This window comes from Bradyrhizobium oligotrophicum S58 (genome assembly GCF_000344805.1).
In the GTDB taxonomy this organism is placed as follows: Bacteria; Pseudomonadota; Alphaproteobacteria; order Rhizobiales; family Xanthobacteraceae; genus Bradyrhizobium; species Bradyrhizobium oligotrophicum.
On record NC_020453.1, the window covers coordinates 4,403,758 to 4,519,100 of the forward strand.

Annotated in this window: 92 protein-coding genes, 3 tRNA genes and 1 pseudogene (1 of these 96 running past the window's edge); 42 read left to right on the forward strand and 54 right to left on the reverse strand. The window is 65.1% G+C overall.

Features of this window, described 5'->3' with window-relative positions; genetic code table 11:
* From S58_RS18945 to S58_RS18965, 5 genes are all read left to right on the forward strand, one after another.
* On the forward strand, positions 1 to 568 hold the 3' portion of the coding sequence (locus S58_RS18945; protein WP_015666972.1) for a DNA polymerase III subunit delta'. It extends 473 nt beyond the left edge of the window; 568 of the gene's 1,041 nt are visible here — the last part of the coding sequence; the start codon falls outside the window, past its left edge; its stop codon occupies positions 566 to 568.
* Between the two features lie 82 nt (positions 569 to 650).
* Complete coding sequence (gene metG, locus S58_RS18950; protein WP_015666973.1) at positions 651 to 2,801, forward strand: methionine--tRNA ligase; 2,151 nt, start codon at positions 651 to 653, stop codon at positions 2,799 to 2,801.
* Positions 2,801 to 3,592, forward strand: coding sequence for a TatD family hydrolase (locus tag S58_RS18955; RefSeq protein WP_015666974.1), 792 nt, complete (start codon positions 2,801 to 2,803; stop codon positions 3,590 to 3,592). Before metG ends, S58_RS18955 begins: the two co-directional genes overlap by 1 nt.
* On the forward strand, positions 3,589 to 4,389 hold the full coding sequence (locus S58_RS18960) for an MBL fold metallo-hydrolase (RefSeq protein ID WP_015666975.1): 801 nt from the start codon (positions 3,589 to 3,591) through the stop codon (positions 4,387 to 4,389). Before S58_RS18955 ends, S58_RS18960 begins: the two co-directional genes overlap by 4 nt.
* A 172-nt stretch (positions 4,390 to 4,561) precedes the next feature.
* Positions 4,562 to 5,191: an antibiotic biosynthesis monooxygenase family protein gene (locus S58_RS18965; protein ID WP_015666976.1), complete on the forward strand. Its 630-nt coding sequence runs from the start codon at positions 4,562 to 4,564 to the stop codon at positions 5,189 to 5,191.
* 102 nt (positions 5,192 to 5,293) lie between these two features.
* Here S58_RS18965 and S58_RS18970 read toward each other — a convergent pair whose 3' ends face one another.
* The 3 genes from S58_RS18970 to S58_RS18980 all read right to left on the reverse strand — a co-directional run bounded on the left by S58_RS18970 (position 5,294) and on the right by S58_RS18980 (position 9,961).
* The gene (locus S58_RS18970; RefSeq protein WP_015666977.1) at positions 5,294 to 6,937 is read right to left on the reverse strand and encodes an acyl-CoA synthetase; all 1,644 of its coding nucleotides are present in this window, start codon (positions 6,935 to 6,937) and stop codon (positions 5,294 to 5,296) included.
* 28 nt (positions 6,938 to 6,965) lie between these two features.
* Entirely contained in the window at positions 6,966 to 8,852 is a 1,887-nt protein-coding gene (locus S58_RS18975) for a TRAP transporter large permease (RefSeq protein ID WP_015666978.1), read from the reverse strand.
* A gap of 89 nt (positions 8,853 to 8,941) precedes the next feature.
* Positions 8,942 to 9,961, reverse strand: a complete 1,020-nt coding sequence (locus tag S58_RS18980; protein ID WP_015666979.1) for a TRAP transporter substrate-binding protein — start codon at positions 9,959 to 9,961, stop codon at positions 8,942 to 8,944.
* A gap of 475 nt (positions 9,962 to 10,436) precedes the next feature.
* Between S58_RS18980 and S58_RS18985 the strand changes: the two genes are divergently transcribed.
* Positions 10,437 to 11,270 carry a hypothetical protein gene (locus S58_RS18985; RefSeq protein ID WP_042340808.1) on the forward strand — a complete coding sequence of 278 codons (834 nt, stop codon included), beginning with the start codon at positions 10,437 to 10,439 and terminating at the stop codon, positions 11,268 to 11,270.
* 256 nt (positions 11,271 to 11,526) lie between these two features.
* Positions 11,527 to 12,132, forward strand: coding sequence for a TetR/AcrR family transcriptional regulator (locus S58_RS18990; RefSeq protein ID WP_015666981.1), 606 nt, complete (start codon positions 11,527 to 11,529; stop codon positions 12,130 to 12,132).
* 41 nt (positions 12,133 to 12,173) lie between these two features.
* On the opposite strand, the gene S58_RS18995 is transcribed toward S58_RS18990, so the two are convergent.
* The 8 genes and pseudogenes from S58_RS18995 to S58_RS39340 all read right to left on the reverse strand — a co-directional run.
* A complete protein-coding gene (locus tag S58_RS18995) occupies positions 12,174 to 13,226 on the reverse strand; it encodes a hypothetical protein (protein ID WP_015666982.1) in 1,053 nt (350 codons plus the stop codon).
* Between the two features lie 83 nt (positions 13,227 to 13,309).
* On the reverse strand, positions 13,310 to 14,779 hold the full coding sequence (locus S58_RS19000) for an ATP-binding cassette domain-containing protein (RefSeq protein ID WP_042339882.1): 1,470 nt from the start codon (positions 14,777 to 14,779) through the stop codon (positions 13,310 to 13,312).
* A complete protein-coding gene (locus tag S58_RS19005) occupies positions 14,776 to 15,705 on the reverse strand; it encodes a branched-chain amino acid ABC transporter permease (RefSeq protein ID WP_015666984.1) in 930 nt (309 codons plus the stop codon). Before S58_RS19005 ends, S58_RS19000 begins: the two co-directional genes overlap by 4 nt.
* 2 nt (positions 15,706 to 15,707) lie before the next feature.
* Positions 15,708 to 16,583: a branched-chain amino acid ABC transporter permease gene (locus S58_RS19010; RefSeq protein ID WP_015666985.1), complete on the reverse strand. Its 876-nt coding sequence runs from the start codon at positions 16,581 to 16,583 to the stop codon at positions 15,708 to 15,710.
* A gap of 74 nt (positions 16,584 to 16,657) precedes the next feature.
* On the reverse strand, positions 16,658 to 17,890 hold the full coding sequence (locus S58_RS19015; protein WP_042339885.1) for an ABC transporter substrate-binding protein: 1,233 nt from the start codon (positions 17,888 to 17,890) through the stop codon (positions 16,658 to 16,660).
* 297 nt (positions 17,891 to 18,187) lie between these two features.
* Positions 18,188 to 18,913 (reverse strand): site-2 protease family protein, encoded by a 726-nt coding sequence (locus tag S58_RS19020; protein ID WP_015666987.1) that lies wholly within the window; start codon positions 18,911 to 18,913, stop codon positions 18,188 to 18,190.
* Complete coding sequence (locus S58_RS39335; protein ID WP_322788247.1) at positions 18,910 to 19,197, reverse strand: DUF2167 domain-containing protein; 288 nt, start codon at positions 19,195 to 19,197, stop codon at positions 18,910 to 18,912. The genes S58_RS19020 and S58_RS39335 overlap by 4 nt, the downstream gene beginning before the upstream one ends.
* A 74-nt stretch (positions 19,198 to 19,271) precedes the next feature.
* A pseudogene (locus tag S58_RS39340) lies at positions 19,272 to 19,721 on the reverse strand (DUF2167 domain-containing protein); the annotation flags it as partial.
* A gap of 362 nt (positions 19,722 to 20,083) precedes the next feature.
* Here S58_RS39340 and S58_RS19030 point away from each other — a divergent pair.
* Entirely contained in the window at positions 20,084 to 20,902 is an 819-nt protein-coding gene (locus S58_RS19030; RefSeq protein ID WP_015666990.1) for a hypothetical protein, read from the forward strand.
* A 53-nt stretch (positions 20,903 to 20,955) separates the two neighbouring features.
* Here the strand turns inward: S58_RS19030 and S58_RS38170 are convergent, their stop codons facing one another.
* Positions 20,956 to 21,921 (reverse strand): prolipoprotein diacylglyceryl transferase, encoded by a 966-nt coding sequence (locus tag S58_RS38170; RefSeq protein ID WP_015666991.1) that lies wholly within the window; start codon positions 21,919 to 21,921, stop codon positions 20,956 to 20,958.
* Between the two features lie 313 nt (positions 21,922 to 22,234).
* The gene (locus S58_RS19040; protein WP_015666992.1) at positions 22,235 to 23,692 is read right to left on the reverse strand and encodes a GH1 family beta-glucosidase; all 1,458 of its coding nucleotides are present in this window, start codon (positions 23,690 to 23,692) and stop codon (positions 22,235 to 22,237) included.
* 193 nt (positions 23,693 to 23,885) lie between these two features.
* Here S58_RS19040 and nthA point away from each other — a divergent pair, with 193 nt between their 5' ends.
* From nthA to S58_RS19060, 4 genes are all read left to right on the forward strand, one after another.
* Entirely contained in the window at positions 23,886 to 24,515 is a 630-nt protein-coding gene (nthA, locus tag S58_RS19045) for a nitrile hydratase subunit alpha (protein ID WP_015666993.1), read from the forward strand.
* A complete protein-coding gene (gene nthB / locus S58_RS19050) occupies positions 24,515 to 25,174 on the forward strand; it encodes a nitrile hydratase subunit beta (RefSeq protein WP_015666994.1) in 660 nt (219 codons plus the stop codon). Before nthA ends, nthB begins: the two co-directional genes overlap by 1 nt.
* Positions 25,171 to 25,560 (forward strand): nitrile hydratase accessory protein, encoded by a 390-nt coding sequence (locus S58_RS19055; protein WP_015666995.1) that lies wholly within the window; start codon positions 25,171 to 25,173, stop codon positions 25,558 to 25,560. Before nthB ends, S58_RS19055 begins: the two co-directional genes overlap by 4 nt.
* 185 nt (positions 25,561 to 25,745) lie before the next feature.
* Entirely contained in the window at positions 25,746 to 26,540 is a 795-nt protein-coding gene (locus S58_RS19060; RefSeq protein ID WP_015666996.1) for a hypothetical protein, read from the forward strand.
* A gap of 61 nt (positions 26,541 to 26,601) precedes the next feature.
* Here the strand turns inward: S58_RS19060 and queC are convergent, their stop codons facing one another.
* On the reverse strand, positions 26,602 to 27,318 hold the full coding sequence (gene queC / locus S58_RS19065) for a 7-cyano-7-deazaguanine synthase QueC (protein WP_015666997.1): 717 nt from the start codon (positions 27,316 to 27,318) through the stop codon (positions 26,602 to 26,604).
* A gap of 127 nt (positions 27,319 to 27,445) precedes the next feature.
* On the opposite strand from queC, the gene mazG reads away from it, so the two are divergent.
* Positions 27,446 to 28,264, forward strand: coding sequence for a nucleoside triphosphate pyrophosphohydrolase (gene mazG, locus S58_RS19070; RefSeq protein WP_015666998.1), 819 nt, complete (start codon positions 27,446 to 27,448; stop codon positions 28,262 to 28,264).
* A 20-nt stretch (positions 28,265 to 28,284) separates the two neighbouring features.
* Here the strand turns inward: mazG and S58_RS19075 are convergent, their stop codons facing one another.
* The gene (locus S58_RS19075; RefSeq protein WP_015666999.1) at positions 28,285 to 29,187 is read right to left on the reverse strand and encodes a LysR family transcriptional regulator; all 903 of its coding nucleotides are present in this window, start codon (positions 29,185 to 29,187) and stop codon (positions 28,285 to 28,287) included.
* A gap of 125 nt (positions 29,188 to 29,312) precedes the next feature.
* On the opposite strand from S58_RS19075, the gene S58_RS19080 reads away from it, so the two are divergent.
* From S58_RS19080 to S58_RS19095, 4 genes are all read left to right on the forward strand, one after another.
* Positions 29,313 to 30,686 (forward strand): MFS transporter, encoded by a 1,374-nt coding sequence (locus tag S58_RS19080; protein ID WP_015667000.1) that lies wholly within the window; start codon positions 29,313 to 29,315, stop codon positions 30,684 to 30,686.
* Between the two features lie 22 nt (positions 30,687 to 30,708).
* On the forward strand, positions 30,709 to 32,394 hold the full coding sequence (locus S58_RS19085; protein WP_015667001.1) for an FAD-dependent oxidoreductase: 1,686 nt from the start codon (positions 30,709 to 30,711) through the stop codon (positions 32,392 to 32,394).
* 16 nt (positions 32,395 to 32,410) lie between these two features.
* Entirely contained in the window at positions 32,411 to 34,144 is a 1,734-nt protein-coding gene (locus S58_RS19090; protein WP_015667002.1) for a thiamine pyrophosphate-requiring protein, read from the forward strand.
* Positions 34,145 to 34,633: 489 nt separating this feature from the next.
* A complete protein-coding gene (locus S58_RS19095; RefSeq protein ID WP_042339888.1) occupies positions 34,634 to 36,760 on the forward strand; it encodes a hypothetical protein in 2,127 nt (708 codons plus the stop codon).
* Between the two features lie 271 nt (positions 36,761 to 37,031).
* Here S58_RS19095 and hflX read toward each other — a convergent pair whose 3' ends face one another.
* The 6 genes from hflX to S58_RS19125 form a co-directional block, all read right to left on the reverse strand.
* Positions 37,032 to 38,411: a GTPase HflX gene (hflX, locus tag S58_RS19100; protein ID WP_042339892.1), complete on the reverse strand. Its 1,380-nt coding sequence runs from the start codon at positions 38,409 to 38,411 to the stop codon at positions 37,032 to 37,034.
* A gap of 25 nt (positions 38,412 to 38,436) precedes the next feature.
* A complete protein-coding gene (gene hfq / locus S58_RS19105; protein WP_006613906.1) occupies positions 38,437 to 38,685 on the reverse strand; it encodes an RNA chaperone Hfq in 249 nt (82 codons plus the stop codon).
* Between the two features lie 273 nt (positions 38,686 to 38,958).
* Positions 38,959 to 40,329, reverse strand: a complete 1,371-nt coding sequence (ntrX, locus tag S58_RS19110; RefSeq protein ID WP_015667005.1) for a nitrogen assimilation response regulator NtrX — start codon at positions 40,327 to 40,329, stop codon at positions 38,959 to 38,961.
* 17 nt (positions 40,330 to 40,346) lie between these two features.
* Positions 40,347 to 42,686: a sensor histidine kinase NtrY-like gene (locus tag S58_RS19115; protein WP_015667006.1), complete on the reverse strand. Its 2,340-nt coding sequence runs from the start codon at positions 42,684 to 42,686 to the stop codon at positions 40,347 to 40,349.
* Positions 42,687 to 42,943: 257 nt separating this feature from the next.
* Complete coding sequence (locus S58_RS19120) at positions 42,944 to 43,663, reverse strand: IclR family transcriptional regulator (protein WP_042340811.1); 720 nt, start codon at positions 43,661 to 43,663, stop codon at positions 42,944 to 42,946.
* Positions 43,664 to 43,753: 90 nt separating this feature from the next.
* Positions 43,754 to 44,434 (reverse strand): RraA family protein, encoded by a 681-nt coding sequence (locus tag S58_RS19125; protein ID WP_015667008.1) that lies wholly within the window; start codon positions 44,432 to 44,434, stop codon positions 43,754 to 43,756.
* A 234-nt stretch (positions 44,435 to 44,668) separates the two neighbouring features.
* Here S58_RS19125 and S58_RS19130 point away from each other — a divergent pair, with 234 nt between their 5' ends.
* The 4 genes from S58_RS19130 to S58_RS19145 are packed head-to-tail and all read left to right on the forward strand — an operon-like array spanning position 44,669 to position 48,879.
* Positions 44,669 to 45,649 carry a hydroxyacid dehydrogenase gene (locus S58_RS19130; RefSeq protein ID WP_042340812.1) on the forward strand — a complete coding sequence of 327 codons (981 nt, stop codon included), beginning with the start codon at positions 44,669 to 44,671 and terminating at the stop codon, positions 45,647 to 45,649.
* A 32-nt stretch (positions 45,650 to 45,681) separates the two neighbouring features.
* Complete coding sequence (locus S58_RS19135) at positions 45,682 to 47,019, forward strand: MFS transporter (RefSeq protein WP_015667010.1); 1,338 nt, start codon at positions 45,682 to 45,684, stop codon at positions 47,017 to 47,019.
* A gap of 1 nt (position 47,020) precedes the next feature.
* Positions 47,021 to 47,962 (forward strand): amidohydrolase family protein, encoded by a 942-nt coding sequence (locus S58_RS19140; protein WP_015667011.1) that lies wholly within the window; start codon positions 47,021 to 47,023, stop codon positions 47,960 to 47,962.
* Positions 47,959 to 48,879, forward strand: coding sequence for an SMP-30/gluconolactonase/LRE family protein (locus S58_RS19145; protein WP_015667012.1), 921 nt, complete (start codon positions 47,959 to 47,961; stop codon positions 48,877 to 48,879). Before S58_RS19140 ends, S58_RS19145 begins: the two co-directional genes overlap by 4 nt.
* Positions 48,880 to 48,893: 14 nt before the next feature.
* Here S58_RS19145 and S58_RS19150 read toward each other — a convergent pair whose 3' ends face one another.
* The 5 genes from S58_RS19150 to dusB form a co-directional block, all read right to left on the reverse strand.
* Complete coding sequence (locus S58_RS19150; RefSeq protein WP_015667013.1) at positions 48,894 to 49,823, reverse strand: amidohydrolase family protein; 930 nt, start codon at positions 49,821 to 49,823, stop codon at positions 48,894 to 48,896.
* A complete protein-coding gene (locus S58_RS19155; RefSeq protein ID WP_015667014.1) occupies positions 49,820 to 51,139 on the reverse strand; it encodes an MFS transporter in 1,320 nt (439 codons plus the stop codon). Before S58_RS19155 ends, S58_RS19150 begins: the two co-directional genes overlap by 4 nt.
* A 376-nt stretch (positions 51,140 to 51,515) precedes the next feature.
* Positions 51,516 to 52,958, reverse strand: coding sequence for a nitrogen regulation protein NR(I) (gene ntrC, locus S58_RS19160; RefSeq protein ID WP_015667015.1), 1,443 nt, complete (start codon positions 52,956 to 52,958; stop codon positions 51,516 to 51,518).
* Positions 52,959 to 52,967: 9 nt separating this feature from the next.
* Positions 52,968 to 54,155: a two-component system sensor histidine kinase NtrB gene (locus tag S58_RS19165; RefSeq protein WP_015667016.1), complete on the reverse strand. Its 1,188-nt coding sequence runs from the start codon at positions 54,153 to 54,155 to the stop codon at positions 52,968 to 52,970.
* Positions 54,152 to 55,153, reverse strand: coding sequence for a tRNA dihydrouridine synthase DusB (gene dusB / locus S58_RS19170; protein ID WP_083938633.1), 1,002 nt, complete (start codon positions 55,151 to 55,153; stop codon positions 54,152 to 54,154). Before dusB ends, S58_RS19165 begins: the two co-directional genes overlap by 4 nt.
* A gap of 403 nt (positions 55,154 to 55,556) precedes the next feature.
* Here dusB and S58_RS19175 point away from each other — a divergent pair, with 403 nt between their 5' ends.
* Together S58_RS19175 and S58_RS19180 are read left to right on the forward strand one after the other, a co-directional pair.
* Positions 55,557 to 56,738, forward strand: a complete 1,182-nt coding sequence (locus S58_RS19175) for a bifunctional 2-C-methyl-D-erythritol 4-phosphate cytidylyltransferase/2-C-methyl-D-erythritol 2,4-cyclodiphosphate synthase (RefSeq protein ID WP_015667018.1) — start codon at positions 55,557 to 55,559, stop codon at positions 56,736 to 56,738.
* 364 nt (positions 56,739 to 57,102) lie between these two features.
* The gene (locus S58_RS19180) at positions 57,103 to 57,717 is read left to right on the forward strand and encodes a CinA family protein (RefSeq protein WP_015667019.1); all 615 of its coding nucleotides are present in this window, start codon (positions 57,103 to 57,105) and stop codon (positions 57,715 to 57,717) included.
* 462 nt (positions 57,718 to 58,179) lie between these two features.
* On the opposite strand, the gene S58_RS36715 is transcribed toward S58_RS19180, so the two are convergent.
* The gene (locus S58_RS36715) at positions 58,180 to 58,527 is read right to left on the reverse strand and encodes a DUF1127 domain-containing protein (RefSeq protein WP_015667020.1); all 348 of its coding nucleotides are present in this window, start codon (positions 58,525 to 58,527) and stop codon (positions 58,180 to 58,182) included.
* A gap of 378 nt (positions 58,528 to 58,905) precedes the next feature.
* On the opposite strand from S58_RS36715, the gene S58_RS37630 reads away from it, so the two are divergent.
* Both S58_RS37630 and S58_RS19185 read left to right on the forward strand, forming a co-directional pair.
* Positions 58,906 to 59,169: a hypothetical protein gene (locus tag S58_RS37630; protein ID WP_015667021.1), complete on the forward strand. Its 264-nt coding sequence runs from the start codon at positions 58,906 to 58,908 to the stop codon at positions 59,167 to 59,169.
* Between the two features lie 765 nt (positions 59,170 to 59,934).
* The gene (locus S58_RS19185) at positions 59,935 to 61,197 is read left to right on the forward strand and encodes a methyl-accepting chemotaxis protein (RefSeq protein ID WP_015667022.1); all 1,263 of its coding nucleotides are present in this window, start codon (positions 59,935 to 59,937) and stop codon (positions 61,195 to 61,197) included.
* A 366-nt stretch (positions 61,198 to 61,563) separates the two neighbouring features.
* Here the strand turns inward: S58_RS19185 and S58_RS19190 are convergent, their stop codons facing one another.
* Together S58_RS19190 and lipA are read right to left on the reverse strand one after the other, a co-directional pair.
* A complete protein-coding gene (locus S58_RS19190) occupies positions 61,564 to 62,037 on the reverse strand; it encodes a type II toxin-antitoxin system RatA family toxin (RefSeq protein ID WP_015667023.1) in 474 nt (157 codons plus the stop codon).
* Positions 62,038 to 62,047: 10 nt separating this feature from the next.
* On the reverse strand, positions 62,048 to 63,007 hold the full coding sequence (gene lipA / locus S58_RS19195; RefSeq protein WP_015667024.1) for a lipoyl synthase: 960 nt from the start codon (positions 63,005 to 63,007) through the stop codon (positions 62,048 to 62,050).
* A gap of 135 nt (positions 63,008 to 63,142) precedes the next feature.
* Between lipA and S58_RS19200 the strand changes: the two genes are divergently transcribed.
* Positions 63,143 to 63,781: a DNA-3-methyladenine glycosylase gene (locus tag S58_RS19200; protein WP_015667025.1), complete on the forward strand. Its 639-nt coding sequence runs from the start codon at positions 63,143 to 63,145 to the stop codon at positions 63,779 to 63,781.
* A 75-nt stretch (positions 63,782 to 63,856) separates the two neighbouring features.
* Here S58_RS19200 and S58_RS19205 read toward each other — a convergent pair whose 3' ends face one another.
* From S58_RS19205 to S58_RS19225, 5 genes are all read right to left on the reverse strand, one after another.
* On the reverse strand, positions 63,857 to 66,721 hold the full coding sequence (locus S58_RS19205) for a valine--tRNA ligase (protein ID WP_015667026.1): 2,865 nt from the start codon (positions 66,719 to 66,721) through the stop codon (positions 63,857 to 63,859).
* A gap of 313 nt (positions 66,722 to 67,034) precedes the next feature.
* On the reverse strand, positions 67,035 to 67,793 hold the full coding sequence (locus S58_RS19210; RefSeq protein WP_042339899.1) for a PopZ family protein: 759 nt from the start codon (positions 67,791 to 67,793) through the stop codon (positions 67,035 to 67,037).
* Positions 67,794 to 68,172: 379 nt separating this feature from the next.
* Positions 68,173 to 69,558 carry a TolC family outer membrane protein gene (locus S58_RS19215; RefSeq protein WP_015667028.1) on the reverse strand — a complete coding sequence of 462 codons (1,386 nt, stop codon included), beginning with the start codon at positions 69,556 to 69,558 and terminating at the stop codon, positions 68,173 to 68,175.
* A gap of 285 nt (positions 69,559 to 69,843) precedes the next feature.
* Positions 69,844 to 70,509, reverse strand: coding sequence for a protein-L-isoaspartate O-methyltransferase family protein (locus S58_RS19220; protein ID WP_042340815.1), 666 nt, complete (start codon positions 70,507 to 70,509; stop codon positions 69,844 to 69,846).
* Positions 70,510 to 70,655: 146 nt separating this feature from the next.
* A complete protein-coding gene (locus S58_RS19225) occupies positions 70,656 to 70,841 on the reverse strand; it encodes a hypothetical protein (protein ID WP_015667030.1) in 186 nt (61 codons plus the stop codon).
* A 255-nt stretch (positions 70,842 to 71,096) separates the two neighbouring features.
* Between S58_RS19225 and S58_RS19230 the strand changes: the two genes are divergently transcribed.
* From S58_RS19230 to S58_RS19260, 6 genes are all read left to right on the forward strand, one after another.
* A tRNA-Asn gene (locus S58_RS19230) sits at positions 71,097 to 71,171 on the forward strand.
* A 210-nt stretch (positions 71,172 to 71,381) separates the two neighbouring features.
* Positions 71,382 to 71,885 (forward strand): NUDIX domain-containing protein, encoded by a 504-nt coding sequence (locus S58_RS19235; protein WP_015667031.1) that lies wholly within the window; start codon positions 71,382 to 71,384, stop codon positions 71,883 to 71,885.
* Positions 71,886 to 71,903: 18 nt separating this feature from the next.
* Entirely contained in the window at positions 71,904 to 72,749 is an 846-nt protein-coding gene (locus S58_RS19240; protein ID WP_015667032.1) for an EamA family transporter, read from the forward strand.
* Between the two features lie 223 nt (positions 72,750 to 72,972).
* Positions 72,973 to 73,431, forward strand: a complete 459-nt coding sequence (locus tag S58_RS19245) for a response regulator (RefSeq protein WP_015667033.1) — start codon at positions 72,973 to 72,975, stop codon at positions 73,429 to 73,431.
* Positions 73,409 to 73,825 (forward strand): response regulator, encoded by a 417-nt coding sequence (locus tag S58_RS19250; protein WP_015667034.1) that lies wholly within the window; start codon positions 73,409 to 73,411, stop codon positions 73,823 to 73,825. Before S58_RS19245 ends, S58_RS19250 begins: the two co-directional genes overlap by 23 nt.
* Before the next feature lie 495 nt (positions 73,826 to 74,320).
* On the forward strand, positions 74,321 to 74,500 hold the full coding sequence (locus S58_RS19260) for a hypothetical protein (RefSeq protein ID WP_042339906.1): 180 nt from the start codon (positions 74,321 to 74,323) through the stop codon (positions 74,498 to 74,500).
* Positions 74,501 to 74,560: 60 nt separating this feature from the next.
* Here S58_RS19260 and S58_RS19265 read toward each other — a convergent pair whose 3' ends face one another.
* Complete coding sequence (locus S58_RS19265; RefSeq protein WP_015667035.1) at positions 74,561 to 76,318, reverse strand: methanol/ethanol family PQQ-dependent dehydrogenase; 1,758 nt, start codon at positions 76,316 to 76,318, stop codon at positions 74,561 to 74,563.
* A 92-nt stretch (positions 76,319 to 76,410) separates the two neighbouring features.
* Positions 76,411 to 76,986 (reverse strand): QcrA and Rieske domain-containing protein, encoded by a 576-nt coding sequence (locus S58_RS19270; RefSeq protein WP_015667036.1) that lies wholly within the window; start codon positions 76,984 to 76,986, stop codon positions 76,411 to 76,413.
* Positions 76,987 to 77,585: 599 nt separating this feature from the next.
* Here S58_RS19270 and S58_RS19275 point away from each other — a divergent pair.
* Positions 77,586 to 77,659 (forward strand) — tRNA-Cys (locus tag S58_RS19275).
* A 48-nt stretch (positions 77,660 to 77,707) separates the two neighbouring features.
* On the opposite strand, the gene S58_RS38640 is transcribed toward S58_RS19275, so the two are convergent.
* Genes S58_RS38640 through S58_RS19300 form a run of 6 tightly spaced genes read right to left on the reverse strand, consistent with a single transcriptional unit; the run spans position 77,708 to position 87,906 of the window.
* Entirely contained in the window at positions 77,708 to 77,881 is a 174-nt protein-coding gene (locus S58_RS38640; RefSeq protein ID WP_015667037.1) for a hypothetical protein, read from the reverse strand.
* A gap of 50 nt (positions 77,882 to 77,931) precedes the next feature.
* Positions 77,932 to 78,672: a tRNA-uridine aminocarboxypropyltransferase gene (locus S58_RS19280; protein ID WP_015667038.1), complete on the reverse strand. Its 741-nt coding sequence runs from the start codon at positions 78,670 to 78,672 to the stop codon at positions 77,932 to 77,934.
* Between the two features lie 39 nt (positions 78,673 to 78,711).
* A complete protein-coding gene (locus tag S58_RS19285; protein ID WP_015667039.1) occupies positions 78,712 to 81,816 on the reverse strand; it encodes an efflux RND transporter permease subunit in 3,105 nt (1,034 codons plus the stop codon).
* Positions 81,816 to 84,944, reverse strand: coding sequence for an efflux RND transporter permease subunit (locus tag S58_RS19290; RefSeq protein WP_015667040.1), 3,129 nt, complete (start codon positions 84,942 to 84,944; stop codon positions 81,816 to 81,818). Before S58_RS19290 ends, S58_RS19285 begins: the two co-directional genes overlap by 1 nt.
* Positions 84,945 to 84,974: 30 nt before the next feature.
* Positions 84,975 to 86,393 (reverse strand): efflux RND transporter periplasmic adaptor subunit, encoded by a 1,419-nt coding sequence (locus S58_RS19295; protein ID WP_015667041.1) that lies wholly within the window; start codon positions 86,391 to 86,393, stop codon positions 84,975 to 84,977.
* Entirely contained in the window at positions 86,383 to 87,906 is a 1,524-nt protein-coding gene (locus S58_RS19300; protein WP_015667042.1) for an efflux transporter outer membrane subunit, read from the reverse strand. Before S58_RS19300 ends, S58_RS19295 begins: the two co-directional genes overlap by 11 nt.
* 297 nt (positions 87,907 to 88,203) lie before the next feature.
* On the opposite strand from S58_RS19300, the gene S58_RS19305 reads away from it, so the two are divergent.
* The 4 genes from S58_RS19305 (at position 88,204) to S58_RS19320 (ending at position 92,828) form a co-directional block, all read left to right on the forward strand.
* The gene (locus S58_RS19305) at positions 88,204 to 89,517 is read left to right on the forward strand and encodes an NAD(P)/FAD-dependent oxidoreductase (RefSeq protein ID WP_015667043.1); all 1,314 of its coding nucleotides are present in this window, start codon (positions 88,204 to 88,206) and stop codon (positions 89,515 to 89,517) included.
* 7 nt (positions 89,518 to 89,524) lie between these two features.
* Positions 89,525 to 90,370 carry a DUF1365 domain-containing protein gene (locus tag S58_RS19310; protein WP_015667044.1) on the forward strand — a complete coding sequence of 282 codons (846 nt, stop codon included), beginning with the start codon at positions 89,525 to 89,527 and terminating at the stop codon, positions 90,368 to 90,370.
* Between the two features lie 111 nt (positions 90,371 to 90,481).
* Complete coding sequence (locus S58_RS19315; RefSeq protein ID WP_015667045.1) at positions 90,482 to 91,714, forward strand: SAM-dependent methyltransferase; 1,233 nt, start codon at positions 90,482 to 90,484, stop codon at positions 91,712 to 91,714.
* Between the two features lie 79 nt (positions 91,715 to 91,793).
* Positions 91,794 to 92,828, forward strand: coding sequence for a cysteine synthase A (locus tag S58_RS19320; RefSeq protein WP_015667046.1), 1,035 nt, complete (start codon positions 91,794 to 91,796; stop codon positions 92,826 to 92,828).
* 56 nt (positions 92,829 to 92,884) lie between these two features.
* Here the strand turns inward: S58_RS19320 and S58_RS19325 are convergent, their stop codons facing one another.
* Genes S58_RS19325 through S58_RS19340 form a run of 4 tightly spaced genes read right to left on the reverse strand, consistent with a single transcriptional unit; the run spans position 92,885 to position 97,452 of the window.
* Positions 92,885 to 93,628, reverse strand: coding sequence for an amino acid ABC transporter ATP-binding protein (locus S58_RS19325; RefSeq protein WP_015667047.1), 744 nt, complete (start codon positions 93,626 to 93,628; stop codon positions 92,885 to 92,887).
* 22 nt (positions 93,629 to 93,650) lie between these two features.
* Positions 93,651 to 95,171, reverse strand: coding sequence for an amino acid ABC transporter permease (locus tag S58_RS19330; protein WP_015667048.1), 1,521 nt, complete (start codon positions 95,169 to 95,171; stop codon positions 93,651 to 93,653).
* Between the two features lie 30 nt (positions 95,172 to 95,201).
* A complete protein-coding gene (locus S58_RS19335) occupies positions 95,202 to 96,407 on the reverse strand; it encodes an amino acid ABC transporter permease (RefSeq protein WP_015667049.1) in 1,206 nt (401 codons plus the stop codon).
* Between the two features lie 28 nt (positions 96,408 to 96,435).
* Positions 96,436 to 97,452, reverse strand: coding sequence for an amino acid ABC transporter substrate-binding protein (locus S58_RS19340; protein WP_015667050.1), 1,017 nt, complete (start codon positions 97,450 to 97,452; stop codon positions 96,436 to 96,438).
* A gap of 316 nt (positions 97,453 to 97,768) precedes the next feature.
* Between S58_RS19340 and metC the strand changes: the two genes are divergently transcribed.
* Positions 97,769 to 98,962 carry a cystathionine beta-lyase gene (metC, locus tag S58_RS19345; protein ID WP_015667051.1) on the forward strand — a complete coding sequence of 398 codons (1,194 nt, stop codon included), beginning with the start codon at positions 97,769 to 97,771 and terminating at the stop codon, positions 98,960 to 98,962.
* A gap of 122 nt (positions 98,963 to 99,084) precedes the next feature.
* Positions 99,085 to 100,776 carry a Na/Pi cotransporter family protein gene (locus S58_RS19350; protein ID WP_015667052.1) on the forward strand — a complete coding sequence of 564 codons (1,692 nt, stop codon included), beginning with the start codon at positions 99,085 to 99,087 and terminating at the stop codon, positions 100,774 to 100,776.
* A 15-nt stretch (positions 100,777 to 100,791) separates the two neighbouring features.
* Here S58_RS19350 and S58_RS19355 read toward each other — a convergent pair whose 3' ends face one another.
* The 6 genes from S58_RS19355 to S58_RS19380 all read right to left on the reverse strand — a co-directional run bounded on the left by S58_RS19355 (position 100,792) and on the right by S58_RS19380 (position 112,041).
* Entirely contained in the window at positions 100,792 to 101,130 is a 339-nt protein-coding gene (locus S58_RS19355) for a lipid-A-disaccharide synthase N-terminal domain-containing protein (protein ID WP_015667053.1), read from the reverse strand.
* On the reverse strand, positions 101,130 to 101,867 hold the full coding sequence (locus S58_RS19360; RefSeq protein WP_015667054.1) for a glycosyltransferase family 2 protein: 738 nt from the start codon (positions 101,865 to 101,867) through the stop codon (positions 101,130 to 101,132). Before S58_RS19360 ends, S58_RS19355 begins: the two co-directional genes overlap by 1 nt.
* A 95-nt stretch (positions 101,868 to 101,962) precedes the next feature.
* Complete coding sequence (locus tag S58_RS19365) at positions 101,963 to 102,754, reverse strand: phosphatase PAP2 family protein (RefSeq protein ID WP_015667055.1); 792 nt, start codon at positions 102,752 to 102,754, stop codon at positions 101,963 to 101,965.
* Positions 102,755 to 104,497: an ArnT family glycosyltransferase gene (locus S58_RS19370; RefSeq protein WP_015667056.1), complete on the reverse strand. Its 1,743-nt coding sequence runs from the start codon at positions 104,495 to 104,497 to the stop codon at positions 102,755 to 102,757.
* Positions 104,498 to 104,548: 51 nt separating this feature from the next.
* Positions 104,549 to 106,669: a penicillin-binding protein 1C gene (pbpC, locus tag S58_RS19375; RefSeq protein ID WP_015667057.1), complete on the reverse strand. Its 2,121-nt coding sequence runs from the start codon at positions 106,667 to 106,669 to the stop codon at positions 104,549 to 104,551.
* Positions 106,670 to 106,818: 149 nt separating this feature from the next.
* Positions 106,819 to 112,041, reverse strand: a complete 5,223-nt coding sequence (locus S58_RS19380; protein ID WP_015667058.1) for an alpha-2-macroglobulin family protein — start codon at positions 112,039 to 112,041, stop codon at positions 106,819 to 106,821.
* A 457-nt stretch (positions 112,042 to 112,498) separates the two neighbouring features.
* On the opposite strand from S58_RS19380, the gene S58_RS19385 reads away from it, so the two are divergent.
* The 3 genes from S58_RS19385 to S58_RS38645 all read left to right on the forward strand — a co-directional run bounded on the left by S58_RS19385 (position 112,499) and on the right by S58_RS38645 (position 114,237).
* A tRNA-Arg gene (locus S58_RS19385) sits at positions 112,499 to 112,575 on the forward strand.
* 126 nt (positions 112,576 to 112,701) lie between these two features.
* Positions 112,702 to 113,433, forward strand: coding sequence for an FkbM family methyltransferase (locus S58_RS19390; RefSeq protein WP_015667059.1), 732 nt, complete (start codon positions 112,702 to 112,704; stop codon positions 113,431 to 113,433).
* A 642-nt stretch (positions 113,434 to 114,075) separates the two neighbouring features.
* Positions 114,076 to 114,237 carry a hypothetical protein gene (locus S58_RS38645; protein ID WP_173424431.1) on the forward strand — a complete coding sequence of 54 codons (162 nt, stop codon included), beginning with the start codon at positions 114,076 to 114,078 and terminating at the stop codon, positions 114,235 to 114,237.
* An 82-nt stretch (positions 114,238 to 114,319) separates the two neighbouring features.
* On the opposite strand, the gene S58_RS19395 is transcribed toward S58_RS38645, so the two are convergent.
* Complete coding sequence (locus S58_RS19395; RefSeq protein ID WP_015667060.1) at positions 114,320 to 114,532, reverse strand: hypothetical protein; 213 nt, start codon at positions 114,530 to 114,532, stop codon at positions 114,320 to 114,322.
* 187 nt (positions 114,533 to 114,719) lie between these two features.
* Positions 114,720 to 115,193, reverse strand: a complete 474-nt coding sequence (locus S58_RS19400; protein WP_015667061.1) for a hypothetical protein — start codon at positions 115,191 to 115,193, stop codon at positions 114,720 to 114,722.
* Positions 115,194 to 115,343: the final 150 nt, after the last annotated feature.

Sequence of the window (115,343 nt, forward strand, 5' to 3'; positions counted from 1 at the left end):
GCTGCTCAAGATCCTCGAGGAACCGCCGCAGCAATCGCTGTTCCTGCTGGTCAGCCACGCGCCGGCGCGGGTGCTTGCCACCATCAAGTCGCGCTGCCGAAGGCTTTCGCTGCGGGCGCTGACGACCGAGGACGTCGTCAGGGCTGCGGCCGAGGCCACCGGCATGGATGCGGCCGATCCGGCCCTGCGCGAGGCGGCCGCGGCTTCCGAGGGCAGCGTCGCGCGGACCTTGATGCTGCTGGGCGGCGACGGCCTGCAACTCCAGACCCGGACCGCGGCACTGCTCGCGACCCTGCCGCGGATCGACCCGGGCGAACTGCATGCCCTGGGCGATTCGCTCGGCACCAGCGACCGCGTGGCGCTGGCGAGCTTCCTCGACAGCATCGAGCGCTGGGTCGCGGACCGGCTGCGCACTGACGATCCCAGCGCGGAACTGCCGCGCCTTGCACGGCTGGCGGAGGTATGGGAAAAGATCGTCCGCGCCGCGCGCGACACCGAATCCTATAATCTGGAGCGAAAACCGCTGGTTTTCTCGGTGTTCGGGATGCTCGCCGAAGCCACGCGGTAACCGCGCCGACCATCATCCCGGGATCATCGGAATCAGTACTCGTTCGGAATCTCCGTCCGACGTCGTCAAAGAGGAATTTGCCGTGGCCAAGGCCAGCAAGACAACCGTGAAGAAGGGCAAGCCGGCGGGCAAGAGCGCCGCGAAGAAGGCTGCCGGCAAGGCGCCCGCGAAGGCCAAGGCCAGCACGACCAAAGCCAAGGCGAAGGCAGCGAAGGACAAGGACGCCAAGACGAAGGTGACCAAGACGAAGGTGACCAAGACGAAGGCGACCAAGGCGAAGGCTGCCAAAGCCAAGACGGCGTCGGCGACAGCCAACGGCAAAGCACCAAAGGCCAAAGCGACCAAGGGCATCGCCAAAAAGGCTGTGAAGGCGCCTGCCAAGAAGGCCGCTGCAAAGCCTGCAGCGCCACCGGCCAAGAAGGTGGCGGCGAGGCCCGCCGCAACGAGCAAGCCCGCGGCTGCAAAGAAACCGGCAGCAACGAAACAGCCTGCCGTGCCGAAGAAGGCTGCGCCCGCCGCCGCTGAACCGTCGAAGCCGTCAAGCGCCGCAAAGCCGAAGGCGCCGCGCCGGCCGAAGGTCGAGACCGCGACTGTTGTCGAGATCGAGATGACCGAGATCGACATCGTGGAGGTCGAACTTCCCGAGAACGCGGAAGCTGCTGCTGCTCCCGTCGCAGCAGCGCCGGTCGACAACAACACCTTCTACGTCACCACAGCGATCGCCTATCCCAACGGCAACCCGCATATCGGTCACGCCTATGAGGCGATCGCGACCGATGCGATCGCGCGCTTTGCGCGGCTCGACGGCAAGGACGTGTTCTTCCTGACCGGCACAGACGAGCACGGCTTGAAGATGGTGCAGACGGCGCAGAACGAGGGCCTGACGCCGTCGGAGCTCGCGACCCGCAATGCCGGCCGCTTCCGCGAGATGGACGAGCGGCTGAACGTCTCGTTCGACCGCTTCATCCGCACCACCGAGCCCGCGCATCACAACTCGGTGCAGGCGATCTGGAATCGCATGCATCAAAACGGCGATATCTACGCCGACACCTATGCCGGCTGGTACTCGGTGCGCGACGAGGCCTATTACGCCGAGGACGAGACCGTCGTCGGCACTGACGATGTCCGCCGCGGTCCGCAGGGCACGCCGGTGGAGTGGGTCGAGGAGAAGAGCTACTTCTTCCGCCTGTCGGCCTATCAGGACAGGCTGCTCGCGCTCTATGAGAGCCAGCCGGATTTCATCGGGCCGGATGCACGCCGTAACGAGATCATCAGCTTCGTCAAAGGCGGACTGAAGGACCTCTCGATCTCGCGCACCACCTTCGACTGGGGCGTCCGCGTGCCCCACGACGAGGAGCACGTGATGTATGTCTGGGTCGACGCGCTCACCAACTACATCACGGGCGTCGGCTTTCCCGACGAGAGCGATGCGAACTGGAAGTACTGGCCGGCCGACGTGCACGTCATCGGCAAGGACATCATCCGCTTCCACGCGGTGTTCTGGCCGGCGTTCCTGATCTCGGCCGGCGTGCCCGTGCCGAAGCGGGTCTACGCCCATGGCTTCCTGTTCAACAGGGGCGAGAAGATGTCGAAATCGGTCGGCAACGTCGTCGATCCGTTTACGCTCGCCGACCAGTATGGTGTCGACCAGCTGCGCTATTTCTTCCTGCGCGAGGTGCCGTTCGGCCAGGACGGCAACTACAATCACGAGGCCATCGTCGCGCGCATCAATGCCGATCTCGCCAACGACCTCGGCAATCTCGCGCAGCGTTCGCTGTCGATGATCACGAAGCAGCTTGGCGGCCTGCTGCCGGAGCCGGGCGAGTTCTCGGCCAACGACAAGGCGATCCTGGCCGAGGCCGATGCGATGATCGGCGCGGCGCGGAAAGCCATGGCGACGCAGCAGATCCACCAATGGCTCAATGCCGTGTGGTCGGTCGTGGCCGAGGCCAACCGTTATTTCGCGGGCGAGGCGCCGTGGGCGTTGGCCAAGACCGATCCGGCGCGCCAGCACACGGTGCTCTACGTCACCGCCGAGGTGATCCGGCAGGTCGCGATCCTGACCCAGCCGGTGATGCCCGCGGCCTCGGCGAAGCTGCTCGATAGCCTGGGGATCCCCGAGGACGAGCGGACCTTTGCGTGGCTCGGCGGCGAGGTCCGGATCGTGGCAGGCACGCAACTGCCGGCGCCGCAGGCGGTGTTCCCGCGCTACATCGAGCCGACGGCGGCGTGATGCTGGTCGACAGCCATTGCCATCTGGATTTTCCGGATTTTGCCGAGGATCTGGACGGCATCGTCACGCGTGCCGCCGCGGCTGGAGTGGGCCGCCTAGTGACAATCTCGACGCGGGTGCGCAGGCTGCCCGAGTTGCTCGCGATCGCCGAGCGTTTCGACAACGTCTACTGCTCGGTCGGCACCCATCCGCACAATGCGGATGAGGAGGATGGCATCGCGGCCGAGGAGTTGATCGCGCTGACCAGCCATCCGAAAGTGGTCGCGCTCGGCGAAGCCGGGCTCGATAACTTCTACGACCATGGCTCCAAGGACGCCCAGGAGCGGGGTTTCCACGCTCACATCGCTGCGGCCCGCGCGACCGGCCTGCCGTTGGTGATCCACACCCGCGAGGCCGACGAGCAGTGCGGCCGCATCCTCGAGCAGGAGATGGCGCAGGGACGTTTCCAGGCCGTGCTGCATTGCTACACCGGCGGACGCGAGCTGGCGATGAAGGCGATCGACCTCGGACTGCACATCTCGTTCACGGGCATCGTGACGTTCAAGAAATCGGACGCACTTCGCGCGCTTGCCGCCGAGGTGCCGGCCGATCGCATCATGGTCGAGACCGACGCCCCGTATCTCGCGCCCGGCAAGTTCCGCGGCAAGCGCAACGAGCCGGCCTATGTGGTCGAGACCGCCAAGGTGCTGGCGGAAGCGCGCGGCGTCTCGTTCGAGGAGTTCTCGCGCCAGACCACCGAGACCTTCTTCAAGCTGTTTTCCAAGGTGCCCCGGCCCGAGGTGCTGGCATGACGCTGACGCTCACCATCCTCGGCTGCGGCTCTTCGGCGGGCGTGCCGCGCCCGGCGCTGGGGTGGGGCGCCTGCGATCCCAACAATCCCAGGAATCGTCGCCGGCGCTGCTCGCTGCTGGCCGAGCGCCGTGGGCCGCATGGCGTGACGCGCGTCGTGATCGACACTTCACCTGATCTGCGCGAACAGCTGATCGACACTGAGGTCGATCATATCGATGCGGTGTTCCTGACCCATGAGCATGCCGACCAGACCCACGGCATCGACGACCTGCGCTCGGTGGTCATGCACCAACGGCGGCGCATTCCGGTCTACCTGAACCAGTCGACCGCCAAGGACATCATGCATAGGTTCTCCTATTGCTTCGTGTCGCCTGCGGGCAGCGACTATCCGCCGATCCTGACCCAGCATGCGATCGAGGCCGGCGAGACCCAGGCGGTGGAAGGCAAGGGCGGCGAGATGAAGCTGACCGCGTTCCTGGTCCAGCACGGCAACATTCCCGCGCTGGGCTATCGCATCGGCAACGCCGCCTACACGCCGGACCTCAACGACATCCCGGAGGAGAGCTGGGGCGCGCTGGAGGATCTCGATCTCTGGATCGTCGACGGCCTGCGCCCCGCCTCGCATCCCAGGCATTTTTCGGTCAACGACGCACTGGCCTGGATCGAGCGCTTCAAGCCGAAGCGCGCGGTCATCACCAACATGACCGCCGATCTCGACTACGAGGTGCTGCGCCAGAGCCTGCCGGAGGGCGTGGTCCCGGCGTATGACGGGATGCGGCTGGAGCTGACTGCGTAGGGTGGGCAAGGCGCGGACATGCTCTGGCCCCTTGCGAAGTCGCCATGGTGCGTGCCCACCATCTTGCTGATGAATTTGCCGGCGGACGGTGGGCACGCGCCGCCTGACGGCGCGCTTTGCCCACCCTACGCAGCAACTGTCATTTACGCGAACTAACAAGGAGCAGCTTGCCATGCTGTCGCTGTTCTTCGAGGTCGAGGTCAAGCCGGGACGGCTCGACCAGTATCTGCAGCTCGCCGCCGCGCTGCGGCCCGAGCTCGACGCGCTCGGCGGCTGCCTGTTCCTCGACCGCTTCAGGAGCCTGTCGCGCGACAATCTGATCCTGTCCTACCAGATCTGGCAGGATGAGGGCGCCATGACCGCCTGGCGCGTCCACGCCCATCACCACGACATCCAGACGCTGGGCCGCGACAAGGTGTTCTCCGACTATCGTCTGCGCGTCGCCGAGCTGGTCCATGAGGTCAGGCCGGGGCAGGCGGCCTGGACGCCGGAGCGGCGCGGGACGTACAATGATCCGACGCGGCGTGCGCCGACTTATGTGCTGGTGGTCGAGACCGCGGCGCAACAGCTGAGCATCGCGGCGGATCTGCCGGTCGCGAGCTTCTCCAGCGTCTATCGCGAGGGCCGCTTCGCGCATCTGATCGAGCTGCCGGACGAGGCGACCGGCGTGGCGTTGAGCATGCGACTTCTCACCGAACCCGGCGCTGACAACATCCGCGTCGTCGAGATCACCCGCGACTACGGCATGTACGACCGCCGCGAGGCGCCGCAGTACTATCCGGAGAAGAGCAGACATTTGTAGCTTCGTCATTGCGAGCGAAGCGAAGCAATCCAGGGCGAGCGGGGACTCTGGATTGCTTCGCTTCGCTCGCAATGACGGCTTAATTGATATCCTGCCTCTCAGCTACGCCGAGATCGCCTTCGCCGAGTCGACCTGATTGCGCAGCAGGAATTTCTGGATCTTCCCCGTCGACGTCTTCGGAATCGGGCCGAACACGATCGTCTTCGGCGTCTTGAAGCCGGACATGTGGCTGCGGCAATAGGCGATGATTTCGGCTTCCGTCGCCTGCGCGCCGTCCTTGAGTTCGACGAAGGCGCAGGGCACTTCGCCCCATTTCGGATCGGGCTTGGCGACGACCGCTGCGAACAGCACGGCCGGGTGCTTGTAGAGGATGTCCTCGACCTCGACGGAAGAGATGTTCTCGCCGCCGGAGATGATGATGTCCTTGGAGCGGTCCTTGATGATGACGTAGCCGTGCTCGTCGAGAACGCCGAGATCACCTGTATGGAACCAGCCGCCAGCGAAGGCCTCGGCCGTCGCCTTCTCGTTCTTGAGATAGCCCTTCATGACGATGTTGCCGCGGAACATGACCTCGCCGATGGTCTCGCCATCGCGCGGAACCTCCTGCATCGTCTCCGGATCGAGCACGGTGACGGCTTCCTGCAAAGGATAAGGCACACCCTGGCGGCGCTTCAGCCGGGCGCGCTCGGGCGCCGGCAGGTCGTCCCAACCGGGCTGCTCGGCGCAGACGGAGGCGGGGCCGTAGACCTCGGTCAGGCCGTAGACATGGGTCAGCTTGATGCCGATGCTCTCGGCGCCTTCGAGCACCGCGACCGGCGGCGCGGCGCCAGCGATCAGCCCCACCACGGGCTTCTCGCGCTTGCCCTTGGGCGCGTCGGGCGCGTTGATCAGCACGTTGTAGACGATCGGCGCGCCGCACATGTGGGTGACACGGTGGGCCTTGATCAGCTCGAAGATCTTCGTCGGCTCGACCTTGCGCAGGCAGACGTTCACGCCGGCTGCGGCGGCCATCGTCCAGGGGAAGCACCAGCCGTTGCAGTGGAACATCGGCAGGGTCCAGAGATAGACCGGATGCTGACCGAGCCCGCCCGCGAGGATGTTGCTGACGGCGTTGAGATAGGCGCCGCGGTGATGCGTGACGACGCCCTTGGGATTGCCCGTGGTACCCGACGTGTAGCTCATCGCGATCGCATCCCACTCATCAGTGGGACGGCGCGGCTCGAACGCCGGATCGCCTGACGCGACGGCGGCTTCGTATTCGATTTCGCCGATGCGGCTGCCGCCGGCGTAGGAGGCGTCATCGACGTCGATCACGAACGGCTTCGGGCCACTCATCAGCTTGAGCGCCTCGCTGATCACGCCGGAGAATTCGGGATCGACCAGGATGATCCTGGCTTGGCCATGATCGAGCTGGAACGCGATCGACGGCGCATCGAGGCGGATGTTGAGCGTGTTGAGCACCGCGCCGGCCATCGGCACCGCGAAATGGGCCTCGTTCATGGCCGGGATGTTCGGCAGCATCGCAGCGACCGTGTCGCCGACGCCGATGCCGCGGCCAGCGAGATACGACGCGAAGCGCCGGCAGCGCTCATAGGTCTGGCGCCAGCTGAAGCTGCGGCCCTCATAAACCGTGCTGACGTGGTCAGGATAGACGGCGGCGCTGCGCGCCAGGAAGCTGAGCGGGGTCAGCGGCACATAGTTCGCGGGCGTCTTGTCCAGGCCGAGCTGATACTGGTTCGTGCTCATCACCACCCTCCCTCATCGTCTGAAGAGTTTACAGGAACCCGATCGAAATCCACGGAAAAATCGCAACTACGATGAGGCCGATGAGAAGCGCCAGCAGGTAGCCCCAGATCGGGCGGATGCCCTCGGCGGGGTCGACCCGGCCGATGGCGCAGGCCGCGTAATATCCGACCCCGAAGGGCGGCGCGAACAGGCCGATTCCCATCGCCAGGATGATCACCATGGCATAATGCACCTCGTGCACGCCGACGGCCCGCGCGATCGGAAACAGCAGCGGCCCGAACAGCACGATCGCCGGAATGCCCTCCAGCACGCTGCCGAGGATCGTAAAGGCCACGATCGAGACCGCGATGAACGTTGCCGGGCCACCCGGCAGTCCGGTCATAGCGGCTGCCAGCGCGCGCGAGAAGCCGGACTGCGTCAGGCCCCAGGCCATGCCGGTCGCGGTGCCGATGATCATCAGGATGGCGCCGGACAGCGCCGCGGTCTCGATCAGCATCGGCATCAGGCGGCGCCAATCGAAACGGCGATAGACCAATAGGCCCGCCAGCACGCCATAGACGATGCCGATGGTCGAGACTTCGGTCGCCGTCGCGATGCCCTCGACGACGGCGGCGCGGATCACGAAGGGCAGGGCCAGGGCAGGGACCGAGACGATGAAGGCCTTGCCGATCTCGGCGGCCGTGGCGCGCCGCACGCCGCTCATGTCCTCGTTACGATAGCGCCACCACACCAGCGCACACAGCGTGATCGCAAGCACCACGCCCGGCAGCAGGCCGCCGGTGAACAGCGCCGCGATGGACACGCCGGTGACCGAGCCGATCGTGATCAGCACCAAGCTCGGCGGGATGGTCTCGGTCTGGGCGCCGGTGGCGGAGAGCAGGGCGACGAGGTCGCCGGGCTTGGCGCCGCGCGCCTTCATTTCCGGAAACAGCACCGGCGCGACCGCGGCCATGTCGGCTGCCTTGGCGCCGGAGATGCCGGACACGAGGTACATCGCGCCGACCAGCACGTAGTGCAGTCCGCCGCGCACATGACCGAGCAGGCTCGCCAGGAACGTGACCATCGCGCGCGCCATGCCGGTCATCTCGATCAGCAGGCCGAGAAAGACGAACAGCGGCACCGACAGCAGGATCAGGTGGCTCATGCCCTCGTCCATGCGCCCGACCAGCACCATCAGCGGCGTGCGCGTCGTCAGCGCCAGATAGCCGAAGATGGCAAGGCCGAACGCGAACGCGATCGGGACGCCGGCGAAGACGCACAGGCCGACCACGCCGACGAAGAAGATCACGAGGTTGAGATTGCCGAGCGGCTTCAACAGCGGCTGCGCCAGCCAGAACAGCGCGACGATGGCTGCGATGGACGCCACGGCCAAGAGCATGGTTTTGAGATTGGCGGTGCGGGCGAGGCGGATGAGGGCGAACAACGCCATCAGACCAATGCCGACCGGCAGCGCGGCGGCGCGCCAGATGTTTTCGATCTGCAGCGCCGGCGTGGTGATGAAGCTTTCCTCGTAGGCGTATTCCCACGATGGCCAGGCGATCATGACCAGGAACGCCAGCGCCGCGGCCGTGGCGACCAGATCGAGATAGGCCCGCATGGCCGGGCTTGCGCGTGCCACCATCGCGGTCATCCGCATATGCTCGCCGCGGCGGAACGCCACCGCGGCGCCGAGCATGGCCAGCCACAGGAACAGGATCGAGGCCAGTTCGTCCGACCAGATCAACGGCCGGTGCAGTCCGTAGCGCGCGACGACACCTGCGAACAGGATGACGATCTCGGCGACGACCAGCAGCGCGGCCGGGATCTCGACCAGAAGGCCCATCCATGCATCGAGCGTATCGAGCCAGGACCGGCGGCGAGGGGTCTCGATGACCACCTCGCTGATGGCAATTTCCGTGAACTCGGCATGCGCCATGACGTCACCCGAACGCGTCTACGTCATTTCTGTTTTGAGCATGGGCTTTTCGGAAAACCGGTTTCCAGTTTTCCGGATCATGCGCAAGGTTACGACAGCTTGCCGACCGCCTTCTCCAGCAGCGCCCAGGCCTCGTCGCCGTACTTGCCCTTCCACTCGGCATAGAAGCCGGCGGTGCGCAGCTTGTCGCGGAATGGCGCCACGGTGGGCTGATTGAAGATCAGGCCCTTCGAGGCGAGCTCCGCTTGCAGGCCGGCATTGAGCTTGGCGACGTCCTCGCGCTCCTTCACGGCGGCCGCGTTGATGTGCTTGGCGACGATCGCCCGCATGTCGGCCGGCACGGCCTCCCAGGCGCGACGGTTCGCCAGGAACCAGAAGCCGTCCCACATGTGGTTGGTCAGCGAGCAGTATTTCTGCACCTCGTACAGCTTGGCTGTCGAGATGATCGCCAGCGGATTTTCCTGGCCCTCGACCACCTTGGTCTGCAGCGCCGAATAGACCTCGCTGAAATTGATCGAGGCGGGCGCCGCCTCGAACGCCTTGAACATCGAGGTCCACAACGGCGACACCGGCACGCGGATCTTGAATCCCTTGAGATCGTCGGGGCCATTGATCGGCTTGGTCGACGACGTCGTCTGGCGGAAGCCGTTGTCCCAGATCTTGTCCATGACCATCAGGCCGGCCTTGTTGATCTGGCCGCGCACATAGGTGCCGAGATCGCCATCCATGGCCTTCCAGACCGTGTCGTAGTCCGGGAACGCGAAGCCGATGCCGTTGATCGAGGCCGCCGGCACCAGGGTCGCCAGGATCAGCCCGGACAGCGTGAAGAACTCGACGCCGCCGGAGCGGATCTGGCTCAGCATGTCGGTGTCGGAACCGAGCTGGTTGTTCGGGAAGATCTGCAGGTCGAACTTGCCGTTGGTCTCCGCCTTGATCGCCGCCGCCATCTCCTTGGCGCGGACGTTGAGCGGATGGGTGTCGGGCAGGTTGTTGGCGTACTTGTAAGTGAATTCGGCGCTCTGCGCGCGCGCCACATGCGGCGCTGCGATTCCACCCCATACGGCTGACGCTGCGGAGGCCTTCAACAGCGCGCGTCGTGACAGGCTCATGCTCGTTTCTCCCTTGAGAAGCTTCTTCTTGTCGAATCTTGTACCGCATGACGAACCGAATCCGGCGACATCACGGGCTTCATCAGCGCTTATTGCAGCGATGGACGAAGGCAGCAACATCGGCGTTCGCCGCAGGCGGTCTGGAGCGGCGTTTTGGCCGTTAGGCGGACATCGGGCTGGGCGCGTCGACGAAGCGCGCCGGAGGCGAGTGGCTGCCACGGTTGGTGAGGTTTTTGGAGCAAGCTCTTGAACTTCCTCAGCATATGAATATTCCATAATATACCTTATGCGAATTGGCTATACGCTGCTCCTGCAATGGGAGAGCCATACGACGGCCGCCCTCGGACACGTCGGCGCTTGTGCGAAATCGCCCCTCGCTCGTCACGCCGCAGTCTTCCTTTGGTCAAAGCCCCCGGGTCAAAAGCGCTTCCTTCAGGATTGGGCACGGGGCGTATTGCGTATGGGACCCGAGGACATGCCAGTTCAGTCGACGCCGAAGGAAGTTGATCCGGGCGATGTCGCGCTGTCGCCCGACGACGATATCTGCGAGGACATCTATCAGCGGGTGCTGGCCGAGGTGCGCGCGCGCATCGATCAGCGGATCGCGGCCATCGAGGCCCAGGCCGCCGCTGATGCGGTCGAGGCCGCCGAGCCCGCTGCAGATGGCGAGCGCGTGGACGCGCCTCCCACGGCCCGGCGCCGGCCCGTGTTGCGGGCGGCGATCACGCTGATGGCCTCAGCCGGCCTCGTCGGCGCGGCCGTCACCTTGGCGCGGGACCATACGGAGACCATCACCTCCGTCACCGACCGGATCGAAGCAGCAGTTCAATCGATCCGTCGTGAGAACCCCCAGACGGCGACTCCGGCCGTCGCACCACAGACCGCGGCGATCGGATCGAGCGCGGCTGAGACGACAGAGCCGCCCCCTGCCTCACCATCACCATCCGCCTCACCATCACCCGAGACGTCATCAGCGTCAGCACCAGCATCGACGCGCTCCGGCGATCCATCGTCTGCGATGGCGGAGGCGACGCCCGAGCATGACATGCCGTCCGTTCCTGACCGGGACGTCGCGCCGCTGATCGAGAAGATCGCGCATGATCTGACCGAACTGCAGACCGGGTTTCAGGAGCTCAAGTCCAGCCAGGAGCAGGCCCACCGCGATCACACCAGGGCGATCGAACAGCTGCAGGCCAGCCAGGACCAACTCGCGCGGGCTTTCCGCGCGTCGAAGACCGAGGCGACGACCGTCGGCGCGGCTGCGCGCCTGGCGCCCCGGCCGCCTCCCGCGCGCCCGCCTCGCTTCTGAGAGATTCCGCGGCACGATCCTGCTGATGGAAGCTCGGGGGGCGCCGCCTGCGGGCCGCCGCGCCGGCTCAGGAACCGGACCGCCGCTGTCGTGCGTTCCCGTGCTGCGGACAGCCATCTCATGCACACGGCCTCGCCGTTCTTCTCTGCCCATTCGACGGCGACCTTGGGCAAGGCCTCCCCGTAGATCAAAACAGTCAGCATTGACTGTAACGTTCGCGGTTGATACAGTCAATGCTGACTGTCGGGGGAGCCCCGTGCCTAGAATTGCGAAGAGCGCGGTCGGAGCCGAGGCCACACGGTCGCGAATCCTGAACGCTGCCGTCGAATGCCTGATCGAAAGCGGCGTGGCTGGCACCACGACGCTCGCCGTACAGCACCGGGCCGACGTCAGCCGCGGCGCCCTGCTCCATCATTTCCCGACGCACGCCGCTCTGCTGGCCGCGAGCGTGACCGAATTGGTCCGTCGCAACGAGAGGGCGGTAGCGCAGAGCCGCGCCCGGGCTCGTCCGGCAGATACCCTCATTGCAGCGGTCGAGACGCTGGCCTTCGCTGCGCGTCAGCCGGCCTATCTCGCGGAGCTGGAGCTCTGGGCCGTCGCGCGCACCGACACGGCGTTGAAGCAGGCCTTGATCGCGGCCGAACGCGGCGCGCGCAGGGATCTCGAACACGTCTATTCCCAGCTCTTCGGCAAGTGGACCGATTCCGACCGCTATAGTGAGCTCGTGGAGCTGACACTCCACTTCATCAGAGGTCTGGCGATCTCCGAGACCATCCACGTCTCGGCGAGACGGCGCGAGCGTCTCGTGACGGTCTGGGCCGATGCCATGCGGGCGCTCCTGGGAGCGAAGGCCAAGTCGTGACGGAAGCCGCCGCTGGGCAGCCGATAGGGCGCGGCCTGTCCTCAGCAGAAGCGCCACGCCCAGCGGGCGTCGCCGCGATCGCGCCTCTCGGTGACCTCGATCCTCATGAAGCGGTCGTGCGCGAGCGCTGCGCCGACCCAGAGCTCGTTCCAGGCATCGAACACGGCCGGCGAAAGGTTCTCCCGCTCCGACATCAGACGCCACGATGTCTGGCTCACGAACGTGGAGCCGTCGTCCTGCCGCAGCTCGGCGTCATCGCCCTGTCCGCACGCCAGCCGCGTAAACGCTTTGGCGAATCCTGCGGCGCCGGGCTCGACGCCGCCGAGAAGTGCGGCGACGTCGTCAAAGGTGTGCATGCCGATCAGCCTCGCCGCGGCGCCGGCCAGATGGCCGCCCTGTTCCGGACCGAGGGCTGTGACCGTCTCCGGCACGATCGAGGTGATGTACTCCATCGCGTAGTTGCGGAGCACTTTGTGGAGGCGCTCTTCGGGCCAGGCATCTTCCGGAAGTCTGGGCGCGCGAGCGGGATCGAACGGCGGGCACCGCTCGCCCGGCGCAAATTGAAGCCGCTCCTCTGGAGCAAGTTCGTGGTCCCATTCCTTGTAGTAGCCTTCGAGCCCAGGCTGGCCGTCGACGGTCTGCCCGGTGCAGACGAAGCCGAGCCTGGGGTTGTCGAGCACGACACCATTGTTGGCATGCCATCCCCACAGCATCGCGCGCGAAACCTCGGAAGGAATGCCGCAGATGGCCGTGCCCGACCAGATCCATCGGGGCGGCGGATAGCGCACCCAGGCCTTGCGGTCGCTCTCGTAGACGTATTCGACCTTCACGCCGCCGACCTGGTTGGACAGATAGTGGTACTGCGCGCAGGCCACCGCGTCCGGCAGGCCGTCGAGACCGAGCTTCGTCAGACCCGGCAGGAAGCGGGCCAACTGCTGCCGGCGGAAGGTCCGGAAGACGATCTCCGCGGCGCGCTGCGCGCCGGCCCGCGAGGACAGCATCAGGATGAGGCCGGTCAGGTAGGCGTGATAGATCAGCTCGACGGCGCGATACGCTGCGACGTCGGCAGCGGTTTCCTGGCTCTTGGCGTTCAACGCTCCGCCTCCCGAAATTCGCCGACGTCGTGCCCCGAACTTTCGGCCAGGCGTCGTCGCGCGGCTGCAGCTCGCCGGCGTCCTCAGAGATAGTTCGCCGCAGCCTCCGCCTCGAACCGGTCTGGCGGGCCTTCCCAGACGATCTTGGCATGATCGAGCACGTAAACGCGGTCGGCGTGCGGGAGCGCGAAGGTGACGTTCTGCTCGCCAAGCAACACGGTAATCTTGGTGGTCTCGCGCAAGCGGTCCAGGGCCTTCGACAGTGTCTCCAGGATGACCGGCGCCAGGCCGAGCGTCGGCTCGTCGAGGATCAGGAGCTTCGGCTTCATCATCAGAGCGCGGGCGATGGCGAGCATCTGCTGCTCGCCGCCCGACAGGGTGCGCGCCAGCTGCGGCTGCCGCGTCTTGAGAATGGGGAATAGCTCGAACAGCCATTCGAGCCGCTCGTTGCGCTCGATGTCGGAGAGCGCATTGCCGCCGAGCTCGAGGTTCTCACGCACGCTCATGTCGCCGAACAGCTCGCGCGTCTCGGGACATTGCACGATGCCGGAGCGCGCGATCTGCGCGGCCGTACCGCCGCCGAGGTTGCGCCCTGCCCATTTCACCTCGCCGGAATACGGCACAAGGCCGGAGATCGCGTTGAACAGCGTCGTCTTGCCGGCGCCGTTGAGACCGACGACGGAGACGAACTCCCCCTCGTGGACGTGCAGCGAGACGTCCTGCAGCGCCTGCGCCTTGCCGTAGAGCACGCCGACATTGTCGACCTGCAGCGCCGGCGTGACATCCTTGAAGCTCGCCTCCGGCCGCGCGGTCGAGACCAGCGCGCCGCCGAGATAGACGCGCCGCACAGTCTCGTCCTGCATCACCTCGCTCGCCTTGCCCTCGGCGATCTTCTCGCCGAGATACATTGCGAGCACGCGGTCGACCAGCGCCGATACGCTCTTGACGTTGTGATCGACCAAGAGGACGGCGCGGCCGTCGTTGCGGAATTCGCGGATGAGGTTGGAGAAGTCGGCGACCTCCGAGGCGGTGAGGCCGGCGAAGGGCTCGTCGACCAGCACCAGCTTCGGGCTGCGCGCCACGGCCTTGGCGAGTTCGAGCCGGCGCAGGTCGGCGAACGCCAGCGTCGGCGGCCGACGTTCCATGACGTTTCCAAGACCGACGCGCTCGGCGATAGTTCGTGCGCGGGCATCGACATCCTTGTCGGCGAATAATCGCGTCAGCTTGTCCGGCAGCAGTGCGACTTTGATGTTCTCCAGCACGGTCTGGCGCGCCAGCGGCCGCGAATGCTGAAACACCAGACCGACGCCCATGCGCGCGATGCGATGCGACGGCTGGCCGGCCAGCTCGACGCCGTCGAGCTTGACGGAGCCCGCTGTCGGCCGCTCGACGCCCATGACGCTTTTCATCGCGGTCGACTTGCCCGAGCCATTCGGGCCGATCAGGCCGAGGATCTCGCCAGGGCGGATCGAGAAGCTCAAGTTCTTGACCGCGATGAGGCCGCCAAATCGCTTGGTGAGGCCGCTGACCTCCAGCATCGGAGCGCTGCTCATGCTTTGGCCCCTCCCCTGATCATGCCGAGGAAGCCGTCGGGGAAGAACAGGATGACGACGAGCGCGATCACCGAGACGATCAGGGTGGCGAGCTCGCCGAGCGGCCGCAGCAGCTCGCCCATACCGATCAGGAAGATTGCGCCGATCGCCGCTCCAATCACGGTGCGGCGGCCGCCGAGCACGGCGGCGATGATGATCTGCACGCCGACGCCGACATCGACGAAGGTCGAGACCGAGGCCGTGCCCATGTAGAACACCATAAGCGCGCCGGCGAGGCCGGAAAAGAACGCGCTGACGACGAAGGCGGCAAGCTTGTGCTTGGTGACGTTGAAGCCGAGCGCGCCCGCCTGGATCTTGTCCTGTCCGCTGGCCTGCAGGATCAGGCCGATGGCGCTGCGCGACAGGCCGAACAGGATCGCGCCTGACACCAGCATGAAACCGAGCGCGATCCAGTAGTTGGTCTTGGCATCGATCGAAATGACGTCCGGTACCGCGAGCCCGATCTCTCCGCCGGTCAGCCCCGCGGCGACGACGATGAAGTTCTGCAGCATCAGCACGGCAACCAGCGTCGTCAGGCCGAAATACGGCCCGCTGACGCGCAGCGCCGGCAGCGCCAGCACGACACCGCCGACCACCGCCGCCAGCGCGCCGGCAGCGATGCATAGCCAGATCGACAGGCCGGGCGAGAAATGCGCGTCGAGAATACCGGCCGTATAGGCGCCGACGCCGATCAGGAAGGTCGGTCCGAAATTGACCTCCCCGGCGAAGCCGAACAAAAGATCCCAGGACATTGCGAATACGGCTGTGTAGTAGGCGACCGTCAGCAGCCCGAGGACGTAGCCCGAGACGTAGGTCGGCAGCACCAGGGCCACGACGACGGTCAGGAGGCCGATCCAGAACAGTCGGGACGAGACGAAATTCGGCATGCTCACCTCCGTCCGAACAGCCCTTGCGGGCGCAGATACATGACGACGACGAGCAGCAGCAGCGCCGGGATCGTCCGGTAGGCCGGCGAGATCAGATAGGCCGTTCCCGTCTCGAGATAGCCGACGACATAGGCCGCGATCAGCGAGCCCGACACGCTGCCGAGACCACCGAGCACGACGATCGAGAACGCGCTCGCCGTCAGCGGGCCGACGCTGTAGGAGCTGACCCCTAAGAACATGCCGAGCAGGATGCCGGCCACGCCCGCCAGCAAGCCATAGATCGCCCAGACGGTGAGATAGATCGACGACAGCTCGATGCCGAGCAGGGTGACGCCGCGCGGGTTCATCGAGGCGGCCATCACCGCCTTGCCCCGCCGTGTGCGGTTGACCAGGAACCACAGCAGCCCGATCGCGACCCAGCAGATCGCGGCGGTGAAATACTCGTTCTTCGGCGTCCGTACGCCGAACACGGTGGTCACGCCCTCGACGATGGGCAGCACGGTCTTGGCGTTGTTGGTGAACAGATACGCGATCGCCTCCTGGATGATGATGCCCCAGAGCAGCGTCGCGGTCAGGATGAAGATCTCCTTCTCGGACTCGGCGATGACCTTCGACCTCTGGATCGGCCTGACAGCGATGAAGTAGGTGGCGAAGGCCAGGATGAAGCCAGCCAAGATGCCGATCAGCGCTCCCGTATAGGGCCCGACGCCGAGCTCGCTGGCGGCGGCCCAGGCGGCGACCGCGGCGCCGACCATGATGGCGCCGTGAGAGAGGTTGAGAACGCCGGAGACACCGAAGATGAGTGTGAAGCCGGTCGCGCCGAGGGCATACAGCGCGCTGATGGCAAAGCCATCGATCAAGATCTGCCAGAAAAGCATTTGGAATTGGACCCGAACGTCGGACTGAGGCACCAGAAAAATGGGCCGCTCTTACGAGCGGCCCGGTGGATGCGTCAGTTGCTGGCCGCCTTGAGCTTGATGAAGGACGGCCAGGATGTGGTACCGGCCGCGAGCTCCTTCGGCCAGACATTGACCTGCTTGCCGCTCTGCCACTGCAGCATCAGCCCGGTGATGTAGCCTTTTCCAGTCCGCAGCGCGTGCGGGTTCGGGTCACTCTTCGGCTTGAAAGCGATGCGGCCGATCGTGCCGACATAGTCGGTCGCTTCCATCGCATCGACCATCTTGTCGGGATCGGTGCCCCCTGCCCGATGGATCGCATCGGCAATCATGTAGACGTCGTCATAGGACGTGTAGCCCGCATAGGACGGGAAGTTACCGAACTTCTTCTGATAGGCCTCGACGAAGGGCAGCGTCTTCGGCGTCACCGCGACGCCCGGGCCCGACACGGCATTATAGAACACGCCTTCGACGGCGCCATTGGTGTCTTTCCAGAACGTCGAGTTGGTCGCCTGCGAGGAAATGCCGAACATCGGGATCGGCACCTGCTGGCTCTTCCACTGCACGGTCGGCTGGGTGCCGACATGCGAGATGCCGGTGATCATGACGTCCGGCTTCAGGGCTTCGATCTTGTTGAAGATCGGCGTGAAGTCGGTGGTGTCCGGCGACATGCGGATATGGTCGACCACCTTGAGCCCGATCTCCGGCAGGCACTTCTCGTAGCCGGCATCGAGCGGCGTCGTCCACGCCGCGTCCTCGCTCATGATGACCGCGGTCTTCATCTTGTAGGGCTCGACCAGCAGGTCCTTGGCGGCGTCGCAGACGAGGCCGGCGAGCGAGGTCGATGTCAGATAGCCGTGGAAGGTGTATTTGAGCTGGTCGTAGTTCTTGGCGATGTTCTGGGTGATGACGTCGGAAGCGGCACCAGGCGTGATCATCAGCGTCTTGAGACGCCCTGCCCACGGCTCCAGCGCCAGCACGACCTCGGAGATGTAGCTCGCGATGACCGCATTGACCTTGTCCTCGCTGACGGCGCGCTGGAAGGCGCGAACCGACTCTGCCGAGGAGGAATGGTTGTCGTAGACGACGATCTCGATCTTGCGCCCATCGACACCACCCTTGGCGTTGATCTCCTCGGCAGCCAGCTGCGCGGCAGGTGCAATCGACGAGCCGGCGACGGCCTGCGCTTCCGCGATGACGCCGATCCTGATCGGGTCTGCAGCCCAGGCGGCCGAGGAAACGAGCACAGCTGCGCAGCTCGCAAGCAAGATGGACTTGAGCGAAATCATGAAACCTCCCGAATCCTTATGCCTCTGACGGGCAGGCTCGACTTTGGTCTCCCACATGCCAGTGAGCAAGGGTCCATCCTGAGGCGTGCTCTGCGCTCAGCGCAATGTGATAGCGCGCGCCGCTCATAGCTCCCTGAATGTCTTGCAAAGCAGCATTGTTGCTGGGTGCCACGCATCAATATCTGCTGCGATGCAGCAGCGGAAATTCCTCCGGTTGCGGAAGACCCATCCCTTAGGACGCGGCGCGCCCTTGAACTACGTGACGCTTCTCGACCGAAGCGGCGCCGTCAGCTGCACTCACCCAGGCTGACGCAAGTGACCGAGCATCTCGTGAACGTCATACGTCATAACCGCGAGCAGCGCTGCCAGCGCAAGATAGGTACCGCCATATTCGAGCTTGGTCTGCAGCGTCGTGCCGTAATACGCGACATTCTCGGGCGCGCCGGGATCGTAGCGCCAGGCCTTCATCAGTTGCGGCGCCGCCAGGATCGCGATGATGATGAGCATCGGGCTCGGGCGGTACAGCATCAGGGCCAGCAGCATGGGGACGCCGAGCAACCAGATGCGCGGACTGAGGACGCTCGTCACCCGGCCACCATCGAGCGGCGAGATCGGCAGCAGGTTGAACAGATTGAGGAACAGGCCAGAATAGGCGATCGCGAGCAGCAGGCTGCTGTCGTTCGACCGCGCCCACAGATAGACCGCGAGCGCCGCCGCGGTGCCGACCAGCGGGCCGGCGAGGGCCACATAGGCCTCGGTCTCGACATCGACCGGCTGCTCCTTCAGCGCGATCCAGGCGCCGACGAACGGGATGAAGGCCGGAGCGCCGACATTCAGGCCGCGCTGCCGCGCCGCGATGTAGTGCCCCATTTCGTGGGCGAACAGGAGCGCGATGAAGCCTGCCGCGTAGCGCCAGCCCCAGATGCCGGCATAGACGACCAGCGACAGCAGCATCGTGCCGCCGGTCATGCCGAGCTTGCCCCATTTCAGGCCGGAGAACAGGATCAGCAGGAGGGTTTTCACGCAGGCCCGCCAGCGTTGTCGTTGCGCGGCTTGCGGCGGAAGAAATTCATCACCGCAGCTCCGAAACCGACCACCGCGAAAATGATGATCTTGGCGAACTTCAGCACGAAGGCGCCGGCCAGCGCCAGCAGTCCGAGCTTCTTCGCGGCCACGCCACCGACCAGGGCCAGCAGTCCATATTCGGCGATCCGATCCGTGCTCGCGCTGAAATCCTCGTAGCGCTTGCCTGCATTGTAGGCGAGATCGGACAGGAGCTCGTGCGCGACCGCCTTGTCGTTCGCGATCCGCTCGGAGCCGGATTCAGGCTGAAATAGCCGTCACGCCCGAGCGCAAAGGTGTTGTAGTTGACGTTCTTCGGTGCATCGTCGGGCTCGCCCTTCTGCTTGGCGAGCAGCGACCACACCAGACGGTGCGTCGTTGCATCGTAGGCCGGCGGCTCGACCCAGCCGATCACCGCCATCTCGGGAAATCCCCGCGCGACGCGATCCTGGTTCGCCTCGTCCGCGCCGGCGCGGAGATTGCTCAATAGCTCGTCGGCGTTCCAGTTCTTGGCGTCGTCGTCTTTGATATAGCCTTCCTTGATGTGCTTGATGACGACCATCCAGTCGTCGTTCTGGCGTCTGCCGACGACCAGCCCGACGAAGGTCGCGTCGTTGACGACGTTGCCGAGCGCACGCAGCACCCGCAGGCCTTCGCTCTTCGGTATGTAGAAGTAATCAACCGGCAGCTTCAGCGTGCCCTGATCGATCAGCGCGATGGCGCTTGGTCCGTCGGTCCCTGCCTTGCTCGCCGCCTCCCAGGCCGCCATCAGCTCCGCCTTGCGCGTGGCCTCGTCGGCCGGTGCGGCCTGCGCATGAGCCGAAAGACAAACGAATGCTGCGCACAACACTGCGCGCGCGATGACAATCAAGCTCTGCACGGCCCCAACCCTTCAACCCCAAATGATCGGTGAGATCGTACCTTGAAGGCTCGCCATCATGCAAGAAAGGCAGATTCGAGCTTCCCCAATAGATCTGCCGGCGCCGGCAGCGAGAGACGATTGTCCGAAAAGGCCCCCTCCTCGTCACGACGCTGTCTTGCTTTCGGCCAAAGCCCCGGGTCGAGTGACGTTTGAAAATTCAAAGAGAAAGCAGCGTCGGCGGCGGGCGTTTTAGGGTTTGGGGATCACCAATGCAGTCCACACAGAATGTGCAACAGATTGATCCGAGCGAGATCGGTCTCGCCCCGGAGAAGCCTGAGAAGGCCGGCTACGATCAGCTGTATCGGCGGGTCCTGCGTGAGGTGCTGACCCGGATCGATACGCGGCTGGCCGCGATCGAGAAGCCGGGCGTTGCCGCAGATGCCGCCGCAGCCGCGAGCACGAGTGACGCGGCAGGGACCAATGGCGGCCGTTGGACGCGCATCAAGGCGCCCCTGGGCAGGCTCCGTGGCCGTAACGCCGTGGGCCTCGCTCTGCTGGTCGTGCTGGTCGGTGGCTCCGTCGCCTGGTCGCAGCGCGAGGCCGGCACGTCGCTGATGGATCGCTGGATGCCGGGCGCCAGCGAGACGTCGCAGGACGAGGCGTCCGCTCAGCAGGGCAACGAGGACGCCATGATGTCGAACGCCTCCTTGCGAGGAACCGAGGACGGCGCGGCCAACGGCGGTCCGACCACGCTGATGCAGCGAATGGCGCGCGACATCGCCGAGCTGCAGCAGGGCATCGAGCAGATCAAGTCGACGCAGGATCAGGCGAGCCGCGATCACACCCGCGCCATCGAGCAATTGCAGGCCGGCCAGGACCAGCTGATGCGGCTGGTCTCGCGGATGTCGAACACCGCACAGGCGCGCGGCGGCGCGCTTCCGCCGTCTCCGCCGCAGCAGATCATCGTGACGCCGCAGCAGCGGACCACCACGGGATTGGCCCGGCCGCAGCCGCAGCAGCAGGGCTCGACGATCGGGACGTTTCTGACCCGCAATACGTCCGGCATCCAATCGCCGCTGCCGCGCTGATCTCACGGATCAGCCGCGGCCCGGAAGCACCACGTCTCTTGCGCTCGTCGCGCTTATGAGCAGTCGTGAATACGGCCGTCATAGCCGCGATAAGACCCCTTCTCCGCATCATAGGTGCGGAAGGTCTTGCAGCTGACGCTGCTCCGCTTTGCGTCCCGCTTCGTTTCGCTCTTCGGCTTGCGCGCGGGGTGCTTGCGTTTGGCCGGCTTGTCCTCGTCATCGGCATGATGATGCGCATGACCGCGCCGTTCGGCGCTGGCTGACGGGCTGGCCGCCTGCTGCTTGGCAGCGGGCTTTTGCTGGGCTGCAGCTGGCTGCGCGACCGCAGCAGCCGGCGGCTCGGGCTTCCTGGTTTCAGCTGCTGCCGGCGCAGGCTTCACCTCGGTGGCGGCAGCCGGCTTGCTCTCCACAGCCTTGTCCTGGACCTTGTCCTGAGCCGGCTCATCCTTGGCAACGGCCGGCGGCTGAACCACCGGCTTTGCCTCGGTCACGGCGGGCTTCTGGCCGGTGTCGGCATCGGGCTTCGCTTCGGACTTAGCTTCGGATTTGGCTTCGGATTTGGCTTCGGATTTGGCATCAGCCTTGGCCGCGGGATTGGCCTCTGCCGCCGTTTCCGTGAGTGCCTTCTCGGCCGAAGGCTTGTCCGTCGAAGACGTCTCTGCCGATGGCCTGTCTGCCGGCGTCTGACTGGCGCCGTCGGAAGCCTGGACGGGCTTGGCCTCCGCGGCGGCGGCCGGCGCGGCACCGGGCTCGGCGGCCTTGTCGGCCGTCGCCTTGTCCGGCTCGGCGGCAGCCGCCGGCTTGTCGGCGGGCTCGGCGAGCTTCTCGGCAGGCTTGGTGTCAGCCGTTGCGGCATCCGATGGCTTCTCGGCCGGCGCTGCAGCGGGCTGCTCGGCCGCAGGCTTGGCCGCGTCGCTCGCAGAGCCCTGCGCCCAGGCGCCGGAGATCGCACCCACGGCGCAGAACAGGACGGCGACGCGCAGAACGCGGGCGGACGGTCGAACAACGGAAACTTGCATGGAGGGAAATCTCGATTGAGGAGCCGGATAGCCCACGGTTTACGTCATATTCCTTGAGCTTTCCCTGTGAAAACCGTGTGCGCGCAAAAGAGTCGCACGCGGTGTGCTTTCCGCATCATGCATTTGCAATCGTCGCGGGAGGCTACGGCCGTCGGCAATCAATGTGAGCCGGCGGAAGGCCGCGGCGCGCGCGATCACGTCGGCTGCGTGGCCAATGACGACGTCCTTCACGCGGCGCGGTGACCGCCGGTGCCGTGCAATCGCCTGTGCACGAGGCCTTCACGCTGGGCCAGGACTGCAGGCGTGCGCGCACTCACGCGCTGGCGGCATTGGTCGTGATGACGTGACGATAATAGGACGCGCTGAGCTTGGGCGTGCGCACCTGGGTGTCGAAATCGACGTGATAGACGCCGAACCGCTGCTTGTAGCCGAACACCCACTCGAAATTGTCCATCAGGCTCCAGAGAAAATAGCCTTTCACCGGCACGCCTTCGGCGGTCGCACGCTGCAGCTGGGCGAGATAGTTCCGCAAGTACATCACGCGATCGAGGTCATGAACCTTGCCGTCGGCGGTCATCTTGTCATCCGACGAGGTGCCGTTCTCGGTGATGTAGATGGTCTTCAGATTCCAGATCTTGGCGGCGAGCTTCGGCACCCAATAGGCAGTCTCGGGCCCGATCTGCAGCCATGGCGAGCTCATATGCGGAAACGAGGACGGCATCGGCAGCACGTCGAATCCCTGCGCACGATCCGAAGCCACCACATAGGCCTGCGGCGCGTAGATGTTGAGGCCGACGAAATCAACCGGCGCCGAGATCGTCTTCAACTCGTCGGCGGTGAACGTCGGCGCATCCTTGCCGGACCACGCCAGGAACGCATCGGTGTAGTGCCCTTCGAGAATGACGTTGAGGAATCCCGCATTCAATTCGCGCGTTGCGATCTCGGCGGCGCGGACGTTCTCCGGCGTATCGATCGCGGGAAGGCAGGCGGTGATGTTCTCGGCCATGCCGACGCGCGTGCCCGCCTGCCCGTTGGCGCGGATCGCCTGGACGGCGAGGCCATGCGCCAGCGCCACGTGATGACGCGCCTGGTTCACCTCCTGCTGCGGCAGCTTCAGCCCGGGTGCATCGATGCCGAGACCATAGCCGAACGGCACGAACCGGCCGCATTCGTTGATGGTGAAGATCGTCTTGACCCGGTCGCTCAGATGCTGCGCCACGTAGCCCGCGTAGTGCCCAAAAGCCTTTGCCGTCTCGGCCGAGCGCCAGCCGCCGACGCGGTCCTGCAGCGCCTGCGGCAGGTCCCAATGATACAACGTTGCGTACGGCGTGATGCCGTTCGCCAGGAGTTCGTCGACCAGGCGACTGTAGAAGTCGAGCCCCTTCGGATTGGGCGTCGAGCCGCCGTCCGGAAACAGCCGCGGCCAGGCGATCGAGAAGCGGTAGGCCCGGCAGCCGAGCTCCTTGATCAGCCGGACATCGTGCTTGTAGCGATTGTAGTGATCGCAGGCGACGTCGCCGGTGCTGCCGTCCTCGATCGTGCCTTGCAGATGGGTGAACACGTCCCAGATCGAGGGTCCGCGGCCGTCAGCCTTTGCCCCGCCCTCGATCTGATAGGACGAGGTCGCCGTGCCCCATACGAAATCGGCGGGAAAACGACGCGCGGCATCATGCTTCAAGGCAACCTCCTCCGCTTGCGCCGGCGCATTGGCCCCGAGAGCAGCCAATCCGGCCAGCTTCGCAAGATCACGGCGGGAGACGTCATTCGGCATTGATGAACCTCAAGATCCGGTCGTTTTCGGCTACGGCTCGGCGGCACGTTCTACCAGGAACCATATTCCGGCGCCGATTTGAACCTGTGGAACCCGCCGAATTGGAGTTACGTGCAGGGCGTGCTTCCGATACATGTCGCCACCTGCGCACGCATCGCTCGACAGCTCGTGGCGATACGCTTATTTTCGCGTCATGACCGATCACCATCACGACCATCCGCACGATCACTCGGAATTGTCCGAAACGGATCTGCGCGTCCGCGCCCTCGAGAGCATCCTGACCGAGAAGGGCTACATCGATCCGGCCGCTCTCGATGTGCTCATCGAGACCTATGAGAGCAAGGTCGGCCCCCGCAACGGCGCCCGCGTCGTGGCGCGGGCGTGGACCGATCCGGCCTTCCGGTCGCGGCTGTTGTCCGATGCCACGCCCGCGATCGGCGAGCTCGGCTATGCCGGGCGCCAGGGCGAGCACATCGTGGCGGTCGAGAATACGCCCGAGCTGCACAACATGGTCGTATGCACGCTGTGCTCCTGTTATCCCTGGCCGGTGCTCGGACTGCCGCCGGTCTGGTACAAGTCCGCGCCCTATCGCGCCAAGGCGGTGAAGGACCCGCGCGGCGTGCTCAAGGATTTCGGCTTCGAGCTGGCGCCGACGACGAAGATCCGGGTATGGGATTCGACGGCGGAGATCCGCTATTTCGTCGTGCCGATGCGCCCGGAAGGGACGGACGGCTGGAGCGAGGACCAGCTCGCCGAGCTGGTCACGCGCGACAGCATGATCGGCACTGGTCTGGCGAAGCAGCCCGAAAAGGTGACCGGCTGATGGATGGCGCACATGACATGGGCGGCGCTGCCGGCTTCGGCCCGGTCCATCCCGAGCCGAACGAGCCGGTGTTTCATGCCGCATGGGAACGCCGCGCCTTCGCCATGACGCTGGCGATGGCCATGCCGGGCGGCTGGAACATCGACATGTCGCGCTTCGCGCGCGAGAATCGCCCTGGCGCCGACTATCTCGGCATGAGCTACTACCAGATCTGGCTCGCGGGGATCGAGCGGCTGATGCAGGAGCGGCATCTGGTCGAAGCCGATGAGCTCGCGGCCGGGAAGGTGATGCATCCGGCGAAACCCGTCGCCAAGATCCTGACCGCCGATGGCGTTGCTGCAATGCTGCATCGGGGTGGCCCGACCGAACGTCCCGTCACGGCGCCTGCCCTTTTCGCCGTCGGCGACCGTGTGCGCGCCAAGGACATGCATCCCCCGACGCATACGCGGCTGCCGCGCTACGTGCGCGGCCATGTCGGCCGCATCGATGCGATCCGCGGCGTGCACGTCTTTCCGGATAGCAATGCGCATGGCGGCGGCGAAGCTCCGCAATGGCTCTACACGGTGTCGTTCAACGGCGCGGAGCTGTGGGCCGATGCGCCCGATCCGCTGCTGGAAGTCACCGTGGACGCCTTCGAGCCGTATCTGGAGCGCGCATGACCGCTCCCGATCGTCACGCGGCCCTGGCGGCAACGCGCGCGTTGCCCGGCATTCCCGTCGATGACGACGGGCCGGTGTTTCGCGAGCCTTGGGAGGCGCACGCCTTCGCGATGGCCGTGACGCTGCACGCTCGCGGACTGTTCACCTGGCCCGAATGGGCCGCTGCCCTTGCCGAGGAGATTTCGAGCGCGCAGGCCGCCGGAGACGCCGATTGCGGCGACACCTATTACCGGCATTGGCTCGCGACCTTGGAGCGGCTCGTCGCCGAGAAAGGCGTCGCATCCGCCGAGACGCTGACGCGTTACTGCAACGCCTGGGATCACGCCGCCGACCGCACGCCGCATGGCAGGCCCATCGAGCTGGGCCCCGAGGACTTCGCCGGTTGAACGCCGCGCCGCGGCCGGCGGAGATCGTTAAACCGGCGTGACCGGCCTGCGAGACATTTGACATTCTCGTCTTAACGGCCGGGTATGCATGATCGGAAGAGCCGTATTCGTTCGAAATTGAACGTTCATCAGTGTGTCCGTAGCGTCCCGCCCATCTTCTTTGACGGAGTTGAGGGGACGTCGAAATGCCCGCGCCAGAGTCTTTCGTTACCATCGTCGATACGCTCGCTGGCGTGCGCCGCGACTATCACGAGAAGCTCAAATCAATCCCGCAATATGAAGCCTTCCTGCTGATCGAGAGTTCGACCGAAAAGGCCGCCGGGGCGCTGCACGGCACCGATGCGTCGTCGTCCTCGATCGCGACCGACGTAATCGACTCGCTGCAATATGCGCGCACCCGGTTCGAGCAGCACATGGCCTCGATCCCGGAATATCGCGTGCTGATGGCGATCGACAAGGTGATCAAGGAAATCTCGCAGCATCTCGGCCTCGCCGCCAAGGATGATGCAGCGCCTGAGCAGAACGCTGCCGCGGCATCGGATGATCAAGCGCCCGACACGGCTGCTGCGGTCGCATCCGCGGAGGCTGAGACCGCCGACGAGTCCGCGCCTTCCGAGCCCGAAGCGGAGCAGGAAAGCGACGAACCGGGAAACGTCGAGGCCGAAATCGCGGAACAGGCTGCAGTTGAGCCCATGGAAGCAGAGGCCCCGACGCTGCGTGTCGTCGAAGCCCCGGTGAAGTCGCCCTCGATCGTGCCCGCCGATCATGACGCCGATGCCGCCCATGACGACGACATCGTCGTGCTCAATGCGCCCACCTGGGAAAAGAGCGGCCGCGATGCCAAGGACGACATCACCGCGCGTCTCGCGGCGCAGGCGGCGTCCGCCGCCGCCAACGACACCGACGACAGCCACGACCTCGCCGACACCGATCTTGTGATGGTCAGCCAGCGCGAGCCCTCGGATCACGAGGCGGCCTGACGTCCGCGACGCCGATTTCCATCACCGATCTCGCGCGGGGCCTCAGGGCCCCGCAGCTTTTTCAGAACGGCGCGCCGCCGGCGATGTATTCACGCCACCCCTTGGCACGCAGCTCGCACGCGGGACACTGACCGCAGCCATAGCCCCACTCATGCCGCGCGCCACGCTCGCCGAGATAGCAGGTGTGCGACTGGTCGCGGATGAGATCGACGAGGCCGGCGCCGCCGAGATCATGCGCCAGCTGCCAGGTCGCGGCCTTCGACAGCCACATCAACGGTGTGTGCAGTTCGAACGAGCGCGCCATGCCCAGGCTGAGCGCGCCCTGCAGCGCCTTGATGGTCTCGTCGCGGCAGTCGGGATAGCCGGAATAGTCGGTCTCGCACATGCCGCCGACGATATGCCGGATGCCGCGGCGATAGGCCAGCGCCGCAGCAAAGGTCAGGAACACCAGGTTGCGGCCCGGCACGAACGTGTTGGGCAGACCATCGGCGCCCATCTCGATGGCAACGTCGCGCGTCAGCGCGGTCTCGGAAATGGACGCCAGCGTCGGAATGTCCAAGGTGTGGCTGTCACCGAGCTTGTCGGCCCAATCGGGACGCACGCGCGCGATCCCATCAGTCAGGCGGCCGCGGCAATCGAGCTCGACGGCATGGCGCTGTCCATAGGCGAAGCCGATGGTCTCGACCCGCGCAAAACGGTCCAGCGCCCAGGCCAGGCAGGTGGTCGAATCCTGTCCGCCCGAGAACAGCACCAGGGCCGTCTTATCCTGTTCGCTCATGGTCCCCGCTTAGCACCATCGCTCGATGCGGCCAACCCGCTGGCGGCGGTGCCTCGCCTTTTTGCTGGGAGCCGCGGGCTGCTTCGGGCATACAGGAGCCGAAAGAAAGCTGCTGTCAGGACCGCCCATGCCCCCTTCCCGCGACATCTCACGCCTGATCGAGATCATGGCGGCGCTGCGTACGCCCGTCACCGGCTGTCCGTGGGATGTCGAGCAGACTTTCCAGACGATCGCGCCCTACACGATCGAGGAAGCCTACGAGGTCGCGGACGCGATCACGCGCAACGACCTCGACGATCTGCGCGAGGAGCTCGGTGATCTGCTGCTGCAGGTGATCTACCACGCCCGCATCGCCGAGGAGCAAGGTGCGTTCGCGTTCGGCGACGTCGTCGAAGGCATCACGACAAAGATGATCCGCCGCCATCCGCATGTGTTTCCGGACAAGGACGGCAACGTCACCAAGCCCACCAAGGGCACCTGGGACCGCATCAAGGCCGAGGAGAAGGCCGAGCGCGCCGCGCGACGGCCATCCGAGGAGCAGAACAGCAAATCCTCGCTGCTGGCAGGCATCAAGGCCGGACAGCCGGCGCTGGTGCGCGCGATGGAGCTGCAGCGCAAGGCGGCGACCGTCGGATTCGACTGGAACGATCCGCGCGCGGTGCTGCAGAAGATCCGCGAGGAGGCCGACGAGATCGAGGCGGCGCTCGAGGCCAAGGACGCCACCGAACTGAGTGCGGAGACCGGCGACCTGCTGTTCGCGCTGGTCAACCTCGCCCGCCACGCCGAGGTCGATCCCGAGACTGCCCTACGCGGCACCAACGCCAAGTTCGAGCGCCGCTTCGCCCATATCGAGCATGCGCTCGCCGCCAAGGGACGCACCCTCGAGGAGGCCTCGCTGGACGAGATGGACGAGTTGTGGAACGAGGCGAAGGCGCTGGAGAAATAGCCTCCCCGCTCCGACGCCGCTCAACCGCCCTTGGCCGACAGGATGCGCTTTGTGATCTCGATGAAGCGCTGCGCAGCCGGCGACAATCCGAAGTCGGCGCGGCTCAGCAAGGAGACGTGCCGGTAGATCGTCGGCTGCGACAGCGGGATAGCGACGAGCGTCGGGAATTGGGCCTTCGGCAGCATGTGTCCGGGCAGGATGCTGAGGCCTGCTCCCTCGGCGGTGAGCGCCAGCGCGGTCGTGATCAGCGACACTTCCCAGGCCGGCTTCAATGCTCGTCCGCTCTGCGCCAGCGCGTCGTCGATTTGACTACGAATGCGCGTCCCACGGCGCATCGTGATCAGGTCGGAGCCCATGACGGCGTCCCACGACAAACGGCGGTGCTTCTCGAAGCGGCCGTCCTTGATCCCGATCGCCGAGAGCGGACTTTGCATGAGCGTGTCGACCCTGACTTCCGGCACGCCCTCGTCCTCAACGCTGCCGAGGCCGAATTCCGCATGCCCCGCCATTACCACGGTCAGCAGCTCGTCGGGAGCGACATCACGCAGGTCGATGCTCACCTCGGGATGGCGGGATCGAAAGGCGGCGAAGACGCGCGGAAGCAGCGCTGAGGCAACACCCGCTGAGACTGCGATCGAAATCCGGCCGGCCTTGATCTCGGCAAGGTCGCGCATCCGCGCCGACAGCCCCTGCGCACCGGTCAGGATGCGTTCCGCCGCCGTGATCGCCTCGCGGCACGCCGCCGTCGGATGCAGCGCCCGCGTCGTCCGATCGAACAGCTTGAGCTGAAAGTTTTCCTCGATCTGCCGGATCAACAGGCTGATGGCCGACTGGGTCACACGCAGTTCGGCCGCCGCCTTGGTGATGCTGCCGAGCCGATACACCAGGACCAGGGCCTCCAATTGCCGCAAGGTCGGGGGCATTAGCTTTCCTCATGAATGAATGAGAATTTTGTGGCTAATCCAAAGAGTCTGATCATGCAACATATTTGCAAATAGAGGCCGCAACGAACCGGCCACGCAGCAACAAGCAAAAGGGGGAGGAACACTTGACGCAGGGGATCAATCTCGCGCGCTACGTCGACGAGCGGCCGCTGTCGGGCTTCCAGATCCGGGTCATCTGCCTGTGCGCGCTCGTCGTCGGGCTGGACGGCTTCGATGCCCAGGCGCTCGGCTTCGTCGCGCCCGCGCTCAGCAAGGATCTGCACCTGGCGCCGGGCGCCTTGGGGCCGGTGTTCGGCGCGTCACTCTTCGGCGTGATGATCGGATCACTGGTGTTCGGCGCTCTCGCCGACTATCTCGGGCGCAAATGGCTCGTCGTCGCCGGCGTCCTCGTGTTCGCGCTTGGATCGCTGGCGACCACCCAGGCCACGAGCGTCTCCGACCTCGTCATCATTCGGTTTCTCACCGGCCTCGGGCTCGGCGGCGTCCTGCCCAACACGATCGCTCTGACCGGAGAATATTCGCCGCAGCGCCGCAGGACCCTGCTGATCATGCTGATGTTCATGACGGTGTCGCTGGGATCGGCGATCGGCGGAGCGGTCGCGGCCAAACTCATCACCGCCTATGGCTGGCAGATCATCTTCCTCGTCGGCGGCATTCTGCCGCTCATTCTCTGTCCGGTCCTGATCATCTGGCTGCCGGAATCGCTGTCGCTGCTGGCCCTCGACGACCGCAAGAGCGATCGGGTGCGCGCGCTGCTGATGCGCATCGATCCCAAGGCCCAGCTTCCGGTCGACGCGCGCTTCACGATCGTCGAGGAGAGCGGCAAGGGTTTCCTGCTGCCGCAGCTCTTCACCAAGCGGCGCCTGCTGCCGACCTTGCTGCTCTGGATCATGTTCTTCATGAACATGATGGACATCTATTTTCTCAACAGCTGGCTGCCGACGCTGACCCATGGTGTCGGGCTCGACGTCCAGGCGGCGATCGCGGTCGGCATCGCCTTCCAGTTCGGCGGCATGCTCGGCACGATCGGACTCGGCCTGCTGATCGAAAAGTTCGGCTTCGATCGCGTCCTGTTCGCGACCTACGTTGCCGGCTTCCTCTCGATCATCACCATCGGCTTCGCCGGCGCCTCATTGCCGATCCTCGTGCCGGCCGTCTTCATTGCCGGCGTGGCCGTGATCGGCGGGCAGATCGGCTGCAATGCCTATGCGGCGCGCATCTATCCGACCTACATCCGTGGCACCGGCATCGGCTGGGCGCTGGGCATCGGCCGCTTCGGCTCGATCCTCGGCGTTACCCTCGGCGGGTTGATGCTCGCGGCAAAGTGGGACGTCTCCGCGCTGTTTCAGGCCAGCGCGGTGCCGCAGCTGTGCTCGGCGCTGGTGATCCTCGGATTGGCCCTCCTCGGCATGCGCGGCCGCCTCCCGACCGCGGACGACGGGCAACGAAGTCCGCTCTCGGCACCCGAGCGCGCGTAGATTCAAAGCAAAGAGAACTGACATGAAGACGATTCAAACCCAGGTCCTCATCGTAGGCGCCGGCCCGGTCGGACTGACCGCCGCCATGGATCTTGCCTCGCGCGGCATCGATGTCGTGGTCGCGGAGATCAGGCGCGCCGGCGAGCCGCCGAACGTGAAATGCAACCACGTCTCCGCGCGCTCCATGGAGGTGTTTCGCCGCCTTGGCATCGTCCAGCACGTGCGCGACGGCGGCCTGCCCGCCGACTTCCCCAATGACTGCGCCTATCGCACCGCCGTCGTCGGCCGCGAACTGACGCGCATCCCGATCCCGTCCCGCCAGGACCGCTATACGGCGACTGGCGGACCCGACACGGATTGGCCGACGCCAGAGCCGCCGCATCGCATCAACCAGATCTATCTCGAGCCGATCCTGTTCGCATGCGCCGAGGCGCAGCGCGGCATCACGATCCTCAACCGCGTCCAGGTCGATGAGTTCGATCAGGACGACAACGGCGTGATCGCGCGGGCCCGCGATCTCGACGCCGACCAGGACATCACTATTTCAGCCGACTACCTGATCGGCTGCGACGGCGGCCGCTCGGTGGTGCGCAAGCTGATCGGCTCGCGGCTCAGCGGCACTGATGTGGTGCAGCGGGTGCAGTCCACCTACATCCACGCGCCCGCGCTCAAGGAGCTCATCACCCAGAAGCCGGCGTGGATGACGATGTCGCTCAATCCGCGGCGCTGCGGCACCACCGTCTCCATCGACGGCCGCGACAATTGGCTGATCCACAATCACCTCGCAGCGGAGGAAGTGGAATTCGACAGCGTCGACCGCGACTGGGCGCTGCGCACCATCCTCGGTGTCGACGAGCGTTTCCGGTACGAGATCATCAGCAAGGAGGATTGGATCGGCCGCCGCCTTGTCGCTGATCGCTTCCGCGATCGCCGCGCCTTCATCTGTGGCGATGCCGCGCATCTGTGGATTCCCTATGCCGGCTACGGCATGAATGCCGGAATCGCCGATGCGGTCGACCTGTGCTGGATGCTCGCCGGCGTCATCAACGGCTGGGCCGCCCCTGCCCTGCTCGACGCCTATGAAGCCGAGCGGCAGCCGATCACCGAGCAGGTGTCACACTTCGCGATGAACCACGCGCTCGCCGTGATGAGCCAGCGGCGCGCCGTGCCCGCCGAGGTCGAGATGGATGGTCCAGTCGGTGACGCGGCGCGGGACAAGGTCGGCAAGGCCGCCTACGATCTCAACGTGCAGCAATATTGCTGTGCCGGCTTGAACTTCGGTTATTACTACGACCGGTCGCCCGCCATTTCCTATGATGGCGAGACGCCGCCGCCCTACGGCATGGGCCATTTCACGGCGTCGACCGTGCCCGGCGCACGCGCACCGCATGTCTGGCTGTCCGACGGCCGCTCGCTGCTGGATGCGCTCGGCCCGGCCTACACGCTGGTCCGGTTCGATCCAGCTATCGATGTCGCGTCCCTGATCGAGGCCGCAGCCGGGCAACGCGTGCCTTTGACGCTCGTGGACGCCGAACGCGCCAAGGCGGGCTATGGCTTCGCGGAAAGCCTGCTGCTGGTGCGGCCGGACTCGCACATCGCCTGGCGCGGCATGACTGCACCGCACGAGCCCGACCAACTGTTCGATCGCCTGCGTGGCATCGCAACGCAGCCGGAGGCCATGCGCCGTGACGATGCCGTCGTCGCCTGATCCGCATCACCGCGCCATGACCAGCCACAGCACCGCCCACTACTTCCTCGAGGCGCTCGTCGACCTCGGCATCGACTACATCTTTGCCAATCTCGGCACCGACCATGTGTCGCTGATCGAGGAAATCGCGCGCTGGGACAGCGAAGGCAGGCCGCATCCCGAGGTGATCCTGTGTCCTCACGAGGTGGTGGCGGTGCACATGGCGGCGGGTTATGCGATGACGACCGGTCGCGGCCAGGCCGTGTTCGTCCACGTCGACGCCGGCACGGCGAACGCGTGCATGGCCATCCAGAACGCCTTTCGCTACCGGCTTCCTGTGCTGCTGTTTGCGGGACGGGCGCCCTTCGCGGTGCATGGCGAGCTGGCGGGAGGACGCGATACCTACGTCCATTTCGTGCAGGACAGTTTCGACCAGGCCAGCGTCATCAGGCCCTACGTGAAATGGGACTACACGTTGCCGTCGGGCGTGGTCGTCAAGGAGGCGCTGGCCCGCGCGGCCGCGTTCATGCACAGCGATCCGCCCGGCCCCGTCTACATGATGCTGCCGCGCGAAACCCTCGCCGAGACCTGGGAACACGAGGCGATGCCGGCCTACCCGCCTGCGCGCTATGGCAGCGTCAAGGCCGGCGGCATCGAGCCGGAGCGCGCGCAGGCGATAGCAGACGCGCTGATGAAGGCGGACAACCCGATCGCCTTGACTGCTTACCTCGGACGCAACGCCGAGGCCGTCTCGGTGCTGGAGCGATTGGCGCTGGTCTGCGGCATCCGTGTCGCCGAGTTCAATCCGGTCACGATGAACATCTGCCAGGACTCGCCCTGCTTTGCCGGCTCCGACCCGGCCGCACTGGTCGCCGGCGCCGATCTCGGACTGCTGATCGACATCGACGTTCCCTTCATTCCGCAGATGCTGAAATCAGCCGATCGTATCAGCTGGATCCAGATTGATCTCGATGCCTTGAAGGCGGACATTCCGATGTGGGGATTTGCCACCGACCTTCGCATCCAGGGTAATTCAGCGGTCATCCTTCGGCAGGTGTTGGAGTGCGTCGTCGCCCGTGGTGACGACGCATACTTGCGGAAAGTGCGCGAGCGGATCACGAGCTGGCAGCCGGCACGCGAGGCTGCGCAGGCGAAACGCACGTCCGCGGCAGCACAGAAAGGCGCGCCTGGCGCGATCAACCCCGCCTATCTGTTTGCACGGCTGCAGGCGCTGCTGTCCGAGGACGACATCGTGGTCAACGAGGCCGTCCGCAATGCGCCCATCCTGCAGCAGCAGCTTCGCCGCACCAAGCCGATGACCTATGTGGGCCTGGCCGGCGGCGGCCTCGGCTTCAGCGGCGGCATGGCGCTCGGGCTCAAGCTGGCCAACCCCGCACGCCGCGTGGTGCAGATCGTCGGCGACGGCGCCTACCATTTCGCCGCGCCGGATTCGGTCTACGCCGTCTCGCAGCAGTATCAGCTGCCGATCCTCACCGTGATCCTCGACAACAATGGCTGGCAGGCGGTGAAGGCGTCGGTGCAACGGGTCTATCCGGAGGGCGCCGCGCAGCGGACGAATTCCTTTCTTTCACGACTGACGACGGGGCGTCAGGATGAGCAGCGGCGTCTCGCCGACATCGCCTGCGCGTTCGGCGCCTACGGCGAGCGCGTCGACGATCCCGATGCCCTCGATACGGCGATCGAACGCTGCCTTGCGGCCGTCGACGGCGGTCGCGCCGCAGTGCTGCACGTCGACATTACGCCGTTGTAGCGGGATCGCCCGATGGCCGACGGCGTTGGCGGCAGCTCATGCTGAAGCGCGTAAGACGAATGGAGCTACGTCAGTCTCGGCATACCGTGAGAGCATCCGACCAGTATGCCGCGCTTGCTGGCGTTGACGCGCGCCGTCATCTCCTGGAGCTTGCGGTGCATCTCTGACGTTGGACGCTGGCGCAATTTAAGGCAGATTCAATTCTGGATTTCCATCGAGAGATGAATCAATATTATGCCGTTCCGGTGGAGCGCGGCAGCCTTCAGCCGTTGGTGCATCGCGGATTTGACGGGATACCACCCAGGGAGAGCGCGTTCGTGCATCTCGCTATCTGGCTTCTGCTCGGATCTTTTCTCGTTCTGCCTTACGCGACCGGGCAGCACATCCGAATTGCCCTTTTGCCGTCATGAACATGCCCCGTACACTTGGGGCCGTAAGGCGCGGCCTGGCGCGCTTTTTTCCTCAGCATCGAGAAGCAGAGGTTCATTGATGTATTTGTTTGTTTGGTTTCTGCTGGGCGCGTCGTTCGCTTGGTCGCTTGCCGCGACTTGGACCGCGATCCGCTCTTTCTTTTTCGGCTATTCAGGGATTCCGGCCGAAATACGGTGGTCAATCGCGTTGATTGGACTATGTAGTTTGGCCGCGCTCGCGATTGCTTCGGACAACGCAATGCTTAGCCAGGATTTCCTCGATCTGAGATCTCATTTCCTGGGGCCTCGGTTCGAAGTTCTTCTGCTCGGATTCATCATCGGCGTGATCACGTTTGGATACCGTTGGGCGCTCCATGCCGGCCTGAAGCGATTGGGGTCGGCGATCCTGGGCGACAAGGACAGCACAGCCTGGGCGTTTCAAAGCGCGATTGCTCTGGTGATGGTGGCATTTGTCGTGTTCGCCGTTCGACCCGACTTTCTCGATTACCTTAGGTCTTTCAAGATTGGCGGCTTCGAAGCGACGTTCGCCGAGCCGTCAAGCAGCGCCATCCGTGATACCAATCTGCACCTGAACGATCAGCGAGAGGCGTTGACCGTTGTGCAATTTAAAGACTTTGAGGCTGAATTCATTGATCCGACTTCCCCGCGGGGGTTCGCGAGACGCTTGTTTGCGCCTGCCGAACTTATCGATCAGACCGACCCCATAACCGTATTGCTGGTCGACGGCTATCTTCGGCCCGTTACGGCGTCCCTGAACTGCCTCTACGAAGCCCATCAGCTAGACATTGTCTCCAGGGACGACGACATTGCGTCCTTTGTCTATGCGTGGCAGGGCTTCTTGCTGGCGGTCCATCAAGGTGAGGTTTGGAAAGACGGTGAGGATCAAACGTCACGCAGGGAGGCTGTGACGTCCATATTGGCGCGTCTTTTGAAACATCAACTCAGCATTGTGCGACATGCTAACCAGATTTCGCGAGATTGCGTCTCCCGGGACAGAGGGCCCAAGGACGCCATGCGGTTCGAATCAAAGTGTCTGCTTTCGCGGGCGGGGCCGGACTCACTTTGTCTTGCGCCCAAGATGTCTCTTGTTGATCTGATCGAGAGCTACGATGCGGCGAAATCGAAAGATAATTCTGACGGGACTCAGTGGATCGCCGCACATGCTGCCCGCGATTTCGAGTGCCTCGATGCGCATTTTCGGGCGGCTCAGACGGTCTTGAAGAGCAAAGGTCAGAACCCACACCAGATCATCTCTCTGATGGTTATGGACGCCTACCTCGCTGGCGCCGTCGCCGATCTCATAGCGCTAGTCTCCGGACAACAGAAAGATAAGGCAGTTTTCCTGACTACCATGTTGGATGGCTTTCCCCAATCGCAGGAATTTGCGACCCCGGGAACAATCAACGTATTTTACCAGCTAAGTGACGCTAGGTGGAAAACATTGGATTCGTGGCCTCTGGAGCAGACTCTTTCCGATTTCAGGTTTGCGTTCGATGGCGTCAAGGCGATGATGAACCCGCGGCCCGACCAATTGATAATGGCACTCGGAAAAAGGGTGACCTCAAACCAAAGCGGCCCAGACCCAGATCAGATGGCACGCTGCGACGCCGAGATCACAAAACTGGCGGAGACGTACCGAGATAAAGTTTATGACATCTACCTAAGAAATGCGCTCATTATTTCGACGACGGAAGTCCAGCTATTTAATCAGTTCGAACTATCTAACAGGTATATCTCCGAGGGACTGCATCAGCAGTGGGCCGGAGCCTTGGGGAATCTATTAGTTCAACTCAAAGGGCACTTGAGATGGACCGTCGCAGTCCCAGAGACCATTCGGCTTCCAGAACTGGACGAAAGGCAGCGGAAAGGCCTACCCAATTTGGATCTGGACGACTATCCTGATGTCCTCGTTGAGGCGGAGCTGGCCGCGGCTTTAGGCACAATTCTGACGGATGGACACGGGACGCGTCCTTCTGCGAAGGCATGCAACCTGTCGCTCTTCTTGGTGAACTACGCCGACCGCTCCACTGGCAAAATCAAGCTCAAGTTAAACCTTGAGCGATCTCAGCAAATACGCTGGAAACAGCTTGTTGCCGTTGTCGCCGAACGAGTTGCAAGCAGCTGCTCATGGACAGACCGCCGGGCCGGGAAACAAGATGTTCCCGAAACGGCGGTTTCAGACTAGTAGCAGAACGACACGAAAGCAGGCGAGTGATCGCCTAACCAGCAATTGAACGTGGCCCAATCAGGCTCGCTCAGATCGCCCGGGCCAAAGCAACCTCTGCGAAAGCGAGAGATGCGAGCGTCAGGGCAATGCTCCAGTGGAAGATCTTCATGTTTGCACTCCGGAGTAACCTCACCAGAACCTATATTCTTCAGAGATATTTTCAAGAGGCCGGACGCGGGAAGAAATGAACATCCGTTCAGCGCGTCATTACTTTGTTTTCCTGCCGTCTTTACGCCACCCGCGGCACGCCGTGATAGCGCTCCACCACGATGTCGCGCTTGGTGGCGTCGACACGGACGGTCATGTCGTAGTGGCCTTCGTGCAGCTCCTTGGCGAGCACCTCGGCATTGCGATGCAGCCAGCTGATGCCGGCGCCGTCGGCGGCGTCGATGGTCAGATCGAGCGTCGTCCGCGCCGCGGCGAGCCTGTCCTCGATCGCCTGCAGCAGCGCCTCGACGCCCTCCCCGGTCTCGGCCGAGACCAGGAAGCACGGCCGCTCCGGCGGCCGTCGGCTTGCGATATTGGCGAGGTTCTCGCGCGCCGCCTCGTCGAGACGGTCGATCTTGTTCCAGACCTCGATGATGGTGTCGGTGGCCTCGGGATCGATGCCGAGCTGGCTCAGCACCAGCTCGACGTCGTGCTGCTGCGCCTCGGCATCTTCATGCGACATGTCGCGGACGTGCAGGATCACGTCGGCCTCGAGCACCTCCTCCAGCGTGGCGCGAAAGGCAGCAACGAGTTGCGTCGGCAGGTTGGAGATGAAGCCGACGGTGTCGGACAGCATCGCCTTGCCGCCGTGGGGCAACGCGATCGCGCGCAGGGTCGGATCAAGCGTCGCGAACAGCATGTCGGCCGCCTGCACGTCGGCGCGAGTCAGGCGATTGAACAGGGTCGACTTGCCCGCATTGGTGTAGCCGACCAGCGCCACCACGCGATAGGGCACGCGCTGGCGGCCGGCGCGGTGCAGCCGCCGCGTCGCCTGGACCTTCTTGATCTCGTTCTCGAGCCGGGTGATGCGGTCGCCGATCAGCCGGCGGTCGGCCTCGATCTGGGTCTCGCCAGGACCGCCCATGAAGCCGAAGCCGCCGCGCTGGCGCTCGAGATGGGTCCAGGAGCGCACCAGGCGGCTGCGCTGATAGTTGAGATGCGCGAGCTCGACCTGCAGCGAGCCCTCCTTGGTCTTGGCGCGGCGGCCAAAGATCTCCAGGATCAGGCCGGTGCGGTCGAGCACCTTCGTATTCCAAGCCTTCTCGAGGTTGCGCTGCTGGATCGGCGACAGCGCGCAATCCATCACGACGAGCTCGACCCCGTGGCTCGCGATCACGCCTCCGATCTCGTCGACCTTGCCCTTGCCGAGATAGGTCGCGGGACGAATCTGCTGGATCGGTGCGAGGATCGCTTCGGCCACCGTCAGGTCGATGGCGCGCGCCAGCCCTGCGGCCTCATCGATCCGCGCCTCGCTGTCACGCATGTCGGAATGACCAGCTTGCGCGCCGTCGTCACCACGGCGCGCTCGCAAGTAAGGGCCGATCACGATGACCAGCCCTGTCGTCTTGACGTCATCCGGCCTCGAAAGGCCGATGCCCCCTTCGCGATCGCGGGGTTCCAATCAGGTCACTCTCACGTCAGGTCACTCACGCAGACGCGTCCTCGCCACCCTCGAACAGCTGGATCGGGGCGCCGGGCATAATGGTGGAGATCGCATGCTTGTAGACGAGCTGCGAGTGACCGTCGCGCCGGAGCAGCAGGCAGAAATTGTCGAACCATGTGACAATCCCCTGCAGTTTTACGCCATTGACCAGGAAGATCGTGAGCGGCGTCTTGGTTTTGCGGACATGGTTGAGAAAGGTGTCTTGTAGGTTTTGTGCGCGGTCTGCCGCCATTGTTGTTATCTCGCAGTCTTGTGCTTTTTCTTATTGAACCTTCGGCGGCCCGATTGCAGCTCTCGGACTCGACGTGGTGTCCCATGATCCATTGAGATCCCCCTCGAGGGACCATGGAATGCCGGATTAGAAGACAGGCGAGCATTTTAGGCAAGCCGATTGCATGAACACCGGTTCCAAAAGAACCGGATTCGTCCGTAAAAGTCCGGGATTGGACGAATTTTCCAATGTAAATTCGTCCAGTGGTGCCAACCCGGGTCCAGGTCGGCAATTTCAGCCGACCCCGAGTGCCTTCAGCTTGCGATGCAGAGCCGATCGCTCCATCCCGACGAACTCGGCCGTGCGCGAGATGTTGCCCGAAAAGCGGCTGATCTGGGCGATCAGATAATCGCGCTCGAACACCTCGCGGGCCTCGCGCAACGGCAGGCCCATGATGTGCTCGCCATTGTTGCTGGTCGGCATCGCCGGCACCATCGATCCGACGTCCGGAGGCAACATGTCGGCAGTGATGATCACCTCCGGGCCGCCAGCGGCGAGAATCATCACGCGCTCGACGTTGTTGCGAAGTTGGCGGACATTGCCCGGCCACACATGCGACTGCAGCACGGCCATCGCGTCCTGCCCGATCTGCCGTTTCGGCAGGCCCGTCGTCACCGAAATCTGGTCCATGAAATAGTCGATCAGCTCGGGAATGTCCTCGCGCCGCTCGGATAGCGGCGGCACGCGGATCGGAACCACCGACAGCCGGTGATAGAGATCCTCGCGGAAGCGCCCGGCGGCGATCTCCTCCTCGAGGTTCCGCGCGGTCGACGAGATGATACGCACGTCAACGTGCACCTTGGTGGTGCCACCGGCGCGCTGGAAGGTCTGATCGACCAGGACGCGAAGAATCTTGTTCTGCGTCTCGCGCGGCATGTCGGCGATCTCGTCGACGAACAGCGTGCCGCCATGAGCCTCTTCGAGCGCGCCGGTCTTGCGCGACTGCTCGCCGTTGGACTGCTCGATGCCGAACAGCTCCTCCTCCATCCGCTCCGGCGTGATCGCCGCGGCGTTGATGACGACGAACGGCCCGTCGGCGCGCGGCGACTGGATATGCAGCGTGCGGGCAGCTAGCTCCTTGCCCGATCCGGGAGGTCCGACGATCAGGATGCGGCTGTTGGCCTTGGCGGCGCGCTCGATGGTCTGGCGCAGCTGATTCATCGATGGCGAGCGGCCGGTCATGTTGCTTGCGGTCGGCGCGAGCTGCTTGAGCTCGCGCACCTCGCGCTTCAGCCGCGAAGTCTCCAGCGCCCGCGTCGCCACAAGAATCAGTCGGTCCGACTTGAACGGCTTCTCGATGAAGTCGTAGGCGCCACGCTTGATGGCGGCGACCGCCGTCTCGATGTTGCCGTGACCGGAGATCATGACGACCGGCAGATCGGGATGGTCCTTCTTGATCTGCTCCAGGAGCTGCAAGCCATCGAGCTTGGAGCCCTGCAGCCAGATGTCGAGGAACACCAGGTTCGGGCGGCGGCTCGCGATCTCGCCAAGCGCCGAATCGCTGTCGCGGGCGGTTCGCGTCGTGAAGCCCTCGTCATCCAGGATGCCGGCTACCAGCTCCCGGATATCGGCTTCATCGTCGACAATCAGAATATCACTCGCCATGGGTCACGCCTGTCTCGTCAGCTGCCGGTTGCGGCTTGGATTTTTGGTTGGTCATTGGTCGTTTGAACCGTGCTCGCGGTTTCCCCGCTCGCCTCGGTCTTCTGCACATTGTCCGTCGCAGCCGCCTGCTCCTTGCCCCCCGGCATGGCGGCCTGGCCGGACACGGCAAAGCGCAGCCGCATCCAGGCGCCGCGCTGGCCGGCACGGAAATCAGAGGCGTCCTTGAGCTCCAGCTTGCCGCCATGGTCTTCCAGCACGCGGCCGACGATCGCGAGCCCGAGGCCGGTGCCCTTGGCGCGCGTCGTGACATAGGGCTCGAGCAGCCGCTGCCGCGCCACCTTGGGCAGGCCGATGCCGTTGTCGATCACGTCGATCAGCACGTCGTCGCCTTCACGCGAGGCCACGACGTCGATGCGGCCCTTGCCCAGTTCCTCCGGCGGCACCACCTCGATCGCCTCGGTGGCGTTCTTGATGATGTTGGTCAGCGCTTGCGAGATCAGCCGGCGGTCGAACTGCGCGCGCAGCGGATCCTGCTTGATGTCGGTCTCGATATCGATCTCGGGATGCGCGACCTTCATCAGGAACACCGCCTGCCGTACCGCGTCGGCAACGTCCTCGCCTTCCATCACGGGCTTCGGCATCCGCGCGAATCGCGAGAACTCGTCGACCATTCGCCTGATGTCGTCGACCTGCCGCACGATCGTCTCGGTACATTGCTCAAATATGGCCTTGTCCTCGGTGATGACCTTGCCGAATTTGCGGCGAATGCGCTCTGCGGACAGCTGAATTGGCGTCAGCGGATTCTTGATCTCGTGCGCGATGCGGCGCGCGACGTCGCCCCAGGCCGAGGTGCGCTGCGCCGACACCAGCTCGGTGATGTCGTCGAGCGTGATGATGTAGCTGTCACGCGCCTGGTTGGTCTGCTCGGCGGTGACGCGCACCGAGAGATTGCGCTCGTTGCCGTCGCGCTGGATCGTGACCTGTCCCTGTACCAGCCGCTGCTTGCCTTCGCGCGCCGTCTTCATCATGTCGTCGAGCTCGGGCAGCACGTCCGACAGCGGATGATCGAGCGTCTCGGATTCGGCGTGCCCGATCAGCTTCTCGGCCGAACGATTGAGGATGGCGACGCTGCCCGAGGCGTCGACGCCGATGATGCCGGCGGAGGCCGACGACAGCACCGCCTCGATGAAGCGGCGCCTGCTGTCGATCAGCTCGCTGGCGCTGACCAGCTCGTCGCGCTGCGTGCGCAGCTCCTGCGTCATCTTGTTGAAGGTCTGGCCGAGCTGGGCGAGATCGCCTTCCGATCTGTGCACCGAGACCTGGACGTTGAGATCGCCGGTCGCCACCGTGTGCGCGGCATTCATCAGTTGCCGGATCGGCGACACCAGCCAGTTGGCGAAGTTCAATCCGATCAGCACGGAGGCCATCAGGATGGTCAGCGCGATCACCGCGAACATCAGCGCGAAGGCGACCTGGATGCCGAGCCGGCGCGACTCGACCTGGGCGTATTCGGCGACCGAGGTCTCGGTCTGCTTGAGCTGCGCGATCACGCGCGGATCGAGCAGCCGGGCGACGTAGAGGAAGGTGTCGTTGAAGGCGCGCAGGCGGATCACGGCCGCGACGTAATTGGCGTCGGGAAACACCGCGATCTGCGGCTCGGTCTCGTTGATGTTGCTGAGGAAGTCCGCCGGCGGCGTCTGGAAGCTCTGCTGGATGCCGGTCTCCGCCGTCTCCAGCACGGTGCGATCCTTGTCGATCAGCATCGCGCCCGGCAGGTTGCGCGAGGCGGCGCTGGCCGTCAGCAGCTCGCGGAACGTGCCGCGGTCCTGGTCGTAGAGCGGCCGTGCATGGGCGATGTCGTTGGCCATGCCGAGGATGTCGCCGCGGATCAGCTGGGCGTGCTCATAGGTGTAGGCGCGGGCCACCGTCAGCGAGTTCTGGATCGCCTCCTTGGCAGGTCCCGAGAACAACCGGTCGAGGCCGCGGTCGATGGTGACGTTGGCGACCAGCGACACCAGCACCGCCGGCAGCACCGCGATGATCGAGAACAGGCTGACGATCTGGACGTGCAGCCGCGCCGCGGCCCTGCCCCGCCGCCGCGCCTGGACCATCTGCCAGACCTCGCGGATGATGATCCCGACCAGGATCAGGATCGTTCCGGCGTCGATCAGCAGGAAGGTGCTGACGACCTCGGGCGTCGGCTCGATCGGGCTCAAGCCCACCAGCACGATGAAGGTGAGGAAGGACGACAACAGGGCGAGCCCGACCGCGACCGGCGCAAGCCAGGTGCGCCAGGTCCAGCGCCGGCTGTCAGCGGACGAATCGAAGGGGGTAGCCGAGGTCTCTGCGCTGGTCATTCCGGCAAGGTGGGTGATGCTGAACGCGGCACGTCCGGGAATCGGACTGATGCATTCCTACCACGCTGTTGCCAAATTGCGACAAATCCGCGGCGGGAGGGGAGAGCGCAGGCTAGTTTGTATGCATTTTGCGCCCTCGGGCGATGTGGATTAGGGTATTTAAATACTTATACGATGAATCCGAGCCAATATTTCTGTTCGCCAAGCGAATAACGTCAACGCAGTCGTTGGACGCAGAAGCGAGCACGCGCTGCGCGCTAACCACCGCACGCCGTCGTCAAGTCGACACCGGCAGTCCTCAATTGTGGACGGATCTCGTCGGCGCGCGCGGCAGTCAACCGGGTCACCGGACCCGACAGCGCGAGGGCGCCGAGCAAGGCGCCACTCGGTCCGAACACGGGGGTCGCGAGCGCCGCAGAATGGGGATCTGTCACTCCGCTGGTGAAGATCGGCGTTTCGATCGCGGCCGCTGCTCGACCGCGATCGAAGTGTCTCAGCACCTGGGCGATCGCCGATTTGTCCATCGGGCGCAGGTCGCCGGGCTGGACATGCATGCGGATCTGATTGGCGCTTTCGACCCGAAACAGGCAGAGGCGTTGTTCGCCCCGCCGCGTGTAGAATGACGCGGTTTCACCGGTGGAGCGCGCCAGCTGCTCCAGCACGGGCGTCACGTGATCGGCAAGACCGAACGCGTGCTGGTAGCAGGCAGCAAGGCGCATCACCTCGGCATCCAGCCGGTAGCCGCCATCGTCCACGCGCCGGATCAGACCGAAACTCTCTAATGAAAGCGCCATGCGCATGACCGTCGTCTTCACGAGACCGGTGCGCTTGGTCAATTCGGCAAGACTGACCTCGCTGTCGCCGCGTTGAAATGCGGTGAGGATGCTCAACGCGCGATCGACGGCAGAGACGCCCTTGAGTCCCGAGGACTTCTCCGGCTTGACCGTCTTGCGGGGTTTGCTCGATTTCTTGGCCACGTCCTCAATCCCGAACAGGCCGCGATCAGGCGACCATTTCGGGACGGTATACACACCCCCGAGCCGAAGTTCACGGCCCGGCAAGGGATGTTAGCCCATATATTCAACGCCCCGTTTCTTCAGCTCCTCGTCGACCCATGAACGGTCGTTGCGTCCCGCGCTGATGGCTTCGAGCTGCGCGGTCTCGGCGTCATGCTTCTTCTTCGTGGCGGCATAGATCGCCTCCGCGTCGGCGAGCGGGACGCACACGAGCCCGTCGTCGTCACCGAGAATGAGATCGCCGGGCTTGATGACCATGCCATCGATCGCGATTTGAACGTTGATCTCGCCGGGACCGTCCTTGTAGGGACCGCGATGAGTGACGCCTGCCGCAAAGATCGGGAATTTGCCGGCGCGGACCGAGGCCGCGTCCCGGATCGCGCCGTTGATGACGACGCCGCCGAGGCCACGGCGCACCGCATGTGCGATCATCAATTCTCCGATCAGCGCATTGGTGAGATCCCCGCCGGCATCGACCACGACGATGTCGCCGGGCTCTGCCACGTCGAGCGCCTTGTGAAGCATGAGATTGTCGCCGGGGCGCGATTTCACGGTGATCGCAGGGCCAGCAAGAACGCCGCCGCCGTGCATCGGACGCAGGCGGGGACCCGCCGCACTCATTCGCGACATGCTGTCGCTCACATTGGCGACCGGTAGCTTGCGATAGCGATCGACGAGCTCCGGCGAGGCCTTCTGCTTCGGGTTTGGATAGATGCGAAAACCGGCGGTCATGGCGAGCTCCCTGGTGTGACGTCCCTGCGGCCCGGCCGATCGGCGGTTGACAAAACGAGCCAGCGGCGCGATACGTACAAAAAATGCAACGCCGTTTCAATTTTAAAATGACGGTGTGGGAAACGGTCAGCGTCCCGTCGAAGACGGGTCGGGCGGCACGATTGCCGCAGGATTCGGCCATGCGTGACATCGCACGATGGCCGGGGCGTTGCCGCCAGACGCGAAGGCAGCGACATGCGCTACAAGATTCTGATCACCGGCCCCGCCCTGACCTCAGAGGCGACCGATCTCGCCGCACGGCGCGGCGCCGCGCTCGTCCCCCATCCGCATTACGTAAGCTCTGAGGAGCTGGCCAAGGTCGCCGCCGCCGAGCAGCCCGACGCGATCATCGTGCGTCAGGGCAAGATCGACGATCGGGTGATGGCCGCGTCGGCGAACATCAAGGCGATCGCCAAGCACGGTGTCGGCTACGACAACATCGACGTCGACGCCGCCGATCGCCGCGGAATCCCTGTTTTCGTCGCGCGCGGCGCCAATTCGCAATCGGTCGCCGAGCTCGCTCTCGCCTTGATGTTTGCAGTGGCGCGCGAGATCCCGCGTCTCGACGCCCGCATCAAGTCCGGGCATTGGGACAAGGCGACCACCAAGGGCGTCCAGTTGTTGGGCCGCAGCCTCGGCGTGATCGGGTTCGGCGAGATCGGCCGCATCCTGGCCGGTCTGGTTCAGCCGCTGCAGATGCAGGTGCGCGTCTTCGATCCCTACATGCCAGCTGACATCAGCATCGAGGCTGCGGAGCGCGTCGGCAGCCTCGACGAAGTGCTGGCGACGAGCGACGTGATCAGCCTGCACTGCCCGTTGACGCCGCAGACGCGCAACATGATCGGCGCCGAGCAGATCGCGCGCATGCGGCGTCACTGCATCCTGATCAACACCGCGCGCGGCGGCTTGATCGACGAGACAGCACTGTTCGAAGCGTTGCGCGACGGTGTCATCGCGGGCGCCGGACTCGATTCCTTCGCCGAGGAGCCGGCCAGGCCCGATCTTCCGCTGCTGACGCTGCCCAACGTGGTCGTCACGCCGCATGCCGGCGCCAGCACCCAGGCGGCCCGCGAGGCCATGGGCGTCATCGCCGTCAATCACGTGATGGACGTCCTGGAAGGCAAGACCATCGACCTGCGTGCGATGGTCAACAAGAAGCAGCTTCGCGTCGCTTGAACGGCGCGCATGATAAAAAATCGGAGGAGACAATGGCAGAAGCCAAGACGGCGCCAAGCGCGCTGGAGCAGACGACCATGCGCCGAGTAACCTGGCGCATCATGCCGTTCATGATGATCTGCTACCTGTTCGCGATCCTCGATCGCGGCAATGTCGGCATGGCATCCCTGCAGATGGTGCAGGATCTCGGGATGTCGAAGGCGGTGTTCGGCTTCGGCGCGAGCCTGTTCTTCTTCTCCTACTTCCTGATGGAAGTGCCGAGCAACCTCGCTTTGCAGCGCTTCGGCGCGCGGCGCTGGATCGCCCGCATCATGATCACATGGGGCATCATTTCGGCCGGGATGGCATTCGTGCAGGGGCAGAACTCGTTCTACGTGATGCGCTTCATTCTCGGCGCCGCGGAAGCCGGCTTCTTTCCCGGTGTCCTGCTGTATCTGACCTACTGGCTGCCGGCCAATTATCGCGGCCGCCTGATCGCCCTGTTCGGCATCTCGATCCCGGCCGCGACCTTCATCGGTTCTCCGCTCGGCGGACTGCTGCTGAGTCTCGACGGCCTGCTCGGTCTGCGCGGCTGGCAGTGGCTCTTCATCGTCGAGGGCGTTCCCACGGTGCTGCTCGGCCTGGTCTGCCTGTCGATCCTGACTGACAGGCCCGATCAGGCGCGCTGGTTGCGCGATGACGAGCGGGCCTGGCTGTGCGCCGAGCTCGATCGGGAAAAGGCGAGCCGACCGTCGGCGACGGAAAGGACCGGCTGGGGCTCCTTCGTACAGCTGCTGAGCAACCCCTATGTCTGGGCGATGGCGCTCGCCTGCTCCGGCGCTTCGGCGGCCGGATCGGTCCTCGGCGTCTGGCAGCCGCAGTTCCTCAAATCATTCGGGCTCACCAACCTGGAGACCGGGTTGATCAACTCGATTCCTTATGGCGTCGCCTGCGTGCTGATGGTGCTGTGGGGGCGTCACTCGGACAAGACCGGAGAACGGCGCTGGCACACCGCGCTGACGCTGATCCTGATCTCGCTCGGTTTCCTCGGCGTCTTCGTCATCCATTCCCTGATCGGAACGGTCATTCTGCTCAGCCTGGTTCTGGTCGGCGCCTACGCGTTCAAGGGGCCGTTCTGGGCGCTGACGTCGGGCTGGCTTGGCGCCGGATCGGTGGCGGCCGGCCTTGCCATGATCAACGCCGTGTCGAACCTGATCGGCGGCGGCCTGATGGTGAACGTCTACGGCAGCGTGCTGGAGGCGACGGGAAATCACGGGTTGGCGTTGCTGCCGATCGCGATGGTGACCATGGTCGGGGCCTCGCTGATCCTGGTCATCAGCCGGCCACGGAACGCCGAGACGTTGAGCCCTGTCATCGTGAAGGGAGCCTGACATGGCGAGACCCGGCACCATCACACGCCGCAGCTTGCTGATCGGCGCCGCGGCGACCGCAGCACTGCCCGGGGTCGCAACGGCTCAGTCACGCGAGGCCGTCCGCTGGTCGGCAGGAACGGCGAGGCCTGCCGCGAAGGCGCCGCCGAACGCGACCGACTGTCACTTCCATACCTACGATTCCAAATACCCCACGGCGCCCGGCGCGACGCTCACCCCGCCCGACGCTTCGCCGGATGACTACAAGGCCCTGCAGCGGCGCATCGGCACCACACGCGGCGTGCTCGTGACGCCGTCGACCTATGGCACCGACAACAGCCTGCAACTGGCCTCGATGAAGGCGCTCGGTCCGGACAATTTCAGGATGGTGGCGGTGGTCGCTGAGGACGTCTCCGATGCCGAGCTCAAGCGGCTCGACTCGCTCGGTGTCCGCGGCGTGCGCTTCAACCTGCCCTTCCCCGGTCCGCTCTCGGTCGCATCGCTCGAGAAACTGTCACCGCGATTTGCGGCACTCGGCTGGCATTGCGAGATCAACATGCGACCGCAACAGCTCGAAGCGGCGCAGGACATGCTCCTGGGCCTGCCGTCGCGAATCGTCATCGACCATCTCGGCGCGCTGCCTGCCGAGGGATTGAAGAGCCCGTCCTACGCCATCATTCGCAGGCTGCTCGACAAGGGCAACACCTGGGTCAAGCTGTCCGGCGCCTATCTGACCAGCAGGTCGCCCTATGTCGAAAGCGCTGGGATCACCGCGGCCTATGTCCGCGCCGCTCCGGAGCGCGTGGTCTGGGGCAGTGACTGGCCGCATCCGACCCGCAAGGCGGAGGACAAGCCCGATGATGCGGAGCTGTTCGACCTGATGGCGAACGCGATGCCGGACCAGGCCACGCTGCAGCGGGTGCTGGTCGACGCGCCTGCGGAGCTGTATGGGTTTGCGCCATGAGCTGGTTCGCCCCGCCACGCCGCATCGACACGCAAGTCTTCGCCAGGCTGCCGGATCACTTCCGCAACGCCAGGCGCAGCGCCTGGGCCGACGCCAACCAGGGTGGCCGCGCGATCGACAGCTTTCTCGAAGGCCCGTCCTTCGACCGTGACGGCCGGCTCTACGTCACTGATATTCCCTTCGGGCGGATCTTTCGGATTGATCCGGACGGCGAATGGACTCTGATCGCCGAGTATGACGGCTGGCCCAACGGCCTGAAGATCCACGCCGACGGCCGCATCTTCATCACCGACTACAAGCGCGGCCTGATGCTGCTCGAGCCCGGAAGCGGCCAAGTCACGCCGTTTCTGGAGACGGTCGCGACCGAGAGCTTCAAGGGCGTCAACGACCTGGTGTTCGGACGCTCTGGCACGCTCTATTTCACCGACCAGGGCCAGACCGGCATGCACGATCCGACCGGCCGCGTCTGGCGGCTCGGCAGCGACGGCCGCCTGACCTGCCTGGTCGACACGGTCCCCAGTCCGAACGGCATCGTGGTCGATCCCGAGGAGAGTTTTCTTCTGGTCGCCGTGACCCGTGCCAACCAGGTCTGGCGCATTCCGCTGCCTGCGAGCGGCATCACCACCAAGGTCGGGGTGTTCGTGAACCTGCATGGCGGTCCCGGCGGACCCGACGGCCTTGCGCTTGACCGCGACGGCAATCTCCTGATCTGCCACACCGGCTTCGGCTCGGTGTGGCGCGTGTCGCCCGTGGCCGAACCGCTCGACCGCATCGTCTCATGCGCCGGCGTTGGCACCACCAACCTCGCCTTCGGTGGCCCCGACAACCGCAGCCTGTTCATCACCGAGAGCCGGACCGGCTCGATCCTGCGCGCCGAGCTCGAGACACCGGGCCTTGCGATGTATTCGCACGCCTGAGACGCTCCGTGCCGTCAGGCGAAGCCGAACAGCTTCGCCGGATTGGCGACGAGGATCTTGTCGCGGATCGCAGGATCCGGCGCCCAGTCGGACGACAGATCGAACAGGACGGCGTCGTCCGGCTTCTCCTTCTCGGTCGGATGCGGCCAGTCGCTGCCCCAGATCACACGGTCGGGCGCGGCCAGGACACAGCCGCGCGCGAGCGCGCTGGTGTCCGGATAGTCCGGAGGACCGACCTTGGTGTCGGCATAGGGCTCGGACAGCTTGATCCAGCCGCGGCCCTTTTCAGCGACGCGCAGCATGGCCTGCGCGCCGGGATGGGCAAGCCCCGCGGGCTGCGGAATCCGCCCGAGGTGATCGAATACGACCGCCACTGGAAGTCGCGCCAGCACCGCCTCGTGCTGGGCGATCTGGTCGCCCGACATCAGCACCTGAACGTGCCATCCGAGTGGCGCGATCCGCTTCGCGGTCTGCTCGAGGCGCTCAGCCGTCGTGATGCCCCAGGATTGCGACGTCAGGAAATTGACGCGGACTCCGCGCACGCCGAGCCCATCCATCCGCTTCAACTCATCGTCGCCAATGGTCTCATCGATGACGACGATGCCCCGCGCCTCGGCGCCGAACTGTTCGAGCGCGTCCAGCAGGCACCTGTTATCGACGCCATAGGTCGATGGCTGCACGATCACGTGGCGCGTGACGCCGAGCCGCTTCTGCAGCAGGCGATAGTCGGCGACGGTCGCACCGTCCGGCCGGCCGCCACGCCAGTGCGGCGAGACCGGAAACCGCGCATCGTAGATGTGGTGATGGCTGTCGCAGGCATTGGCCGGCGCCTTCAGCTTCGGCGCTTCCGTGCCTGCGGAGTTCGGGACGGAGCCCGCTGCCGCGGTCGTGCCGCCTGCCAGGACGAGGGCACTGGCCGCCAATAGGCTACGACGGCTGATCATGCGGCCTCCTTCGGGGCGGGTTTGTCATCGGCGGGATCGCCGAGCAGGAACATCACGGTCGCACCGACCAGCAGGATTGCCGAGAGGACGTAGAGCGGGGTCGAAAAGCTCTTCGTCGATTCCCGGAGATAGCCGATCATGTAGGGGCCGACGAAGCCGCCGAGATTGCCGATCGACACGATCAGCGCGAGGCCGGCGGCGGCGGCGCGGCCGGTGAGGAATCCGGACGGGATCGCCCAATAGGTCGCCTGGAACGACAGGATGCCGACCACCGTCACGGTCAATGCCAGCATCGCCGCCAGCGGCGCCATGAGGCTCGCGCTGATCGACAGCGCTATTCCGGCGGTCGCGAGTGCGCTGCAGACGAACCAGAGACGGTGCCGGGCCCGATTGGCGAGCCGCGCCCACAGCAGCATGCAGATCGCGCCGAGCGCGTAGGGTGCTGCGGAAATGAAGCCGACCGCAACGTAGCTCACGCCGAAGCCGCGCACGATCTGCGGCAGCCAAAGACCAATGCCGAGCGAGCCGCAGATGCCGCAGAAATTGACCAGCGCCAGCACGAACACCTTTGGATTGGCGAACGCATCGCGCAGCGTGTTGCCGTGACGCGCCGCCAAGGTCGCCTGCTCCGCGGCCAGTCGCGCGCTGAGCTCGCGCCGCTCGTTCTGATCGAGCCATTTGGCGTCGTCCGGTCCGTCCGACAGCACGAACAGGCAGGCGATGCCGAGCAGCACAGCCGGCAGCCCTTCGATGATCAGCAGCCACTGCCAGCCGGCAACGCCGCCGAAGCCGTCCATCGTCAGCAACGCGCCTGATATCGGCGAGCCGATCATGTTGGCGACGGGAATGCCGACCAGGAACGCCGCGGTCGCGCGGCCGCGCCAGGCGTCGGGAAACCAGTAGGTGAAATACAGATACACACCCGGCGTGAAGCCCGCTTCCGCCATTCCGAGCAGCAGCCGCATCACTGAGAAGCTCACCGGCCCGACGACGAGGCAGGTGAGGGTCGACAGCAGGCCCCAGCTGATCATGATGCGCGCGATCCAAAGCCGCGCGCCGACCCGCTGCATCATCAGGTTGCTGGGAATCTCGCAGAGGAAATAGCCGAGGAAGAACAACCCCGCCCCCCACCCGAACTGCGACGGCGTCAGGCCGAGATCGCGATTCATCTGCAGGCCGGCGAAGCCGACATTGATGCGGTCGAGATAGCTGACGACGTAGCAGGCGAAGATGAACGGGATGATGCGCCGCATCACCTTCGTCATCGTCGGCGTGATGTCGACCGCCGGCGCGACGCGAGCAGCCTCGCTCTCCATTCTGTTCCTCCCTGGTGCCTTGTTGGGCCGTTTTCCGGCCAGCTTGGGGGCACCATAAAAGGCACAAACAAATAATGCAACGATGTTTCATTTTAGAAAATATCGATTGCTGGACGCCGATCAATCCGACGAGCCGCGCGCGCCACCGCGAAGCGCCGTCGCGGCAGCCCTGAAGGCTGCCGGCACGCACTGAGATCAACAGGAAATGATTTCAACGGGGCGCGTTATGGCCCCTCATGATCTGCGGAAAGGTGACGCGGCTTCGCGCATGCGGCGCGGCCTTGGCCGTCGCCTCGCACCCTCGCATGTGCAGATGATCGCGGACGCCGCAGGCGGTCTCCCCCCGCGCAGTGCCGGGGGGCTCGCAGGCAGCGAGCTAACCGCCGCTGCGATAGACCTGGATGTCGAGGTCGCGGATCTTCTTGCGCAGCGTGTTGCGGTTGAGGCCGAGCAGATCGGCGGCGCGGATCTGGTTGCCACGGGTCGCGGCCAGCGCGGCCGTGAGCAACGGGATCTCGATCTCCTTGAGGATGCGGTGATACAGGCCCGGCGGCGGCACGCCGTTCGGGAAGCCCTGGAAGTGCGACGACAGATAGGCCTCGACGGCGCCGCCGAGATTGTCGATCGAGGTCGGCGCGTTGGAGCCGGTGGTCACCGCCGGCGGCGCCAGCTCGCCGTCGATCACCGAGGCCGTGATGACGTCCTGCGGATACAGCGCGGCAAGGCGCCGGGCGAGGTTTTCCAGCTCGCGGACATTGCCCGGCCAGCGGTGCTGCTTGAGCCGCTCGAGCGCGGCGGCATCGAGCTTCTTCGGCGGCAGCCCGTCCTTCTCGGCCAGCGCGAAGAAGTGCCGAATCAGATCCGGCAGGTCCTCGATACGCTCGCGCAACGGCGGTAGCCGCAGCGGCACGACGTTGAGGCGGAAGAACAAATCTTCGCGGAACAGCCCCTGCTGGATCAGGATGCGCAGATCCTTGTTGGAGGCCGCGACGATGCGCACGTCGGTCTTGATCGGGGTGCGGCCGCCGACCGTGGTGTATTCGCCTTGCTGCAAGACGCGCAAAAGCCGCGTCTGCGCCTCCATCGGCATGTCGCCGATCTCGTCCAGGAACAAGGTGCCGCCCTCGGCCTGCTCGAAGCGGCCCGAGGCGCGGGTGTTGGCGCCGGTGAAGGCGCCGCGCTCATGGCCGAACAATTCCGACTCGATCAGGTCGCGCGGGATCGCCGCCATGTTGACCGCGACGAACGGACCATTCCGGCGCTTGCCGTAATCGTGCAGCGCGCGCGCCACCAGTTCCTTGCCGGTGCCGCTCTCGCCGGAGATCATCACGGTGAGATCGGTCTGCATCAGCCGCGCCAGCACGCGGTAGATCTCCTGCATCGCCGGCGAGCGGCCGACCAGCGGGATCGATTCGAACTCGCTGTCGTCAGGCTGGCTCGCCGCCCGCTCCTTGGGCTCGGCGAGTGCGCGGCCGACGATCGCGATCAGCTCCTTCAGGTCGAACGGTTTTGGCAGATATTCGTAGGCGCCGCGCTCCGACGCGCGGATCGCGGTCATGAACGTATTCTGCGCGCTCATGACGATGACCGGCAGATTCGGCCGCATCTTCTTGATCCGCGGCAGCAGGTCGAACGCGTTCTCGTCCGGCATCACCACGTCGGTGATGACGAGATCGCCCTCGCCCTGGCTGACCCAGCGCCACAGGGTGGCGGCGTTGCCGGTCAGCCGCACCTCATAGCCGGCGCGTGACAGCGCCTGGTTCAGGACCGTGCGGATGGCCGTATCGTCGTCGGCAACGAGAATGCTACCTGCAGGCATAGGTGGTCCTCAATTTGATCCCTGTGAGGCATGCAACGGCGTCCCCGAAACGTCGTCGCCAATGCTGTTTTTTGGGCCGTGATCGTGTTGCTTGGTTGCGCTGTACATCGGCATCAGCACCCGGAAGGTCGTCTTGCGCGGCTGCGACTCGCACTCGATGATCCCGCCATGGTCGCCGATGATCTTCGCGACCAATGCAAGTCCGAGGCCGCTTCCGGTCGGCTTGGTGGTCACGAACGGATCGAACAGATTGGGCATCAGGTCTTCCGGCACGCCGGGGCCGTTGTCCTTGACGCAGAATTCCAGCGGCAGCGACACCCGCGACTTCTTGCCGGGCACCGACAGCCGCACGCCCGGGCGGAACGCTGTCGTGAGCTGGATCTCGGCATCCGTGCCGAGGTCGACGACGGCTTCGGCCGCGTTCTTGACCAGGTTCAGGAACACCTGGATCAGCTGGTCCTGGTTGGCGAGCACCGGCGGCAGCGACGGGTCGTAGTCCTCGACGAAGCGGATGTTGCGGGCGAAGCCCGACTGCGCCAGCCGCTTCACGTGATCGAGCACCGAGTGGATGTTGACCGGCCCGCGCGCCACCGGGCGATCGTCGCCGAACACCTCCATGCGGTCGACCAAGGTGACGATGCGGTCGGCCTCGTCGCAGATCAGTCTGGTCAGCATGCGGTCCTCGGAGGAGGCCTGCTGCTCCAGGAGCTGCGCGGCACCGCGGATACCCGACAGCGGGTTCTTGATCTCATGCGCCAGCATCGCGGCCAGCGCGATCACCGAGCGCGCGGCGCTGCGATGGGTGAGCTGACGGTCCATCTTGTCGGCGATGGTGCGCTCCTGCAGCATCACCACGATGTGCCCGGCCCGCTCCGGCAGCGGCGCGACGTGGAGGTCGACCAGCCGATCGGCGCCGGTGCGCGGCGTGCCGAGATCAACCTTGTACTCGTTGACCGGCGCGCTGGTGGTGCGGACCTGGTCGATCAGCGCCAGCAAGGGGCTTCCGAACGGCACCAGCTTCTTCAGCGACTGCCGTTGCAGAAACTGCGTCGAGGAATCGAAGAACGATTCCGCCGCCATGTTGGCGTCCATGATCATGCCGTCCGGGCCGATGACCAGGACCGGATTCGGCAGGGCGTTGAGGATGGCATCGCCATCGGACGGAAGGCGCTTGCGCTGTTCTGCGGCTGAACTCATGCGGCTGCACTCCAGGCAAAATCGTCGAAAGCTTCACGCAGCGCCCGATGCACCTCGGACGGCTGCTCGGAGGTCAGGATATTTTCACGCCAGGCCTTCAGTTTTTCAGCCGGCGCGTTGGCGTGCTGGGCGGCGACATCGAGCCCCCAGCCGAGATGCTTGCGGGCATGGCGCAGGCCGACCCGCGCGCCATAGTGGCGGCAGATCTCGTCATAGAGCGCAGTGAGAAAAGCGAGCTGCTGAGACAGCTCCGGCGCGGCCTCCTCCGCCCCGCCGTCGAGACGACGGCCGATCTGCCCGGGCAGCCAGGGGGCGCCTTGCGCGCCGCGGCCGATCATCACGGCGTCGGCGCCGGAGGCGTCGAGCGCCTCGCGTGCATCCTCGTAGGTCGTGATGTCGCCGTTGACGACGACCGGCAGATCGACGGCGTCCTTGACCGCGCGCACCGCGCTCCAGTCGGCCTCGCCCTTGTAGAACTGCTGCCGGGTGCGGCCATGCACGGTGATCAGCTGCACGCCGGCCGCTTCCGCGCGGCGCGCCAGCTCCGGCGCATTGAGGCTGCGCTCGTCCCAGCCGAGCCGCATCTTCAGCGTCACGGGCACGTCGACGGCGTCCACCGTCGCCTCGATCAGGGTCAGCGCATGATCGAGGTCGCGCATCAGCGCCGAGCCGGATTGGCCGCCGGTGACGTGCCGTGCCGGGCAGCCCATGTTGATGTCGATGATATCGGCGCCGCCGTCCTCGGCGACCCTTGCGCCTTCGGCCATCCAATGCGCCTCGCAGCCGGCGAGCTGCACCACATGCGGCCCGATGCCGCTGGCCTCGCAGCGCAACCGGGATATCCACCGCCCGCGCACGAGATCGTCGCTCGCGGTCATCTCGGAAACCACCAGCCCGGCGCCCAGCTCGGCCGCGAGTCGGCGGAACGGCGCGTCGGTGATCCCCGACATCGGCGCGAGAACGGCCCGGTTGGCGAGCGAAACGCCGCCTATCTTCAATTGTTTGGCAGGTGTATTGGCCGGACCGGTCACGAACGACTCTTCAAGCTCATCGACGCATCATTGCGTCTGCCCTGCACTCTCAAGCACAATTCTTGGGCAGTCAAGCGCCATGCCTACACTTTAGCCAAGCTGATCAGCATTTCAAGTGCAGTGCAGCAAAATATGCTTGTTCGGCAGTCATGGTAAACCCTTGAGCCGCCGGATTTTTGCATGGCTCCACGGCGGTTCGCGGCGTCGAATCGGCCTTCGCAGGTGCTTCACGGCACCCTTACGAACGCGTCGCGATCGCAGTCGCCGCTCGAGTCATGTGTGATCCTGCTCGCTTAACACCCTCTGCAGATGTAAGAAGCCGGCAAATCTCTTCACCCTCGTCTTTCATCAGCATCGATATCCTGTTCCCATGACGACTTCTCAGCGGACTGCAGCCATCCTCGTCGCGGCCGGGCGCGGCCTGCGCGCCGGTGCCGGCGGTCCGAAGCAATACCGCACCATCGGCGGCCGCACTGTCATCCATCGCGCGCTCGCGGCCTTCGCCGAGCATCCCGAGGTGGCCGTCGTGCAGCCGGTGGTGAACCCCGACGACATCGACATCTTCAATGCCGCCGTGAGCGGCCTGCGCCACGAGGTGCCCGCGCATGGCGGCGCAACGCGTCAGGCCTCGGTGCTGGCAGGCCTGGAAGCGCTGGCGCCGCACAAGCCCGACATCGTGCTGATCCACGATGCCGCGCGTCCGTTCGTCACGCCGGCCGTGATCTCGCGCGCGATTGTCGCGGCCGGCAAGACCGGTGCGGCGATTCCCGTCGTGCCGGTGACCGACACCATCAAGGAAGTCGGAACGGGCGGCGACATCACCGCGACGCCGGAGCGCGCGCGCTTACGCATCGCGCAGACGCCACAGACCTTCAGGTTCGAGACGATCCTCGAGGCGCATCGCCGCGCGGCGCGCGAGGGCCTCACCGAGTTCACAGATGATGCGGCGATCGCCGAATGGGCGGGATTGACCGTCGCGACCTTTGAGGGCGATGTTGCCAACATGAAGCTCACCACACCGGAAGATTTCGTGCGCGAGGAAGCGCGCCTTGCAGCAACGCTCGGCGACATCAGGACCGGCACCGGCTACGACGTCCACGCGTTCGGCGAAGGCGACCATGTCTGGCTGTGCGGCCTGCGTGTGCCGCATAGCAAGGGGTTCCTTGCCCACTCGGACGGCGACGTCGGTTTGCACGCTCTGGTTGATGCAATTTTGGGCGCCCTGGCCGATGGCGACATCGGTTCGCACTTCCCCCCCTCCGACATGAAGTGGAAGGGCGCCTCCTCCGACCAGTTCCTGAAATACGCCATCGAGCGGGTCACCGCGCGCGGCGGCCGCGTTGCCAATCTCGAGGTGACGATGATCTGCGAGCGCCCGAAGATCGGCCCCCTGCGCGACCAGATGCGCGCGCGCATCGCCGAGATTTCCGGCGTCGACATCTCGCGCATCGCGGTCAAGGCGACCACCAGCGAGCGCCTCGGCTTCACCGGCCGCGAAGAAGGCATCGCGGCAACGGCGAGCGCGACGATCCGGCTGCCGTGGAGTGTGTAGATAGGTGAGATTGGATTGATCTGATCGTAGACCTCCACCTCTGTCATCGAGCTACGAGATTGATCCCATCTCAAAGTTGGACTCGCGCTTGCGCCGCAACGACGGCGCGTCCCCTCGCCCCGTTCTTACGGGGAGAGGGTTGGGGTGAGGGGCAGCCGCACGGGTAGTGCGTGCGGATAGACCTGTACCCCCTCGCTTGGATTGCATCTCACGATGCAATCCGACCTCTCCCCGCCCTAGCGAAGCTGCGCTTCGCCCTGGCGGGGCGAGGTCGAAACCGCGGCGGCGCTTCGGGCTCATCGAACGCATCCATCTTCGGCGCGGTACATGTTGAAGTTTTGATCGGTTCGAGGAAACGCTGTTCATGGCGAGCGAACGTCAAATCGGCTCTACCAGCGCGCTGGCCCGCTCGCTGCTCGACATCTGCCGGTCGCGCAAGCTGATGATCGCGACCGCCGAGTCCTGCACCGGCGGGCTCGTCGCCGCAGCCTTGACCGAAATCCCCGGCTCGTCCGACGTCATCGACCGCGGCTTCGTCACCTATTCGAACGAGGCCAAGCGCGCGATGCTCGGCGTCGAGGCCTCGACTTTGCAGACCTTCGGCGCCGTCTCCAAGGAGACCGCGATCCAGATGGCGGTCGGCGCCCTGGAGCGCGCCGACGTCGATCTTGCCGTCGCCATCACCGGCATCGCCGGCCCCGGCGGCGCCACCCCCGGCAAGCCCGTCGGCCTGGTCCATTTCGCCGTCGCCGCCCGCGACGGCCGCATCACCCACCGCGAACACCGCTTCGGCGCGATCGGCCGCAGCACCGTGCGTACGCGCTCCGTGCTCGAGGCTCTGCGCATGCTGATGGAGTTGGCGCGGCCGCAGGTCGCCGTGAAGCCGAAGCGGGCCGCCGCGACGCGCCTCCGCCCTCGCGTGGCGCGAGCGCCACGGCTGCATCCGGTCAAGCGGCCGCCACGGCGGCCGCGGACGTAGGCACTCGTGATGCGCCCTGCCCTCGCCACGCCGTCATCGCGAGCGCGGCGACGCGATCCAGTGTTTGCTAGGACAACGGTGATAGATTCGTCTGTGCGACCTCATCCCTCAATGATCGAGTAACCGATCATGGAGCGTAGGCGGGTTGGTGTCGCGTTAGCCGCACGCTTAACGGGAACATAAGACCGGCAAGCGATAAGCGGGAAGTCTTCCATCGCGCGCGGCTGTGCGGGCGTGGCTGGATTTTGCGCTACGGCTAACAAACATCAACGACCTGCTTTGCCTACCCTCGCCAGGATGAGGCGACGCTGCCGCCTCACCCTCGGTCGTCATCCCCGCGAAGGCGGGGATCCATAGCCACAGGATCCCGGGTCGGCGCCTCCACGGCGCTTTGCGCCGTTCCGGCTTGCCCGGGATGACAGCTGTGGGTGGGCCGACGCGTCCGTCTCAGCCCAAAACTCCTCATGCGCGCCAGAACGGTCGTCGGCACCACCGCCGCGCCTCATCGCGCGTGAGGCCGTAGTCCTCCAGCACTTCGTCGGCGAGCCAAGGTAGTTCCCTGGCGAAGCGGCGGCGCTCGCGCCAGCGTGCCCACCAGAGCCGCAGCAATGACACTGGCTCGGGCTCGGCGCAGCCTTGATCAGACGCCGGTCGCGCCAAGTAGTAGATCTTGGCGCCGGGCTTGGGCGAGATGGGATGGCGCGACGAGGAATCACGACGGCGTTCGAATAGCCCCGATGATCGCGAGGCGTCACGGACCTCGTGCACCTCGATAGCGCTGACGCTCGGATCGTCTTTCGTGCTCGGCATGGCGGGCTCCCCTTCAAACAAAGAACCTGCCGGCGATAAAAAAAGCCGCCAGGGTCCCTGGCGGCTGTTCGGATCACGTGCTGCAATATCTCAGATTGAGCGCGATCCTCCCGCCGCCAGCGAGCTACGGTGCGTAAAGCGACCAAAACGATGAGTGGCGACGGTGATCATGGCAGGCTCTATAGCTGATCGCTCTGAGGTTGTCATCATCGAATCCGGCCGACGGCCATCCGGTGTATTGATGAAGCAGCCGAGATCCTGGATATCGGAGGCCGCGAATGGGCGTTGGCAATTGTACGCGTCCGCCTATGATCGCCAGGAAGGTCGGACGGCCTTCTGTCTGGACTGCGTTCGCAACCTCGGCTTGAGCCTCGATCCATGATCCGCGTTTTGCCGAGATGGCAGCTCTGGCCGCGATGGAAGAAGGTTGTACTCAGCACCTACCTTACCGGCGCGGTCGCATCCGGTCTTTGGTTTGTCTGGACCACGTACGACAATGGGGGCTTCAGCCGACCACATGAGCCAATGGACATTCTGTTGATCGGCAGCATCTATCTCGCATTGACCGTGCTCTGGCCGCTGTTTTGGAGCTATGGCCTCATCGTGATCCTGCTCATCTGGCTTGGCATCAATCCGCGATAGGTGTCTGAGGCATGGTCAGCCCGCGCGCTCGTCGGGCAAATCATGGCCTCTCCAGGGGTGTTGACATAGACTACCGAGCGTATCGTCTGCTTCGCAACGCCTGCGCCAGAACGCGATTTTCATTAGATCTTTCAACGCTCGACTCAGTGTCCAGTCCTCCGCGCAAAAATATTTGTCTTTCGTCTTTCCAGAATTCATGTTTCCCTCCCCTCATCCCGCCTCGACACGAGGGGCGTATCGCGATCGTCACGAGACGCGAGGTGGGGAGGCGATGGCCGCTGGTTGCCGTAGCGCGTCTTTGACGTGCGGACGAACGGCAGTTGGCGGACGTGAAGTCGCAGCGTCCTGGCACCCCGATGCTGGTGTCACGCCGGTGGTGATGATGATCCGCCGGTCACGGGGGCAAGACAGCCGGTCCCCGGGGAGACTGCGTATAAGCGTGAAGACCGTCGCGCGGGGAATGCCGGGATGTCTCGGCTGCACCTGTGGTACCTGCCGCCTGCATTTTTTTCGCAGGCGGGCCATGGGGGCGGCGAGCTCCCGGCATTCCCTGCGCCCTCGTGATTTCAGAGGGGCGATCGAGATGCATGGCCCGGGCGTGATTGCGCCGCGGAGGATGCGGCTGCGTGCCCGCTGGACCGTCCCCGCATCATCCGGATCGCGATGGCCGACGATGATCGCCCGCGCCACCCGACCGAAAGGTTTTGGTTAATTTTGTCCTGCTACCTCTCGCTCATTGTTCTCTGACAGTGGATTCGGGACCCCATGGCTTTCTTCTCCGGCAAGTCGGCTGATCGCACACATAACCTTTTGATGTCCGAGCTGTTCGAACGCCATCGCGACGCCATCCTGGTGATGTCCGAGGGCAAGATCATCGCCTGCAACGAATCGGCGGTCCGCTTCGGCGGCTTCCGCAGCAAGCAGGACCTGCTGTCGCGCTCGCCGGCGGCGATGGCGCCTGACGTCCAGCCGAACGGCAAGAAGTCCGCCGACGTCGTGCGCGAGATGGATGCCAAGGCCAAGCGCGAGGGTCACGCGACGTTCGAGTGGACCACCAAGCGCGCAGACGGCAGCCCGGCGCTGGTGCAGATCACGCTGGTGCCGACCCAGGTCGAGGGCAAGACCTACGTCATGAGCTTCCGCCGCGACCTCTCCGACCTCGTCGCCGCGCGCGAGGAGAAGAAGCGCGCGCTCGACCGGATCGCCAAGGATTTCGAGACCTCGGTCGGCGCGATCGCCAATGCGATCTCCGGCGCCTCGCGCGAGGTCGAGACCACGGCGGCGTCCCTGACCACGACGGCGGACCAGGCCGCCCAGCGCGTCGCGCTGGTGGCATCGGCGTCGAGCTCGGCATCGTCCAACGTGCAGTCGGTGGCCGGCGCGACCGAGGAGCTGTCGAGCTCGGTCAGCGAGATCAACCGCCAGGTCGCGACCTCCTCGACCATTGCCGCCGAAGCCGTCGAAGCCTCCGCACGCACCAACGACCTCGTGAACAGCCTGGCGGATGCCGCCGCCAAGATCGGCGCTGTCACCGACATGATCAATGCGATCGCGAGTCAGACCAATCTGCTGGCGCTGAACGCGACCATCGAGGCCGCGCGCGCCGGTGACGCCGGCCGCGGCTTTGCGGTGGTGGCCTCGGAGGTGAAGAGCCTGTCGAGCCAGACCGCGAAGGCGACCGACGAGATCTCAGCCCACATCAGCGCGATGCAGCGCGCCACCAGCGACACCGTGGCCGCAATCCAGGGCATCGGCGGCACCATCGGCCACATCAGCGAGATCGCCAAGACGATTGCCACCGCCGTCGACCAGCAGGGCCACGCGACGCAGGAGATCGCCCGCTCGGTCAGCCAGGCCGCCAGCGGCACCCGCGAGGTCGCCACCAACATCGGCTCGGTCAGCCAGACGGTGGAATCGGCCGGCGGCGCCGCCCGGCAGATGCTGGGTGCGGCCGGCCAGCTCGCCAAGCACGCCGACGAACTGCGCGGCAAGGTGAAGGACTTTTTGAACGCCGTGCAGGCGGCTTAGGGTTGGATCGCAGACGGCTACGTCGGCGATCAGGACGGCTCCGCGACGATCTCGCGGAGCAGCTGTTTGAAGACGTGGATAAGGTTTTTGGAACGACGCCATTGGCGGGGCGCCGTCTTGCTGTGAGTTGGCATACCGCCAGCCCAGCCCTCCGCTGTCGTCCCGGGCAAGCCGCAGCGGCGCAACGCGCCGCGGAGGCGCCGACCCGGGACCCATCACTCCGCGGCGGATGTGGTGAGACGAGATCGGAGTTACCTGCCTGCCGCCACAAACAATCCTGTGGTTATGGATCCCCGCTTTCGCGGGGATGACGACTGAGGGTGGGGCGCCCTCTGTGGTCTGCCACTGGAAGGCAAGGGGAAAGACTTAAGTCGACGACACCGCCGGCTTGCGGCCGTAGATCGCGTCGGCGCGCTTTTCGAACGCGGCCGACATGCGCGCGAACACGGTGTCGAACATCGAGCCCATCAGCATCGCCAGCATGCGGCTCTTGAATTCATAGCTGATGAAGAACGTCACCTCGCAGGCGCCCTGCTCTGTTGGCTCGAAGCTCCAGCGGTTCTCCAGGTTGGAGAACGGCCCGCTGACATATTCGACCAGGATCTTGCGCCCAGCGCGATCGAGCGTGACGCGGCTGGTGAAGGTCTCCTTGACGAGCTTGAACGACACCGTCATGTCGGCGACGATCACCTCGATGCCGTCGGGCTTCTGGCTGCGCTGGCGCACCACCAGCGAGTGGCACAGCGGCACGAATTCGGGATAGCGCTCGACATCGGCGACGAGGTCGAACATCTGGTCAGCCGTATGCGCGACGCGGCGCTTGTTGGAAAATCTCGGCATCTGGTCTCGATCAGCGCGCGATGGCTTCGCGCGCGGCCTTCAGCTTGGCGAAATCCTCGCCCGCATGGTGCGAGGAGCGCGTGAGCGGGCTCGCCGACACCATCAGAAAACCCTTGGTGTAGGCGACAGTCTCGTAGCCGGAGAATTCCTCGGGCGTGACGAAAGCCATCACCGCGTGGTGCTTTTTCGTCGGCTGCAGATACTGGCCGATGGTGAGGAAATCGACCTCGGCCGAGCGCAGATCGTCCATCACCTGCAGCACCTCGTGGCGCTGCTCGCCGAGACCGACCATGATGCCGGACTTGGTGAAGATGGTGGGATCGATCTCCTTGACCCGCTGCAGCAGCCGGATCGAGTGGAAGTAGCGAGCGCCGGGACGAACGGAGAGATAGCGCGACGGCACGGTCTCGAGATTGTGGTTGAAGACGTCGGGCTTGGCCGCGACGACCTGCTCCAGCGCTCCGTCCTTGCGCAGGAAGTCGGGCGTCAGCACCTCGATCGTGGTGGTCGGGCATTTCGCGCGGATGGCGCGGATGGTCGCTGCGATATGGCCGGCGCCGCCGTCGGTAAGATCGTCGCGGTCGACCGAGGTGACGACGACATGGGCGAGGCCGAGCTTGAAGGTGGCTTCCGCGACATGCTCGGGCTCGCCTGCGTCGAGCGCCTGCGGCAAGCCGGTCTTGACGTTGCAGAAGGCGCAGGCCCGCGTGCAGGTATCGCCCATGATCATGAAGGTGGCGTGCTTCTTGTCCCAGCACTCGCCGATGTTCGGGCAGCCGGCCTCCTCGCACACCGTCACGAGACCGTTCTCGCGCACGATGTTGCGGGTGTCGGCATAGCCGCGGGTGGTCGGCGCCTTGACCCGGATCCAGGCGGGCTTGGCCGGCGAAACGGAATCCGGCCGGTTTGCCTTCTCGGGATGGCGGGGGCGCAGCGGCGTGTTCGAGTTGATGTCGACGATGGTGACCATGGGATTCGCGCAAACCTCTGTTGCGCCCTAGCTATTCCGTAGCAAGGCGCGCCGCAACCGGCTGGCCGAGGATACCAGGGCATGGCAGATATGGGCAGCGCGGAACAGCGCTGATCACGGCGGATTTTCTCCATAATGGCGCAGAAACCGGCAAAAGCCCCCGGGGTTTCACGGCTCCGGCGCAATGGTGCCGCCAAGCGGCTGACGCGGGCATTTTTCGCCCGCGATGTGCTCACGGTGGCGCCGGACCTGATCGGGGCGACGTTCCTGGTCGACGGTGTCGGCGGGATCATCGTCGAGGTCGAGGCGTATCACCACACCGACCCGGCGGCGCATTCGTTCCGCGGACCGACGCCGCGCAACCAGGTGATGTTCGGCCCGCCGGGCTTCGTCTACGTCTACCGCTCCTACGGCATCCACTGGTGCGTGAACTTCGTCTGCGAGCCGGCGGGGTCGGCGAGCGCGGTGCTGATCCGCGCGATCGAGCCGACCTTCGGGATCGAAGAGATGAAGCGGCGGCGCGGGCTGGAGGATATCAGGACGCTGTGCTCGGGCCCGGGCAAGCTGACGGAGGCGATGGGCATCACGATCGCCCATAACGGGCTGGCGCTGGATGCCCAGCCGATCGAGCTGTTCGCCCGGCCCTCGGACGTCGAGGTCGTCACCGGCGTCCGCATCGGCATCACCAAGGCGGTGGAGTTGCCCTGGCGCTTCGGGCTGAAGGGCTCGCAATTCCTGAGCAAGCCGTTCGCACCGTCATCGCGAGGAGCGTAGCGACGAAGCGATCCAGGGCTGCCCGAGGACTCTGGATTGCTTCGCTGCGCTCGCAATGACGGAGAGAGCGTCGTGTCAGACGCCCTGCAGCCGCGACAGCGCGTCCTGGAACTTGGCCTTGCGAGCCAGCGCCGCTTCGCGCTTCTCCTTCTCCTCCTCGACGAGCTCCTCCGGCGCGTTGGCGACGAACTTCTCGTTGCCGAGCTTCTTGTCGACGCGCTCGATGTCGGCCTCGGCCTTGGCGATCTCCTTCGCCAGACGGGTGCGCTCGGCGGCGAGATCGACGACGCCCTCGAGCGGCAGCGCCGCGACCTCGCCGCGCACGACGAGCTGCGCGGAGCTCCCGGGAGCGGTGTCGGCGAAGGAGATGTCGGCGACGCGCGCCATGCGCTTGATGGCCTCCAGCCAGCGCGGCGCACGCGCCTTGGTCTCGGCCGAGGCGCCGACGAGCACGAGCGGGATCAGGGTCGCGGGCGGGATGTTCATCTCGGCCCTGACGGAGCGGATCGAGGTCATGAGATCGACGACCCAGCCGATCTCAGCTTCGGCCACCTCGTCCTTGAAGCTGGCGGCGTCGAACGACACCAGCATCGGCGGCACCAACGGATCGCCGAAGCTCGCCGCGGACAGCGCGGCGATCTCGGCGACCGTCGGCGTGTCCACGCGGTGCGGCCACGGCGACAAGGTCAGCAGGCCGTCGCGCTTGGCCGTGGTCTCCCACAGCGCCTCGGTGATGAAGGGCATGAAGGGATGCAGCAGCTTGAGGATCTCGTCGCGTGCCCAGGCCACCATGGCGCGGGTCTCCGCCTTGGCGGGGCCGTCCTCGCCAAGCAGCGTCGGCTTGGAGAGCTCGACATACCAGTCGCAATAGACGTCCCAGACGAAGCGGTAGATCGCGTTGGCCGCGTCGTTGAAGCGATAGGCCTCCAACGCTTCGGTCACCTCGCGCGTGGCGGCGGCCGCCTCGTGGGCGATCCAGCGGTTCAGCGTCTCCTTCGCCGAGGCCGGATCGAATCCCTCCGGCACCGCACAGCCGTTCATCTCGGCGAAGCGGCTGGCATTCCAGAGCTTGTTGGCGAACTTGCGATAGCCCTCGACGCGCTGGGTCGACAGCTTGATGTCGCGGCCCTGGGCCGCCATTGCAGCCAGGGTGAAGCGCAGCGCATCGGCGCCGTGCTCGTCGATCAGCGCCAGGGGATCGATGACGTTGCCCTTCGACTTCGACATCTTGGCGCCCTTCTCGTCGCGGACGAGCGCATGGATGTAGACGGTCGAAAACGGCACCTCCTTCATGAAGTGCAGGCCCATCATCATCATGCGGGCGACCCAGAAGAAGATGATGTCGAAGCCGGTGACCAGCACGTTGGTCGGGTAATAGCGCTTCACCTCGGGCGCATCTTCGGGCCAGCCGAGCGTCGAGAACGGCCACAGCGCCGAGGAGAACCAGGTGTCGAGCACGTCCTCGTCGCGGGTGATGAAGCCTTCGCGCTTGTTGCGGTCGAGCGCCATCTCGCGGCCCTGCTCCGCCGTGATGACCTCCTGCTCGACGTAGTAACCGATAGCGTGGCCGACGGCCTCCTCCTCGGTCTCGGCGACGAACACCTTGCCGTCCGGGCCGTACCAGGCCGGGATCTGATGGCCCCACCACAGCTGGCGCGAGATGCACCAGGGCTGGATGTTCTCCATCCAGTCAAAATAGGTCTTCTCCCAATTTCGCGGCACGAACGTCGTCGCGCCCGAGCGGACGGCGGCGATCGCCGGCTGCGCCAGGGTCTTGGCGTCGACATACCACTGGTCGGTCAGATACGGCTCGATGACGACGCCGGAGCGGTCGCCATGGGGCACCATATGCGTGTTCGGCTCGACGCGCTCGAGGAAGCCGAACGCCTCCAACCGCTCCAGGATCTTCTTGCGCGCGGCGAAGCGCTCGACGCCGTGGAACTCCCTGGCGAACTCCTCCGAGCCCTCGGGAAGGCCGTGCAGATAGTCCTCGTTGTCGACCAGCGCGATGCAGCCTTCGCGGTCGAGGATGCTGATCTGCCGCAGACCGTGGCGCCGGCCCACCTCGAAGTCGTTGAAGTCATGCGCCGGGGTGATCTTGACCGCGCCGGTGCCCTTCTCCGGATCGGAATAGGTATCGGCCACGATCGGAATCTCGCGGCCGACCAGCGGCAGGATCACGCGCTTGCCGACCAGGTGCTGATAGCGCTCGTCGTCGGGATGCACGGCGACCGCGCTGTCACCGAGCATGGTCTCAGGACGCGTGGTGGCGACGACGATGAAGCTCGCGGGGTCCTCGGGGCTGAACGTCGTGCCCTCGATCGGATAGCGCAGGTACCAGAGGTTGCCCTTGACCTCGATCTGCTGCACCTCGAGGTCCGAGATCGCCGTCAGCAGCTTCGGGTCCCAGTTGACCAGCCGCTTGTCCTTGTAGATCAGGCCGGCGCGATGCAGCTCGACGAACACCTTCACGACGGCCTTGGACAGACCCTCGTCCATGGTGAAGCGCTCGCGGCCCCAGTCGCAAGAGGCGCCGAGGCGCTTGAGCTGGTTGATGATGGTGCCGCCGCTCTCGTCCTTCCACTGCCAGACACGCGCGAGGAACTTCTCACGGCCCATCTCGCGGCGGCCGGGCTGCTGGCGCTCCATCAGCTGGCGCTCGACCACCATCTGGGTGGCGATGCCGGCATGGTCGGTGCCCGGCTGCCACAGCACGTCGCGGCCACGCATGCGCTCGAACCGGCACAGGATGTCCTGCAGCGTGTTGTTGAGCGCGTGCCCCATGTGCAGCGAGCCGGTCACGTTCGGCGGCGGGATCACGATGGTGAAGGGATCGGCGTCGCGGCGGTCGGGACGCCCGGCGGAGAACGCGCGGGCATCCTCCCAGATCAGGGACATGCGACCTTCGAGGTCGGCGGGCTGATAATTCTTTTCGATCATGACATTTCAGCTGGCGCGGAGCCGGCTGTCCAATTCGGGATGTCGCGGAACTTATTCCCGGTCTTTGATCGCGACCTGAAAAAGCTCGCGCAAGCTGTTGGTGCCTGGGCTCTTTTCGGACTGACTTCCGGCCGCGGAAGGCACTCTCGGGGAGGCTTCCCCGATCGGCCAGGCCGGTATCAGCTTGAACGGGCTAGAAAGCCGCCGCCGGCCGCCAAGTCAACAGCGGCGGCAAACATTGATTGCAACTGGGAAGAAGCAGCACCGGGTGCAGGTAAATGCCCGCGAAGCCGCACGATGCAGCCGCTGGGCACTACCGGCCGCGCGAGACCCGCTCGATCTCCGCCTTGACGATCCGCTCGACCAACGCCGGGAGGTTGTCGTCCAGCCAGGATTTGAGCATCGGGCGCAGCATCTCCTTGACGAGATCCTCGAGCGTCCGGGCGTTGTTGCTCAGCACCGTGTTGGCCAGCGCATTGAAGGCCGATTCCACGGCGTTGACGGTGGTCGGCGCCAAGATCGGCTGCTTCGGCGTGGCCTGCTCGAACGACGATTCGAAACTCGGGGCCTTGTGGTTCAGCCGCCCGGACTCGATGAACTCGATGTCGTCCTGCGGATCCACCTTCCGGAAGGATGAAGCGGGGGGAATCGGGGCTGGAGCTGGGGTCGGTGGTGCCACTGCCATGTCGTCCGTCAACTCGAGTACTTCTGGTTCGGGTTCTGGCTCAGGTTGCGCAGGCCGAGCCTCTGCGACCGGAGTCGTTTCATCCAAACCCGCCAGCAATGCGTCAATGTCGTCCTGGTTGTTGCTCGCGGCTGCCGCAGGCGCTGGCGGCGGTGCCGGAGGGGGTGGCGCAGGCTTGGGCGCAGCCGCCGCAATCTTCGACGGCGGGATGTCGTTCATAGCCGGCTTGGGCGCGGGCGCTGCAGCAGGCTTCTCCGCCTTCACAGGCTCGGGAGCTGCGGCCTTCTCGGCTGCCGGCGGCTTGGCTTCGTCATCGGCAATGATCCGCCGGATCGACGCCAGAATCTCCTCCATCGAGGGTTCTTGGACCTTTGCAGGCTGCGTCATTTCCGACTCCAAATCAGCAACGCCGCCGTACGAATCGGCTTAGCGCAATAGTCCCGGGCGCCGGATCCAAGGGGCTTGGACTTCTCAACGGACATGCCGACTTGTCTCCAGACGAGGCCTGATCGATGTAAAACAACGGAACGATACTGGCCAAGTCGAAGTCTATTCTTGGAAGAACATCCGACGCAGTGCGAATCGTTCCGCGGCCATTTTGAGGCTATGTCATGGCAACAAATGAATGCAAGCAACGCCGGCCGCGAACCCGGTGGAGCACGGAGGTCGCCGGTCAAGCGTCGCCCATTCATCACAACTACAGCATGTGCCACAAAAAAATCCCCCGGCCAAGGACCGAGGGATCAGGGTCGATATTAAGAATGTACTAACGACCGTCCGGCGTCCGTACACCCGCCCAATTGTCCCGGACCTGCTGGTAGTGCACGCTGGGATCGTAGGTGCTCGTCGGCAGGTTCAGCACCTGGGGCGAAAGCCGACCGACGGTCTGCAGCACCGAATAGGAGGCCACCACGCGGTCGTGCTGAGCGGTCACCAGGGACACCCGCGCATTGACCAGCGCCTGCTGGGCATTGAGAACGTCAAGCGTGGTGCGCTGGCCGGCCTTGGCCTCTTCGCGGACGCCATTCAGGGCGATCTCCGAGGCTGAGACCTGTGCCTGTGCCGACTGCACCTGGGCCTTGCCCGCAAGCAGCTTGCCCCAGGCGGATACCACGTCGGAGCGAGCCTGATCGCGCGTCTGCTCCAGGACCAGACGCTGCTGCGACAGCGACTCCTTGGACTGACGGATAAGCGCGTATTCCGCGCCTCCGTTGTAGATCGGGACGTTCACCGAGGCGACCGCCGAAGCGCTGAACCCACGATAGGATTGTATGCTCGACTCGTAGCTTTGCTGGGCCTGGGCCTGCAGATTGACGGTCGGCAGCAGCGCACCTTCGTTGATCCTGACCTGCAGGTATTGGACGTCGATGCCGTACATCGCCGAGGTCACGCTCGGGCTTTCCGTCAGTGCCGTTTCGATCGACTGCTGGAGAGTCGAGGGCAGGTACCGGTCGACGGGAGAGCCCGGCGCCAAGTTCTCGGGATCGTTGCCAATGATGCGGCGAAAGTTCGAGCGCGTTGCGGTCAGGTTGGCCTCGGCCGTGAGCTGCTGGGTACGGCCAGCGGCAAGCTGCGCCTCGGACTGTGCGACGTCGGTGCGGGTGACTTCGCCGACGTTGAAACGGTCGCGGGTCTGCTTGAGCGTCTGCTCGAGCACGCGCGTGTTGCTGCGCTGGACCTCGACAATCGCCGCATCGCGCAGATAGTCCATGTAGATGGTGGCCGCCTGCAGCAGCACCTGCTGCTCGAGCAAGCGGAGAGCCTCGCGTTGCGCCGACACGTTTGCTTCGGCCTTGCGGACGCCGTTTGCCGTCTGCTGACCGTTGTAGAGATTCTGGTTGACCGTCAAACCGACGCTTCGCGGCCTCTGCACGCCGTTCACAGCTGGGGTAGCGGGTGCCGCTTGCAAGTCCGTATACTGAATGCCCGCCGTCGCATTCAGATTGACCTTCGGCCGATATCCCGAGAGAGCCTGCGGGACGCCTTCGTCGACTGCACGAGACTGCGCCCGCGATGCGTTCAGCTGCGGGTTGTTCTGATAGGCGCGTACCAACGCAGCCTCGATCGTGTCGGCGAGCGCAGGCGTCGGGCCTGCACAAGCCATCACGAGAACCACGGCCGCCGCCGCGGTGACGAGCTTCACCCCAAACATCCCTGTTCCATTCATTTTGTTACCGGCTCGAACGCCAGAGCCGGGCCGTAACCTGTTGAAGAGACTCCCGCGCACCTCGCACCTTATTCTTCATGCAAGCGCAACGGAACCACCCACCCCTGGAACCGCTGCGGAAATCTCCTGACGTGCAGCATCCGGGCCACACTCCTGATTTGAAACAGAATTTCGCCTGTCCGAAGCCTCGAAACCGACTCAACGAAATCCCATTGCGCGACGGGATTGCCGCGCGCTCGACAGAGTCCACAGGGAACTTCGTAGGACGCCTTAAAACTCGAACTCGGGGATCCGTTCGAGACCGGGAATAACCGGTGCCGCGGCATCGAACAGGACCCTACTGCCGATATCACCATGCGATCGCGTAAAGATCATGGCGCGAGCGGGCCTGGTCTTGGCGAACACGCCAACGAGTCGGCCGCCCTCCTTGAGCTGGCGACACAGGCCATCCACGGCGACTTCGGTCGCCCCGTTCAGGAGAATCACATCGAATCGGCCGTCGGCCGGGTCGCCCTGCGCAGCGGGTGCGACCCTAAGCGTGACCGGGCCACCTTCGGCGCCCGCCAGCAACTGCTTGGCCCGTCCCTCCAGCGCCGCATCGACCTCGGTCGCGGTCACGCTTGCGGCAAGCTTCGCGGCCAGCGCGGCGAGATAGCCGGTTGCACAGCCCACGACGAGGACGCTGTCAGTCGGCTTGATCTCGGCCGCCTGCAGCAATTTTCCCGTCAGCATCGGCTTGATCAGATAGCGTTTCGCGGCCGGGGCTTCGGAGACGTCGAGGTCCTGATCGAGATAGGCCAGCGACTGAAGGCCAGCGGGAACGTAGGCTTCCCGTGGCACGGTCAACAATGCATCCAGCACGCGGTGATCGGTGACGTCGTTGGTCCGTACCTGACCATCGACCATTTTCTGGCGCGCCGTCGCGAATGAAGACATGGGCAGACCTGCAAGCAAAGCGGAGGAACCGCGAACGATCTGCGCAATCTTTTGGTACAAGGCTCCCGAAAAGGCAACACGCGGGTTCTAACGGATGTGCCCCGATCCCCGATCGCGGCCACAGCCCCCGGCCCAGCGAGGCAGGACTACTCGATCACCACGACAAGACGACCGATCAACTGCACGATCTCGTCGAGATGCTCGGAATCACCGCGCGTCACCGCGTCGGCCAATCGCGTGAGGCATTCGTCGTCGCTGAGACGCTCGACCGGATCGGGAATCAGCGAGGGCGCGGTGACGGCTTGGGTGAATTGGACGATGGTGTTCGGCATCTGACAACGCTCCCTGACCTCGGCACTGGCAAGTTCCGTGAACTATCGGTGGCGATTTGCTCCCTTCCAAGTGAAATTCCTGTCATCCAACTGTGGGCGGCGGTTGCCCAGCAAGCGTTCAAAATCGTCGCAACCAACTGAATCTTCATACATTTGCCGGAGAACTCGCAATCGTCGTCGCGGTGCGATTTCGTTCTATGCAAGGCGAAAAGGCTTTGTTATACGCAGCCGCGTCGCGAACGTTGCTTCGCTTGTTCCTCGGTAGCTCAGCGGTAGAGCATTCGACTGTTAATCGAATGGTCGCTGGTTCGAATCCAGCCCGGGGAGCCATTCTGGCCCATGCCGAATGGTTCTTCTTCCCTCAGATTCCCTTCTTTTGACCGATCCTGGTTTTGACCGATCCTGGCGCCCATGCGGCCGACCGTGGTCGGGCGGTCGAAATGGACGCGCCTCGACCGAACGGCGGCGCGGACCGGCTGCCTTGACGGCGCTTGAGGGCTCGGGCAAGCGAGGCCCACCCTCCAGCAAGCGGCGACCGCGATGCCGATTTCCGATCATCTCAGAGCCGTCCGCAGCAAGATCGGGCATGATCTGCTGGCGACCACGGCTGTCTCCATCTCTGTATTCGACGATACCGGCCGCATCCTGCTGGGGCGCGACGCAGAAACGGATCTGTGGACCCTGCCGGGCGGCGCCGTCGATCCGAACGAGCATCCGGCCGACGCGGCCGCCCGCGAATGCTTCGAAGAGACCGGTCTCGTGGTTCGGCCGCAGCGCCTGCTCGGCGTTTTCGGCGGCCCCGAGTTTCTCATCCGTTATCCCAACGGCGATCTGACCTACTACACGGTGATCGCGTTCGAAGCCGCGATCATCGGCGGTGCGCTCGCGCCGGACGGCGAGGAGATCGCGAGCCTGCGATTCGTCGATCGGCCGGAATGGGAACGGCTCGCGGTGTCGCCATCGAGCCGAGTCATCTCCCAGCAGGCGTTCGCTCACCACCCGGCCCCCTACTTCGCCGCAGCGACCTGGCGGCCCGAGAGCTGATCGCCGAGACGCTGCACCTTGGACCCCCTTGCCGCTTTCCTGATGCTGCTGGCCGGTCTGCTTCACGCGACTTGGCATGCCATCGTCAAGACCGGCAGCGGTCTTTCCATCCTGGCCGGCATGGGTCTCGTGAGCGGCGTGCTCACCCTGCCCTTCATGTTCTTCGTCCCAGTTCCGTCTGCATCGACCTGGCCGATCATTCTGGCCTCTCTCGCCCTGCACGCCGGATACAAGGCGAGCCTTGCGATCGCCTATCGCTCTGCCGACCTTGGGCGCTCCTATCCGATCGCCCGCGGCACGGTGCCGCTGTTCGCAACGCTGTTCGCCTATCTCGGTCTGCATCAACTGCCTCAACCGGGACAGTTCGTCGGCATTGCCATCATCGTGCTCGGCATTCTCGGCCTCGCACGTGACCGAATCCACGGACCCATCGACCGCCGCGCCTTGTGGGCCGCGGTCTGTGCTGCTGCAATGGTCGCTGCCTATTCGGTCGTCGATGCGGCCGGCACCCGGCAGCCCGAGGGCTGGGCCTCGTTCACGGTCTGGCTGATCGTGCTCGACAGTACCGTGTTCTTTATCGTCGCGACGACTCAAAGAGGGCCAGCGATTCTGTCGGACATTCGAGAAGCCGCAGTCCCAGTGCTCATCGCGGGACTGCTCGGCCTCACGTCGTTCGCCGTGTTCCTCTGGGCACTGAGCCGAAATCCGATCGCGAGCGTGGTGGCTTTTCGCGAATGCAGCATCCTCTTTGCGACACTGATCGGAGTGTTCTTCCTGAAGGAGCGCGCGACACCGCGCCGACTTTGCTGTGCCGGGTTTGTCGCAGTCGGCCTCGTCGCCATCGCGTTGCTCAAGCCGACGTAGTCATTGCAACAGCTGATTACCGCTCGCTGCGCATGTCATAGTTCCATGTTCATCGCATAGTGCACAACATCTGCGACCGCGAGGAAAGAGTGAGTTCCGTAAAACTCCTGGTTGCAATATTGAAACAACTAATTCAGTGTTAACTACTTTGTCATTTGTGAGTCTAAGACCATTGTCCTTGTAGCGTGAGCGTCCTTCAGTCCAGCTGATACTGAGGTGGCCCATGCCTACTGTTCTCATTATCGATGATGATTATGCCACGCGCGCTGCGCTGGAAACGTTATTGAAGAAGAAGCGATTTTGCGTGTTTCTTGCGCCGGACGGACCGACAGGTATCCGGCTGATCGGCAGTGTCTCGTTCGATGCGGTCGTGATCGACATGTTCATGCCGGGCATGGATGGGATCGCGACGATCCGCGAACTCATCAAGATCGATCCCACCGTGCCGTTCATCGCGATCTCCGGCTACGCGTTCACCGACAAGAAGCAAGGAGCGCCTGACTTCCTCGGTATGGCAATCAAGCTCGGAGCTACGGCTGCGCTGCAGAAGCCGTTCGACATGCTCGATCTGCTCGAAGCCGTCGACCGCGCGATCGAGGTCCGTCAACGCCTGCTGGCCGAGTCCCGGCGACCGTATCCACATCTGTCAGGAATGCCTCATGACGAACATCCTGGTCGTTGATGACGAAGTTGGCGTCTGCTGTGTCATCCAGCATCTTCTGGTACGCGACGGATACGCTGTCACCGCGGTCACTGACGGCCGGCTGGCGGTGGACGCCGTCGCCCGCGACGATTTCGCCGCGGCCCTGATTGATCTCAACCTGGCCGACATGGACGGCAACGATGTCATCCGGGCGGCGCGGGCGGCCCGGCCGCACATGCCGATCGTGATGATGTCGGGCATGGTGCTGGAATCCGGACGCGGGACGCCCGACTTTCACGGCCTCTCGGCCCGGGTGGTCGGCCTGCACCGGTTGGCCAAACCGTTCAAGCCGCGGGACCTGTCGCAGTTGATGCGCGACATTCTCGCGCAGGAGACCTGGCCGCTCGCCGTCGCGACGATGACCCCGCAATGAATCGATCATGCATGCGGCGGCTCTGACATTTGCAATGTCGGATCCGAGGCGCGATTGGCGCGAAGGCGGCCACAGACTTGCTCACGCTCGATCTGCGCGTTGCCTCGTCATCCCCGCGCGACAGTGGCTCGCCTGGTCCGACGTCGCCTGACGAAGGCGAGAAGGAGCAGGTCCAGAAGGAGCTTGAGCGTCGAGCCCGGCGAGGCTCGGCAACCCACGGCAAACCGTCGACGGAATCGCGGCTTCATCTTCTGCATCCCTCGATCAAGGCGCCTGCAAGGCGCAGTGTGATCGCGCCATTGGAGAACGATTAAGTCCTGGGGGATGTGACCTCGTTCACACCGAGGCTGCGGATACTGCGGTACCGTCATTGGAACGAAAGGCAGCGGTAACCAATTAGGCCTTTCATCCTGGATCGTTAGAATTTGAACGATCCGCTCAATTTGAACAAAGTGGAGTTTTGCGATCGTCGCTCGCAGTTTGCGCGAGGGCACGATGAGCGAAGCCGAATACGAATTGTTGCTGGACGTCGTAAGAACGGCTATTGCGCCTGAGCCTGAGACCGATTCCATGGCCCGCTTGTTTTCAATCTCGCATCTCCCCAAGGCTGCCAACGACAACCATGGCGCTTGGCCGCTGATCCCCTTCCCTGATGGCTGGTTCGCGGCTTGCTGACGCGATCGGTGATTCGCGCGCGGCGACGGCGCAAGCCGCCGCCACGCAGGATCAATCCGGCTACTTCTTGACGGCGAACACCCAGACCACACCGCCTTGCGGAACGTTGTCTTCGAGCCCGATGTTGCCCTTGGCGAGGGCATCCTGGATGCGCTGCGCGTCGACGCCCCAGCCGGACTGCACCGCGATGTATTGCGTGCCGTCGACCTCATAGGCGACCGGCATGCCCATGATTCCCGAGTTGGTCTTCTGCTCCCACAACAGCTCTCCGGTCTTGGCATGGAAGGCTCGGAGCATGCGGTCGTTGGTGCCGCCGACCAGAACGAGGTCACCGGCCGTCGCCGTCACCGAACCGAACAGCTGCGACTTCGGGAAATTGTGCGCCCACACTTTCTTGCCCGTTGCCGGATCCCACGCCTGCAGCTCGCCGAAATGATCCGCGCCCGGCCGCACCGTCAGCCCGATATCCTCGGGCTTGGTGCCGAGCCAGAGCTGTCCGGGAACCAGCGGCACCTTCTCGCCCGTGAAGCCGCCGCAGAAATTCTCGTTCGCCGGCACGTAGACGAAGCGGGTATTCTGGCTGTAGGCGGCCGACGGCCAATCCTTGCCGCCCCACAGCGATGGACAGAAATCGACGCGCTTGCCCAGCGTCGGCTTGTGCTCGGGATCGACGATCGGCCGTCCAGTCTCGGGCTCGATGCCCTTCCACACGTCGGTGTGGACGAAATTCCAGCCATTGACATAGTTGATCCGCTCCGGCGTCCGCTCGAGCACCCAGAAGATCGCGTCACGGCCGGGATGAATCAGGCTCTTGAAGCTGCGGCCGTCACGCTGCAGGTCGACCAGCATCGGCGCATCGACCTCGTCCCAGTCCCATGAGTCGTTCTGGTGATACTGGAAATGCGTCTTGATCTTGCCGGTCGCCGGATCGAGCGCGATCACCGAGCTGGTGTAGAGATTGTCGCCGGGATGCATCCCGCCGGGCCAGGGTGCGGCGTTGCCGACGCCCCAATAGACCGTCTTGGTGTCCTTGTCGTAGGTGCCGGTCATCCAGGCCGAGCCGCCGCCAGACTTCCAGTCGTCGCCGCTCCAGGTGTCATGCCCCGGCTCGCCTTCGCCCGGAATGGTGAACGTGCGCCACAGCTCCTTGCCGTCCTCGGCGTCGTAGGCGACGACATAGCCGCGCACGCCGAACTCGCCGCCGGAGCCGCCGACCATCACCTTGCCGTCGACGATGAGCGGCATCAGTGTCAGATACTGCCCCTTCTTGTAGTCCTGGACCTTCTTGTCCCACAGCACCTTTCCGGTCTTGGCGTCGAGCGCGACCAGATGATCGTCCGTCGTGGCAAGATACAGCTTGTCCTGCCACAGGCCGACGCCGCGATTGGTCGGATGCAGCTGGAACAGATCCTCAGGCAGCTCCCGCTTGTAGCGCCAGTACTGATCGCCGGTCTTGGCGTTGAGCGCGATCACCTGCCCCATCGGCGTGGTGATGAACATGACGCCGTTGTTGACCAGCGGCGGCGCCTCATGGCCCTCGATCACGCCGGTGGCGAAGGTCCATGCCGGCACCATGTTCTTGACGTTCGTGGTATTGATCTGATTGAGCGGGCTGTAGCCTTGGCCATCATAAGTCCGGCGATACAGCATCCAGTTGCCGGGCTCCGGATTTTCGAGCCGCGCAGGCGTGACCGGACTGTAGTTCTCGATCGGGCCGGCGACGGCAGCGGGTGCGGTGAGACAGGTGAACGCGACGGTGCTCGAGAGCAGCCATTTCTTGACGGCACATGTCTTGACGGCGGTGGACGTGATGGTCATGGACAAACCTCCCCTGCTTACGTTTTCGCTTGATTGATTGTCGTGACATTTCGTCGTGACGATGCGAGTTCCGGTAGGCATGCGCGTTCTCGTCAGCCCTGCTGGCCACCTACCTTTCCGATGAAAGGCGCAGCGATGACGAGCGCACCGTCTCTGATCACCAGGGGCAGCGCGGCAAGCCGCCGCGGTGCGGGGCCGAACACGACCTGAGCGCCGCGCCGAGGGTCGTATTCGGAGTTGTGGCACATGCACTTGAAGACATCGTCGTTGCCCTCCGTGGCCTTGATCCAGGCCGTGACCGGGCATCCCGCATGCGAGCAGATCGCCGAGTAAGCAACGATGCCGTCCGCCGCGCGCGGAAGCGTGTCCTCATCGAGCTCGCGCGGATCGAGCCTGATGACCAGCACCTCGTTCAGCCGCGATCCGTCGCGGACGATCGCGTTCGCAGCATCCTTCGGCCACGCATGAATCGGCGGCTCGCCGATTTTCAAATCGTTCGGCGTGATTGTCTGTCCTTCGCGCTCCCCTTCCGAGAACACGAGCAGGTCACCTTTTTGCGGCCGCTTCTCCTTGCGCGGATCATCGTCATCAGCCGCAGCGCTCGCGACCGACGCGCAGGCAGCAAGCGTGCCGAAAACCACCGAGCGCCGTGTCGGGTGATCGTGCATGTGAGATCTTTGCGTGTGACGTTGTGTGAATCGCCGGAGTGCTGCTCTTCAGCCAACGTCCCGCAGCACACGCTGACATAGAGTAATTAGAACAACACAACCTGACGAAATCAAGGCGCGCAGCGCGATTTCGCCGCGATGTTTTCAACTATCGTCGCTGCTGCGCGTCATTGCTGACGCGAGAGACGCTCGCACGCAGCATGGTTTCTTGCGTCAGAGAGCCGTCGTCTGCTCAGGTGATCCATCATGGAACAGTATTGTTCATGTTCATCCGTGGGTTCGGCATGTGCGGGATCTTAATCCGCGGACTACCAGCGCAGGCGGTGTCCACATCGAGAGCTGTTGGCGGCAGAGTGTCCGAATGTGGCGCGCCAGCCGCGATCGCGACAGATCGAGCGGACCGACGGGCGCCAGCGTCTGCTGTGGCGGATCGGCCGTTGAAGCAGAGGTGGCGCCGGCTGGATCGCGTTTCCGGCAACGGTCCGCTGCGCGCGATCACCGGCTGCGCGAGCGTTCAAGACCGTTCCGCAAGACGTGTGCACCCCCTGACGAGAGTGGTTGCCTAAGCGCGGGATTGCCTATAATGCTCCGCACACAGGGGCCACGTGGCGGAGTGGTTACGCAGCGGTCTGCAAAACCGTTTACACCAGTTCAATTCTGGTCGTGGCCTCCACTCAATCAAATCAAGCGGTTGGACCACTCGTCGCGCGCGATATCGGCGCTAGATGGGCAGATCGTCGATGCCGCCGGGATAGCTGACCTGGGCGCGCGGCCAGGTCAGAACCGACCCCCGCTCACCGGCCGAGACACCGGCCCGATCGGAACCGGACCTTCCGGCCAGCCGGGGCGCGTAATCGCGAAACTGCACCACATTGGACTTTTCTGCTTCCTGCATGGCTCTCATCCTCGTTCCATGCTGCAATGCAAGAAGCGTACCCCCGGTTCCTAAACCCGGCGTTTACGGCCGCGCCAATCCGGCTTGCGGGACTTGGGCTTAGGCGTCAGCTCGGGCTGATCCTTTTCCACCTCCCGATACCGCGCCAGCATGCGCTCGAAGCTCGCATCGAGGCTTGAGGCGATCTCCGGCCGGCGTTCCAGCGCGGCCATCAGCAGGCCTGCCGCCTCGATCGTCGACAGCCCGTCCCGGCGCGGCTCCCGGCGCAGCCGGCCGTAGCGCGAGGGCTGGCGCGGTCCGAGGATGACGCGCTGGCATTTCAGCATCCACGGATTGCGCCACCACAGCGCCTTGGCTTGGCTCCAGGTGCCGTCGAGCAGAATCACGCCTTCGATGGATTTGAGGATGGCGCGCTGGTTGTCGGCCACTTCGCCCTTGCGGGTCAGCGCGAGCACCTCGCTCTCCGGATCCAGCTCGGCCGCCTTGGCCGAGCCAAGATAGAGAATCGCCCAGCGTGCGGGATCGGCGACCGGCCGTCCCAGCGCCTTGGCGAGGCTCGGCCAGGACAGCCCGACCTTGACCACGGTGTTCTTGAAATGCTGCGCGGCGAGCCGCGCAGTGCCGAGCGCGCGGTCCTGCTCCTGCGGGTGCTGCAGGATCAGGAGTCCCAGCCGGCTCTCCAGCGGCGTCACGCTGTCGCAGATGCAGAGCGGCAGCGGCTTCTGGCAGCGCGGGCAGTCGGGAGGCGCCTCGGTGGCGAGCGGCGGGTGATCGTGTGGCAGGTCTGACATGGCGCGGCTATACGCGCCCGCGGACAGCCCGACAACGGCTCATTCGGCCGGGGCTGCGAGCGGCTCCGGCGCCGGGCGGCGGCGCAGCCGGTCGATCAGCAGGTAGATCACGGGCGTGGTGTAGAGGGTGAGGATCTGCGACACCAGCAACCCGCCGATGATCGTGATACCTAGAGGCCGGCGCAGCTCGGTGCCGGGACCGGTTGCGATCACCAGCGGCAGGCCGGCGAACAGCGCGGCGAGCGTCGTCATCAGGATCGGGCGGAAGCGCACCCGGCAGGCCTCGAAGATCGCGTCCGCCGAGGACATCCCGCGCTGGCGCTCGGCCTCGAGCGCGAAGTCGACCAGCATGATGCCGTTCTTCTTGACGATGCCGATCAGCAGGATGATGCCGACGAAGGCGATCACGGTCAGCGGCGTATTGGTGACCTGCAAAGCGAGCAGCGCGCCGAGCCCGGCCGACGGCAGGGTCGAGATGATGGTCAGCGGATGCGCCAGGCTCTCATAGAGCACGCCGAGCACGATATACATCGCGACCAGCGCGAACAAAATCAGCAGCGGCTGACGCCCGCTGCTCTTGTTGAAATCGCCCGCGTTGCCGTCGAAGCTGCCGCGGATGCCCTCGGGCATGTGCAGCTCGTCGACCGCACGCTGGATGTTGGCGGTCGCGGCCTGCAGCGGCACGTCCGGCAGCAGGTTGAACGACACGGTGGTCGAAGGGAACGATTGTGAGTGATACACCGCGAGCGGCGACAGGCCGCGCTCGGCCTTGACCAGCGCCGACAGCGGGACCTGCGCGTCACCTGCTCCGGCCACGTAGATGCGTTCGAGGTTCGAGGGATCAGTCTGGAATTTCGGATCGATCTCCAGCACCACCATGTACTGGTTGCGCTGGCTGTAGACGATCGAGATCTGGCGCTGCGCGAACGCGTTGTTCAGCGCGTTGTCGATGTCCTGGACGCGGACACCGAGGCTCGCCGCCTTCTGCCGGTCGATCCTGAGCGCAAGCTGCAAGCCCCCGGGATCGCGGTCGCTGGAAATGTCGGTGATGCCCTCGACGGTCTCCAGCCGCTTGGCGACGATGGGCGCCCATTTCTGCAGCAGATCGAGATCGGGGCTGCTCAGTGTGTACTGATAGTCGGAATCGCTCTGCCGGCCGCCGGCGCGGACGTCCTGCGCGGCGAACATGAAGAGACGGATACCCGGCACCATTGCGAGGTTGCGCCTGAGACGGTCGATCACGGCCTGGGTCGAGACGCCCTCGCGCTCCGCGGGCGGCTTGAGGTTGATGAACATGGTGCCGCGGTTCGACGTGGCGCCGCCCGGCCCGCCCCCGCCGCCGATGGTCGAGCCGATCCCGGCCACGGCCGGATCGGCCATCACGATGTCGGCGAGCCGCTGCTGCAGCCCCAGCATCGACTGGAACGAGATGTCGGCCGAGGCGCGGGTCGCGCCGATGACGAAGCCGGAATCGTCGGTCGGGAAATAGCCCTTGGGCACCTTGATGTAGAGCGTCACCGTCAGCGCGATGGTGGCGAAGAACACGACCAGGGTCAGGAACGGGAAGACCAGCACCGCGCGCAAGGTCCAGGCGTAGAAGCGCACCATGCGCGACAGCGCGCCTTCGACGATCCGGTCGAACCAGGTGGCACGATCGGAGATCGCCTCCTTGACGTAGTGCGCGCAGATCATCGGCGTCACCGTCAGCGACACCAATGTCGACACCACGATCGCAAAGGTCAGCGTCAGCGAGAACTCGCGCAGCAGCCGCCCGACCACGCCATCCATGAAGATCAGTGGCACGAAGGCCGCAACCAGCGACAGGCTGATCGACAATACCGTGAAGCCGATCTGACGCGCGCCGTCGAGCGCGGCCCGCATCGGCGGCAAGCCATGCTCGAGATTGCGGTACATGTTCTCGATCATGACGATGGCGTCGTCGACGACAAAGCCGACGGAGATCGCCAGCGCCATCAGCGACAGGTTGTCGATCGAGAAGCCGGCGATCCACATCGCAGCGCATGTGCCCGCGAGCGCCAGCGGCACCGAGACGCCCGCCGCGACCGTCGGCACCAGACGGCGCAGGAACACGAACACCACGACCATGACCAGCACCGCAGTCGCGAGCAAGGTCCATTGCATGTCCTCGACCGAGGCCCTGATCGTGCCGGTGCGGTCGACCAGGGTTGCGATCTCGATGCCGACCGGAATCCACTGTTTGAGCTCGGGGATCAGCGCCTTCACGCGATCGACGGTCTCGATGACGTTGGCATCGCCCTGCTTGGCGATCTGGATCAGCACCGCCGGCTGCTTGTTGAACCATGCGATCGAGCGCACGTTGCGCACGGAATCCTCGACATCGGCGACATCCGACAGCCGGACGAAGCTGCCATTGTTGCTCTTGATCAGGATGTTGCGGAATTCGGCCGCGGTCCGCATCTGCCGGTTGATGGCGATGGTCTCGCTCTGCCGTCCGCCTTCGAAGATGCCGACCGGCCCGATCGGATTGGCATTGATGATCGCGGTCCTGACGTCGTCGGTCGCAATGCCGGCATTGGCGAGCGACACCGGATTGAGCGCGATGCGCACCGCCGGCTGGTCGGCACCGCTCACCGTGACGTTGCCGACGCCGGGCACCTGGAACAGCCGCTGCGCCAGCACAGTGTCGGCGACGTCATACATCGCGCTCGGTGTCATCGTCTTCGAGGTCAGGGCCAGAACGAACACGGGAGCAGCGGCCGTGTTTGCCTTGCGGAAGCGCGGCAACGCCGGCAGGTCACTCGGAAGATCCGACAGCGAGGCGTTGATGGCGGCCTGGACGTCACGCGCCGCCTTGTCGATGTCGCGGCCAATCGAGAACTGGATCTGGATGTTGGTCGTGCCGAGCGAGCTCGTCGAGGTGATCTGGTCGACGCCCGCGATCTCGCCCAGCCGCCGCTCCAGCGGCGCCGCAACGGTGCCGGCCATGACGGAGGGATCGGCGCCCGGCCGCGATGCGCTGACGAAGATCGACGGAAAATCGACGTTCGGCACCGGCGCAACGGGAAGGAAGATGTAGGCGACGATCCCGACCAGGAACAGGCCGATCGAGAGCAGCGTGGTGCCGACCGGCCGACGAATGAACGGCTCGGAGATCGAGGCCATCACTGGATGCCTTCGGTCGCACCCGCAATCGGCGGCGACGGCAGGTCGGGCGCCGGCGGCACGGCGGCTTCGAGGCGGCGATTGATGCGGTCGAGCGCGAGATAGATCACCGGGGTCGTGTACAACGTCAGCAACTGGCTGAGCAGCAGGCCGCCGATGATGGAGATGCCCAGCGGGAAGCGCAGCTCGGAGCCGGTGCCGCTCTCGATCGCCAGCGGCAGCGCGCCGAACAGCGCGGCCAAGGTCGTCATCATGATCGGGCGGAAGCGCAACAGGCACGCCTGGACGATGGCGTCATAGGGCGTGCGGCTCTCGTGCCGCTCGGCCTCCAGCGCGAAGTCGATCATCATGATCGCGTTCTTCTTGACGATACCCATCAGCAGAATGATGCCGATCAGTCCGATCACCGAGAGATCCTGGCCGAACAGCATCAGCGCGAGGATGGCGCCGACGCCGGCCGACGGCAGCGTCGACAGGATCGTGATCGGATGGATGTAGCTCTCATAGAGCACGCCGAGCACGATGTAGATCGTGATGACGGCGGCCAGCAGCAGCCAGGGCTGTCCGGCCAGCGACTTGGCGAATTCCGCGGCATCGCCCGAGTACACGCCGATGATGCTGCCGGGCATGCCGATGCGATTCTCGGTGGCGTGGAGCGCGTCGACGGCCTCGCTCAGCGCGACGCCGGGCGCGAGGTTGAAGCTGAGCGACACTGCCGGGAACTGCGCCTGATGCGAGATCGCGAGCGGCGCGGTGGTGCGCTTCAGGCTCGCGACGGCCGAGAGCGGCACCTGGCCGCCGGCGCCCGGCAGGTAGAGTTTCGACAGGATCGAGGGATCGCGCTGATACATCGGCAGCGCCTCCAGCACCACGCGGTACTGGTTGGCCTGGCCGTAGATCGTCGAGATCTGCCGTTGCGCGAAGGCGTCGTTGAGGGTGTCGGTGACGCCCTGCAGGCTGACACCGAGCTGGCCGGCCCGCTGGCGGTCGATCGTCAGCTCGGCGCGCAGGCCGCCGTCCTGGGCCTCCGACGAAACGTCGCGGAACAGCGGATCGCGCCGCATCTCCGCCACCAGCTGGCCCGCCCATTTCGACACCTCGCCGGCATCGGCGCCGGTCAGCGTGTACTGATATTGCGAACGGCTCGCCTGGGTCGAGATCTGCACGTCCTGGACCGGCTGGAAATACACGGTCATGCCGGGCACGCCGGACGTCTTCTGCTTCAGCCGGTTGATGACCTCGGCGACGCCGTGCTGCCGCTCTCCGAGCGGCTTCAACGTCATGACAAGCCGGCCGACATTGGTGGTCGGATTGACCGATCCGGCGCCGATCACCGAGACCACGCCGACCACGTCGGGGTCTGCCTGGATTGCCGCCGCCACCTCGGCCTGACGCTTCGTCATCTCTGCAAACGACACATCCGGGCCGGCTTCTGTCACCGCCGTGATCGAGCCCGTGTCCTGCAGCGGCAGGAATCCCTTCGGCGCGACGACGTAGAGCGCGAGCGTCGCCGCCAAGGTCGCGAAGGTCACGACCAGGGTCTCGGTCTGCCGGTCCAGCACCCAGAGCAGGCTGCGGTGATAGAGCGCGACGGTGCGATCGATGAAGCGGCTGATCGCGTTCAGCCCCGGCAGCACCCATTCCTCGCTGGCATGCTTCAACAGCCGCGAGCACATCATCGGCGTCAGGGTCAGCGACACCACCGCCGACGTCACCACCGCGATCGTCAGGGTCAAGGCGAATTCGCGGAACATGCGGCCGACGAGCCCCGACATGAACAGCAGCGGGATGAACACGGCGATCAGCGACACCGTCAGCGAGATCACGGTGAAGCCTATCTCCCGGGCGCCGCGCAGCGAGGCGTTCATCGCGCTCTCGCCCTCCTCCATGTGGCGCACGATGTTCTCGATCATGACGATCGCATCGTCGACGACGAATCCGGTGCCGATCGTGAGCGCCATCAGCGACAGATTATCCAGGCTGAAGCCGGCGAAATACATCACGCCGAAGCTCGTGATCAGCGACAGCGGCAACGCCACCCCGGCGATGATCGTGGCGCGGAGCGAGCGCAGGAACAGCAGCACGACCAAGGTCACCAGCACCACGCTCAGCACCAGCGTGAACTGCACGTCGTGCACCGAGGCGCGGATCGTCACGGTGCGGTCGCTGACGATGTTGAGCTTGACGCCCGCCGGGATCGTGCGCTGCAGCTTGGGAATTTCCTCGCGGATCTGGCGCACGACGTCGATGACGTTGGCGCCGGGCTGGCGCTGGATATCCAGGATCACGGCCGGCACGCCCTGGTACCAGCCACCGGTGCGGTCGTTCTCCAGTCCATCCACGATGGTGGCGACATCGCCGATCGTGACCGGCGAGCCGTTGCGGTAGGCGATGATGATCGGCCTGTAGGCGTCGGCTGCGGCGATCTGGTCGTTGGCCGTGATCAGATAGGACTGCTGCGCCCCGTCCAGCGAGCCCTTGGGACCGGAAACGTTGGCGCCCGCTATGGCGCTGCGCAGATCCTCCATCGAGATGCCGTAGGCGGCGAGCCGCGCCAGATCGGCCTGCACCCGCACCGCCGGCTTGAGCCCGCCGAGCACCGACACGCGACCGACGCCGGCGACCTGGCTCAGCCGCTGCGCCATGATCGTGTCGGCCAAGTCGCTCATCGCGCGCAGCGAGATCGTGTCCGACGTCAGCGCGAGCGTCATCACCGGGGCATCCGCCGGATTGACCTTGGCGTAGGTCGGCGGATAGGGCAGCGACTTCGGCAGCACGCCGGCGGCGGCATTGATGGCGGCCTGCACGTCCTGCGTCGCACCGTCGATGTCACGTCCGAGATCGAACTGCAGCGAGATCTGGCTGACGCCGAACGAGCTCGTCGAGTTCATGGCCGAGAGCGATGGGATCTGCCCGAGCTGGCGCTCCAGCGGCGCGGTGATCAACGAGGCGATCACGTCGGGGCTCGCCCCCGGCAGTTGCGTCGTCACCTGCACGGTCGGGAAGTCGACCTGCGGCAGCGCCGAGACCGGCAGCGCGAGATAGCCGAGCAGGCCGCCGATCAGGAGCGCGACGCCGAGCAGCGACGTTGCGATGGGACGGCGGATGAAGGGTTCGGAGACGCTCATCGCAACCTGCTCGTCACTCTCTAGGTCGCGTCATGGCTGCGCTTTCGCGCCGCGACCTGCCTCATTACCTCCCTGGGGCGCCGCGGCGCCGGCATCCGTCGCGCCTTCGGCCTGCGGTCGGCGACGCCGTTCGCCATCCTTCGGCGCGCCCTCGGGCGGTGCACCTCCCTCCTTCGCCTGATCCTTGCTCTGTTCCTTGCCTTGGTCCTTTCCTTGCGGATTGCGGCCGCGCTTGCGTGGCGCCAGATCGGCCTGCGGCGTCTGCTCGGCGCGTCCGACCACCACTTTGACGCCGTCGGCGAGGTTAGCAAAACCGGTCGTCACCACGCGGTCCGAGGGGCTCAAGCCGCTGGCGATCACGGCCTCGCTCTCGTTCTGCTGCACGACCGTCACCGGATGCGCCGAAGCGATGTCGCCCTCGCCGATCACGTAGCTGAAGGTGCCCGCGGGCCCGCGCTGCACGGCCGAGGTCGGCACCGTGACCGCCTGCGACAAGGTCTCGACCTTGAGGCGGACATTGACGAACTGGCCGGGCCAGAGCTGGAATTTGGCATTCGGGAATTCCGCCTTCAGCTTCAGCGTGCCGGTCGTCTGGTCGACCTGGTTGTCGATCCCCCGCAGCGTGCCGGTGTCGATCACCGTCACGCCGTCATTGCCGAACACGTCGACCGTCAGCGATCCCTTGGCCGCCGCCGCGTTGACGCGCATGATCTGTTGCTGAGGCAGGCTGAACTGCACGGCGATCGGCTGCAGCTGGGTGACGACGACGACGCCGGTCGCGTCGGAGGCATGAACGATGTTGCCCTGGTCGACCTGGCGCAGCCCCGCACGACCGGCGAGCGGCGCCACGATCTTGGTGTAGCTCAGCGTCGCCGCCGCGTTGTCGATGGCGGCCTGGTCGGCCTTGATCAGCGCCTGCTGCTGCGCCACGACAGCGCGCTGCGTGTCGGCCTGCTGCTTGGAGCCGGCATTGCTGGCGGCGAGCTGCTCGTAGCGGGCGAGGTCGAGCTTCTGGTTGGCAAGCTGCGCCTCGTCCTGCGCCTTCTTGGCGACGGCCTGATCGTACTGCGCCTGATAGATTGCCGGATCGATCTCGGCGAGCACGTCGCCCTTCTTGACGTCCTGGCCTTCGACGAAATTGACCGCGATCAGCTTGCCGTCAACCTGCGAGCGCACCGTCACCGTGTTGAGTGCGCGCACCGAGCCGACGCCGTCGAGATAGACCGGCACGTCCTTGACGGCCGGCGCGGCGGCGAGCACGGGGACGGGAAGATCGGGCCGGGCGAAGCGGTTGTTGGCCTGCTGCTTCTGCTGCATCGCCGACCAGCCGATATAGCCGAGGCCGCCCAGGATCAGCAGTGTGATCGTGATCGACACCAGCCGCCGTGCCACGCTGGACCGCGCCCGCTTCACTGCCGCTGCTCCCTTCTCGTCCGGTTTAAAGAGCATCGGCCGACTTCTCCATGCGCGGCTCCCAGCCGCCGCCGAGCGCCTGGTAGAGGCTCACGAACGCCTGCAGGCGCGCGAGCTGCGCCTGCCATAGCGCGTCCTCCGCCTGGAACAGCGTCAATTGCGTGTTCAAGACGGTCACGATGTCGGCAGTTCCTGCGCGCAGTTGCTGCTCGGAGAGCTGGAAGGCGCGGCGCGAGGCGGCAACGACGTCCCGCTGCAATTGCAACTTGATCGTGGTCTGCTTGATCGAGAACAGCGCGTTGTTGACGTCGGTGAACGACTGGATGACCGTCTTGCGATAGGTCTGCAGCAGCTCGTCCTGGCGGGCCTTGGCGTTCTCGAAATTGCCCAAAATCCTGCCGCCATCGAAGATCGGCTGGGTCAGGCTGCCCGCGAGGCTGAAGAACGCCGCATGCGGCTGAAACAACGACACCAGTGCGGCGCTCTGGTAGCCGCCATTGCTGGTCAGCTGGATGCTGGGAAAGAACTGCGCCCGCGCGCTGCCGACGTTGGCCGTGGCCGACGCCAGCTGCGCCTCCTGACGGCGGATGTCGGGCCGTTGCGTGAGAAGCTCGGACGGCAGCCCCGGGGTCACGCGCGGGGTCCTGATCTGGTCGAGCGAGCCGCCGCTGACCCGGATGCCCTCGGGCGAGCGCGCCACCAGCACGGCCAAGGCATTGACGTTCTGGTCCAGCGTCTGGCGCAGCGGCGGCACTGCCGCCTTCTGATTGGCCAGCACGCTCTCCTGCTGGGCCACATCGAGATCATTGCCCGTGCCTGCCGCCCGGCGCTCCCGGATCGCATCGAGCACGCGCGTGGCGCTGGCGATGTTGCGCTCGGCGGTGCGAATCCGATCCTGCGCGGCCAGAACCTGGAAATAGGCGTTGGCGACGGTGGCGAGCGTCGTCAGCTGGGTGACGTCGCGGTCGAAGCGGTCGGCCACCGCAGTCTCTTCGGCGGCCTGCAGCGCATCGCGGTTCTGGCCGAAGAAGTCGAGCTGATAGCTGGCCGCGAGCGAGGCCTGATAATTGACCACCTCGCGGCCACCATTGGTGAGCCCGCTCGAGCTCGAGCCGGAGGTGCGCGAATAGGTCTCCTGCCCCGTGGCCGACAGGCTCGGCAGCAGCGCGGCACCGGCCTGCCGCGCCAGCGCGTCGGCCTGCCTGAACCTTGCCACCGACGCGGCGATATCGAGGTTCACGGTCTGCGCTTCTTCCATCAACTGGGTGAGCTCGCGCGAGCCGAAGCCCCGCCACCAGTCCAGGGTCGGCGGTGCCGCCATATCGGCCCCCGATGCCGCCTTGTAGCGCCGGGGCATATCGAGGGCGGGATCTGGGATATCCTGTGTCAGCAGGCAGCCGGCCGAGCTTGCCGCCAATCCGATCGCTGCCATCCAGCGGGCGAAGCGCCGAAGGATCGCCGGAGCACGACTCTCCTGGCTCCCGGCGACGATCCGCGTGTCAGCGGACGCGCGGCAAGGCTCGTCGACGGCGATCGGCACGATGGACACTGGCGTGATGCTTCCCTGTATTATTGGGAATCATTCTAGCCCCAGCCCACAGCGCCGCACAGCCCCGCAGGCCCCCTGTCCCCCGTCGTCGGCGGTCCCGACAAAGACCTCGGAATTGACGAATCTCCCGTGATTCAGCGGGTTTTTACGTGGACAAGGCCGCAGGAGTCCGGCTGCAGCCTTACCAAGATTTCATCTGTCGACCGCCATTTTGGGCCGGGTGTGACGCCGGAAGCGCGCTGTGAAACCCTTCGACCCCGGCTCCGTAACTTGCATGTGAGCTTCAGGGGGGCATCTATGCGAGTTGCAGTGGTCGGAACGGGTATTGCGGGGAATGCCGCAGCCTGGTCCTTGGCGAAGCGTTATCCGATCACCGTCTACGAGCGCGATCTCCGCCCTGGCGGCCATAGCCACACCGTGACGATCGATTATGAGGGCGTCCCGGTTTCGGTGGATATCGGCTTCATTGTCTACAACGAGCTGAACTATCCCGAACTGACGGCGCTGTTCGATCACCTCGGGGTCGAGACGGTCGAGAGCAGCATGAGCTTCGCCGTCACGGCGGATGCCGGCCGCTTCGAGTGGAAGGGCGGCGGCGACAGCTGGTTCGACACCGCGAAAGGGCTTTTCGCCCAGCCGAGCAACCTGCTGTCGACGTCCTATCTCTGGATGCTCAGGGACATCCTGACCTTCAACGAGCAGAGCACCGCCGACTTCAAGGCCGGCCGTCTCGAGGGCCTCACGCTCGGCGACTATTTCCGCCGCAACCATTTCGCCCCAAGGCTCCTCACCGATTATCTGGCGCCGATGGGGGCCGCGATCTGGTCGGCGCCTGCGTCCGAGATGCTGGACTTTCCGGCCGAGAACTTCGTCGCCTTCTTCAGCAACCATCGGTTGCTGCAGTATGATCGCCCGGTCTGGCGCACCGTCAAGGGCGGCAGCCGCCGCTACGTCGAGAAGCTGACATCCAGCTTTCGCAGCCACGTCAGGCTCGGCAGCGCCGTCACCCGTATCGAACGCACGGCCCATGGCGTCGTCGTCCAGGACAGCAGCGGCCACCGCGACACCTACGATCACGTCGTGATCGCCGCACATAGCGACCAGGCCTTGTCGATGCTCGCCGACGCGGATGCGCACGAGCGCAGCGTCCTCGGCGCAATCAAGTATTCGCCCAACACGATTTATCTGCATCGCGACAGCAGGCTGATGCCGAAGCGCCGCCGCGCCTGGGCCTCATGGAATTTCCTGCGCTGGCAGCGCGAGGGCACTCCGATGAACGACGTTGCCGTGACCTATTGGATGAACAATCTGCAGGGCATCGACCACGACAAGCCGCTGTTCGTGAGCCTCAACCCACCCTTCGCTCCGTCTCCGGAGCTGACCTTCGGCAAATATGTCTGTGAGCATCCGCAATACAACGCTGCCGCCTTTGCGGCGCAGAAGCGTCTGGCAGCGATTCAGGGGCAGCGCCACACCTGGTTCTGCGGGGCCTGGACCGGCTATGGTTTCCACGAGGACGGGCTGCGCTCGGGCCTCGCTGTGGCGGAGGCGCTCGGCGCCAGCGTACCGTGGCGCGGGCTTGCCCCCGAACTCGCCGAGGCTGCGGAATAGACGCGACATGGACATGGACAACTCGGGACAAAGCGATCGAACGGCGGCCGCCGCTCTCTATGTCGGCGACGTCATGCACGCGCGCATGCGCCCCACCGCGCATCGTTTTCAGTATCGCGTGATGAGCCTGTTGATCGACCTCGGCCGGCTCGACCAGGCGGATCGGCAATCACCGCTGTTCGGGGTCAACCGCCGCGCGCTCTACAGCTTTCACGAGCGCGACCATGGCCGGCGCGACGGATCGTCGCTGCTTGCCTATGCACAGGCCTGCGCGGCGGAGCACGGCGTCGATCTCACCGGCGGATGCGTCCTGCTGCTGTGCTACCCGCGGCTGCTCGGTTATGCGTTCAATCCCCTGTCGGTGTACTTCTGCCACCGTAGCGACGGAACCCTGGCGCTGATGATCTACGAGGTCCGCAACACCTTCGGCGAGATCAAGCCCTACGTGCTGCCGGTCAAGCCGGGTGAGCTGTCAGCGGCCGGGTTACGCCAGGAGCAGGACAAGACCTTCTATGTCTCGCCATTCATCGACATGGCGATGCGCTACCATTTCCGGGTCATGCCGCCCGGCGACAATGTGAAGTTGCGGATTCTCGAAACCGGCGGCGACGGCCCCCTGCTCGCCGCAACCTTCTTCGGCCGCCGGCGCAGGCTGACCTCGCGCTCCCTGCTGGCGGCTTTCGCCTCGCTTCCGCTCGTCTCGTTCAAGATCTTCGGCGCCATTCATTGGGAGGCGCTGCGGCTCTGGATGAAGGGCATTCGCCTCGTCCCGCGCGGCGAAATCACCGCAAGTCGCGGATCAGATACCGGCTTGGCGGGAAACGACGGCCACGCTTATATATCTCGACGCTGACCGGAAACGGCCGGCGCGCTCTGCTTCCGTCATCCCCGCCCGATCAGGTGCCACACGGCATCCCGCGGGAGAGAGGTGGGCGCTGAGCCGTTTGCGTGAATGGACCTGCCAATGCCGGACGTCATCCCAGTCACTCCTGACACCATCGACAAGGTGCTTGCCGATCTTCCCCGCCTGCCCCGCCTCGCTTTGGGCTTCGGCTCGCGCTTGCGGAAAGGCACGCTCGACGTGACCCTGCCGGACGGACGGGTGGTCCGGCTCGGCGGCGTCGAGCCCGGGCCGGCCGCCGCAATGATCCTGGCCAATTACGGCTTCGCATCGCGCCTGCTCAACGGCGGCGACATCGGCATCGCCGAGGCCTATCTGAACGGCGACTGGGATACGCCGGACCTGACGCAGTTTCTCTATCTGTTCTGTGTCAATCAGCATCTCCTACAGTCGATGCTGGAGGACAAGCCGCTGATCCGGTTTGCGCAGCTGGTGCGGCACTGGTTCAACCGCAACACCAGGCGGCAGGCACGGCGCAACATCTACGCCCATTACGACATCGGCAACGCGTTCTATTCGGCCTGGCTCGATCCCAGCATGACCTACTCGTCGGCGCTGTTCGAGGAGAACACCACGGACCTGACGGCCGCGCAGACCAACAAATACAAGCGGCTCGCCGAGGCGATCGATCTCAAATCCGGCCAGACCCTGCTCGAGATCGGCTGCGGCTGGGGCGGCTTCGCCGAATATGCCGCCAAGACCTTCGGCGCCAAGGTCGTCGGCCTGACGATCAGCGAGCAGCAGCGTGACTTCGCGCAACGCCGCATCCAGGAGGCCGGGCTCACCGAGAAGGTCGAGATCCGCCTGCAGGACTATCGCGACGAGCGCGACCGCTACGACCGCATCGCCTCGATCGAGATGATCGAGGCGGTCGGCGAACAGTTCTGGCCGAGATATTTCTCGCAGTTGCGAGACCGCCTGCTGCCTGGCGGCCTGGCTGGCGTCCAGGCGATCACCATCCAGGACAGCCTGTTCCAGCACTATCGCCGTGAGGTCGACTTCATTCAGCGCTACGTCTTCCCCGGCGGCATGCTGCCGACGCCGCAGATCTTGAAGTCGCTCGGCGAGCGGTTTGGCATACCCGTCATCCGCGAGCGCATCTTCGGGGAAGATTATGCCAAGACGCTCGCGATCTGGCGAAGCAATTTCCGGGAGGCGTGGCCGGACCTCACACCGTCCGGATTCGACGAGCGCTTCCGGCGGCTGTGGGAATATTATCTGTCCTATTGCGAGGCAGGTTTCCTCTCAGGGAACATCGACGTCAGGCAGGTCGTTTTCGCCAAGTCAGGATCGTGACGCCGCGGCTTACACTCCTCTGGATATCGGGCTAGGGTCCTCTTAAGTCTGGCTGAGGAAACACTACGGTATCTGCACAATGACCATTCATAACGACGTCGTCGCGGCGATCGGCAATACGCCCCTGATCAAACTGAAGCGCGCCTCGGAAGCGACCGGCTGCACCATTCTCGGCAAGGCCGAGTTCATGAACCCGGGACAGTCGGTCAAGGATCGCGCCGGCAAGTGGATGATCCTGGAGGCCGAGAAGCGTGGCGATCTCAAGCCGGGCGGTCTCGTGGTGGAAGCCACCGCCGGCAACACCGGCATCGGTCTCGCGGTCGTCGCCAGCGCGCGCGGCTATCGCACGCTGATCGTGATTCCGGACAGTCAGAGTCAGGAGAAGAAGGACACGCTGCGGCTCTGCGGCGCCGAGCTCGTCGAAGTCCCCGTGCTGCCCTTCAGCAATCCGAACAACTATCAGCATGTCGGCCGCCGCCTCGCTGATGAGCTGCGCAAGACCGAGCCGAATGGCGTGCTGTTCGCCGACCAGTGGAACAACCTCGACAACGCCAAGGCTCACTACGAATCGACGGGGCCGGAGATCTGGCAGCAGACCGACGGCAAGGTCGACGGCTTCATCTGCGCGCTCGGCACCGGCGGCACGATCGCCGGGACGAGCCGCTATCTGAAGGAGAAGAACAAGAACATCGTCACGGCCTGCGCCGATCCGCACGGCTTTGCGATGTACGAATGGTTCAAGAACGGCGTCGTCAAATCCACGCCCGGCGATTCCATCACTGAGGGCATTGGCATCGGGCGCGTGACCCCGGTCATCGAGACAGCGAAGGTCGACACCGCGTTCCTGGTCTCCGACGAGGACGCCGTCAACACCATCTATGACCTGTTGCAGCACGAAGGCCTGTGCCTGGGCGGATCGACCGGCGTCAACGTTGCCGGCGCAGTGCAGCTGGCAAAGCAGCTCGGCCCGGGCCATACGATCGTGACCATCCTGTGCGACTCCGGCAATCGCTATCAGTCGAAGCTGTACAACCCCGAATTCATGCGTTCGAAGAATCTGCCGGTGCCGACCTGGCTGGAGCGGCGCAGCGGCATCAAGCCGCCGTTCGTGTGAGGGCAAATAGCGAATAAGGCTTCGTCCCTATTCGCAACTCGCTATTCGCTCGTTCGTCAGTGCCGCAAGATTTGGCTCAAGAACAGCTTGCTGCGTGCATGCTGCGGGTTGGCGAAGAATTCCTGCGGCGTGTTGGATTCGATGATCTGACCGGCGTCCATGAACACGACGCGGTTGGCGACCTCGCGCGCGAAGCCCATTTCGTGGGTGACGACGAGCATCGTCATGCCCTCCTTGGCGAGGTCGACCATGGTATCGAGCACCTCTTTCACCATCTCGGGATCGAGCGCCGAGGTCGGCTCGTCGAACAGCATGACCTTGGGGTTCATCGTCAATGCGCGGGCGATGGCGACGCGCTGCTGCTGACCGCCGGACATCTGCCCCGGGTATTTCTGCGCCTGATGCGGGATCTTGACCCGCTCCAGGAACTTCATCGCGGTCGCCTCGGCCTCCTTCTGCGGCATGTTGCGCACCCAGATCGGCGCCAGCGTGCAATTCTCCAGCACGGTGAGGTGCGGAAACAGGTTGAAGCTCTGGAACACCATGCCGACCTCGCGGCGGACCTCGTCGACCCGCTTAAGGTTCGGGCCAAGATCGATGCCGTCGACATTGATCTCGCCCTCCTGGAATTCCTCCAGCGCGTTGATGCAGCGGATCAGGGTCGACTTGCCCGAGCCCGAGGGACCGCAGATCACGATGCGCTCACCCTTGGCGACCGACAAGTTGATGTCACGCAACACATGGAATTCGCCGTACCATTTGTTCAGGGCGGCAATGCTGACGATCGAATTTGCAGTCATGGATCTCTCGATGATCTCTGGCTCAATTGCGCCGGTGCGCGTTCAGGCGGCGCTCGACCAGCAGGGAGTAGCGTGACATGCCGAAGCAGAAGGCGAAGTAGATCATTCCCGTGAAGGCAAAGCCGGTGAAGGCGGTGGTCGGCGTCGCCCACACCGGATCGGCGAACGAGGCCTTGAGGCTGCCCAAGAGATCGAACAGCGCTACGATCGAGACCAGCGACGTGTCCTTGAACAGCGAGATGAAGCTGTTGACGATACCGGGAATGACGTGGCGCAACGCCTGCGGCAGCACGATGAAGCTCGTGGTCTTCCACCAGGACAGGCCGAGCGCGCTCGCCGCCTCCGCCTGGCCCCGCGGAATGGCCTGCAGGCCGCCGCGGATCACCTCGGCCATGTAGGCGCCGGAGAACAGCGCGACGCCGATCAGCGCCCGCACCAGGCCGTCCACCCGTACATTGCCCGGCAAAAACAGCGGCAACATGTAGGTCGCGAAGAACAGCACGGTGATCAGCGGCACGCCGCGCACCAGCTCGATGAAGGCGATCGAGAAGACGCGGATCAGCGGGATGGTCGAGCGCCGGCCGAGCGCCAGCGCAATGCCGATCGGCATCGAGGCGACGATGCCGATCACAGAAACGACCAGCGTCACCAGCATGCCGCCCCACAGCCTGGTGTCGACGATCGCAAGGCCGTGCCGGTCGAGGCCCATGATCGCAATGACGATCGCGATGCCGGCGAAGGTTGCGGCCGTCGCGATCACGCTGCGCAGCGCCCTCGCCCCGCCGCCGGCAACGAACACCAGGGCGGTGACCACGATCGCGGTGAGTGCGAGGTCATTCCATACGGGCTGATGCGATGCCTGCAGCTCATTGCGGACCCAGACCAGCGGCCAGATCACCAGCGACACCAGCATTCCGATCAGCACGACCAGCTTGCCCAGCAGCCACAACAGCATGCCGATGACGGGCACGCCGTCGCCGGCGCGAACCAGCGCGTTACCCGCCGTGTCGATGCTCTCGGCGAACAGCTGCAGCGTGCCGGTGGTCCAGCTCACGCCGAAGCCCTCCAGGCCGCCGCCATAGAGCAGAAAGAACGCGACCACCGGGAGGGCAAAGAAGAACAGGCCCGCGTTCAACCCCTTGGCCGGCAGGCGCGGGATCAGCAGCGGCACCAGCAGCACCACCGCCAGACCATAAGTCAGGTTGACGCGCCAGCGCTCGGCGTCCGGATAGAAGCCGTACATGAACTGGCCGAACTTCGCCGAAATGTACGGCCAGCAGGCGCCGACCGGATGGCCCGCGTTCTGCGCCAGGCACGCCTCGCGATCCTGGCCGACCCACACTGCGTCGACCAGCAGGAACTTCAGCGCCGGGATCACGGTGAACCAGATCAACAGGGCACTCACCAAAGTGAGCAGAATGTTGGTCGGCGAGTTCAACAATCGCGTGCGGACGAAACCGACGAAGCCTGTCGTCTTGACCGGCGCCGGGCGCTCCCCGGCCAAATCCTGGCGAATGAAGGTCGAAGCGGTAATGTCGGTCATGCGCCCAATCTCGTCATGCGCCAAGTCTCTTCATGCGCCAAGTCTCTTGCCAAGCCGCCAGCTGTAGAAGCTCATGATCGCGCTCGTGATCAGCGACAGCGCGAGATAGACGCCCATGGTGATGGCGATGATCTCGATGGCCTGCCCGGTCTGGCTCATCGTGGTGCCGGCAAACACCGACACGAGGTCGGGGTAGCCGATGGCGACCGCCAGCGACGAGTTCTTGGTCAGGTTCAAATACTGGTTCGTCAGCGGCGGCAGAATCACGCGCAGTGCCTGCGGGACGACGATGAGGCGCAGCACGGTGCCGCGGCTCAGTCCGAGCGAAAGCCCCGCCTCCATCTGTCCCTTGTGAACCGACAGAATGCCGGCGCGCACGACCTCGGCGATGAACGACGCCGTATACATGGTGAGCGCCAGGGTCAGCGCGACGAGCTCGGGGATGATGCGCGAGCCGCCGGCGAAGTTGAAGCCTTTCAGCGCTGGAACCTCGAAGGCGAGGGGCGCGCCGGAGACGATCACGGCAACGAGCGGCAGGCCAATCAGCAGCCCGAGCACGTAGGGCCAGATCCGCACCAGGTGGCCGCGCACGAACAGCTCACGTCGCGCGTAATAGTGCAGACCGACCGAGACGACGATCGCGATGCCGAGCGCACTCAGGAACGGCATCAGGCCAGGTTCTTCGATCGGACGCGGAACGATGAAGCCGCGATTGTTGAGGAAGAACGTCGAGAACAGCGAGATGCTCTGGCGCGGTCCCGGCAGGGCCGCCAGCACCGCGAGGTACCAGAACAGGATTTGGAACAGCAGCGGCAGGTTGCGGATCAGCTCGACATAGGCGCCGGAGACTCGCGACAGCAGCGTGTTCGGCGACAGCCGTCCGAGCGCAACCAGGAACCCAAGTATGGTCGCCAACACGATGCCGATCACCGACACCAAGAGCGTATTCAGAACGCCGACCAGCAGCACGCGGGTGTAGCTGTCGGATCCGGAGTACGAGATGAGGGTCTGGTTGACGTCGAAACCGGCCGTGTTGTTGAGGAACCCGAACCCCGACGTGATGCGCTGCGTGGCGAGGTTGCTGCGTGCGTTGGCTACGATCTCGTAGCCAACCCACACCAGGACTGCGACGAACAAGATCTGCAGGATGATGCCGTTCCATCCTGCCTTGCCGCCCAGCATGCGCTTCAGCCGAAGCCCATATTGCGCGGGCGGTAACCTCGCTTCGATGCTCATCGCCGCAGCCCCCGCTATCGTGCAGTGCTCAGCGGATCGGCGGCGCGTACTGCAGACCACCCTTGTTCCAGAGCTGGTTCAGACCGCGCGCGATCTGCAGCTTGGAGCCGGCACCGACGTTGCGTTCATACATCTCGCCGTAGTTTCCGACCGCCTTCACGATGCGGGAGAACCAGTCCTTGGTCAGACCGAGCTGCTCGCCGAGATTACCGTCGGTGCCGAAGGCGCGCTTGAACTCCGGCTTCTCCGACTTGGCCATCTCGTCGACGTTTGCCTGCGTCACGCCGAGCTCCTCGGCGGTCACCAGCCCGAACAGCGTCCACTTGACGATGTCGAACCACTGGTCGTCGCCGTGACGGACCATCGGTCCCAGCGGCTCCTTGGAGATCACCTCAGGCAGCACCACGTGATCGGCCGGATTGGCGAGCTTCAGCCGCTCGGCATAGAGGCCCGAGACGTCGGTGGTGAACACGTCGCAGCGACCGGATTCGTAGGCCTTGATCGTCTCGTCTTGGCCGGCGAACGCGATCACCTCGTACTTCATCTTGTTGGCCTTGAAGTAGTCGGCGAGGTTCTGCTCGGTGGTGGTGCCGGTCTGCACGCACACCGAGGCGCTGTTGAGCTCGAGCGCAGAATTGACCTTGAGGGCCTTCTTCACCATGAAGCCCTGGCCGTCATAATAGGTCACGCCAGCGAAGTTGGCACCGAGCGAGGTGTCGCGCGACAGCGTCCAGGTCGTATTGCGCGACAGAACGTCGATCTCGCCGGATTGCAGCGCGGTGAAGCGGTCCTTGGCGGACAGCGGAACGAACTTGACCTTGGTCGGATCGTTGAAGATCGCGGCAGCGACGGCGCGGCAGACGTCGACGTCGAGCCCGGTCCAGTTACCCTTGTCGTCCGGCGACGAGAAGCCGGGGAGGCCCTGGCTGACGCCGCAGGCGAGCATGCCGCGATCCTTGACGGTTTTGAGCGTTTCGGCCTGGGCGCCGACGCTCGCCAGAACCGGGGCGAGAGCAAGAGTGAGAGCCAGAGTGACGCGTTTCATAAATACAGCCTTTCGCGGTCGTCCTTGGGGAGCGATGAAACCTCAGCGCGTCGTGGGGGCCCGACCTTAATCCGCCATTGCAAACGCCGTACCAACATGTGGCAGACGCCATGCACAGCGGAGCCGTGCATGCATGATTGAGCGGAAATCGCGGCAAGCCCCTCAACGTGCAGCGATCGAATTGCGCCGGCATCACAGAACGACTGGCTGTCCGGGTCAAGGGGTTGACGGCCCTGTTCTGCATTCTGTTATTAACGACCGCAGTCCTGCCCGATTTGAGCTGTCCCGGTAGGCATTAACGAGAAAAGATACGCGAATGGCATCATCGAACGACCCCGCTGCGGCGGTGCGACAAAACGTCGGGACCCGGCTGATCACCGCGGGCAGGGACACGAAGGCCCAGCACGGATTCGTGAATCCCCCGGTCGTTCATGGCTCGACGGTTCTGTACCCCACGGCTGAGGACCTGCACGCGCATCGCGGCGAATTCCAATATGGCCGCCATGGCACGCCGACCACGAAGGCGCTGCAGCAGGTGCTGATGGCACTCGAAGGTCCGCAATGCGCCGGCGTCGGGATCGCGCCGTCGGGTCTCGGGGCGATCTCCACGACCCTGCTGTCGGTGCTCAAGGCCGGCGACCACGTGCTGGTCTGCGACAGCATCTATCGCCCGACCCGCAATTTCTGCAACGGCATGCTGGCGCGCTATGGCGTCGAGACGACGTATTTCGACCCATTGATCGGCACAGGAATTGAGCAACTGCTCAAGCCGAATACACGCGCCGTCGTGGTCGAGGCGCCGGGGTCGCAGTCGTTTGAAATGCCGGACATCCCGGCGATCGCGGCGGTCGCCCATGCTCACGGCGCGCTGGTCATCGACGACAACACCTGGGCCACGCCGCTCTACCACCGCTCGCTCGAGCAGGGCGTCGACGTCAGCATGCAGGCCGCCACCAAGTATATCGGCGGCCACTCCGACATCATGTTCGGTACCATTTCGGCCAATGCGAAGGCGTGGCCGCTGATCTCCGAAGGCATCCGGCTGCTCGGCGTCTGTGCCGGGCCGGACGACGTGTTCCTCGCCTTGCGCGGCGTCCGCACGCTCGGCGTGCGGCTGGCGCAGCATCATCGCTCGGGACTGGAGATGGCGCGCTGGCTCGCCGCCCGTCCCGAGGTGATCGAGGTGCTGCATCCGGCGCTCGAAAGCCACCCGGGACATGCGATCTGGAAGCGCGATTTCACCGGCGCATCCGGCCTGTTCAGCATCGTGCTGCAACCGAAGTCGCAGGCGGCCGTTGATGCGATGCTCGACACGCTGACGCTATTCGGCATGGGCTATTCGTGGGGCGGCTTCGAGAGCTTGGCGATTCCGTTCGACTGCGCGAGCTACCGCACAGCCACCACCTGGGCCCCTGGCGGTCCCACGCTGCGCCTGCACATCGGTCTCGAGAATACCGAGGATCTCAAGGCTGATCTCGATCGCGGCTTTGCGGCCTTCAACGCCGCTTGACCTCGTCAACGGCGGCAGCCGGAGGCCCTGCGAGCAGGCAGGCAGGGCCCAGAAAATAGCGTTGATCCGCAGCCGATTGGGCGTAGCCTCCGCATGAATGGAAGCGGAAACGAACGGGACTCATGGTTCTTCTCGATCTGATGGGCGGCGTGGCGTTGCTGCTGTGGGGCCTCCACATGGTCCACAGCGGCATCCTGCGCGCCTTTGGCCCAGACCTCAGGCTGCTGTTGTCGCGCGCGCTGCGAAACCGGTTCAGCGCGCTGGCCGCCGGGCTTGGCCTCACTGCCTTGCTCCAGAGCAGCACGGCCACGGCGCTCATCACCACCTCGTTCGCGGCGGAGGGCCTGGTCGGCCTGGTCCCGGCGCTGGCCATCATGCTCGGCGCCAATATCGGAACCACGCTGATCGTCCAGGTGCTGTCGTTCAACGTGGCCGCCGTCGCGCCGGTCCTGTTCGTGCTCGGACTGGTCGCCTTCCGCAGCGGGCCACGGTCGCGGATCAAGGATCTCGGCCGCGTCGCGATCGGCCTCGGGCTGATGCTGCTCTCCCTGCACATCCTGATCGATACGCTCGCGCCGGCGGAAGACGCACCTGCCATGCGCGTGTTCATGCAGGCGATCACGGCCGACGTCACGCTGTGCATCATCTTTGGCGCGGTCGTCACCTGGATCGTTCACTCCAGCGTCGCCAGCGTGCTGCTGGTGATGTCGCTCGCCTATGCGCATTTCGTGACGGCTGATGCGGCATTGGCCCTGGTGCTCGGCGCCAATCTCGGCAGCGCCGTCAATCCGGTGTTCGAAGGCGCGCGCCGCGACAACCCGGCAAGCTATCGCCTGCCCGTCGGCAATCTGCTCAATCGCATCATCGGCGTCGCCCTGATCGCCCCGTTCCTGCATCCGCTCGCCGCTCAGCTGCAGCAATGGCAGCCGGATCTGTCGAAGCTGACCGCCCAGTTCCACATGGTCTTCAATCTCGGCACGGCCGTGGTCTTCATCGGCCTTCTCGGCGGCATGGAGAAGCTGCTGACGAAACTGTTCCCGGATCGTCCTGCCGAGGTCGATCCGGCCAAGCCGCGCTATCTCGACGAAACCGCGTTGGAAACTCCCTCGCTTGCGCTCGCCGACGCCTCGCGCGAAGCACTCCGGATGGGCGATCTGGTCGAGACCATGCTGCGCAACGTCATGACCGCGATGATGACCAATGATCGTGGCCTCGTCGACCAGGTCTCGCGCGCGGACAACGTCGTCGACCGGCTCGATGAGGCGATCAAACTCTACATCACCAAGCTGACGCGCGGTAGTCTGGACGAACGCGAGGGCCAGCGCGCGATGGAGATCATCTCCTTCGCCATCAACCTCGAACATATCGGCGACATCATCGACAAGAATTTGAGCGAGCTCGCGACCAAGAAGATCAAGCGCAGATTTCAGTTCTCGACGGAAGGCGCTGACGACCTGCAGGCCTTTCACCGCCAGATCATGGAGTCGCTTCGCATCGCCTTCGGCATCTTCATGTCGGGCGATGCGCAGCAGGCGCACCGGCTGCTCGATCAAAAGGCCGAGCTACGCAACGCGGAGCTCGGCGCCACCGAGCGGCATCTGGAGCGTCTGCGAGAAGGCCGCGCCGAGACGCTCGAAACAATGTCATTGCATCTCGACGTGCTGCGCGATCTCAGGCGAATCCATTCGCACATCTGCTCGGTCGCCTATCCGGTGCTCGATGCCGCCGGCGAGGTCGCAATCCGCCGCAGCGAAGTGGCAGACGGCACGACTGTCGCCCTGCCCGCGACGTCCGCCCAGCCGTTGCCGCGCTGAGGGGACCCGTTCGTATCAGTTGCTCAGCGTCTGCGATTCGCGCTGGCGGTTCTTGAAGATCAGCATGACGTTGCGGACATAGATGATGTTCGACAGCAGCTGGCCGAAGATGATGACCGGCTCGCGTTTGACGAGGCCATAGATCAGCGTCATCAGCCCGCCACCGATCGAGAAGAACCAGAACGCGAGCGGGACCACGCTCTTGCCCGCGCGCTCGCTCGCGATCCATTGCACCAGGAATCGCGCCGCAAAGGCAAGCTGGGCCGCGAGGCCGAACACGAGCCAGAAATCGAACTTGGCAATGAAGATGTCGTAGAGGTAGTTGCTGAGCGCCTGTCCGAACTGAATCAGCATCACTTCACCTCGAACACGACCGGGGTCGGCTTCTTGCGGCGGATCAGCCACCACACACCGGCGAGATCCATGATCCCGATCCAGAGCCGGTCGAAGAATCCGTAGTTCGACACGCCGGAGTGTCGGGGACGATCGATCACGTCAACATAGGCGATGTCGTAGCCTTCGCGCCGCACCAGGGCCGGCAGGAAGCGGTGCAGACCATCGAAATACGGCATCATCAGGAACACGTCGCGGCGAACCGCCTTGAGACCGCAGCCGGTGTCCCGCGTGCCGTCATGCAGCACCGCGTTGCGGATCTTGTTGGCGATCCGCGACTGCAGCTTCTTGAATCCGGTGTCCTTGCGGCCGACCCGCTGCCCGGCGACGAGACCGACACCGGCGCCCCCCTTCTCGATTGCGGCGATGAGCTCAGGAAGAAAGGCGGGGTTGTTCTGGCCGTCGCCGTCGAGCGTCGCCACGATGGCGCCGCGGGCTGCGCGGATGCCACTGCGCACCGCTGCGGACTGGCCGGTCGACTTTTCATGGCGCAGCACGCGCAGGTTCGCACGCTGGGCCATCTCCTCAGCGAGCCGCTGCGCGGTCTCGTCGGTGGAGCCATCGTTGACGTAGATGATCTCATACGACCAGAGACCGTCGAGCGCGGCTGCGATCTCGGTGATCAGGGGCGTGATATTGCCGGCCTCGTTGCGCACGGGAACGACGATGGAGACGGCAACGGGGGTTTCGGTCGACAAGAGTTGAGACTCATAAGGGCGTGTTTGGGCCGGTTCCTGCCCCGGGCGCTCCGGCGGAGGCTTATTATGGGGCTTGGGGCCGCTCATCAACCCCTTTAGCGCGGTACGATTTGGCCGTCCTTGCCAAGGCGGAAACCGAGCCGCCGTGCTGCGAACCAGTAGCGGACCAGCATCGCGCAGGCCAATCCCACCACGGCGCCCGCGACCACATCGCTCGGATGATGGGCGAGCAGCACCAGCCGGCTGAGCGCAATGGCTACGGCATAGATGGCCATGGGAACGCGCAATCGCGGCCAGACGGCGGCAATTGCGAATGCCAGCGCGAACGCCGTCACGGCATGCGCCGAGGGCATGCTGAAATAGGCCGGCGTGCCGTTGAAGGGTTCGAAGTTGAAGGCGTTGGCTTTGCCTCCGACGAAGGGACGACCGCGTCCGATGATGTATTTCAACACCTGCGCGGCAAGGACGGAGGCGAGCACCGCGAAAAAGAAGTACTGAACATGCGTCGCGAAATTGAGCAGGCGGCTGCGCGTGGCTTCCGGCCACAGCGGCACGATCAGGATCGTCACGACGACGGCCAGGGCCAGCAGACCCAGCACGTATTCATCCTGGCCGAACTCGGTGACGATGCGCCATGGCCACAAGCTCGGAGCGCCACGGGTGGGCATCAGTCCGATCTCATAGGCGTCGAAGGCGACCATCAGGATGAGGATCGCGCCCACACCGATAGCGCCGAGCAGGAGAAGCTGGCGCGACAGACGCTGCCGGCTCGCCGCATCAGGCGCAGCCTGTGGTCGGCGCACGAGCCGGCCGACCGAGAATTTGCCGACCAGCGCGAGCTGCGAGAGATAGCCGGGCGACGTCGAGGGGCTGTCGGGCGCGGACATCTATTCGGTGCCTTCCGAACGATAGATCGCAATCGACACCGGACGGCCCTGCGAGATGTTGTAGCCGTCGATCCGCTTGGCGACGTTGTAGCGTAACCCAATCGCCTCGGCCCGTTGCACGAAGGCGCGTTCCGTGCGCTGCTCGACCAGGGCGAAGCGGCAGGTGCCCTGGCTGAGGAAGTCGGCGGCGCCCGAGCCGTCCGTCAATTGCGTCGACGTTCCCGTCATGAACACGAGGCTCGGCTCATGGAAGCCGGCAGCCGCCGCTTTCGGCCCGACGCAGACCACGTTACGCAGCGCGCGCGCGATCTCGGCGCTGGGGAATAGCGGCGTCAGCGCCGGCAGCACGGCGCCATAGACCACGAAGGCGAGAAACATCGCCGCGACACCGGCATTCAGAAGCGAGCGCTCGGCACGGCCGTCGTCATACAGCCACCATGCGAACAGGCCGAAGATCAGGGACGCAGCCACGAAGGGCCAGGCCAGAAACACCGGCTGGTGCGTGACGATGATGGCCCCGATGACGGCGACCACGGAGGTGATGGCGGGAATCGCGAACCACCAGGCGGCGCCGCGTCGCAGCCAGGAGCGCGACAGCACGCGACGTTCCAGCGCGCCGACCGTGAGGATCGCAAGCGCCGGGTACAGCGGCAGCACGTAGTGCGGCAGCTTGGTCAGCACGGCCTCGAACACGATCCAGGACGGCAGCAGCCATGCCAGCAGGAACTGCGCGCCCGGCTCGCGCCGCGCCCGCCACACTGCGGGGGCGGCCATCACGGCCAGCGGCGCGCCGGGCCAGAAGGTGACGAAGAACAACAGCAGATAGACGCCGGGCGGCGCGCCGTGGGACTCCTGGGCGCCGATCTTGCTCAGCATGTCGCCGCCGACGGAATCGGCAAAGAAGGTGTCCCCCGCGCGCAGGAAGATCAGCACGAACCAGGGCAGCACCAACACCAGCATCCACATCAGCCCCCAGAGGGGACGCAGGCGCCACAGCCACGCCGCGCCGCGATCCATGATCGCGAGCGTCATGATGGTGAGGCCTGCAAACATCAGGATCAACGGACCCTTGATCAGGATGCCGCCCGCCAAGGCCGTCCAGAAGATCGCCGGAGGTCCCCACGGCGGATGCTCGGGATCCTCGCCCCGCTGCCAGGACAGATAGACCCGCGACAGCGCGCCCATCGCAGCGACCACCGTGAACAGCAGCATCGCGTCGGTCTTGGCGAGCCGCGCTTCGGCGCCGAGCAGCACCGAGCAGCACATCAACAGCGCAGCGAACACCGCACCGCGTCGAGTCACGAAGGCAAGCGCGGTCCAGTAGGTCAGCAGCACCGCACCAACAGCGCCGATCAAGGATGGAATGCGATAGACCCAGATGCGCAACTGCGCGCGCGGCAGTCCGACGGCAGATGCGGCTTCGACCGCAGCCGATTGCAACCAGTAGATGCCGACGGGCTTCTTGTAGCGCACGTCGTCCTGGAAGCGGATGTCGACATAGTCGCCGCTCTCGACCATCTGCTTGGTCGCCTGCGCAAAGCGCGCCTCGTCGCGGTCGATGGCCGGTATCGTGAAGAAGCCGGGCAGGAAAAGCAGCAACCCGCAGACGAGCAGGAACGCGACGGCCCTGGCGTGACTCACGGTGACGGCATCGATCATCCGCACCAGCCGATTGCCTGGGTTCACCAGGTTCTTCGGCTCGCGCGGCTCTCCAAAACGGGGGCGGGCATAGGTCTCGACCATGGGGTTCCGAATACGCTGAAACCGCCATGCCGACAACCGCTTAGCGAACCCTCACTGGATTCTGACCACAACTGTGTCCGCAGCGCCCGTGGCATCGATCACGGTGAGGCGCGCAAAGCCCGGCCCGGGCGGATCGATGAGGCGCTGACGACGGCTGTCGATCTCGCCGACCGGCAGGCCATTGACCAGCATTGTCAGCGGCAGCACGCCGCCGGAGACCTTCACCGGCATGACTGCGGCCTCGGCGCTGGCCGAGCGGTCGACGTCGATCCGCGAGCCGTTCAGCGGAAATTGAATGTGCGGCGCCTGCTCCGCGCCGGTCCGCACCAATTCGCCGATCGGGCGGAACCGGCGCAGCGGCAGCGGCAACCTTGAATTGCTGGCGAGCAGCGCTCCCTTCGGCGGCTTGGGCAGCGCGGCCGGCAGCCTGCCGCTGCGGGCGAAGGCATCGAACAGAATCGGCGCGGCGGCGACGCGGCCGATCAGGCCGGGCACCGGCGCGCCGTCGGGGCGGCCGACCCAGACGCCGATCGTGACCCGGCCGTCGAAGCCGACCGACCAGGCGTCGCGATAGCCGTAGCTGGTGCCGGTCTTGAAGGCGATCCGATTGCGCGCCGCATTTTCCGGCGGAGGGGTTCCAAGGAGCACGTTGCCGACCTGCCAAGCGGCCGCCGAATCCATCAGCCGCATCGACTCGCGGCTGTCGTCCTGATCATCGGCCGTGATGATCTCGCGCAGCGGCCTGGTGGTGCCGAGACGCGGGAAGCCAGTGTAGAGCTGCACAAGGTCTTGCAGGGTCACGCCGACGCCGCCGAGGCCCATGGCGAGGCCCGGCGCCTCGTCCTTCGGCAGCACCAGATTGCCGCCGGCCTGCTTCAGCCGCGACGACAGCCGGCTGGCACCGACACGATCGAGCAGCACGATCGCCGGCACGTTCAGCGACAGCTGCAGCGCCTTGCGCACCGGCACCGTGCCCTGGAACGTCATGTCGAAATTCTCCGGCGCATAGGAGCCGAAGCGCACCGGGCGGTCCTCGATCAGGCTCTCCGGATGCACGAAGCCGTCTTCGAAGGCGAGGCCATAGATGAACGGTTTCAAGGTCGAGCCGGGCGAGCGAACCGCGCGGGTCATGTCGACCTGCCCTGCCCGCTTGTCGTCGAAATAATCTGCCGAGCCGACATGGGCGAGTACGTCGCCGCTGTCATTGTCGACGACGATGATGCCGACCGAGACGTTCGGCCCCAACGCGATGGCGCGATCGTGCGCCAGCGGCTCCAGCACCTTCTGCAGCGAGGCATCGAGCGTCAGGCGGACGATCGGCTGATCCTTGACCAATGCCGTGGCCTGATCGGCCGCATGCGGCGCCAGGACCGGCAGCGGCTTGCGTAGCGCCGGTACGGCCTGCGCCTTCGCCTGCGCGGCGTCCTCGGCCGAGATCACGTTCTCTGAGACCATGCGATCGAGCACGCGGTCGCGCCCACGCTGTGCCGCCTCCGGGTGGCGGTCGAGCCGTCGCGTTTCCGGCGACTGCGGCAACGCGACGAGCAGCGCAGCCTCCGCCAGCGACAGCCGTTTCGGCTCCTTGCCGAAATAGGCGATGGACGCCGCACGGATGCCTTCGAGATTGCCGCCATAGGGCGCGAGCGTGAGATAGAGATCGAGGATCTCGTCCTTGCTCAGCTGATGCTCGAGCTCGAGCGCGCGCACGATCTGCCGGAGCTTGGCGTGCAGCGAGCGCTGCCGCCTAGGCTCGAGCAGCCGCGCGAGCTGCATCGTGATGGTCGAACCGCCCGAGACGATATGGCCGTGTGAGCCGAGCTGGATCGCGGCCCGCGCCAGCGCGCGCGGGTCGACGCCATGATGGTCGAAGAAGCGCTGGTCCTCATAGGCCAGCAGCAGCTTCAGATAGGTCGGATCGACATCCTTCCTGGCGCTGACCGGCAGCCGCCAGCGCCCGTCCGCCATCGCATAGGCGCGCAGCAGCTTGCCGTGGCGGTCGACGACGGTCGTAGAGACCGCTTTGGCTTCCTGCAGCGGCAGCGAGCCGAGGGAGATGGTGTACGTGGTGAGAGCTAGGACGACAAACGCGATGAAGGCGAGCGCAACGACAGCCAGCCGGTTTACGCCCCGCCCTCTCCTCCCGTCATGGACGGGCTTGTCCCGGCCATCCACATCGTCCGGAGCGCGCGGAGGGAGCGTGGATGCCCGGGCCTTCGGCGCGCCGAAGCGGCTTCGGCCGCGCAGGCGGGCCAAGCCCGGCCATGACCGAGGGTGCGGAGCATTCCGCCCGCCCAACTCACCATCGCTGGTCCCACCCTCGCTCATTTCGCTGCGCGGACCTCCACGGAGCCGGTGCCGGTGCGGCCATAGCGCGAGGGGTTGTACATGTCCTCGACGTAGGCCTGCGGCAGCACGTATTTGCCGGGCGACACTGCCCGCACGACATAGGCGACCGTGAATACCGCCTTAGAATCCGCGGCGCGATCGAGCGCGGCGCTGAAGCGATCGTCGCGGAACTCGGTATTGACCGGCTCCTGGCCGTCCTCGATCCAGTCCAAGGTGCCGCTGTCACCCGACGACACGAGATGCGGATTGTCGATCTCGAGACCAGCCGGCAGATAATCCGACACCATGATGTGGCCGTACTCCGGCTTGGCCTCGGTGACCTTCAGCACCACCGCGAAGCGATCGTTCTGCTTCGCCTTGGCGATGTCGGCCGGCTTGCCGTCGAGCGTGTAGTAGCTGCGCTCGATCTTGAAGCCGTTGGAGGCCGCCGGCTCCGGCGTCAGCGGCGAGCCGGACACCGAGACCACCGCCTGCACCGGCGCGTCGCCGGTGTTGGTGATCTTCAGCGGCTGGCCTGAGAGCTCCTGGGCCTTGTAGCTGCGGTACAGCGCGGTCTTCACGGATTGGCCGTTGACGTCGATGGTCAGCGTCTCCCTGGCGAGCGCGCGCGCCGCCAGCACCATCCACGCGTTCTCCTGCGTCGAGGTGTAGGGCGTCAGCCCGCGCGCAGCCTCGACGCGGGCCACGGCCTGCGTCAGCGTCGCGCGGGGCGCATTGCCCTCGCCCGCCAACGACACCAGCGCCGCCGCGTCGCGCAGATCCGAGCCGTAATCGGTGCGGCCGAACACCAGCACCGGCTTTGGCGCGAGGCTGTCGGCCGCCGCGGCATAGACCCGCTCGGCACGGGCACGGTCACCGACCAGCGCCAGGGCGGCTGCGAGTTGCGCCTTGGCGATCGGCGTGGCGAGATTGCCGAGCTTGGTGTCGGCGAGGTAGCGCAGGTCGCCGATCGGCGCCGCGCCATTGCGCGCCAGCACGTAGAGGCCGTAGGCAAGATCGCGACCGCCGGTCTTCTCCGGTTCGGCGGCATTGACGACCGAGTTCCTGACGCGGTCGAGCGCGCTCTTGAACAGCACGTCCGGCACCGCGAAGCCCTTCTCGCGGGCGCGGGTCAGGAAATCCGTGACATAGGCGTCGAGCCAGGGATCATCGCCGCCCGAGGACCACAGGCCGAACGAGCCGTTGGAGCCCTGCCGCGCCAGCAGCCGATCGATGGAGTCGCGGATGCGCTGGTCGACCTCGGTATCCATGGCGAGATGCGCCCCCGCCGCGAGCTCGTTGACATAGAGCAGCGGCATCGCACGGCTGGTGATCTGCTCCGAGCAGCCATACGGGTAACGATCGAGTGCCTTGAGGATGGTCGCCGCATCGAGCGCGGTCGACAGCCCCGCCGACAGCGACACCGTGCCGGTGCCCGCCACGAGATCACTGAACATGTCCGACGTCAGCGTCAGGCTCTCACCCTTCGCCAGCGTGCGGATCGAGCGCCGAGCCAGCACCTGCGTCGCCGGCTTGACGTCGAGCTGATAGTGGCGCGCGAGGCTCAGCCCGTTCGGACCCTTGATGTCGACGTCGAACTGGGCCTGGCCGGTGCCGCTGGCGTCCAGCTGCAACGTCGATGAGCTGCGCTGCTTGGCGGCGAGCTTCATCGTCACATTGGCATTGCCCGCCATCTTGACCGGGCCGCCCGCCTTGACGCTCACGACATAATCGCCCGGCGCTCCCTCGACATTGTCGACATCGAACGACAGCGTGCCGCGATCACCCGAGAGCAGGAAGCGCGGCAGGGTCGCGGTCAGCACGACCGGATCGCGCACGGTGACGTCGACCGTGGCGCGGCCGAGCTTGGTGGCACTCCACGCCACCGCCATCACGCGCGCCGTGCCGGCGAACTCCGGAATGTCGAAGCTGACCTCCGCCGTGCCGTCGGGACCGACGGTGACGATCCCCGAATACAGCGCGAGCGGCTTCTGGGTCGGCGGCGAGCCCTGCAGCTCGGCACCGCTGCTGTCGCCGCCGGAGCGGATCTGGCCGCGCGAGCCCTGCATGCCGTCGATCAGCTGGCCATAGATATCGCGAATCTCGGCCGAGAGCTGGCGCTGGCCGAGATAATAATCGTCCGGCGCCGGTGGCTTGTAGTTGGTGAGGTTGAGGATGCCGACATCGACCGCAGCGATGACGATCTTGGCGTCCTCGCCGGGATTGAGCCCGCCGATCTTGACCGGGATCTTCAAAGCCGAGCCTGGGCGCACCAGCGCCGGCGGGCTCAAGGCGACGTTGAGCGTGCGCGCCTGCTTGTCGATGCCGAACCAGGCGATGCCGAGCGCGCGGCCCGGCATGCGCTGCGCAGCCGCATCGAGCGGACGACGAAGCGTCGTCACGACATAGGCCCCGGTGCCCCAGTCCTTGCCGACCGCGAGCTTGACCTGATTAGTGCCTTCCCTGACCTCGGTGGTCTGCGTCGTCAGCAGCCGGTCACCGAGCACGTTGACGGTCAGCTTGCCGGCAGTGCGCGCATTGACCGTCACCACCATGGTGTCGCCCGAAGCATATTGCGGCTTGTCGAGCGAGGTTTCCAGCAGATCCGGCGTATCGGCGCTGCCCTCGGTGTACCAGCCGACATCGAACTGCAGCGAGGTCACCGGACCATCCGCATCCGCCGACTTGACGTCGAGCCGGTAACGCCCCGCCTCCGGCTGGAAGCTCAGCCGCGCCGGCTTGTTGGCTGATATCGTGACGTCGCCATCGCCGACGCGCTTCGTCGACTTCACCGGCTCGTACTCCCAATAGGAGTTCTGCCGGTACCACTGATAACGCGACTCGATCTTCAGGAGCTCATAGCGCAGCCCGTTACGCGCAAGCGTCTTGCCCTCCGGCGAGACGAACACGACGTCGAACTCCGCCTTGTCGCCCTCGCCGACGCTCTTGCCGGAGAACGACGGCTTGATACCGATCTGCGCCGCCTTGGGCGCCACGGGGAGCACCAGCTTGCGCTCGACGGCGCGGCCGCCAGTCTCGGCCATGCGCACAAAGATCTGCGCTTCCTGCGGCCGGCTCGATGACGGCGGCTTGGCGAGGCTGACCGGGAACGTCGCCGCGCCCTTGTCGTCGGTCTCGGGCAGTCCCTCGATCGGCGTGCGCTCGTTGGAGGCGCTCTGCTCGTCGGCGACACCGAACTGATAGCCCAGAAAACCCGGCCGCTCGGACGCCGTCGTGACCAAGAGATCGCCCTCGAGCTGCAGGCCGGAGGCCGGCGCACCATAGAGGAAATGGCCGTCGACCTTCACCTCCACCGGAGCTTCAGCTTTGATCTGCTTGTCCTTGGAACTCAGATCGAATTCCAGCCGTTCGGGGACGTAGTCCTCGACCATGAAGGTGGTTTCGCCGACCGCCGCACCCTTGGGATCGGTGAAGGCGCGCGCGCGATAGGTCCCGGTCGGGACCGCCGAGTTCAGCGCCACGCTGAACGAGCGGCCGCCGCCGCCCTGGTCCGGCAGCACGGCACGGCGGAACTCGACACCATCGGGACGCTCGACGACGAGCGTCAGCGGCGTGCCGGTCATGGCGTTGCCCTTGCCGTCGCGCAGCAGCGCGGTCAGGTAGACGGTCTCGCCGGAGCGGTAGACGCCGCGCTCCGAATAGACGAAGGCATCAGGGCCGGCCGGCGCCTCGCGCCCGGCGACGCCACGATCCGACAGGTCGAAGGCCGTCGTCTTCAGGCTGAGGAAGGCGTAGTCGGTCTTCTCGCCCGACACCGTCAGCATGGCCGGCGACAGCCCGCCCTCGCCGCGCGCAAGCCCGGTCTCGAACAGCGCATGGCCGGCGTCGTCGGTCTTGCGGGTCGCCAGGATCTCGTTGTTGCGGGCGACCAGCCGTACCTCCGCCCGCGCCACGGGATCGGTTGATGCCAGAGAGTTCACAAACACGTGGATGCCGTCATTGCCGGAGAACGCGGCGACGCCGAGATCGGAGACAATGAACCATTGGGTGGCGAGCTGGCCGCCGCTGTCCTCGTCGCTGTTGCCGGTGGTCGGGCCCTTCGGCGCCGCGGTCATCACATAGACACCCGGCTGCATGTCGCTGAGCGCCTGGTCGACCGGGAAAGCCGTAGTGACGTCCTGGTTCAAGGTCATCGCGGTCGAGAGCTCGCCGCTCCACACCTTCATGCCGCGCTCGTTGCCGAGGTCGGTGAGCTGGTAGCTCGACAGCGGCCGCTGGAAGTCGCTGTCGATGACCGTGTTGATCAGGTTGCGGTCGCCGATCCGGAACACGTTGATGTTGACGGCCGGGGTGTTGACGCTGACCAGCGGAATGCCCTTCTGCCCGATGCGCGGCAGCACATAGGCCTTGCCGGTGAAGCGCACGAACGGCTTGCGGTCGCGAACATAGATGTTGAACTCGGCCGATTTCGGCAGGCTTTCCTTGACGCCCGACGGCAGGCCCGCGCGCAGGTTGATGTTGTAGCGCTCGCCGTGCTTGAGGCCCTCGACGCAGAGCTGCTTGTCCTCGGAGGTCAGCGCCGGCTTGTCGTTGCCAGCCTGCGCCACGAAGGGCGAGAAGTCGGTGCGCTTGGCGAGATCCTCGGAGAACTGGAAGCAGGCGCGCGGGCTCGCCGAGTCGGAATCGACGGTGTAGTCGAGCAGCTTGAAGCCGTGCTCGTCGCGCATCCGCTCATACTGTCCCCTGACGTCGGCGACCTCGCGCAGGTCGAGCGACAGCCTGAGCGTATCGAGCGCCGGTCGCCACAGCTTGCGCTCTGCCATGGTCTTGCCGAGCAGGGCCAACGCCTCGGCCTCCTCGCCCGCATTGCCGGCACGCTGGTAGGCGATATAGGCCGCGGTCGAGGCCCGCTCCAGCAGGAAGGTCTGCTCCGACGCATTGAACGGCCTGATCTGGGTCAGCACCGTGCGCCCCAGCCGCAGCCAGTTGCCGGAATCATCGGGCGCGGTCGCCGCGATCTGCCCGAGAATCTGCAGGCCCGTCCGCAGGTCGTTGCGGCGCAGCGCCGCGTCGGCATCGGTGCGCAAGGTCGCGAGCGGCTTGTTCACCGCGCCAGCCTCCGTCTTGATCTGGGCCTCCAGCTTGATGGCGGCGTCAGCCAGGTCGTCGCGCTTGAACGCCTTGTCGGCGGCATGGGCGGAGGCGAGGCCGAGCGCCATGATGGCGCAGATGACGGCGGCGCGAACCAGACCGATCATGGGACAGCTCCTTGGACGGTGCTTGAACAGTTCTTGGGGCGGCTCTTCGGGACAGCCGGTAAGCTGCCACGTTTGGCCGATTCGTGGCGAGAATGGACGCGAAATGGTGACGGACTGATGGCAGCGGTTGTAGGGCCCAGGATAGCGGCCTGCTGCGGGAGTGGCCATCCGCGGGCGAGCGCGGCCGGAAAATACTGTTCATCAACGGCAATTCACAGGACATGGCATACCGGCAAGGCCCCCGCGGCCGCCCTTCGTGGCGCCGCTGACGCGCGAATGGGGCCCGAGCCTCCTCCGCCTTCGCTTGGTCGCGCCGACCCCGGATCCGGTTCGGCCGCTCTTGGCGAAACGAAAGATTTTTCATATGACCCATGCTATGGATGCCCCGCCGACCGGGCTTTGCCCCGCGGCGTTCATCCCGTGAGGTCGTCGCTTGTGACGATCACGCCGTGACGACGGTCCCATAGCTCAACTGGATAGAGTAGCGGATTTCTACTCCGCGGGTTGCAGGTTCGAGTCCTGCTGGGATCGCCAGTCACAAGCGATGCGCGATCGCATCGCTTGTTCATGTCCAATCATTGCCGTAAACGACAGGCCGTTTCCGCCTGAGCCTGCTCACCATGCTGCGGGGCGAGCGGCAGGGTGCGATAGGGGGCTCGATTGGCGAAGCGTGAGGCGTCTCGGTTTCTGGTGCGGGTCGTGCGGTCCCGCTTCCGCGACCACAAGACCGAGCTTTCCGAGCTGCGACGACACATCCGGCGCGGTGATATCGTGTGCGACATCGGTGCCAACAAGGGCAGCTTCCTCTACTGGCTGGCGCGCTGGTCGGCCCCCGGACGGGTCATCGCCTTCGAGCCTCAGCCCGATCTCGCCGAAGCGCTGTCCCGGCTCTGCGGCAGATTTTCCCTCGACAATGTGGTCGTCGAGCCGCAGGCGGTCTATTCATCGTCCAGCAAGAAGACGCTGTTCGTGCCCGATGGGCATCAGCCCGGAGCGTCCCTGCTCCGCCCTGCCGAGGCGTCGAAGGCGATCGAGGTGCAGACCATTTCCCTGGACGACTATCTCGCCGACACCGGCAACGTGTCCGCGATCAAGATCGACGTCGAGGGCGCCGAGCTCGACGTCCTGCGCGGCGCCGAGCGGACCTTGCGGCGCTGCAAGCCACTCATCGTCGTCGAGTGCGATCGCCGCCTCGCCACGATCGAGCGGGTGAACGAGACGTTTTCATTTCTGCAAGGGCTGGGCTATTCGGGCCAGTTTCTCAACAAGGGCAAGCTGCTTCCGCTCGCGGAATTCGACCCCGAAATTCACCAGCGTGCCGACGGCGAATGGTTCTGGAAGCGGAAGGACTATTGCAACAACTTCATCTTCAGGAGCACGGAGGCGCACTGATCCGGGAAGACGGTAGCGCCTAGTCTGCGGTGACCGCCGCGGCCACCCACGTCCGCTCGACCGGCCATCGAACTCCTCTTTGGCGATCGCATCCGTTGCCGCCATCTCGTCGCAGGAGCTTTGGTACGGCTCCCACCAGTGGTGGCGTCGGCCCTTCTTGAATAGAATACGCGCAGCCGCCTCGACCGGCTTCAACATCGGTCGCTCGTTCGGGACTCCTCCTTCGTTGGATCCGAGTCCGCTCGGATCCCGACCGCCAACGGTCGTCCCGCTGAGCATCCCGCTCACGGCATGAAGCTTTCCAGGGGGCGGTCGAAGCCATTTTCCTCATCCCACGAAAACGTCCTGAAACAGACCGACGGCATTTTTCTCGGATCAGATCGACGGTGGGGAGTTGCCGATGTCCGCGTTGCTGAGCTTCATTTTTGAATCCTATTGCGTGAGCTGCCTGGCGATGTTTCCCGAGCTCAGTGCCGATCATTCGACGGTTGCGGAGTGATCGCCGCGATGAGTGTGTGCCTGAGAAGGAATTGCGCAAGGGCCGTCATCCGCCCGCGTTAAGCTTTCCTCTTCAGCTTAACGGCGGCTTCCATTTGACGACCGCGCCTTCATCCGCCACGTCCTGGGCGATGGAGCTTTGACATGTTCGAATTGGCCATTTTGACCGCAATCTGTTTCATTGCCGCCGTTGCCCTCGTCACCATCTACCAGCGGCGGCAGGACGTGCTTTACGGACCCTATATCGAGGCCGCATCATGGTCTCCGGCACGGCGCGACGAAGGGGTTGAAGCATCATCCTCCTAAGCCTTGGAATACGACGGCGAAGAGCGCTCCGAGCGAGCCGTCCCCACCAGATTGAGCAGCGGCGGCGGCTCTGGCGTTCGCCTCAAAGACGACTGCGCCCTCCAGCATCGTTGAGCAATGCATCCAGCCGATCGGGACTGATGCTCTGGCCGCCCGGCGTCTCGATGCTGACACATGCGGCGCCCAGGCGCAGATACGTGTTGGCCGTGAACAGCGCGTCCTGCGCGCTGCGGCACCTGATGGTGGCGATCGCAGTCACGCTCTCGGCCCGGACGGTGAACGACGCGGCAGCCATGAAGGACAAGCTCGTTTGCAAGCGGCGGCTGAAATGAAGCCGAAGCTTATGCAACGGGACCCGATGGTCTCATTGAGCTGGATCAAACGGGCCGCTCAGCTGCCGGCCTCGCTCCGACATCGCTCCGCGGCATCGGACGAGATCAGTTGCGCCGGAAACCAGCCCTGGCTCCAGCGCAGCGCCCTCCTCAGCTCCGATTCAGGGACAGGCTGATACGGCTGACGATGCCGTCCCAGTCCCGCTCCCAGGCCCTGGGGTAGTTGATCAGGACGCAATGCACATAGCCGCCAGTGAAGTTGCAGCGGTTGTACCAGACATAGTCGCCCTTGTAGCTCGACACCGCGAAGAAGCGTGCGGTGACGCGCTTGTATTGGATATTCGGTGGCGGATTCTTCTTGGCAAGGAACCGCGCCGGCGTGTCCTGCCCGTCATTGGGGGCCGACTGCACCGTGAGATTGGCACGGCCGTCGGCGGTCTGGAACCGCTGGCCATAGCCGTCGGGGCGGCCCGCGGTGTCGCTGAAGATCGAGACGGGAATGTCGACCGACGTCCCGGTCTCCGGGATCCGATACGTGCTCCAGCGCGGCGGCTCGGCCTGCGCCGCGGCGCTCCAGCAGACGGCACCCGCGAACACGGCCAGAGCCTTGATGGTTGAATTCATGTCTGTTGTCCCGAACGGCGTAGGAGAGCGGCAGCGTTAACCCGCCTTCGCGGCCCTGCGAAGGCAGCGTTCCGACATCGGCCGCGAGAGAACGCGCGGCACCGACCGAAGGTTCACGGCCCACCTCAACTCCTGGCGCCAATCCTCATG

What these genes read in the sequence shown, in the direction of transcription:
- hfq (WP_006613906.1), bottom strand. Translation starts at nt 38,685, where the DNA reads ATGGCGGCAGACCGCGCACAAAACCTACAAGACACCTTTCTCAACCAT.
- S58_RS19315 (WP_015667045.1), top strand. Translation starts at nt 90,482, where the DNA reads ATGCCGGACGTCATCCCAGTCACTCCTGACACCATCGACAAGGTGCTT.
- S58_RS19220 (WP_042340815.1), bottom strand. Translation starts at nt 70,509, where the DNA reads ATGTCTTCATTCGCGACGGCGCGCCAGAAAATGGTCGATGGTCAGGTA.
- mazG (WP_015666998.1), top strand. Translation starts at nt 27,446, where the DNA reads ATGCCCCCTTCCCGCGACATCTCACGCCTGATCGAGATCATGGCGGCG.
- S58_RS19075 (WP_015666999.1), bottom strand. Translation starts at nt 29,187, where the DNA reads ATGCCCCCGACCTTGCGGCAATTGGAGGCCCTGGTCCTGGTGTATCGG.
- S58_RS19280 (WP_015667038.1), bottom strand. Translation starts at nt 78,672, where the DNA reads ATGTCAGACCTGCCACACGATCACCCGCCGCTCGCCACCGAGGCGCCT.
- S58_RS19395 (WP_015667060.1), bottom strand. Translation starts at nt 114,532, where the DNA reads ATGGCTGCCGCGTCGTTCACCGTCCGGGCCGAGAGCGTGACTGCGATC.
- S58_RS19185 (WP_015667022.1), top strand. Translation starts at nt 59,935, where the DNA reads ATGGCTTTCTTCTCCGGCAAGTCGGCTGATCGCACACATAACCTTTTG.
- S58_RS19260 (WP_042339906.1), top strand. Translation starts at nt 74,321, where the DNA reads ATGAGCGAAGCCGAATACGAATTGTTGCTGGACGTCGTAAGAACGGCT.
- S58_RS19150 (WP_015667013.1), bottom strand. Translation starts at nt 49,823, where the DNA reads ATGATCAGCCGTCGTAGCCTATTGGCGGCCAGTGCCCTCGTCCTGGCA.
- S58_RS19310 (WP_015667044.1), top strand. Translation starts at nt 89,525, where the DNA reads ATGGACATGGACAACTCGGGACAAAGCGATCGAACGGCGGCCGCCGCT.
- metC (WP_015667051.1), top strand. Translation starts at nt 97,769, where the DNA reads ATGGCATCATCGAACGACCCCGCTGCGGCGGTGCGACAAAACGTCGGG.
- S58_RS19130 (WP_042340812.1), top strand. Translation starts at nt 44,669, where the DNA reads ATGCGCTACAAGATTCTGATCACCGGCCCCGCCCTGACCTCAGAGGCG.
- S58_RS18960 (WP_015666975.1), top strand. Translation starts at nt 3,589, where the DNA reads ATGACGCTGACGCTCACCATCCTCGGCTGCGGCTCTTCGGCGGGCGTG.
- S58_RS19040 (WP_015666992.1), bottom strand. Translation starts at nt 23,692, where the DNA reads ATGCCGAATGACGTCTCCCGCCGTGATCTTGCGAAGCTGGCCGGATTG.
- S58_RS19250 (WP_015667034.1), top strand. Translation starts at nt 73,409, where the DNA reads ATGACGAACATCCTGGTCGTTGATGACGAAGTTGGCGTCTGCTGTGTC.
- S58_RS19215 (WP_015667028.1), bottom strand. Translation starts at nt 69,558, where the DNA reads ATGTTTGGGGTGAAGCTCGTCACCGCGGCGGCGGCCGTGGTTCTCGTG.
- S58_RS19285 (WP_015667039.1), bottom strand. Translation starts at nt 81,816, where the DNA reads ATGGCCTCGATCTCCGAGCCGTTCATTCGTCGGCCGGTCGGCACCACG.
- queC (WP_015666997.1), bottom strand. Translation starts at nt 27,318, where the DNA reads ATGAGCGAACAGGATAAGACGGCCCTGGTGCTGTTCTCGGGCGGACAG.
- S58_RS18970 (WP_015666977.1), bottom strand. Translation starts at nt 6,937, where the DNA reads ATGAGCACGAACCAGTATCAGCTCGGCCTGGACAAGACGCCCGCGAAC.
- S58_RS19030 (WP_015666990.1), top strand. Translation starts at nt 20,084, where the DNA reads ATGCAGTCCACACAGAATGTGCAACAGATTGATCCGAGCGAGATCGGT.
- S58_RS19330 (WP_015667048.1), bottom strand. Translation starts at nt 95,171, where the DNA reads ATGACCGACATTACCGCTTCGACCTTCATTCGCCAGGATTTGGCCGGG.
- ntrX (WP_015667005.1), bottom strand. Translation starts at nt 40,329, where the DNA reads ATGGCGAGTGATATTCTGATTGTCGACGATGAAGCCGATATCCGGGAG.
- S58_RS19010 (WP_015666985.1), bottom strand. Translation starts at nt 16,583, where the DNA reads ATGCTTTTCTGGCAGATCTTGATCGATGGCTTTGCCATCAGCGCGCTG.
- S58_RS19245 (WP_015667033.1), top strand. Translation starts at nt 72,973, where the DNA reads ATGCCTACTGTTCTCATTATCGATGATGATTATGCCACGCGCGCTGCG.
- S58_RS19365 (WP_015667055.1), bottom strand. Translation starts at nt 102,754, where the DNA reads ATGTCCGCGCCCGACAGCCCCTCGACGTCGCCCGGCTATCTCTCGCAG.
- S58_RS19400 (WP_015667061.1), bottom strand. Translation starts at nt 115,193, where the DNA reads ATGAATTCAACCATCAAGGCTCTGGCCGTGTTCGCGGGTGCCGTCTGC.
- S58_RS19175 (WP_015667018.1), top strand. Translation starts at nt 55,557, where the DNA reads ATGACGACTTCTCAGCGGACTGCAGCCATCCTCGTCGCGGCCGGGCGC.
- S58_RS19320 (WP_015667046.1), top strand. Translation starts at nt 91,794, where the DNA reads ATGACCATTCATAACGACGTCGTCGCGGCGATCGGCAATACGCCCCTG.
- S58_RS19015 (WP_042339885.1), bottom strand. Translation starts at nt 17,890, where the DNA reads ATGATTTCGCTCAAGTCCATCTTGCTTGCGAGCTGCGCAGCTGTGCTC.
- S58_RS19135 (WP_015667010.1), top strand. Translation starts at nt 45,682, where the DNA reads ATGGCAGAAGCCAAGACGGCGCCAAGCGCGCTGGAGCAGACGACCATG.
- S58_RS19155 (WP_015667014.1), bottom strand. Translation starts at nt 51,139, where the DNA reads ATGGAGAGCGAGGCTGCTCGCGTCGCGCCGGCGGTCGACATCACGCCG.
- S58_RS36715 (WP_015667020.1), bottom strand. Translation starts at nt 58,527, where the DNA reads ATGCCGAGCACGAAAGACGATCCGAGCGTCAGCGCTATCGAGGTGCAC.
- S58_RS19225 (WP_015667030.1), bottom strand. Translation starts at nt 70,841, where the DNA reads ATGCCGAACACCATCGTCCAATTCACCCAAGCCGTCACCGCGCCCTCG.
- S58_RS19145 (WP_015667012.1), top strand. Translation starts at nt 47,959, where the DNA reads ATGAGCTGGTTCGCCCCGCCACGCCGCATCGACACGCAAGTCTTCGCC.
- S58_RS19235 (WP_015667031.1), top strand. Translation starts at nt 71,382, where the DNA reads ATGCCGATTTCCGATCATCTCAGAGCCGTCCGCAGCAAGATCGGGCAT.
- S58_RS19095 (WP_042339888.1), top strand. Translation starts at nt 34,634, where the DNA reads ATGTATTTGTTTGTTTGGTTTCTGCTGGGCGCGTCGTTCGCTTGGTCG.
- S58_RS37630 (WP_015667021.1), top strand. Translation starts at nt 58,906, where the DNA reads ATGATCCGCGTTTTGCCGAGATGGCAGCTCTGGCCGCGATGGAAGAAG.
- S58_RS19370 (WP_015667056.1), bottom strand. Translation starts at nt 104,497, where the DNA reads ATGGTCGAGACCTATGCCCGCCCCCGTTTTGGAGAGCCGCGCGAGCCG.
- S58_RS19350 (WP_015667052.1), top strand. Translation starts at nt 99,085, where the DNA reads ATGGTTCTTCTCGATCTGATGGGCGGCGTGGCGTTGCTGCTGTGGGGC.
- S58_RS19055 (WP_015666995.1), top strand. Translation starts at nt 25,171, where the DNA reads ATGACCGCTCCCGATCGTCACGCGGCCCTGGCGGCAACGCGCGCGTTG.
- S58_RS18980 (WP_015666979.1), bottom strand. Translation starts at nt 9,961, where the DNA reads ATGAGCCTGTCACGACGCGCGCTGTTGAAGGCCTCCGCAGCGTCAGCC.
- S58_RS19060 (WP_015666996.1), top strand. Translation starts at nt 25,746, where the DNA reads ATGCCCGCGCCAGAGTCTTTCGTTACCATCGTCGATACGCTCGCTGGC.
- S58_RS19205 (WP_015667026.1), bottom strand. Translation starts at nt 66,721, where the DNA reads ATGATCGAAAAGAATTATCAGCCCGCCGACCTCGAAGGTCGCATGTCC.
- S58_RS19090 (WP_015667002.1), top strand. Translation starts at nt 32,411, where the DNA reads ATGACCAGCCACAGCACCGCCCACTACTTCCTCGAGGCGCTCGTCGAC.
- S58_RS19325 (WP_015667047.1), bottom strand. Translation starts at nt 93,628, where the DNA reads ATGACTGCAAATTCGATCGTCAGCATTGCCGCCCTGAACAAATGGTAC.
- S58_RS19115 (WP_015667006.1), bottom strand. Translation starts at nt 42,686, where the DNA reads ATGACCAGCGCAGAGACCTCGGCTACCCCCTTCGATTCGTCCGCTGAC.
- S58_RS18965 (WP_015666976.1), top strand. Translation starts at nt 4,562, where the DNA reads ATGCTGTCGCTGTTCTTCGAGGTCGAGGTCAAGCCGGGACGGCTCGAC.
- S58_RS19295 (WP_015667041.1), bottom strand. Translation starts at nt 86,393, where the DNA reads ATGCTCTTTAAACCGGACGAGAAGGGAGCAGCGGCAGTGAAGCGGGCG.
- nthA (WP_015666993.1), top strand. Translation starts at nt 23,886, where the DNA reads ATGACCGATCACCATCACGACCATCCGCACGATCACTCGGAATTGTCC.
- S58_RS18955 (WP_015666974.1), top strand. Translation starts at nt 2,801, where the DNA reads ATGCTGGTCGACAGCCATTGCCATCTGGATTTTCCGGATTTTGCCGAG.
- S58_RS19190 (WP_015667023.1), bottom strand. Translation starts at nt 62,037, where the DNA reads ATGCCGAGATTTTCCAACAAGCGCCGCGTCGCGCATACGGCTGACCAG.
- S58_RS38645 (WP_173424431.1), top strand. Translation starts at nt 114,076, where the DNA reads ATGTTCGAATTGGCCATTTTGACCGCAATCTGTTTCATTGCCGCCGTT.
- S58_RS19355 (WP_015667053.1), bottom strand. Translation starts at nt 101,130, where the DNA reads ATGCTGATTCAGTTCGGACAGGCGCTCAGCAACTACCTCTACGACATC.
- S58_RS38640 (WP_015667037.1), bottom strand. Translation starts at nt 77,881, where the DNA reads ATGCAGGAAGCAGAAAAGTCCAATGTGGTGCAGTTTCGCGATTACGCG.
- S58_RS19380 (WP_015667058.1), bottom strand. Translation starts at nt 112,041, where the DNA reads ATGATCGGTCTGGTTCGCGCCGCCGTCATCTGCGCCATCATGGCGCTC.
- ntrC (WP_015667015.1), bottom strand. Translation starts at nt 52,958, where the DNA reads ATGCCTGCAGGTAGCATTCTCGTTGCCGACGACGATACGGCCATCCGC.
- S58_RS19200 (WP_015667025.1), top strand. Translation starts at nt 63,143, where the DNA reads ATGGCGCAGAAACCGGCAAAAGCCCCCGGGGTTTCACGGCTCCGGCGC.
- S58_RS19180 (WP_015667019.1), top strand. Translation starts at nt 57,103, where the DNA reads ATGGCGAGCGAACGTCAAATCGGCTCTACCAGCGCGCTGGCCCGCTCG.
- S58_RS19165 (WP_015667016.1), bottom strand. Translation starts at nt 54,155, where the DNA reads ATGAGTTCAGCCGCAGAACAGCGCAAGCGCCTTCCGTCCGATGGCGAT.
- S58_RS19270 (WP_015667036.1), bottom strand. Translation starts at nt 76,986, where the DNA reads ATGCACGATCACCCGACACGGCGCTCGGTGGTTTTCGGCACGCTTGCT.
- S58_RS19125 (WP_015667008.1), bottom strand. Translation starts at nt 44,434, where the DNA reads ATGACCGCCGGTTTTCGCATCTATCCAAACCCGAAGCAGAAGGCCTCG.
- S58_RS19335 (WP_015667049.1), bottom strand. Translation starts at nt 96,407, where the DNA reads ATGAGCATCGAAGCGAGGTTACCGCCCGCGCAATATGGGCTTCGGCTG.
- S58_RS19305 (WP_015667043.1), top strand. Translation starts at nt 88,204, where the DNA reads ATGCGAGTTGCAGTGGTCGGAACGGGTATTGCGGGGAATGCCGCAGCC.
- S58_RS19210 (WP_042339899.1), bottom strand. Translation starts at nt 67,793, where the DNA reads ATGACGCAGCCTGCAAAGGTCCAAGAACCCTCGATGGAGGAGATTCTG.
- S58_RS19005 (WP_015666984.1), bottom strand. Translation starts at nt 15,705, where the DNA reads ATGCCGAATTTCGTCTCGTCCCGACTGTTCTGGATCGGCCTCCTGACC.
- lipA (WP_015667024.1), bottom strand. Translation starts at nt 63,007, where the DNA reads ATGGTCACCATCGTCGACATCAACTCGAACACGCCGCTGCGCCCCCGC.
- S58_RS38170 (WP_015666991.1), bottom strand. Translation starts at nt 21,921, where the DNA reads ATGCAAGTTTCCGTTGTTCGACCGTCCGCCCGCGTTCTGCGCGTCGCC.
- S58_RS18975 (WP_015666978.1), bottom strand. Translation starts at nt 8,852, where the DNA reads ATGGCGCATGCCGAGTTCACGGAAATTGCCATCAGCGAGGTGGTCATC.
- nthB (WP_015666994.1), top strand. Translation starts at nt 24,515, where the DNA reads ATGGATGGCGCACATGACATGGGCGGCGCTGCCGGCTTCGGCCCGGTC.
- S58_RS18985 (WP_042340808.1), top strand. Translation starts at nt 10,437, where the DNA reads ATGCCAGTTCAGTCGACGCCGAAGGAAGTTGATCCGGGCGATGTCGCG.
- S58_RS19265 (WP_015667035.1), bottom strand. Translation starts at nt 76,318, where the DNA reads ATGACCATCACGTCCACCGCCGTCAAGACATGTGCCGTCAAGAAATGG.
- S58_RS19140 (WP_015667011.1), top strand. Translation starts at nt 47,021, where the DNA reads ATGGCGAGACCCGGCACCATCACACGCCGCAGCTTGCTGATCGGCGCC.
- S58_RS19000 (WP_042339882.1), bottom strand. Translation starts at nt 14,779, where the DNA reads ATGAGCAGCGCTCCGATGCTGGAGGTCAGCGGCCTCACCAAGCGATTT.
- S58_RS19290 (WP_015667040.1), bottom strand. Translation starts at nt 84,944, where the DNA reads ATGAGCGTCTCCGAACCCTTCATCCGCCGTCCCATCGCAACGTCGCTG.
- S58_RS19340 (WP_015667050.1), bottom strand. Translation starts at nt 97,452, where the DNA reads ATGAAACGCGTCACTCTGGCTCTCACTCTTGCTCTCGCCCCGGTTCTG.
- S58_RS19085 (WP_015667001.1), top strand. Translation starts at nt 30,709, where the DNA reads ATGAAGACGATTCAAACCCAGGTCCTCATCGTAGGCGCCGGCCCGGTC.